General features: G+C 68.5%; 109 protein-coding genes and 1 pseudogene (2 of these 110 cut by a window edge). 58 read left to right on the top strand and 52 right to left on the bottom strand.

What is annotated here, in order from left to right:
- A protein-coding gene (locus tag PO78_RS20405; RefSeq protein WP_012585757.1) for a molybdopterin-dependent oxidoreductase crosses the window boundary here: on the bottom strand, positions 1–551 show its 5' portion. It extends 2,191 nt beyond the left edge of the window; 551 of the gene's 2,742 nt are visible here — the first part of the coding sequence; it begins with the start codon at positions 549–551; its stop codon lies off the left edge, out of view.
- A 345-nt stretch (positions 552–896) separates the two neighbouring features.
- Here PO78_RS20405 and PO78_RS20400 point away from each other — a divergent pair, with 345 nt between their 5' ends.
- Positions 897–1,550 carry a CBS and ACT domain-containing protein gene (locus PO78_RS20400; RefSeq protein WP_004303019.1) on the top strand — a complete coding sequence of 218 codons (654 nt, stop codon included), beginning with the start codon at positions 897–899 and terminating at the stop codon, positions 1,548–1,550.
- A gap of 253 nt (positions 1,551–1,803) precedes the next feature.
- Here the strand turns inward: PO78_RS20400 and PO78_RS20395 are convergent, their stop codons facing one another.
- Genes PO78_RS20395 through PO78_RS20385 form a run of 3 tightly spaced genes read right to left on the bottom strand, consistent with a single transcriptional unit; the run spans position 1,804 to position 4,900 of the window.
- Positions 1,804–2,343 carry a ferritin-like domain-containing protein gene (locus PO78_RS20395; RefSeq protein ID WP_043746498.1) on the bottom strand — a complete coding sequence of 180 codons (540 nt, stop codon included), beginning with the start codon at positions 2,341–2,343 and terminating at the stop codon, positions 1,804–1,806.
- A complete protein-coding gene (locus PO78_RS20390) occupies positions 2,340–3,179 on the bottom strand; it encodes a 2-oxoacid:ferredoxin oxidoreductase subunit beta (RefSeq protein ID WP_004303021.1) in 840 nt (279 codons plus the stop codon). Before PO78_RS20390 ends, PO78_RS20395 begins: the two co-directional genes overlap by 4 nt.
- A gap of 2 nt (positions 3,180–3,181) precedes the next feature.
- Complete coding sequence (locus tag PO78_RS20385) at positions 3,182–4,900, bottom strand: 2-oxoacid:acceptor oxidoreductase subunit alpha (protein ID WP_012585756.1); 1,719 nt, start codon at positions 4,898–4,900, stop codon at positions 3,182–3,184.
- 318 nt (positions 4,901–5,218) lie between these two features.
- On the opposite strand from PO78_RS20385, the gene had reads away from it, so the two are divergent.
- The 23 genes from had to motD all read left to right on the top strand — a co-directional run bounded on the left by had (position 5,219) and on the right by motD (position 29,386).
- Positions 5,219–6,286: a 6-hydroxycyclohex-1-ene-1-carbonyl-CoA dehydrogenase gene (had, locus tag PO78_RS20380; protein ID WP_004303023.1), complete on the top strand. Its 1,068-nt coding sequence runs from the start codon at positions 5,219–5,221 to the stop codon at positions 6,284–6,286.
- Positions 6,287–6,338: 52 nt separating this feature from the next.
- Positions 6,339–7,472, top strand: coding sequence for a 6-oxocyclohex-1-ene-1-carbonyl-CoA hydratase (gene oah / locus PO78_RS20375; protein WP_004303024.1), 1,134 nt, complete (start codon positions 6,339–6,341; stop codon positions 7,470–7,472).
- The gene (locus tag PO78_RS20370; protein WP_012585755.1) at positions 7,472–8,248 is read left to right on the top strand and encodes a cyclohexa-1,5-dienecarbonyl-CoA hydratase; all 777 of its coding nucleotides are present in this window, start codon (positions 7,472–7,474) and stop codon (positions 8,246–8,248) included. The genes oah and PO78_RS20370 overlap by 1 nt, the downstream gene beginning before the upstream one ends.
- Before the next feature lie 2 nt (positions 8,249–8,250).
- Positions 8,251–9,411 (top strand): benzoyl-CoA reductase subunit C, encoded by a 1,161-nt coding sequence (gene bcrC, locus PO78_RS20365; protein WP_004303026.1) that lies wholly within the window; start codon positions 8,251–8,253, stop codon positions 9,409–9,411.
- 2 nt (positions 9,412–9,413) lie between these two features.
- Positions 9,414–10,712, top strand: coding sequence for a benzoyl-CoA reductase subunit B (gene bcrB, locus PO78_RS20360; RefSeq protein WP_004303027.1), 1,299 nt, complete (start codon positions 9,414–9,416; stop codon positions 10,710–10,712).
- Positions 10,713–10,722: 10 nt separating this feature from the next.
- Entirely contained in the window at positions 10,723–12,039 is a 1,317-nt protein-coding gene (gene bcrA / locus PO78_RS20355) for a benzoyl-CoA reductase subunit A (protein ID WP_043746493.1), read from the top strand.
- Positions 12,040–12,041: 2 nt separating this feature from the next.
- Positions 12,042–12,890 carry a benzoyl-CoA reductase subunit D gene (gene bcrD, locus PO78_RS20350; protein ID WP_004303029.1) on the top strand — a complete coding sequence of 283 codons (849 nt, stop codon included), beginning with the start codon at positions 12,042–12,044 and terminating at the stop codon, positions 12,888–12,890.
- A 25-nt stretch (positions 12,891–12,915) separates the two neighbouring features.
- Entirely contained in the window at positions 12,916–13,158 is a 243-nt protein-coding gene (locus PO78_RS20345) for a YfhL family 4Fe-4S dicluster ferredoxin (protein ID WP_004303030.1), read from the top strand.
- Positions 13,159–13,216: 58 nt separating this feature from the next.
- Entirely contained in the window at positions 13,217–13,681 is a 465-nt protein-coding gene (locus PO78_RS20340; protein WP_004303031.1) for a GNAT family N-acetyltransferase, read from the top strand.
- Positions 13,682–13,716: 35 nt separating this feature from the next.
- On the top strand, positions 13,717–14,262 hold the full coding sequence (locus PO78_RS20335) for a GNAT family N-acetyltransferase (RefSeq protein ID WP_004303032.1): 546 nt from the start codon (positions 13,717–13,719) through the stop codon (positions 14,260–14,262).
- 75 nt (positions 14,263–14,337) lie between these two features.
- Positions 14,338–15,048 (top strand): 3-oxoacyl-ACP reductase FabG, encoded by a 711-nt coding sequence (gene fabG, locus PO78_RS20330; protein ID WP_012585753.1) that lies wholly within the window; start codon positions 14,338–14,340, stop codon positions 15,046–15,048.
- A 186-nt stretch (positions 15,049–15,234) separates the two neighbouring features.
- A complete protein-coding gene (locus PO78_RS20325) occupies positions 15,235–16,383 on the top strand; it encodes an ABC transporter substrate-binding protein (RefSeq protein WP_004303034.1) in 1,149 nt (382 codons plus the stop codon).
- Between the two features lie 114 nt (positions 16,384–16,497).
- On the top strand, positions 16,498–17,535 hold the full coding sequence (locus PO78_RS20320; RefSeq protein ID WP_043746490.1) for a branched-chain amino acid ABC transporter permease: 1,038 nt from the start codon (positions 16,498–16,500) through the stop codon (positions 17,533–17,535).
- Positions 17,532–19,346, top strand: a complete 1,815-nt coding sequence (locus PO78_RS20315; RefSeq protein ID WP_004303036.1) for a branched-chain amino acid ABC transporter ATP-binding protein/permease — start codon at positions 17,532–17,534, stop codon at positions 19,344–19,346. Before PO78_RS20320 ends, PO78_RS20315 begins: the two co-directional genes overlap by 4 nt.
- On the top strand, positions 19,346–20,113 hold the full coding sequence (locus PO78_RS20310) for an ABC transporter ATP-binding protein (protein WP_004303038.1): 768 nt from the start codon (positions 19,346–19,348) through the stop codon (positions 20,111–20,113). The genes PO78_RS20315 and PO78_RS20310 overlap by 1 nt, the downstream gene beginning before the upstream one ends.
- A 155-nt stretch (positions 20,114–20,268) precedes the next feature.
- Positions 20,269–20,736, top strand: a complete 468-nt coding sequence (locus PO78_RS20305) for a DUF192 domain-containing protein (RefSeq protein WP_043746486.1) — start codon at positions 20,269–20,271, stop codon at positions 20,734–20,736.
- A 207-nt stretch (positions 20,737–20,943) separates the two neighbouring features.
- Entirely contained in the window at positions 20,944–22,086 is a 1,143-nt protein-coding gene (gene flhB / locus PO78_RS20300; protein ID WP_004303041.1) for a flagellar biosynthesis protein FlhB, read from the top strand.
- A gap of 10 nt (positions 22,087–22,096) precedes the next feature.
- On the top strand, positions 22,097–24,199 hold the full coding sequence (flhA, locus tag PO78_RS20295; RefSeq protein WP_004303043.1) for a flagellar biosynthesis protein FlhA: 2,103 nt from the start codon (positions 22,097–22,099) through the stop codon (positions 24,197–24,199).
- Positions 24,200–24,604: 405 nt separating this feature from the next.
- Positions 24,605–26,074 (top strand): flagellar biosynthesis protein FlhF, encoded by a 1,470-nt coding sequence (flhF, locus tag PO78_RS20290; protein ID WP_043746483.1) that lies wholly within the window; start codon positions 24,605–24,607, stop codon positions 26,072–26,074.
- 2 nt (positions 26,075–26,076) lie between these two features.
- The gene (locus PO78_RS20285) at positions 26,077–26,862 is read left to right on the top strand and encodes a MinD/ParA family ATP-binding protein (RefSeq protein WP_043746480.1); all 786 of its coding nucleotides are present in this window, start codon (positions 26,077–26,079) and stop codon (positions 26,860–26,862) included.
- A 124-nt stretch (positions 26,863–26,986) separates the two neighbouring features.
- Positions 26,987–27,760 carry an RNA polymerase sigma factor FliA gene (locus PO78_RS20280; protein ID WP_004305488.1) on the top strand — a complete coding sequence of 258 codons (774 nt, stop codon included), beginning with the start codon at positions 26,987–26,989 and terminating at the stop codon, positions 27,758–27,760.
- A gap of 30 nt (positions 27,761–27,790) precedes the next feature.
- Positions 27,791–28,531 carry a flagellar motor protein gene (locus PO78_RS20275; protein ID WP_004305500.1) on the top strand — a complete coding sequence of 247 codons (741 nt, stop codon included), beginning with the start codon at positions 27,791–27,793 and terminating at the stop codon, positions 28,529–28,531.
- A 15-nt stretch (positions 28,532–28,546) separates the two neighbouring features.
- A complete protein-coding gene (gene motD / locus PO78_RS20270) occupies positions 28,547–29,386 on the top strand; it encodes a flagellar motor protein MotD (protein ID WP_004305503.1) in 840 nt (279 codons plus the stop codon).
- A 343-nt stretch (positions 29,387–29,729) separates the two neighbouring features.
- Here the strand turns inward: motD and parC are convergent, their stop codons facing one another.
- The 7 genes from parC to flgA form a co-directional block, all read right to left on the bottom strand.
- Positions 29,730–32,174, bottom strand: a complete 2,445-nt coding sequence (parC, locus tag PO78_RS20265) for a DNA topoisomerase IV subunit A (RefSeq protein ID WP_012585748.1) — start codon at positions 32,172–32,174, stop codon at positions 29,730–29,732.
- Entirely contained in the window at positions 32,171–32,623 is a 453-nt protein-coding gene (locus PO78_RS20260) for a PIN domain-containing protein (protein WP_043746477.1), read from the bottom strand. The genes parC and PO78_RS20260 overlap by 4 nt, the downstream gene beginning before the upstream one ends.
- Positions 32,620–32,871, bottom strand: coding sequence for a type II toxin-antitoxin system Phd/YefM family antitoxin (locus tag PO78_RS20255; protein WP_004305508.1), 252 nt, complete (start codon positions 32,869–32,871; stop codon positions 32,620–32,622). Before PO78_RS20255 ends, PO78_RS20260 begins: the two co-directional genes overlap by 4 nt.
- An 88-nt stretch (positions 32,872–32,959) precedes the next feature.
- Positions 32,960–34,948, bottom strand: a complete 1,989-nt coding sequence (locus PO78_RS20250) for a DNA topoisomerase IV subunit B (protein ID WP_004305510.1) — start codon at positions 34,946–34,948, stop codon at positions 32,960–32,962.
- Between the two features lie 64 nt (positions 34,949–35,012).
- Positions 35,013–35,504, bottom strand: a complete 492-nt coding sequence (locus PO78_RS20245; RefSeq protein WP_004305513.1) for a flagella synthesis protein FlgN — start codon at positions 35,502–35,504, stop codon at positions 35,013–35,015.
- 14 nt (positions 35,505–35,518) lie between these two features.
- Positions 35,519–35,818, bottom strand: coding sequence for a flagellar biosynthesis anti-sigma factor FlgM (gene flgM, locus PO78_RS20240; RefSeq protein WP_004305515.1), 300 nt, complete (start codon positions 35,816–35,818; stop codon positions 35,519–35,521).
- 132 nt (positions 35,819–35,950) lie between these two features.
- A complete protein-coding gene (gene flgA, locus PO78_RS20235; RefSeq protein WP_043746473.1) occupies positions 35,951–36,679 on the bottom strand; it encodes a flagellar basal body P-ring formation chaperone FlgA in 729 nt (242 codons plus the stop codon).
- A gap of 196 nt (positions 36,680–36,875) precedes the next feature.
- Here flgA and flgB point away from each other — a divergent pair, with 196 nt between their 5' ends.
- From flgB to PO78_RS20175, 12 genes are all read left to right on the top strand, one after another.
- The gene (gene flgB / locus PO78_RS20230) at positions 36,876–37,280 is read left to right on the top strand and encodes a flagellar basal body rod protein FlgB (protein WP_004305521.1); all 405 of its coding nucleotides are present in this window, start codon (positions 36,876–36,878) and stop codon (positions 37,278–37,280) included.
- Between the two features lie 11 nt (positions 37,281–37,291).
- Positions 37,292–37,696 (top strand): flagellar basal body rod protein FlgC, encoded by a 405-nt coding sequence (flgC, locus tag PO78_RS20225; RefSeq protein WP_004361025.1) that lies wholly within the window; start codon positions 37,292–37,294, stop codon positions 37,694–37,696.
- 50 nt (positions 37,697–37,746) lie between these two features.
- Entirely contained in the window at positions 37,747–38,421 is a 675-nt protein-coding gene (locus PO78_RS20220; protein ID WP_004305526.1) for a flagellar hook assembly protein FlgD, read from the top strand.
- A gap of 15 nt (positions 38,422–38,436) precedes the next feature.
- On the top strand, positions 38,437–39,789 hold the full coding sequence (gene flgE, locus PO78_RS20215; protein ID WP_004305529.1) for a flagellar hook protein FlgE: 1,353 nt from the start codon (positions 38,437–38,439) through the stop codon (positions 39,787–39,789).
- A 32-nt stretch (positions 39,790–39,821) separates the two neighbouring features.
- Positions 39,822–40,562: a flagellar basal-body rod protein FlgF gene (gene flgF, locus PO78_RS20210; RefSeq protein WP_043746470.1), complete on the top strand. Its 741-nt coding sequence runs from the start codon at positions 39,822–39,824 to the stop codon at positions 40,560–40,562.
- 248 nt (positions 40,563–40,810) lie between these two features.
- A complete protein-coding gene (gene flgG / locus PO78_RS20205; RefSeq protein ID WP_004305533.1) occupies positions 40,811–41,593 on the top strand; it encodes a flagellar basal-body rod protein FlgG in 783 nt (260 codons plus the stop codon).
- A gap of 8 nt (positions 41,594–41,601) precedes the next feature.
- Positions 41,602–42,279 carry a flagellar basal body L-ring protein FlgH gene (locus tag PO78_RS20200; protein WP_043746467.1) on the top strand — a complete coding sequence of 226 codons (678 nt, stop codon included), beginning with the start codon at positions 41,602–41,604 and terminating at the stop codon, positions 42,277–42,279.
- 10 nt (positions 42,280–42,289) lie between these two features.
- Positions 42,290–43,414: a flagellar basal body P-ring protein FlgI gene (locus tag PO78_RS20195; protein ID WP_004305536.1), complete on the top strand. Its 1,125-nt coding sequence runs from the start codon at positions 42,290–42,292 to the stop codon at positions 43,412–43,414.
- Positions 43,415–43,424: 10 nt separating this feature from the next.
- Positions 43,425–44,483 (top strand): flagellar assembly peptidoglycan hydrolase FlgJ, encoded by a 1,059-nt coding sequence (gene flgJ / locus PO78_RS20190; RefSeq protein ID WP_043746464.1) that lies wholly within the window; start codon positions 43,425–43,427, stop codon positions 44,481–44,483.
- Positions 44,484–44,564: 81 nt separating this feature from the next.
- On the top strand, positions 44,565–46,547 hold the full coding sequence (flgK, locus tag PO78_RS20185) for a flagellar hook-associated protein FlgK (RefSeq protein ID WP_043746460.1): 1,983 nt from the start codon (positions 44,565–44,567) through the stop codon (positions 46,545–46,547).
- Positions 46,548–46,561: 14 nt separating this feature from the next.
- A complete protein-coding gene (gene flgL, locus PO78_RS20180) occupies positions 46,562–47,470 on the top strand; it encodes a flagellar hook-associated protein FlgL (RefSeq protein WP_004305545.1) in 909 nt (302 codons plus the stop codon).
- 5 nt (positions 47,471–47,475) lie between these two features.
- Positions 47,476–47,952, top strand: coding sequence for a hypothetical protein (locus PO78_RS20175; RefSeq protein WP_012585742.1), 477 nt, complete (start codon positions 47,476–47,478; stop codon positions 47,950–47,952).
- A gap of 11 nt (positions 47,953–47,963) precedes the next feature.
- Here PO78_RS20175 and fliR read toward each other — a convergent pair whose 3' ends face one another.
- From fliR to fliF, 13 genes are all read right to left on the bottom strand, one after another.
- Positions 47,964–48,761 (bottom strand): flagellar biosynthetic protein FliR, encoded by a 798-nt coding sequence (gene fliR, locus PO78_RS20170; protein ID WP_004305547.1) that lies wholly within the window; start codon positions 48,759–48,761, stop codon positions 47,964–47,966.
- 34 nt (positions 48,762–48,795) lie between these two features.
- Positions 48,796–49,065, bottom strand: a complete 270-nt coding sequence (gene fliQ, locus PO78_RS20165) for a flagellar biosynthesis protein FliQ (protein WP_004305551.1) — start codon at positions 49,063–49,065, stop codon at positions 48,796–48,798.
- Positions 49,066–49,090: 25 nt separating this feature from the next.
- Positions 49,091–49,864 (bottom strand): flagellar type III secretion system pore protein FliP, encoded by a 774-nt coding sequence (gene fliP, locus PO78_RS20160; protein ID WP_004305553.1) that lies wholly within the window; start codon positions 49,862–49,864, stop codon positions 49,091–49,093.
- The gene (fliO, locus tag PO78_RS20155) at positions 49,854–50,216 is read right to left on the bottom strand and encodes a flagellar biosynthetic protein FliO (protein ID WP_004305555.1); all 363 of its coding nucleotides are present in this window, start codon (positions 50,214–50,216) and stop codon (positions 49,854–49,856) included. The genes fliP and fliO overlap by 11 nt, the downstream gene beginning before the upstream one ends.
- 8 nt (positions 50,217–50,224) lie before the next feature.
- Complete coding sequence (gene fliN, locus PO78_RS20150) at positions 50,225–50,692, bottom strand: flagellar motor switch protein FliN (RefSeq protein WP_004305558.1); 468 nt, start codon at positions 50,690–50,692, stop codon at positions 50,225–50,227.
- Entirely contained in the window at positions 50,685–51,695 is a 1,011-nt protein-coding gene (fliM, locus tag PO78_RS20145) for a flagellar motor switch protein FliM (RefSeq protein ID WP_004305559.1), read from the bottom strand. The genes fliN and fliM overlap by 8 nt, the downstream gene beginning before the upstream one ends.
- A gap of 12 nt (positions 51,696–51,707) precedes the next feature.
- Positions 51,708–52,280 (bottom strand): flagellar basal body-associated FliL family protein, encoded by a 573-nt coding sequence (locus tag PO78_RS20140; RefSeq protein ID WP_043746458.1) that lies wholly within the window; start codon positions 52,278–52,280, stop codon positions 51,708–51,710.
- A 93-nt stretch (positions 52,281–52,373) separates the two neighbouring features.
- A complete protein-coding gene (locus PO78_RS20135; protein WP_052484472.1) occupies positions 52,374–53,810 on the bottom strand; it encodes a flagellar hook-length control protein FliK in 1,437 nt (478 codons plus the stop codon).
- A gap of 119 nt (positions 53,811–53,929) precedes the next feature.
- Positions 53,930–54,370, bottom strand: a complete 441-nt coding sequence (fliJ, locus tag PO78_RS20130; protein ID WP_004328705.1) for a flagellar export protein FliJ — start codon at positions 54,368–54,370, stop codon at positions 53,930–53,932.
- Positions 54,371–54,614: 244 nt separating this feature from the next.
- On the bottom strand, positions 54,615–56,009 hold the full coding sequence (gene fliI, locus PO78_RS20125; protein ID WP_012585740.1) for a flagellar protein export ATPase FliI: 1,395 nt from the start codon (positions 56,007–56,009) through the stop codon (positions 54,615–54,617).
- Entirely contained in the window at positions 56,006–56,884 is an 879-nt protein-coding gene (locus tag PO78_RS20120) for a flagellar assembly protein FliH (protein ID WP_043746455.1), read from the bottom strand. Before PO78_RS20120 ends, fliI begins: the two co-directional genes overlap by 4 nt.
- Positions 56,885–56,998: 114 nt before the next feature.
- A complete protein-coding gene (fliG, locus tag PO78_RS20115; RefSeq protein WP_004321893.1) occupies positions 56,999–58,000 on the bottom strand; it encodes a flagellar motor switch protein FliG in 1,002 nt (333 codons plus the stop codon).
- The gene (fliF, locus tag PO78_RS20110) at positions 57,997–59,712 is read right to left on the bottom strand and encodes a flagellar basal-body MS-ring/collar protein FliF (protein WP_043746453.1); all 1,716 of its coding nucleotides are present in this window, start codon (positions 59,710–59,712) and stop codon (positions 57,997–57,999) included. The genes fliG and fliF overlap by 4 nt, the downstream gene beginning before the upstream one ends.
- A gap of 203 nt (positions 59,713–59,915) precedes the next feature.
- Here fliF and PO78_RS20105 point away from each other — a divergent pair, with 203 nt between their 5' ends.
- From PO78_RS20105 to fliE, 3 genes are all read left to right on the top strand, one after another.
- Positions 59,916–61,076, top strand: a complete 1,161-nt coding sequence (locus PO78_RS20105; protein ID WP_004321896.1) for a sensor histidine kinase — start codon at positions 59,916–59,918, stop codon at positions 61,074–61,076.
- Positions 61,073–62,494: a sigma-54-dependent transcriptional regulator gene (locus PO78_RS20100; protein ID WP_004321897.1), complete on the top strand. Its 1,422-nt coding sequence runs from the start codon at positions 61,073–61,075 to the stop codon at positions 62,492–62,494. Before PO78_RS20105 ends, PO78_RS20100 begins: the two co-directional genes overlap by 4 nt.
- Before the next feature lie 318 nt (positions 62,495–62,812).
- Entirely contained in the window at positions 62,813–63,136 is a 324-nt protein-coding gene (gene fliE, locus PO78_RS20095) for a flagellar hook-basal body complex protein FliE (protein ID WP_004321899.1), read from the top strand.
- A gap of 178 nt (positions 63,137–63,314) precedes the next feature.
- Here fliE and PO78_RS20090 read toward each other — a convergent pair whose 3' ends face one another.
- From PO78_RS20090 to PO78_RS20040, 11 genes are all read right to left on the bottom strand, one after another.
- The gene (locus PO78_RS20090) at positions 63,315–64,106 is read right to left on the bottom strand and encodes a flagellar brake protein (protein ID WP_043746450.1); all 792 of its coding nucleotides are present in this window, start codon (positions 64,104–64,106) and stop codon (positions 63,315–63,317) included.
- A gap of 53 nt (positions 64,107–64,159) precedes the next feature.
- Entirely contained in the window at positions 64,160–64,939 is a 780-nt protein-coding gene (locus PO78_RS20085; RefSeq protein WP_004321903.1) for a flagellar brake protein, read from the bottom strand.
- Positions 64,940–65,216: 277 nt separating this feature from the next.
- A complete protein-coding gene (locus PO78_RS20080; protein WP_004321904.1) occupies positions 65,217–65,561 on the bottom strand; it encodes an EscU/YscU/HrcU family type III secretion system export apparatus switch protein in 345 nt (114 codons plus the stop codon).
- A 62-nt stretch (positions 65,562–65,623) separates the two neighbouring features.
- Entirely contained in the window at positions 65,624–66,895 is a 1,272-nt protein-coding gene (fliK, locus tag PO78_RS20075; protein ID WP_043746447.1) for a flagellar hook-length control protein FliK, read from the bottom strand.
- A 43-nt stretch (positions 66,896–66,938) separates the two neighbouring features.
- Complete coding sequence (locus PO78_RS20070) at positions 66,939–67,322, bottom strand: flagellar protein FliT (RefSeq protein ID WP_231570777.1); 384 nt, start codon at positions 67,320–67,322, stop codon at positions 66,939–66,941.
- 225 nt (positions 67,323–67,547) lie between these two features.
- On the bottom strand, positions 67,548–67,961 hold the full coding sequence (fliS, locus tag PO78_RS20065; RefSeq protein ID WP_043746444.1) for a flagellar export chaperone FliS: 414 nt from the start codon (positions 67,959–67,961) through the stop codon (positions 67,548–67,550).
- A 30-nt stretch (positions 67,962–67,991) separates the two neighbouring features.
- Entirely contained in the window at positions 67,992–69,422 is a 1,431-nt protein-coding gene (gene fliD / locus PO78_RS20060) for a flagellar filament capping protein FliD (RefSeq protein ID WP_043746441.1), read from the bottom strand.
- 44 nt (positions 69,423–69,466) lie between these two features.
- Positions 69,467–69,880, bottom strand: a complete 414-nt coding sequence (locus tag PO78_RS20055) for a flagellar protein FlaG (RefSeq protein WP_043746438.1) — start codon at positions 69,878–69,880, stop codon at positions 69,467–69,469.
- Between the two features lie 80 nt (positions 69,881–69,960).
- Positions 69,961–71,433, bottom strand: a complete 1,473-nt coding sequence (locus PO78_RS20050) for a flagellin N-terminal helical domain-containing protein (protein ID WP_043746436.1) — start codon at positions 71,431–71,433, stop codon at positions 69,961–69,963.
- Positions 71,434–71,843: 410 nt separating this feature from the next.
- Positions 71,844–72,179 carry a HepT-like ribonuclease domain-containing protein gene (locus PO78_RS20045; protein ID WP_043746433.1) on the bottom strand — a complete coding sequence of 112 codons (336 nt, stop codon included), beginning with the start codon at positions 72,177–72,179 and terminating at the stop codon, positions 71,844–71,846.
- On the bottom strand, positions 72,169–72,540 hold the full coding sequence (locus PO78_RS20040; protein WP_197068815.1) for a nucleotidyltransferase family protein: 372 nt from the start codon (positions 72,538–72,540) through the stop codon (positions 72,169–72,171). Before PO78_RS20040 ends, PO78_RS20045 begins: the two co-directional genes overlap by 11 nt.
- A gap of 176 nt (positions 72,541–72,716) precedes the next feature.
- Here PO78_RS20040 and PO78_RS22605 point away from each other — a divergent pair, with 176 nt between their 5' ends.
- A complete protein-coding gene (locus PO78_RS22605) occupies positions 72,717–73,106 on the top strand; it encodes a type II toxin-antitoxin system CcdA family antitoxin (protein ID WP_197068814.1) in 390 nt (129 codons plus the stop codon).
- Positions 72,998–73,315, top strand: coding sequence for a CcdB family protein (locus PO78_RS20035; RefSeq protein ID WP_043746430.1), 318 nt, complete (start codon positions 72,998–73,000; stop codon positions 73,313–73,315). The genes PO78_RS22605 and PO78_RS20035 overlap by 109 nt, the downstream gene beginning before the upstream one ends.
- Positions 73,316–73,449: 134 nt before the next feature.
- Here the strand turns inward: PO78_RS20035 and PO78_RS20030 are convergent, their stop codons facing one another.
- From PO78_RS20030 to PO78_RS20020, 3 genes are all read right to left on the bottom strand, one after another.
- Complete coding sequence (locus PO78_RS20030; RefSeq protein WP_043746427.1) at positions 73,450–74,031, bottom strand: Uma2 family endonuclease; 582 nt, start codon at positions 74,029–74,031, stop codon at positions 73,450–73,452.
- 66 nt (positions 74,032–74,097) lie between these two features.
- Positions 74,098–74,658 carry a Uma2 family endonuclease gene (locus PO78_RS20025; RefSeq protein WP_043746424.1) on the bottom strand — a complete coding sequence of 187 codons (561 nt, stop codon included), beginning with the start codon at positions 74,656–74,658 and terminating at the stop codon, positions 74,098–74,100.
- Between the two features lie 70 nt (positions 74,659–74,728).
- Positions 74,729–75,736: a ketopantoate reductase family protein gene (locus PO78_RS20020; protein ID WP_043746422.1), complete on the bottom strand. Its 1,008-nt coding sequence runs from the start codon at positions 75,734–75,736 to the stop codon at positions 74,729–74,731.
- A 263-nt stretch (positions 75,737–75,999) separates the two neighbouring features.
- On the opposite strand from PO78_RS20020, the gene PO78_RS20015 reads away from it, so the two are divergent.
- The 4 genes from PO78_RS20015 (at position 76,000) to PO78_RS20000 (ending at position 81,688) form a co-directional block, all read left to right on the top strand.
- Positions 76,000–77,199 carry a porin gene (locus tag PO78_RS20015; protein WP_043746419.1) on the top strand — a complete coding sequence of 400 codons (1,200 nt, stop codon included), beginning with the start codon at positions 76,000–76,002 and terminating at the stop codon, positions 77,197–77,199.
- Between the two features lie 285 nt (positions 77,200–77,484).
- Complete coding sequence (gene adh / locus PO78_RS20010; RefSeq protein WP_020687653.1) at positions 77,485–79,005, top strand: aldehyde dehydrogenase; 1,521 nt, start codon at positions 77,485–77,487, stop codon at positions 79,003–79,005.
- A gap of 91 nt (positions 79,006–79,096) precedes the next feature.
- Positions 79,097–79,477, top strand: coding sequence for a DUF779 domain-containing protein (locus PO78_RS20005; RefSeq protein WP_043746412.1), 381 nt, complete (start codon positions 79,097–79,099; stop codon positions 79,475–79,477).
- 186 nt (positions 79,478–79,663) lie between these two features.
- Complete coding sequence (locus PO78_RS20000) at positions 79,664–81,688, top strand: sigma-54-dependent Fis family transcriptional regulator (protein WP_043746409.1); 2,025 nt, start codon at positions 79,664–79,666, stop codon at positions 81,686–81,688.
- 1,030 nt (positions 81,689–82,718) lie between these two features.
- On the opposite strand, the gene PO78_RS19995 is transcribed toward PO78_RS20000, so the two are convergent.
- The 3 genes from PO78_RS19995 to PO78_RS19985 form a co-directional block, all read right to left on the bottom strand.
- Positions 82,719–84,947: a TonB-dependent receptor family protein gene (locus PO78_RS19995; protein WP_043746406.1), complete on the bottom strand. Its 2,229-nt coding sequence runs from the start codon at positions 84,945–84,947 to the stop codon at positions 82,719–82,721.
- 147 nt (positions 84,948–85,094) lie between these two features.
- Positions 85,095–85,928 carry a metallophosphoesterase family protein gene (locus PO78_RS19990; RefSeq protein WP_043746404.1) on the bottom strand — a complete coding sequence of 278 codons (834 nt, stop codon included), beginning with the start codon at positions 85,926–85,928 and terminating at the stop codon, positions 85,095–85,097.
- 10 nt (positions 85,929–85,938) lie between these two features.
- Positions 85,939–86,970, bottom strand: coding sequence for a diacylglycerol/lipid kinase family protein (locus PO78_RS19985; protein ID WP_043746400.1), 1,032 nt, complete (start codon positions 86,968–86,970; stop codon positions 85,939–85,941).
- A 272-nt stretch (positions 86,971–87,242) separates the two neighbouring features.
- Between PO78_RS19985 and PO78_RS19980 the strand changes: the two genes are divergently transcribed.
- The 3 genes from PO78_RS19980 (at position 87,243) to PO78_RS19975 (ending at position 90,640) form a co-directional block, all read left to right on the top strand.
- The gene (locus PO78_RS19980) at positions 87,243–87,914 is read left to right on the top strand and encodes an exopolysaccharide biosynthesis protein (protein WP_231570776.1); all 672 of its coding nucleotides are present in this window, start codon (positions 87,243–87,245) and stop codon (positions 87,912–87,914) included.
- Positions 87,915–88,477: 563 nt separating this feature from the next.
- Positions 88,478–89,860, top strand: coding sequence for an L-histidine N(alpha)-methyltransferase (locus PO78_RS22600; RefSeq protein WP_082047923.1), 1,383 nt, complete (start codon positions 88,478–88,480; stop codon positions 89,858–89,860).
- A 450-nt stretch (positions 89,861–90,310) separates the two neighbouring features.
- Complete coding sequence (locus tag PO78_RS19975; protein ID WP_043746397.1) at positions 90,311–90,640, top strand: site-specific integrase; 330 nt, start codon at positions 90,311–90,313, stop codon at positions 90,638–90,640.
- Here PO78_RS19975 and PO78_RS23275 read toward each other — a convergent pair.
- From PO78_RS23275 to PO78_RS19955, 6 genes and pseudogenes are all read right to left on the bottom strand, one after another.
- On the bottom strand, positions 90,551–91,291 hold the full coding sequence (locus tag PO78_RS23275) for a hypothetical protein (protein WP_197068823.1): 741 nt from the start codon (positions 91,289–91,291) through the stop codon (positions 90,551–90,553). The two genes, PO78_RS19975 and PO78_RS23275, sit on opposite strands and share 90 nt — an antisense overlap.
- A gap of 107 nt (positions 91,292–91,398) precedes the next feature.
- Entirely contained in the window at positions 91,399–92,187 is a 789-nt protein-coding gene (gene istB, locus PO78_RS19970) for an IS21-like element helper ATPase IstB (protein WP_004299423.1), read from the bottom strand.
- On the bottom strand, positions 92,187–93,407 hold the full coding sequence (gene istA, locus PO78_RS19965) for an IS21 family transposase (RefSeq protein ID WP_043746394.1): 1,221 nt from the start codon (positions 93,405–93,407) through the stop codon (positions 92,187–92,189). Before istA ends, istB begins: the two co-directional genes overlap by 1 nt.
- Before the next feature lie 249 nt (positions 93,408–93,656).
- On the bottom strand, positions 93,657–94,631 hold the full coding sequence (locus PO78_RS22595; RefSeq protein ID WP_082047922.1) for a caspase family protein: 975 nt from the start codon (positions 94,629–94,631) through the stop codon (positions 93,657–93,659).
- Between the two features lie 9 nt (positions 94,632–94,640).
- Entirely contained in the window at positions 94,641–95,033 is a 393-nt protein-coding gene (locus PO78_RS19960; protein WP_043746392.1) for a TIR domain-containing protein, read from the bottom strand.
- A gap of 813 nt (positions 95,034–95,846) precedes the next feature.
- Positions 95,847–96,119: pseudogene (locus tag PO78_RS19955) on the bottom strand (transposase family protein); the annotation flags it as partial.
- 560 nt (positions 96,120–96,679) lie between these two features.
- Between PO78_RS19955 and PO78_RS23070 the strand changes: the two are divergent.
- Positions 96,680–97,480, top strand: coding sequence for a hypothetical protein (locus PO78_RS23070; protein WP_197068813.1), 801 nt, complete (start codon positions 96,680–96,682; stop codon positions 97,478–97,480).
- Between the two features lie 571 nt (positions 97,481–98,051).
- Here PO78_RS23070 and PO78_RS19950 read toward each other — a convergent pair.
- Positions 98,052–98,963: a DUF808 domain-containing protein gene (locus PO78_RS19950; protein WP_004306450.1), complete on the bottom strand. Its 912-nt coding sequence runs from the start codon at positions 98,961–98,963 to the stop codon at positions 98,052–98,054.
- 111 nt (positions 98,964–99,074) lie between these two features.
- Between PO78_RS19950 and PO78_RS19945 the strand changes: the two genes are divergently transcribed.
- Entirely contained in the window at positions 99,075–99,617 is a 543-nt protein-coding gene (locus PO78_RS19945; protein WP_004306448.1) for a class I SAM-dependent methyltransferase, read from the top strand.
- An 81-nt stretch (positions 99,618–99,698) separates the two neighbouring features.
- On the opposite strand, the gene PO78_RS19940 is transcribed toward PO78_RS19945, so the two are convergent.
- The 4 genes from PO78_RS19940 to PO78_RS19925 all read right to left on the bottom strand — a co-directional run bounded on the left by PO78_RS19940 (position 99,699) and on the right by PO78_RS19925 (position 103,299).
- Positions 99,699–100,379 (bottom strand): transglutaminase-like domain-containing protein, encoded by a 681-nt coding sequence (locus PO78_RS19940; RefSeq protein WP_012585711.1) that lies wholly within the window; start codon positions 100,377–100,379, stop codon positions 99,699–99,701.
- A gap of 129 nt (positions 100,380–100,508) precedes the next feature.
- Complete coding sequence (locus PO78_RS19935) at positions 100,509–101,162, bottom strand: response regulator (protein WP_443080481.1); 654 nt, start codon at positions 101,160–101,162, stop codon at positions 100,509–100,511.
- The gene (locus PO78_RS19930) at positions 101,159–102,565 is read right to left on the bottom strand and encodes an ATP-binding protein (RefSeq protein WP_043746382.1); all 1,407 of its coding nucleotides are present in this window, start codon (positions 102,563–102,565) and stop codon (positions 101,159–101,161) included. Before PO78_RS19930 ends, PO78_RS19935 begins: the two co-directional genes overlap by 4 nt.
- Entirely contained in the window at positions 102,562–103,299 is a 738-nt protein-coding gene (locus PO78_RS19925; RefSeq protein ID WP_043746379.1) for a hypothetical protein, read from the bottom strand. The genes PO78_RS19930 and PO78_RS19925 overlap by 4 nt, the downstream gene beginning before the upstream one ends.
- A 312-nt stretch (positions 103,300–103,611) precedes the next feature.
- On the opposite strand from PO78_RS19925, the gene PO78_RS19920 reads away from it, so the two are divergent.
- The 8 genes from PO78_RS19920 to PO78_RS19880 form a co-directional block, all read left to right on the top strand.
- Complete coding sequence (locus tag PO78_RS19920) at positions 103,612–104,601, top strand: ABC transporter substrate-binding protein (protein WP_043746376.1); 990 nt, start codon at positions 103,612–103,614, stop codon at positions 104,599–104,601.
- Positions 104,598–105,455 (top strand): ABC transporter permease, encoded by an 858-nt coding sequence (locus tag PO78_RS19915; RefSeq protein ID WP_043746374.1) that lies wholly within the window; start codon positions 104,598–104,600, stop codon positions 105,453–105,455. The genes PO78_RS19920 and PO78_RS19915 overlap by 4 nt, the downstream gene beginning before the upstream one ends.
- Positions 105,456–105,458: 3 nt before the next feature.
- Positions 105,459–106,226 (top strand): ABC transporter ATP-binding protein, encoded by a 768-nt coding sequence (locus PO78_RS19910; RefSeq protein ID WP_043746371.1) that lies wholly within the window; start codon positions 105,459–105,461, stop codon positions 106,224–106,226.
- Positions 106,219–106,974: an ATP-binding cassette domain-containing protein gene (locus PO78_RS19905; RefSeq protein ID WP_043746368.1), complete on the top strand. Its 756-nt coding sequence runs from the start codon at positions 106,219–106,221 to the stop codon at positions 106,972–106,974. Before PO78_RS19910 ends, PO78_RS19905 begins: the two co-directional genes overlap by 8 nt.
- Entirely contained in the window at positions 106,971–108,041 is a 1,071-nt protein-coding gene (locus tag PO78_RS19900; protein ID WP_443080480.1) for a PQQ-dependent catabolism-associated beta-propeller protein, read from the top strand. The genes PO78_RS19905 and PO78_RS19900 overlap by 4 nt, the downstream gene beginning before the upstream one ends.
- Positions 108,042–109,041: 1,000 nt before the next feature.
- Entirely contained in the window at positions 109,042–110,226 is a 1,185-nt protein-coding gene (locus PO78_RS19890; RefSeq protein ID WP_040829622.1) for an amino acid ABC transporter substrate-binding protein, read from the top strand.
- Positions 110,227–110,283: 57 nt separating this feature from the next.
- On the top strand, positions 110,284–111,093 hold the full coding sequence (locus tag PO78_RS19885) for an ABC transporter permease (RefSeq protein ID WP_043746361.1): 810 nt from the start codon (positions 110,284–110,286) through the stop codon (positions 111,091–111,093).
- 66 nt (positions 111,094–111,159) lie between these two features.
- Positions 111,160–112,185, top strand: partial view of a chorismate-binding protein gene (locus PO78_RS19880; protein WP_052484471.1) — the 5' portion only. The gene runs 1,002 nt beyond the window's last position; the window shows 1,026 of its 2,028 coding nt (coding positions 1–1,026); its start codon is at positions 111,160–111,162; its stop codon lies beyond the right edge, outside the window.

Below are 112,185 nucleotides of genomic sequence, written 5' to 3'. Positions count from 1 at the left end.
GGCGTGTCCGGACAGACGATGAAGGCGCGATGCCAGAGCTCGCCGTAGAGGTGCTCGGAGTGGTAGCACTTGACGCCCTGGCCGCTGCCGAAGCTCATGTCCACCGGGCCCCAGGCCGCCAGCAGGGCGGGGAAGGTGCCCATGTAGGCGGTGGGCGTGCCGCCGCCGCCGAAGCTCGCCGCCACGCGCGGGTAGCCCGAGGCGTCGAGCAGGCCGGTCTCGCGGATGCCGCGCAGCTTGGCGGCGATGGTGTCGAGCGCCTCATCCCAGGAGATGGGCACGAAACGCGGGTCCTCGTGGCGCCCCTTCTTCGGGTTGGTGCGCTTCATCGGCTGCAGGACGCGGTTCGGGTTGTAGGTCTTCTGCACGAGGCCGAAGGCCTTCACGCAGACCCGGCCCGCGGCCGGATGCACGTCCTCGGCGTCGAAGTTCGGCTCGACGGCGGTCGCCACGCCGTCCTCGACCTTCACCTTGAGCAGGTCCGGCCCCGCCACGCACTGGTAACAGTAGGTGGCGACCTTGGTTGTGCCCTGTGGGCTGCTGACGGTCATCAGGTGTCTCCTCCGGTGGTGTGCGGGCGAGGCTGAGGCCGCCCGCTCCCCCTTCTTGGCTTATGGGATGAATCCTAGAACTTATGACTGACCGGTCGGTTGATATTTGTCAAACAGTAACGTTGACGTGAACGTAATTTTTTTGTGTAGAGTTAACGTTAGCGTTAACTATAGGCGCTGCTTGGGGATGTGGGTTTCCGATAAACTGCGTTCCAGCCGCAGATCCGGCGACCGCATGCGCGCTGGTCCGTGTCCGGCCGGGGCCGCGTCGCGTGCCCGCTATTCCTCTTGTGCTGTCTCGAACCCGCTGTTTACCGCTGTTTCTTCTTCCAACTGGAGTGACCCATGTTCGTCGAAAACATCATGACCCGGGAGGTGCTGCACGTCGGTCCGGAGGCCTCTTTCTCGCAGGTCTCCGAGATCATGCGGCTCAAGAAGGTGCGCCACGTGCCGGTGATCGACCAGGATCGCAAGGTGCTGGGCATCATCTCGCATCGCGACGTGCAGCGCGCCCAGCCGTCCATGATCACGACGCTCGACGTCGGCGAGGTGAAGTACCTGCTGTCCAAGATCACCGCGGCGGACATCATGCACAAGTCGGTGGTGAGCTGCTCGCCACGCACGCAGATCGAGGAGGCCGCGCGCATGATGCGGCCCAAGAAGCTGGGCTGCCTCGTCGTGGTGGACGACGCCGGGCGCCTGGTGGGCATCGTCACCAGCGTGGACCTGCTCGATTTCTTCCTCGACATCACCGGCTGCTGGGTCGAGGGTGCGACGCGGATCACCGTGAAGTTGCAGGATCGCGCCGGCCAGCTCGCCGCGCTGCTCGCCTCGGTCAATGCGCAGGGCGGCTACATCGTCTCGGTGGTGTCGCCGCGCACGCCGCAGTCCGAGGGCTTGCGCACCGCGACCATCCGCTTCGAGGCCAAGGATGCCGGCGCGGTCGTGCAGGGCCTGCGCGAGGCGGGCTACGAGCTGAGCGTCGATCAGACGGCGTGAGATGTGAGATGTGAGATGTGAGGCGTCAGGCCTGGGGGGGTGAAGACCTCTCGGCCTGGCGCCTCGTCACATCCGGTCGCAGTGTCGTCGGTCGACGGCGGACGGGCGCAGCTCGAGATCCTTCGCTCGGGATTTCCCTTCATCCTCTCCGCAGGCATCTTTCGCCCGACCTCCAAAAGCCGATGCGCACGCTGGTCTCCCAGCGCGCGCATCGCTCCTGGCGCCTCATGTCTGGCGCCTTACCCCTTGCTCCTCAACCCTGCAGCAAGGGCGGATCGGGGTCCTCGTTCCAGCCCTTGGGCGGGGGCTGGAAGCGGGCGAGCCAGCCTTCGAGCAGGGTGACGTGCTCGCGCTCGGTCTCGCACAGTTCGGCGGCGAGCTTGCGGATGTCCTCGCGCTCGGCCTGGGCGACGAGGCGGTCGTAGAAGTCCACCCCGCGGCGCTCGGCCTCGAGCGCCATCGCGATCGCCTGGTAGGGATGCATCATGTAGTGCAGGCCTTCTGCCGACACCGACGGCGCCTCCGGGCTCTCGGGGGCTTCCCAGGAGTATTCCCACGGTGCGATGTGGGGCAGGGTGTGTCCCTCGCTGATGTCGTTGACGTTGTCGACGTGCAGCTTCTCGATCTCGGCCAGCTTGCGGAAGAGCACGGCGACGTCGCGGTTGTTGTGGGTCTCCATCTGGTCGGCGAGTGCCTCGTAGCGCTCGACCGCCTCGACTTCCATCGCCAGCGCATGGGCCAGCAGGTGCTCCACCGAGTGGATGCCGGTTTCCTGCGGATCGGGTTTGCTCATAACACGAACTCCTTCTCGAGATCTGCAACTGAATCGACGCTCGCCGGCTGCCCGGGCTGGAAGGGCTTGCGGCTGCCGCGGAAGAGCACGCCGACGTTGAAGCCATCGTCGGACATCAGGCGGCGCGCGGCGCGCGCGGGGTCGTCGGTCGGGTCGACCGCGGCGGGATGCACCATGTCCTTCCAGTCGCGCTGCTCGGGACGGAAGGTGACGCAGGGGCTGAGCAGCTGCACGAAGGAGAAGCCGGGATGGCGGATCGCCTCGGTGATGAGCTTCGCGGTGCCGTTCTGGTCGCCGGAGAAGCCGCGGGCGATGAAGTTCGCGCCCGCGGCGAGTGCGATCACCAGCGGGTGGAAGGGGTTGATGCCGGTGCCCTGCGGGGTGAGCTTGCTCTTCTCCCAGTCGGGCGCGGTGGTCGGCGAGGCCTGGCCCTTGGTCATGCCGTAGACCTCGTTGTCCATGACGATGTAGGTCATGTCGACGTTGCGCCGGCAGGCGTGCATGAAGTGGTTGCCGCCGATCGAGAAGCCGTCGCCGTCGCCGCCGGAGGCGATCACGGTGAGCTCGGGGCGGGATACCTTGATGCCGGTGGCGATCGGCAGGGCGCGGCCATGCACGCCGTGGAAGCCGAACACGTTGGTGTAGGCGGGCAGGCGCGAGGAGCAGCCGATGCCGGAAACGAGGGCGACGCGCTCGGGCGGGATCGACAGCTCGGCGAGCGCCTTGGTGATCGAGCCGAGCACCGAGTAATCGCCGCAGCCCGGACACCAGACGGGCTTGACCTCGGACTTGTAGTCGCGCGCGGAGTAGCTCGGGCAGGTGGATGTGGCTTCCATGTTCAGCTCCAGTCGGCCAGTTGGCGGAAGATTTCGTTCGGACGGATCGGCAGCGGGCCGGGCCGGTGGAAGGCGCGCACGCTCCCCGGGAGGTCGTAGTGGGCGCGCAGGTAGCGGTGGAACTGGGCGCCATGGCTCTGCTCGACCACGAGCACGCGCGCCACGCCCGCGAGCGCGGCGGCGAGCTGTTCCGGGCGCACCGGCGAGATCAGGCGGATCGACACCAGGCGGGCACGCCCGCCGCTGGCGCGGAAGCGCTCGAGCGCCTCGCGCACCGGCCCGGTGGTGGAACCCCAGGTCAGCACGGCGATGTCGCCGTCGCCCTCGATGTCGGCCCAGTGCGTGCCGTAGTCGTGCAGGGCGAGCTTGCGCAGACGCTTGTCGAGCTGGGCGCTGTGGTCGGCCGCGCCGCTGGACGGGGTGCCGAACTCGTTGTGCTCGAGGCCGTCGGCGGTGTACTGGTAGCCCTTCATGCCGGGTACGGCCATCGGCGAGACGCCCGACGCGGTGTTGGTGTAGCGGCGGTAGCGTTCGGCCGCCTCGCCCTCGGGCATCAGGCGGACCGCGCGCAAGCCGGGATCGGCGGGCGGCGAGATCGTCGCCCGGCTCTGGCCGAGGGACTGGTCGGAGAGCACGATCGCGGCGGTCTGCAGGGTATCGGCGAGATGGACCGCCCACTGGGTGGCGAAGGCGCAGTCGGCGAGCGAGTTGGGCGCCACCACCAGGTGCGGGGCGTCGCCGTGCAGGCCGTAGAGCGCGATGTTGAGGTCGCTCTGCTCGGACTTGACCGGGATGCCGGTGGAGGGGCCGCCGCGCATCACGTTGACCACGGTGATCGGGGTCTCCGAGGCGACGGCGAGACCGAGCGATTCGGTCATCAGCGCCAGGCCGGGGCCGGAGGTCGCGGTCAGCGAGGGCACGCCGGCGTAGGAAGCGCCGATGATCTGGTTGATCGAGGCGAGCTCGTCCTCGGCCTGCACCAGCACGCCGCCGAGCTTGGCGAGGTTGGGTGCGAGCCACTCCAGCACCTCGGTGCCCGGGGTGATCGGATAGGCGGCGACGAAGCGGATGCCGCCGCGCACCGCGCCGAGACCGGCGGCCTCGTTGCCGGTGATGCTCCACAGGCGCTCGCTCTGGCCCTGGGCGGTGGCCAGGCGGGGGCAGGGCGGCAGGTCGGCCGCGAAGGCCATGCCTGCACGCACCGATGCCTCGCTGGCGGTGCGCGCGGCCTCTCCCTTCTTGGCGAGCGAGTCGCGGACCACACCGAGCACGGCGTCCTCGGGAAGGCCGACGAGGCCGGCGACCGCGCCCAGGGCGATCATGTTGGGGCGCCCGCCCTCGATCGTCTTGGCCATCTTCTTGAACGGGATGTCTGCCGACCGCGTGCCCTTGGCGCGGATGGCCTCGGGGAATTCGCCGCCGTCGGGATCGCCGACGACCAGGCTATCGGCGGTCATCGGGATCTCGGCGGAGAAGCGCCCGACGTTCTCCCAGTCGATGGCGACCAGCAGATCATATTGATCGTCGTGCGACTGCACCGGCGACGTAGACAGACGCATCATCGCGGCGGCCTCGCCGCCGCGGATCTGCGCGCCCGACGAGCGGGTCATGTAGGCATACCAGCCGGCACGGCCGGCGGCGTCGAGCAGCATGTTGCCTGCGGTCATCACCCCCGCGCCGCCGCTGCCGGCGAATGTTATCGATACCGATCGGGCTGTCATCCTCGTTCTCCAATGTTCGACCTTCGACCGGCGGGTGCCGGCGCGGTCCTGTTCAGGGCCCATGCGCGCGTCCCCCTCGGGTGAAGCGGGCACGGCGCCGACCGGAGGCTGGTTGGGTTGCAGCGCCGCCTTCGCAGCGCTCACCTCCGATGTGTCGAAGTTTACGTTGACGCAAACGTCAATCTGTTGACTTTGGTCAACTGCCCTCCTGCCGGCCTGATTTAACTTTGCATCCAACGCGGCGGCAGGAAGCAGTCGATCCAGTCGCCAATCAGATCGATCAAAGTTGACGCGAACGTAAACGGAAGGAGTGGGTAGATGAGCACCAAACCGTATCGCTGGATGATGGTGGAGCCGGGTCGGCCGATGGTCCGCACCGAGTTCGAGATCGGCGAGCTGGCCGCCGACCAGGTGGTGGTCGAGGTCGCCGGCTGCGGCGTCTGCCACACCGATCTCGGCTACTACTACGACGGCGTGCGCACCAACCAGCCGCTGCCGCTCGCGCTCGGCCACGAGATCAGCGGCCGGGTGGTGGGCGCGGGCAGCGCGGCGGGGCAGTGGGTCGGCCGCGCGGTGGTCGTGCCGGCGGTGATGCCGTGCGGGACCTGCGAGCTCTGCACGTCGGGACACGGCACCATCTGCCGCGCCCAGGTGATGCCCGGGAACGACATCCAGGGCGGCTTCGCCTCCCATATCGTGGTGCCGGCGCGCGGCCTGTGCGCGGTCGATGAGAAGCGCCTCGCCGCCGCCGGACTGCAACTCGCCGACGTGTCGGTGGTGGCCGACGCGGTCACCACGCCCTACCAGGCGGTAACGCAGGCCGGAGTCGAGCCTGGCGACGTCGCGATCGTGATCGGGGTGGGCGGCGTCGGCGGCTACGCGGTGCAGATCGCCAACGCCTTCGGTGCGAGCGTGGTGGCGATCGACGTCGATCCGGCCAAGCTCGAATTGATGTCGAAGTACGGTGCGGCGCTGACGCTCAATGCGCGCGAGGTGACCGGACGCGACCTCAAGAAGGCGATCGAGGCGCACGCCAAGGCCAACGGCCTGCGCACCACGCGCTGGAAGATCTTCGAATGCTCGGGCAGCGGTGCCGGCCAGACCAACGCCTATAGCCTGATCAATCACGGCGCGACGCTCGCGGTGGTCGGCTTCACGATGGACAAGGTCGAGGTTCGCCTCTCCAACCTGATGGCCTTCCATGCCCGCGCGCTCGGCAACTGGGGCTGCCTGCCCGAGTACTACCCGGCCGCGCTCGACCTGGTGCTCGACGGCCGCATCAACCTCGCCAATTTCGTCGAGCGCCACCCGCTCGCGCAGATCAACGAGGTCTTCGAGGCGGCTCACGCGCACAAGCTCAGCCGCCGCGCGATCCTGACCCCCTGATCCCGCACCCCCTACCAATCCGACAAGAGAGCAGACAGAGGAGCCATACGAGATGAAAGAAACGACGCAACGCGTGATCGATCAGACTGCGCCCAAGCACTTGGTCGACCATAACCTGGTGCCCGAGACGGTGGTGCCGGGCGTGATCTACGAGAAGCGCCCCGCGCGCAATCTCCAGGGCGAGGTGGTGCCGGGCCTGTACAACGCCTGGATCTGGCTGGACAACCCCAAGCAGTACAACTCCTACACCACCGACATGGTGAAGGGCCTGATCCTTGCCTTCCGTGCCGCGTCCTGCGCCCGCGACGTCGCCACGGTGGTGTTCACCGCGGTCGGCGACAAGGCCTTCTGCACCGGCGGCAACACCAAGGAATACGCCGAGTACTACGCCGGCAACCCGCAGGAATACCGCCAGTACATGCGTCTTTTCAACGACATGGTGTCGGCGATCCTGGGCTGCGACAAGCCGGTGGTGTGCCGCGTCAATGGCATGCGCATCGGTGGCGGCCAGGAGATCGGCATGGCGGCGGACTTCACCGTCGCCCAGGACCTGGCCAACTTCGGCCAGGCCGGCCCCAAGCACGGCTCGGCCGCGATCGGCGGTGCGACCGACTTCCTGCCGGTGATGATCGGCTGCGAGCAGGCGATGGTGTCCGGCACCCTGTGCGAGCCGTTCTCGGCGCACAAGGCCTACCGCCTCGGCATTTCCTCGCAGATCGTCCCCGCGCTCAAGATCGATGGCAAGTTCGTCGCCAACCCGCTGGTCATCACCGACCGCTACCTCGACGAGTTCGGCCGCATCATCCACGGCGAGTTCAAGACCGGCGACGAACTGGCCGCCGGCAAGGAGCTGCTCAAGCGCGGCGAGATCGACCTTTCCCTGCTCGACGAGGCGGTCGAGAAGCTGTGTGCCAAGCTGATCTCCACCTTCCCCGAGTGCCTGACCAAGAGCTTCGAGGAGCTGCGCAAGCCCAAGCTCGATGCCTGGAACCGCAACAAGGAGAACAGCCGCGCCTGGCTCGCGCTCAACATGATGAACGAGGCCCGCACCGGCTTCCGCGCCTTCAACGAGGGTACCAAGGAGACCGGCCGCGAGATCGAGTTCACCGACCTCCGCCAGGCGCTCGCCGTCGGCACGCCCTGGACGCCCGAGCTGATCGAAAGCCTGATGCCGGGGGCGAAGTGATGGGCGAGGCGATCAACCCGCTCAAGGCCTGGCTGGAGCGCGACGGCGGCCTGCTCCGCCTGCGCCTGGCGCGGCCCAAGGCGAACATCGTCGATGCCGCGATGATCGGCGCGCTGCAGCAGGCGCTCGGCGCCCACCTCGGTTCGCCCGCGCTGCGCGCGGTGCTGCTCGATGCCGAGGGCCCGCACTTCAGCTTCGGCGCCAGTGTGGACGAGCACATGCCCGAGCAGTGCGCGCAGATGCTGAAGACCCTGCATGCGCTGGTGCGGCAGATGCTCGACAGCCCGGTGCCGATCCTGGTCGCGATCCGCGGCCAGTGCCTCGGCGGCGGGCTCGAGGTGGCGGCGGCGGGCAACCTGCTCTTCGTGGCGCCGGATGCGCGCCTGGGGCAGCCGGAGATCCGCCTCGGCGTGTTCGCGCCTGCGGCCTCCTGCCTGCTGCCGCCGCGCGTCGGGCAATCGCGTGCCGAGGAGCTGCTGTTCTCGGGGCGCAGCATCGACGGCGCCGAGGCGTTCCGCATCGGCCTGGCCGACGTGCTGGCCGACGACCCCGAGGCGGCCGCGCTGAAGTGGTACGACGAACATCTTGCTGCGCTGAGCGCCAGCTCGCTGCGTTTCGCGGTTCGGGCCGCACGCTGCGACCGGGTGCCGGCGATCAAGCAAAAACTGGAAACCGTGGAGGCCATGTATCTCGAGGAGCTGATGGCCAGCCACGATGCGGTGGAAGGTCTACGGGCCTTTCTTGAGAAGCGTTCTGCAAACTGGGAGAACCGTTGACCATGAGTACGGCAGACATCATCGCGCGCTGTGAAGCGCTCTACGAAGACCTCGATTTCACCGCCGCAAGGAAGTGGAAGGAGGCCGACCCCTCGCGCAAGGTAATCGCCTACATGCCGGTGTATGTGCCGCGCGAGATCATCCACGCCGCGGGCATGCTCCCGCTCGGCATCATGGGCGGAGGCGACGGCCTGGAGGTGATCCACGGCGACGCCTACTACCAGAGCTACATCTGTCGCATCCCACGCTCGACCATCGAGCTGGGGCTGTCCAAGCGCATGGATTTCGTCGACGGCATGCTGTTTCCCAGCATCTGCGACGTGATCCGCAACCTGTCCGGCATGTGGAAGCTGCTGTTCCCGGGCAAGTACGTGCGCTACTTCGACGTGCCGCAGAACTATCGCGACGACGTCGGTGGCAGCTACTACACCAACGAGCTGAACGAACTGCGTGAAGGCCTCGAGCACCTCTCCGGGCGCAAGATCACCGACGACGCGCTGCGTGCCTCGATCGCGGTCTACAACGAGAACCGCAGGCTGGTGCAGGCGGTGTACGGCATGCGTTCCCGCGAGCCGTGGAAGGTGCCCTCGTCCGAAGTCTATCTGCTGATGCGCGCCGGCCTCGTGCTGCCGGTGGAAGAGCACAACCAGATGCTGAGCGAATACCTCGCCGCAGCCGAGAATGTGAAGGCATCCAAGCGCGACAACTGCCGCGTGGTCATCAACGGCTCGTTCTGCGAGCAGCCGCCGCTCAACCTGATCAAGTCGATCGAGCTCGCCGGCTGCTACATCGTCGATGACGACTACATGATCGTGCATCGCTGGCTGCGCAATCCGGTCTCGACCGGCGGTGATCCGATGCAGAACCTGTCGCTCGCCTTCCTGCACGAGTCGATCGCCACCGCCGCGAAGTACGACGACAAGGAAGAGGACAAGGGCAAGTACCTGCTCGAGCAGGTTCGCAGCAACGCCGCGGAGGGTGTCATCTTCGCCGCGCCCAGCTTCTGCGACCCGGCCCTGCTCGAGCGGCCGATGCTGGCCGACCGCTGCTCCGAGCACAACGTCCCCTACATCTCGTTCAAGTACGCGGAAAACTCGGGCCAGATGCAGCCGATCCGCGAGCAGGCCGGCACCTTCGCCGACTCCATCAAACTCTGGAGCTAATCATGAGCGCAGCCACCTCCCCCGAAGTCATCAAAGAACCCTCGATGGTGAAGCAGAAGGAGATGATCGCCGGCAACTACGATCGTCTCACCGGCACCAAGGAGTCGGGCGAGAAGGTCGTGTCGACCTTCGTCCCGGGCAACCTGAACGAGCTGATCATGTGCTTCGACATGGTCAACAACCTGCCCGAGACCAACGCCATCCAGAACGGCATGCGCAAGGTTTCCGGCGGCATGATCATGGACGCCGAGAAGGCGGGCCACTCCGAGGACGTGTGCACCTACGTCAAGGCCGACATCGGCATGATGGGCCGCGGCAACATCGCGCCCAACGGCAAGCCGATGCCCGCGCCGGACATGCTGCTGCTGTCCTACACCGGCTGCTTCACCTTCATGAAGTGGTTCGAGCTGCTGCGCCACGAGTACAAGTGTCCGACGGTGATGCTGCAGATCCCGTATCAGGGCGACGGCAAGATCACCAAGAACATGCGTGACTTCGTGGTCAAGCAGCTCAAGGAAGAAGTCATCCCGATGTTCGAGAAGGTCTCGGGCGTCAAGTTCGACATCGACCGTCTGCGCGAATACCTGAAGAACTCGGCCAAGGCCGAGGACAACCTGGTCTGGGTGCTGGAGAGCGCGAAGAACCGTCCCTCGCCGATCGATGCCTACTTCGGCGGCGTGTATTACATCGGCCCGATGTTCACCGCCTTCCGCGGCACCACCGACGCGGTCGAGTACTACGACCTGGTGCGCAAGGAGATCGAGCAGCGCATCCGCGAGGGCAAGGGCCCGATCACGCCCGAAGGCGACATGAAGGAAGAGAAGTACCGCCTGGTCGTCGAGGGTCCGCCGAACTGGACCAGCTTCCGCGAGTTCTGGAAGCTCTTCTACGACGAGGGCGCGGTGGTGGTGGCGAGCTCCTACACCAAGGTGGGCGGCCTCTACGACCAGGGCTTCCGTCACGACCCGAACGATCCGCTGGGCACGCTGGCCGACTACTGCCTGGGTTGCTACACCAACAACAACCTGCCGCAGCGCGTCGAACTGCTCGAGAAGTACATGAACGACTACCAGGCCGATGGCCTGCTGATCAACTCGATCAAGAGCTGCAACAGCTTCTCGGCGGGTCAGCTGCTGATGATGCGCGAGATCGAGAAGCGGACCGGCAAGCCGGCGGCGTTCATCGAGACCGACCTCGTCGATCCGCGCTACTTCTCCCACGCAAACGTCAAGAACCGTCTGGAAAGCTACTTCCAGATGGTCGATCAGAAACGCAGCGGCGCGTCGCTGGCAGCCGCGTAAGGAGCGAACCATGGAATGTTTCGTCGGAATTGATCTGGGGTCCACCACGACCAAGGCGGTCGTCATGGACGACAAGGGGCAGGTGCTCGGTCGCGGCATCACCAACTCGCGCTCGAACTATGACACCGCCGCACGCGTCTCCAAGCTCGAGGCGTTCATCGATGCGCGCCTGAGCCTGATCCGTCGCGAGCTCGAGAAGGTGCCGGCCGTCGCCGGTCGGGTAGACGAGATCCTCGCCGGCCTGACGCGCAACTTCCGCCGCGAGCAGTTCGTCGAGCAGCTCGGCGACCTCGAGCAGACCTGCATCGCCAACGTCGAAGGCCCGCGCTTCGCCGGCAAGGAAAAAGTGATCGTCGGTGCGCTGACCGAAGTCTTCCGCCGCCTGCGCGAGGAAGAAGCCGACAAGCTGTTCGCACCCACGGCGCAGCGCAAATCGGACTTCTTCCGCGATCTGGCCGGTTCGCGCTTCATGCAGATCGGTGAGGAAGTGGCGCGCGATGCCGGGATCCCCTTCGACACCCTGCTGCACATGTACGACAAGTCGATCATCGAGGTCGAGAACCGTCCGCCTTCGGGCGACATGAACCGCAAGTTCCGCACCGCGATGGAGCGGGTTCGTGGGGAGATGTCCGGCGCCCTCGACACCGCCGCGCTCGGCGCGCCGATCGATGCGGCGCTCGATGTGGACATGGTCGAGCGCTATGTGGTCGGCACCGGCTACGGCCGCGTCCGCCTGCCCTTCCCGAAGGAGCACATCCGCTCCGAGATCCTCTGCCACGGCCTGGGCGCCCACCTGATGTATCCGAAGACCCGCACGGTGCTCGACATCGGCGGCCAGGACACCAAGGGCATCCAGATCGACGAGAAGGGCATCGTGGTGAACTTCCAGATGAACGACCGCTGTGCCGCCGGCACCGGCCGCTACCTGGGCTACGTCGCCGACGAGATGAACATGGGCCTGCACGAACTCGGCCCGCTCGCGATGAAGGCGACCAAGTCGATCCGCATCAACTCGACCTGCACCGTGTTCGCCGGCGCCGAGCTGCGCGACCGCCTGGCGCTGGGCGACAAGCGCGAGGACATCCTCGCCGGCCTGCACCGCGCCATCATGCTGCGCGCGATGTCGATCATCTCGCGCTCGGGCGGCATCACCGACGAGTTCACCTTCACCGGCGGCGTGGCCAAGAACGAGGCCGCGGTCAAGGAGTTGCGCCAGCTCGTCAAGGAAAACTACGGGGAGGTGAAGATCAACATCGACCCCGATTCGATCTATACCGGTGCGCTTGGGGCTTCCGAATTCGCCCGTCGCGCCGTCGTGGAGGCTTGAAAATGACCATCACCGCAGGCATCGACATCGGCACCGGCGCCGTCAAGACCGTCCTCTTCCGCGTCGAGGGCGACAAGACCGAGTGGCTGGGCAAGCGCAACGACCGCATCCGTCAGCGCGATCCCTTCAAGCTCGCCGAGGAGGCCTACCACGCGCTCCTCGAGGAGGCCGGCCTCAAGGCGTCCGACGTGGATTACGTCGCCACCACCGGCGAGGGCGAGAGCCTCCACTTCCACACCGGCCACTTCTACTCCATGACGACCCATGCGCGTGGCGCGGTCTACCTCAACCCGGAAGCGCGCGCGGTGCTCGACATCGGCGCGTTGCACGGGCGGGCGATCCGCAACGACGAGCGCGGCAAGGTCGAGACCTACAAGATGACCAGCCAGTGCGCCTCGGGCTCGGGGCAGTTCCTCGAGAACATCGCGCGCTACCTCGGCATCGCCCAGGACGAGATCGGCTCGCTGTCGAACCAGGCCGACAACCCCGAGGTGGTGTCGAGCATCTGCGCGGTGCTGGCCGAGACCGACGTCATCAACATGGTGTCGCGCGGCATCACGGCGCCCAACATCCTGAAGGGCATCCACATCTCGATGGCCGGTCGCCTGGCCAAGCTGCTCAAGTCGATCGGCGCGCGCGAGGGCGTGGTGCTCTGCACCGGCGGCCTGGCGCTCGACGAGGGCCTGCTCAACACCCTCAACGAGTCGGTCAAGGAGCAGAAGATGAACGTGACTGCGTTCAACCACCCGGACTCGCCCTTCGCCGGTGCGATCGGCGCGGCCCTGTGGGGTGCCTTCCGCCACGAGAAACTCGCGCGCCTGGGCGGGCAGCAGCTCGCCGCCGCGGCCTGAAACCAGCCTACAGGAGGAAGCCATCATGGCCCTGCTCATCAATGACGACTGCACCGCGTGCGATGCCTGTGTCGAGGAGTGCCCGAACGAGGCGATCACCGCCGGCAACCCGATCTACGTGATCGATCCGGGCAAGTGCTCCGAGTGCGTCGGTGCCTTCGACGAGCCGCAGTGCAAGCTCGTCTGCCCGGCCGACTGCATCAAGGATCACCCGGACTACCGCGAATCGCAGGACGAACTGCAGGCCAAGTACGACAGCCTGCACTGATCCACCGGCGGAGGGGGCCGATGGCGGCCCTCCGCCCCAGTCATCTCAGGGAGACGCAATGACTGCGAATACCGAAATCAAGCTGCGGCCGCTGGCCGCCGGCGACCTGGCGGCAGTCACCCGCCTCGACGCGACCAATGGCGGCGAGAGCCGCGCCGGCTTCTTCGAGCGCCGCCTCCAGGCCGAGCAGCAGAGCCCCACGGGATTCTTCTCCTGCGTGGCCGAGCGTGGCGGCGAGGTCGCCGGTTTCCTGCTGGGCCACCTGCTCGACGGCGAATTCGGCGGCCTGGAACGCGTCGCGGTGCTCGACGCCGTGGCGATCGACCCCGCGGCCCAGCGCCAGGGCCTCGCCCGCAAGCTGGTCGGCGAGTTCGACCGCAGCGCGCGCGAACGCGGCGCCAGCGAGATGCGCACCCAGGCGCAATGGGATCGTCCCGGTCTGGTCGAGTTCTTCTCCGCGGCCGGCTTCCGCCTGTCGCCGCGGCTGGTGCTCGAGCGCCCGACCGAATACGTGAACTTCTGAGTTCACGTCCGGAAACGACAACCTGGAGATCAGCGATGACCACGCGTCCGCATCCCACCACCAAGCAACTGCTGGACCAGTTCAACACCGAGCCCGACTACAGCGACGCCAGCCAGGATGACGCCGAAGCCTTGTCGCGCGACCGCATCCCGGTGCGCTCGCTGACCGCGGCCGACTTCGACGCCGTCGTGCGCATCGACCGCCGCACCACAGGCCACGACCGCAGCGCCTACTACCGGCGCAAGTTCGACGAGGCGCTCGGCGAGTCCGGCGTCCGCGTCTCGGTCGTCGCCGAGCAGGACGGCATGGTCGCCGGCTTCCTGATGGCGCGGGTCGACTTCGGCGAGTTCGGCCGCGCGGCCACTGCTGCCGTGATCGACACCATCGGCGTCGATGCGGCGGCCAGCGGCAAGCACGTCGGCCGTGCGCTGGTGTCGCAGCTGCTCGCCAACCTGACCTCGCTGCACGTCGAGTCGGTGCGCACCGAGGTCGAGTGGAACCGCTTCGACCTGCTGCGCTTCCTCGACCGCTGCGGCTTCCGTCCCGGCCAGCAGCTCTCGCTGTCGCGCCCGCTCGTCTGAGCGCTCGGCATCAACCGGCCCGGGGGCCGCGCAAGCGGGCTCCGGGCATATGCACATCCAGAGGGGAAGCGGCTCATGGGTTTTAGCGGAGAACTGGCTGGGAAGGTGGCGATCGTCACCGGCGGCGCGCGCGGGATCGGACGCACGATCACCGACGCGTTGGTCGCCTCCGGCGCGCGCGTGCATGTCTTCGACATGACCGACAGCAACGAGTCGGCGGGCGTGCTGCATCGGGTGAATGTGGCCGACGCGCAGTCGGTGGCCGACGCGGTGGCGCAGCTGCCCGAGCCGGCGACGTTGCTGGTCAACAACGCCGGCATCACGCGCGACCGCAGCCTGCTCAAGATGAGCGACGAGGAATGGCGCTCGGTGCTCGACGTCAACCTGAGCGGCGCATTCCACATGCTGCGCGCCTGCGCGCCGGGCATGATCGCGGCCGGCCGCGGCCGGGTCGTCAACATCACCTCGATCAACGGCCTGCGCGGCAAGTTCGGCCAGGCCAACTACACCGCGGCGAAGGCGGGCATGATCGGCCTCACCAAGACCGCGGCGCGCGAACTCGGCCCCAAGGGCATCACCGTCAACGCGGTTGCGCCCGGCATGGTGATGACCGAGATGGCGCGCGCGCTGCCGGCCGAGGTGCTCGAGCGCGCGCTGCAGGAGTCGGTGATGCGCGAGCTCGCCACCCCGGACGATATCGCCGCAGCCGTCGTCTTCCTGCTCTCGGACATGGCGCGCATGATCACCGGCGAGGTCATCCGGGTGGACGCCGGGCAGTACGTCTGAAACATCGCAAAGCGGCCTGGGAAGCCGCTTTGCGCGTAGCATGCATCACGCCCGCAGGGCCCGGAATCGTCTACCATTGAGGCGCTTTTCGTGGAACTGCAGGTATCGGGTTTCATCGGGTGGCAAGAAGGGCGGCCCGTCATGGTCAGGCTGGTCGCCTAATCCATAACGACCGGAGGAGATACCATGAAACTGAAGAAGACGCTGTTCGTCGCGCTCGGTCTTGCCTTTGCGGCGGGCGCCGCTCATGCCCAGCTCAAGGTGGGCATCACCGTCTCGGCCACCGGGCCGGCCGCCTCGCTCGGCATCCCCGAGCGCAACACCGTCGAGCTGATGCCCAAGGAGATCGCCGGGCAGAAAGTCACCTACGTCGTCCTCGACGACGCCTCGGACACCACCAGCGCGGTCAAGAACATCCGCAAGCTGGTCTCCGAGGACAAGGTCGACGTGGTGCTCGGTTCGACCACCTCGCCCAACTCGCTCGGCATGATCGACGTCGCCGCCGAATCGCAGACCCCGATGATCGCGTGGGCGGCCTCCAGCCGCATCGTCGAGCCGGTGGACGAGAAGCGGCGCTGGGTGTTCAAGACGCCGCAGAACGACTCCCACATGTCGACCGCGATCGTCTCCCACATGACGAGCAACAACGTCAAGAACGTGGCCTTCATCGGCTTCGCCGACGCCTATGGCGAGGGCTGGTACGAGCAGTTCAAGTCGGTCGCCGAGGCGCGCGGGATCAAGATCGTCGCCAACGAGCGCTTCACCCGCACCGACACCTCGGTTACCGGGCAGGTGCTCAAGATGATGGCGGCCAAGCCCGACGCCATGTTCATCGCGGGCTCGGGCACGCCGGCGGCGCTGCCGCAGAAGACGCTCAAGGAGCGCGGCTGGTCGGGCAAGGTCTACCAGACCCACGGTGTGGCGAACAACGACTTCCTGCGCGTCTGCGGCGCCGACTGCGAGGGCACGCTGCTGCCCGCCGGTCCGGTGCTGGTCGCCGAGCAGTTGCCCGACAACAACCCGGTCAAGGCGAGCGCGATGACCTACATCAAGGCCTACGAGGCGGCGCACGGCAAGGGCAGCGTGTCGACCTTCGGCGCCCACGCCTGGGATTCCGGCGTGATGCTGCAGGCGGCCGTTCCCGCGGCGCTCAAGAAGGCCCAGCCCGGCACCGCCGAGTTTCGTGCGGCGCTGCGCGACGCGCTCGAGAACATGAAGGAGGTCCCCGGGGCCCACGGCGTGTTCACGATGGGTCCGAACGACCACCTCGGCCTCGACCAGCGCGCGCGCGTGATGGTGCAGATCCAGAAGGGCGCCTGGAAGCTCGTCCAGTAAGCGGTGCTCCCGCGCGGTCGCCGGGCTTGCGGCCCGGCGACCGCCCCGTTCCCATCAGTCGGTCCACTCGATCGCGCTTCGGCTCCCGGCCGGGGCGCGCGGAGGCTCGCGTCCATGGATTTTCAGATTGCACTGATCCTCGGTCAGGACGGCATCACCAACGGCGCCATCTATGCGCTGCTAGCGCTCGCGCTGGTACTGGTGTTCGCTGTCACCCGGGTGATCTTCATCCCGCAGGGAGAGTTCGTCGCCTACGGCGCGCTCACGCTTGCGATGATCGGTAACGGTGTCTTCCCCGCCACGGCCTGGCTGCTGCTCGGTGCCGGGGTCGCCGTCGCCGCCCTCGACGGACTCGGGGCGCTGCGTGCCGGGCAGGCGCGCAAGCTGCCGAGCGTCCTCGCGGTCAATATCGGCTACCCGCTTGCGGTCCTTGCCCTGCTGCGCCTGTTGCCGCTAACCGAACTCGGCCTCGCGGTGCAGATCCTGCTCACCATGCTGGTGGTGGTGCCGCTCGGACCGATGATGTACCGCATCGTCTTTCAGCCGATCGCCGAGGCCACGGTCCTGGTGCTGCTGATCGTCTCGGTCGCGTCCCACGTCGCGATGGTGGGCCTGGGCCTGCTGTTCTTCGGCGCCGAGGGTTACCGCACGCCGCCGCTCTCGGATGCGAGCTTCGAGGTCGGCCCGCTGACGGTGAGCGGGCAGACGATCTGGGTGATTGCGGCTTCGGTCGTGCTGATCGTCGCGCTCGCGCTGTTCTTCGGCCGCACGATCTACGGCAAGGCCTTGCGCGCCACCGCGATCAACCGCAACGGCGCCCGCCTGATGGGGATCCCGCCCGCGCTCGCCGGCAAGCTCACCTTCCTGCTCGCCGCGCTGATCGGCGTGCTGTCGGGCGTGCTGATCTCGCCGATCACGACGATCTACTACGACAGCGGCTTCCTGATCGGCCTCAAGGGTTTCGTCGCCGCGATCATCGGCGGGCTGGCGAGCTATCCGCTCGCAGCCTTCGGCGCGGTGCTGGTCGGCCTGCTCGAATCCTTCAGTTCGTTCTGGGCGAGCGCCTACAAGGAGGTCCTGGTGTTCACGCTGATCATCCCGGTTTTGGTCTGGCGCTCCCTGACCAGCCACCACGTGGAGGAAGAGGAATGAAACCCGCGCTCTCTCCGCGCCTGGTGATGGCCGCGTTCGTCGCTCTGCTGGCGGTGGCGCCGCTGGTGCTGTCGGCCTTCTACGTCACGCTGCTCAACTACATCGGCCTGTATGCCATGGTCGCGCTCGGGCTGGTGCTGCTCACCGGTGTGGGCGGCCTGACCAGCTTCGGCCAGGCCGCCTTCGTCGGCCTCGGCGCCTACACCACCGCGCTGCTCACCACCTCGGCGGAACTGCCCGGCTGGCTGGCCTGGGCGGGCGGCTCGCCCTGGCTCGCCCTGCTCGTCGGGCTGGTGCTCACCGTCGTGGTGGCCTTCCTGATCGGCAAGCTCACCCTGCGCCTGTCCGGGCATTACCTGCCGCTGGCGACCATCGCCTGGGGCCTGAGCCTGTACTTCCTGTTCGGCACCATGGGCTTTCTGGGCGGCCACACCGGCCTCACCGGCATCCCGCCGATCTCGCTGTTCGGCTACGAGCTGCGCCAGGGCGAGGAGGTGTATTACCTGGTCTGGCTCTTCGTGCTCGCCGGCGTGCTGACCACCAGCAACCTGCTCGACTCGCGCGAGGGCAGGGCGATTCGCGCACTCAAGGGCGGCATGGTGATGGCCGAGGCGATGGGCGTCGACACCGCGCGCTCGCGCATGGTGATCTTCATCCTCGCCGCCTTGCTCGCTTGCGCCTCGGGCTGGCTGTACGCGCACATGCAGCGCTTCGTGAATCCGACGCCATTCGGCCTGCACATCGGCATCGAGTATCTGTTCATGGCGGTCGTCGGCGGTGCGGCCCACGTCTGGGGCGCGCTCGTCGGCGCGGGCGTGATCACCGTGCTCAAGCAGTGGCTGCAGGACCTGCTGCCCAAGCTCTTCGGCACCAGCGGCAACTTCGAGGTGATCTTCTTCGGTGTGCTGATGGTGCTGGTGCTGCACAAGGCACGCGGCGGGCTGTGGCCGATCCTGGTGTCGGGGTTCAAGCGCTTCATCCCGGTCGCGGCACAGCGTCGGGCGGTCGATCGCGATGCGTTGGCGCTACCGCGGCGCGAGCTGCCGGCCGCCGGCAGCCTGCTGCTCGAGGCCAAGGCGGTCACGCGGCGCTTCGGCGGCCTGCTCGCCAACAACAACATGAGCCTGGAGGTGCGGGCGGGCGAGATCCTCGCCCTGATCGGTCCCAACGGCGCGGGCAAGAGCACGATGTTCAACCAGGTTTCGGGCGTGGATACGCCGACCTCGGGCGAGGTCCGTTTCCTCGGCGAGTCGGTGGTCGGCAAGGGCTCACGCGCGATCGCGCGCATGGGCATGAGCCGCACCTTCCAGCACGTGCGCCTGCTGCCCACCATGAGCGTACTCGAGAACGTCGCCATCGGCGCCCACATGCGCGGCACGAGCGGCGTGCTGTCGGCGGCGTGGCGGATGGACCGCGCCGAGGAGGCGCGCCTGCTCGCCGAGGCTGCGCGCCAGATCGAGCGCGTGGGCCTGGGCGAGCACATGTTCGACGAGGCCGGCAGCCTCGCGCTCGGCCAGCAGCGCATCCTCGAGATCGCGCGTGCGCTCGCCTCCGACCCCTGCCTGCTGCTGCTCGACGAGCCTGCCGCCGGTTTGCGCTACAAGGAGAAGGAAGCGCTCGGCGACCTGCTGCGCAAGCTGCGCGGCGAAGGCATGGGCGTGCTGCTGGTCGAGCACGACATGGACTTCGTGATGGGCCTGGTCGATCGCGTGGTGGTGATGGAGTTCGGCGAGAAGATCGCCGAGGGCCTGCCGGAGGACGTGCAGCGCGACCCGGCCGTGCTCGCGGCCTATCTCGGAGGAGAAGACTGATGGCGACGAAGAACCTTAGCGATCGCCCGGTATTGCGGGTCGAAGGCCTGTGCGTTTCCTACGGCAAGGTCGAGGCGCTCACCGACGCCAGCATCACGGTCGGGGAGGGCCAGATCGTCACCGTGATCGGCCCCAACGGTGCCGGCAAGACCACCATGCTGTCGGCGATCATGGGGCTGCTGCCCTCGCGTGGTCGCATCGAGTTCGACAGCGTGGCGATGGTGGCGCCGGAGGTCGAGACCATGGTCGCGAGCGGGATGAACCTGGTCCCGGAGAAGCGCGAGCTTTTCGGCGAGATGAGCGTCGAGGACAATCTCGTGCTGGGTGCCTTCCAGCGCTACCGCATGGGCTTGCGCGACCACGCGCAGACCATGGAAGAGATCTTCGCGCTCTTCCCGCGCCTGCGCGAACGTCGCACGCAGATGGCCGGCACCCTCTCGGGCGGCGAACGCCAGATGCTGGCGGTCGGTCGCGCGCTGATGGCCAAGCCCAAGCTGCTGATGCTCGACGAGCCCAGCCTGGGGCTGGCGCCGCTGATCACGCGCGAGATCTTCCGCATCGTCACGCAACTGCGCAGCCGCGGGGTGTCCATCCTCCTGGTCGAGCAGAACGCCCGGGCTGCGCTGCAGGTGGCCGACTACGCCTACGTGCTCGAGACCGGCGGGATCGCCATGGAGGGCCCCGCCTCCGAGCTCGCCGGCGACCGGCGCGTGATCGATGCCTACCTCGGCGTGGGCGGCAAGCATCAGGAGATGCTGGCGACGTAAGGAGTGAGGCGTGAGGTGCGAGGCGCGGTGGGTCCGGGGGCGCTCGCGGACTTCCCGGCTGTGGCGGTTCCGCTCCTTGCGCCTCACGTCTCGCGCCTTACTCCTCGGCGCGCGCTAAACTCGCGGCCTCCATGCTTTTTCGGGCCTGTTCCGCGATGAAGAAACGCTCCTCCGTTCTCCGTTCCTCGATCGCCTCGGTCCTGTGCGCGGCCGCCTTCTCCGCCGCGGCGCAGGGGGGGGGCGCCAGCCTGCCGGTGGCCGAACTCGGGGCCGGCATGTACCGCATCGAGGCCGAGGTCGCCCATACCGCAGATGCACGCCAGACCGGGCTGATGCACCGCGTGGCGATGCCGCTGCATCGCGGCATGGTGTTCGTGTTTCCGGAGGAGGGTGTGCACTGCATGTGGATGCGCAACACGCATCTGCCGCTCTCGGTCGCCTTCATCGATGCCAGGGGGAAGATCCTCAACATCGAGCGCATGGCGCCGCGCACCGAGGTCAACCACTGCGCGGCCGCGCCGGCGCGCTTCGCGCTCGAGATGAACGCCGGCTGGTTTGAAGAGCGCGGGATCGCTGCGGGTGCGCTGCTGCGCGGTATCGACCGCCTGCCCGCGCCGCGCTGAAGGGCACCCGGGCGGATCGAAAGCCCGCGCCGGGACACGGCCGGGATGATCGGCGCGGTCTCGGCGGCGCTCGCACAAAGCGCCGAATTGCGCCGCTTTCCACCACGTTTTCTGCGTCCGGCCCTTGCCGGCATCGGCCGATAATCCGCACACGTCGCCGCGCGCCCGTATTCCTGCGGTGCGGCGCGACGGCGGACGGAGCCGGCCGTGGCCGAAGACAGCGACCTCGAGAAGACAGAAGACCCCTCGTCACGCAGGCTGGAACAGGCGCGTGAGGAAGGCCAGGTCCCGCAATCGCGGGAGCTGTCGACCTTCCTCGTCACCATGACCGGTGCGGCGACCTTGCTGTTGCTCGGGGGCTGGATGGCGGGGCGGGTGATGGGGCTGTTCCGCGACGGTTTCGCCTTCGACCGCCGCGCCGCCTTCGACGAGAACGTCATGCTCGACATGCTCGAGCGCATGCTCGGCGGCGCGCTGCTCACCCTGATGCCGCTCTTCGTCGCGCTGATGGTCGCCGCAGTGGCTGCGCCGATGGTGCTCGGCGGTCTGGTCTTCGCACCCAAGGTGCTCGGGCTCAAGTTTGACCGCCTCGACCCGCTGCAGGGGCTGGGGCGCATGTTCTCGCTGCACGGGCTGGTCGAGATGTTCAAGGCCATCCTGAAGTCCGTACTGGTCGGCGGCGTGGCCGCCCTGGTGCTGTGGTACGAGTTCGAGCACCTGTTCAGCCTGATGGTCGAGCCCCTCGAGACCGGCATGGCGGATTTTTCCGCCACCATCGTCTTCGCCACCCTGCTGATCGTGCTCAGCCTCGGCCTGCTCGCCGCGATCGACGTGCCCTTCCAGCTCTGGCAGTACCACAAGAAGCTGCGCATGACGAAGGAAGAGGTCAAGCGCGAGAGCAAGGAGCAGGAAGGCGACCCGATGATCAAGGGCCGCATCCGCGCGATGCAGCGCGAGATGGCGCGCCGTCGCATGATGGCCGAGGTGCCCAAGGCCGACGTGGTGGTCACCAACCCGACCCATTTCTCCGTCGCCCTCAAGTACGACGCCGCGAAGATGGGCGCGCCGGTGGTGGTCGCCAAGGGGCGGGGAGAGCTCGCCCTCAAGATCCGCGAGATCGCGAAGGAGAGCGAAGTCCCGCTGCTCGAGGCGCCGCCGCTTGCGCGCGCGCTATACAAGCATTGCGAGCTCGAGCAGGCGATCCCGGCCGCGCTGTACACCGCGGTCGCCGAGGTGATGGCCTATGTCTATCAGCTCGACGCCTGGATGAAGCAGGGCGGCCTGCCGCCTGCCGCCCCCACTGCCTTGCCGGTGCCCGTCGGGATGGATCCCGGCGTGCCCGCGGAATGAAGCCTGAACCATGGCCCTGAACGACACCCTCAAGCTGCGCCAGCTGCTCGCGCCTGCCAACCTGCGCCCGCTCGCCGCGCCGCTGCTGATCCTCGTCATCCTGTCGATGATGGTGCTGCCGCTGCCGGTCTTCCTCCTCGACGTCTTCTTCACCTTCAACATCGCGATCTCGGTGATGGTGATGCTGGTGGCGATGTACTCGACGCGGCCGCTGGACTTCTCCGTTTTTCCCACCGTGCTGCTGGTCACCACGCTGCTGCGCCTGTCGCTCAACGTCGCCTCCACCCGCATCGTGCTGCTAGAGGGTCACGCCGGTCCGGATGCCGCCGGCAAGGTGATCGAGGCCTTCGGCAACTTCCTCGTTGGCGGCAACACCGCGGTCGGGCTGGTGGTGTTCATCATCCTCACCGTGATCAACTTCGTGGTGATCACCAAGGGCGCGGGCCGCATCGCCGAGGTGTCGGCGCGCTTCACCCTGGACGCGATGCCGGGCAAGCAGATGGCGATCGACGCCGACCTCAACGCCGGCCTGGTCGACGAGAAGGAGGCCAAGCGCAGGCGCAAGGAGATCGCGCAGGAATCGGACTTCTACGGCGCCATGGACGGTGCGTCCAAGTTCGTGCGCGGCGACGCGGTCGCCGGCATCATCATCCTGGCGATCAACATCATCGGCGGCCTCTTCGTCGGCATCATGCAGCACGACATGGCGGTGGGCGACGCCGCCCACACCTATACCCTGCTCACCATCGGCGATGGCCTGGTGGCGCAGATCCCCTCGCTGATCGTCTCGGTCGCGGCCGGTCTGGTGGTGTCGCGGGTGGGCGACGAGGGCGATGTCGGCGGGCTGGTGATCGGCCAGCTGTTCTCCAATCCGCAGGTCATGGTGCTGACCGCGGCGATCATCGGCGTGCTCGGCCTGATTCCGGGCATGCCCAACCTGGTCTTCCTGCTGCTCGCGGCCACGCTCGGCGGCATGGCCTGGATGCGGCGCAAGCGCATCGCCGAGGAAGCCGCGGCCGCCGCCGCGCCCGAGGCCGCGGCGCAGGTGCCGATGCCCGCCGCCGACAATCTGGAGGCGAGCTGGAACGACGTCTCGCAGGTGGACGTGCTCGGGCTGGAGGTCGGCTACCGGCTGATCCCGATGGTCGACAAGGGCCAGGACGGCGAGCTGCTCAAGCGCATCCGCGGCCTGCGCAAGAAGTTTGCCCAGGAGGTCGGTTTCCTGTCCGCGCCCGTGCACATCCGCGACAACCTCGAGCTCAAGCCCAACGGTTACCGGCTCGCCCTCAAGGGCGTCGAGGTCGGCAGTGGCGATGCCTATCCTGGCCAGTTCCTCGCCATCAACCCGGGGCGCGTGTCCGGCCCGCTTGCCGGACGCGAGACCACCGACCCCGCCTTCGGGCTGCCCGCGGTGTGGATCGACGCCTCGATGCGCGAGCAGGCGCACGCGCTCGGCTACACCGTGGTGGACGCGAGCACCGTGGTGGCGACCCACCTCAACCACGTCATCCTCAACCACGCCGCCGAGCTGCTCGGCCGCCAGGAGACCCAGGCCCTGCTCGACCACCTCGGCAAGGAATCGCCCAAGCTGGTCGAGGACCTCGTGCCCAAGCTGCTGCCGCTCGGCACCGTGCAGCGCGTGCTGCAGAACCTGCTCGAGGAAGGCGTCAACATCCGCGACATGCGCAGCATCATCGAGGTGCTCGCCGAGAACGCGCCGCGCGTGCAGGATCCGGCCCAGCTCACCACCCGGGTGCGCGAGGCGCTCGGCCGCGCCATCCTGCAGGGCCTGTTCCCGGGCAATGCCGAGGTCCAGGTGATGGCGCTCGAGCCCGGGCTGGAGCGCATCCTGATGCAGGCCATGGCTGCGGGCGGCGAGGGCGGGGCGATCGAACCGGGCCTGGCCGATACCTTGCTGCGCCAGACCGCGCAGATCGCCCAGCGCCAGGAGGATGTCGGCTTGCCGCCGGTGCTGCTGGTGCCCGCGCAACTGCGCCTGCTGCTGTCGCGCTTCCTGCGCCGCGCCGTGCCGTCGCTGAAGGTCGTCTCCAACAGCGAGGTGCCGGAGAACCGCACCATCCGTGTCACCGCGATGGTGGGCGCGCAGGGCTGAGCACCCACGCGCCTGCGGAGTCGCCGTGGGAGCGACGCAAGTCGCGATCAGGCGGTTCGTCCGTGTTGGAGCGGATTCCGTGCGCCGCGATCGCGACTCGCGTCGCTCCTACGAAGAACCACTGCGTGCGGAGTCTCCTCCGCAGGCGCGACGCAAGTCGCGATCAGGCGGTTCGTCCGTGTCGAGGCGGATTCCGTGCGCCGCGATCGCGACTCGGGGCGCGCCTGCGGACAATGCTCGCGCTTCCCGACACGGCTGCGGGGCCACGATCGCTGCCGCCGGTGCGCGCTCCCCGTCTCCCGAATTGACCCCGGAAACCCGCTTTATTCCACCCCAGGCGCTTGACCCGGCCTCGCGATAATCCTCATCAAGCAGTGGTCGACGACGGCCACCGGGAGATTCGCCATGAACGTCAAACGCTACTTTGCCCCCACCGCCCGCGAGGCGCTCCGCGCGCTCAAGGAAGCCCTCGGTCCGGATGCGATCGTGCTGTCCAACCGCGCCGTCGAAGGCGGGGTGGAGATCCTCGCGCTGCCGGGCGAGGCGGTCGGCGCGCTGCAGGCGGCCAATCGGGCGGCGGTGGTGGCGCGTGCGGGCGGGGAGGTCCGGCCGGCAGCGGTCGAGATGCCGGCCGCGGCGGCGCGCAGCGCCGACGACGCCGACTTCCGCGTGAGCCTTTCCGCGCTGGCGGCCAGCGCCGCGCGCAACGCTTCCCGCCCCGTCGCGCAGCCGGCCGCCGAGCCGGGGACGGTGGTGCGCGCCTTCAATCCGCCACGCATCGAGACCGCCGACTACGCGCTGCGCAGCCGCGACGGCGTGCTGCGCGCGGCGGCCGCGGCCCAGACCGCCGCCCGCCCGGCGCCGAGCGGTCCGGCGGTGTTCTCCGGTCGTGCCGCGCGCTCCGACGCCGACGAATTCGGCAGCGCGCGCGTGCGCGAACTGCAGGAGACCAACACCCGCCTGATGGCCGAGCTCACCGGCATCCGCGGCATGATCGAACGTCAGCTCGCCGGCTTCGCCTGGGGCGAGACGCGCCGCCAGGCGCCGGCGCGCGCGGCCATGCTCGGAGAGCTGCTCGAGGCCGGGTTCTCCGCGGCGATCGCGCGCAAGCTCGTCGAGGCCGTGCACGAGGACGCCGACCGCATCGAGGCGCGCGAGGCCGTGGGTGCCGCCCTCGATCGCCTGATGCGGGCCTGCGCCTCGGACGAGGATCTGCTCGACCGTGGCGGCGTGTATGCCCTGGTCGGCCCCACCGGCGTCGGCAAGACCACCACCACCGCCAAGCTCGCCGCCCGCTGCGTGGTGCGCCACGGCGCCGGCCGGCTCGCGCTGATCACCACCGACGGCTACCGCATCGGCGCCCAGGAGCAGCTGCGCATCTACGGCCGTATCCTCGGCGTGCCGGTGTTCTCGGTGCGCGACGCGGCCGACCTGCGCCAGACCCTGGCCGGCCTGCGCAACAAGCACATGGTGCTCATCGACACCATGGGCATGAGCCAGCGCGACCGCATGGTGGCCGAGCAGGCGGCCATGCTCTCCGGCGCCGGCGACGTGCGCCGGCTGCTGCTGCTCAACGCCACCGCGCGCGGCGACACCCTGGACGACGTGGTGCGCGCCTATGCCGGCGGCGACCTCGCCGGCTGCATCTTCACCAAGGTGGACGAGGCCGCCTCGCTCGCGCCGGCGCTCGATGTCGCGGTGCGCCACGAGCTCGACATCCGCTACCTCACCAACGGCCAGCGCGTACCCGAGGACCTGCACCTGCCCAACCGTGCCTACCTCTTGCATCGCGCGCTGCGCGAGCACGGCAGCGCCTCGCCCTGGCACCTGCAGGGCGACGAGGCCGGCATGCTGCTCGCGGCGGGAGGGGCCTGAGCATGCTCGACGGACGCGAAGACCAGGCCGCCGGCCTGCGCAGGCTGTTCCGCCGCGCGCCGCCCCAGGTGGTGGCGCTGTATGCGGGCGGTCGCCGCGCCGCCGACAACGCCGCGCTCGCCGCCCACCGCATCGCCGGGCGCAGCGAGCGTGTGCTGGTGCTGGACGAGGCCGAGGGCGGCGCCAGGCTGTGCGGCGCGCTCGGCGTGGGCGAGGGCGTGGACCTGCTGCAGCTGCTCGACGGCCGCAGCACGCTCGCCGACATCGTGCAGCCGGTGCCGGGCCTGGTGGGCCGCGTGCCGGCCGCGGCCGCGGCGCTCGCGCTGCCCCTGCTCGACGATCCGCGCCGTGCCTGCCTGATCGAGGCGCTGCGCATCCTGCACCGCCACGCCGGCTTCGTTCTGGTGCACGCGAGCGGCGAACAGGCTGCGGAGCCGTCTCCGTTCGTGCTCGCCGCGCCGCGCCGACTGGTGGTCGCCGAGGCGAGCGCGAGCGGCGCCACCGACGCCTACCACACCATCAAGGGCCTTGCCGCCGCGGGAGCCGGCTCGGTGCACGTGGCCGTGTGCCGCGCGCGCGGGCGGGCGGACGCCACCGCCTTCTTCCGCAGTCTCGATGCGCTCGTGCGCCGCCACGTGGGCGTCCCGCTCGCGTGGGTGGGCGAACTCGAACGCGACGAGATCGCCGGCGCTCTGCAGCCGCCGCTGCAGACCTCGAGCCGCGATGCGGGCGCGGCCTTCCTGCGGCGCGTCGCCTCACCGGCGCGTGCCCCTGTCATGCGCGCCTGATGCGCCGCCTGCGTGACACATCCCGCTGGTAAAGCTGGCGATGCTACGGGAAAATGCGCAATTCCTATCCAGGCGGGCGAGAGCCGACGGCCCCGTCCGCTGCCCGAACCCACAGGCCCGATGCATGTACGACGCTCACGGTAAGCTCGACAAGGGTGGTCTCGTCGAAAACTACGCCCCGCTGGTCAAGCGCATCGCCTACCAGCTGATGTCGCGCCTGCCCGCCAGCGTGGATGTGGACGACCTGATCCAGAACGGCATGATGGGCCTGCTCGATGCCCTCGGCCGCTACGAGCAGGGCCTCGGCGCCCAGTTCGAGACCTATGCGGTGCAGCGCATCCGTGGCGCCATGCTCGACGGCCTGCGCGAGAACGACTGGCTGCCGCGCAGCCTGCGCCGCGACATGCGCCGCATCGAGGCGGCGATCCACAGCCTGGAGCAGCAGAACGGCCGCCCGCCCTCCGAGAGCGAGCTCGCCGCCGCGCTCGACCTGCCGCTGGAGGATTACCAGCGCATGCTGCAGGACGCGCGCGGCCACCAGCTCGTCTATCTCGAGGATTTCAACCGCGAGGAAGACGACGACTATCTCGACCGCCATCTCGCCCAGGAGGGCAACGATCCGCTCACCCTGCTCGAGGACACCGACCTGCGCCGCCGCCTGGTCGGGGCGATCGAGCACCTGCCCGAGCGCGAGCAGCTGGTGATGGCGCTGTATTACGACGAGGAGCTCAACCTGCGCGAGATCGGCGAGGTGCTCGGCGTCACCGAGTCGCGCGTGTGCCAGCTGCACAGCCAGGCGGTGGCTCGCCTGCGCGCCTGCGTCTTCGAGGGCGGCACGGCGATGCCGGTCGCGCGCCGGCGCGGGCGCCCACCCAAGAACGCGGCCGCGGGCCGCTGATCGGGGCCGCCAGCGCTGCCCCCGGATACCATGGACAAGATCAGCCTCGTCGGCCTCACCCTCGGAATCGCCGCCATCCTCGTCGGCCAGGTGATCGAGGGCGGTCACCTGTCCTCGCTGTTCCAGCCCACCGCGTTCATGATCGTGATCGGCGGCACGCTCGGCGCGGTCATGCTGCAGAGCCCGCTGCGCGTCTTCATGCAGGGCATGCGCATGGCGCGCTGGGTCTTCGTGCCGCCGGCGCCCGCCTTCGATACGATCATCGAGCAGGTCGCGAACTGGGGCCAGACCGCGCGCAAGGAGGGCCTGCTGAGCCTGGAGAACCAGATCGAGGCGCTGTCCGACCCCTTCATGCGCAAGGGCCTGCAGCTGCTGGTCGACGGCATCGAGCCCAACCGCCTGCGCGAGGTGCTCGAGGTCGAGATCGGCGTGTGGGAGAACCAGATGAAGATGTCGGCGCGCATCTGGGAGGCGGCCGGCGGCTATGCGCCGACGATCGGCATCCTGGGCGCGGTGATGGGCCTGATCCACGTGATGGAGAACCTCTCCGACCCTTCGCGGCTGGGCGCCGGCATCGCGGTCGCGTTCGTCGCCACGATCTACGGCGTGGGCTTCGCCAACCTGGTGTTCCTGCCGATCGCCAAGAAGCTGGGCGCGCACATCGTCACCCTGACCACCCAGCGCGAGATGTTCGTCGATGGTCTGGTGGGGATCGCCAACGGCGACAACCCGCGCATCATCGCCAGCCGCATGCAGGGCTACGTGGCCTGAGCGCCGGGAGACATCATGCGGCGCAGGCGCAAGCTCGACGAGGAACACGACAACCACGAACGCTGGCTGGTGTCCTACGCCGACTTCATCACGCTGCTGTTCGCCTTCTTCGTGGTCATGTATTCGCTGTCGTCGGTCAACGAGGGCAAGTACCGCGTGCTCTCCGACTCGCTCGTGCAGGCCTTCCGCAACGTCAATGTGAACGAGAGCGGCGAACAGATCGTGCTGCCCAAGGTCAGCGTCGTGCCTTCGCAGGCGATCACCCGGCCGGCGCCCCCGGCGGTGGATCCTGTCGTGGAGCAGCGTCGCCAGCAGGCCGCGCAGCGCATGCGCAACGTGGCCGACGAGATCCGCCGCGTGCTCTCGCCGCTGACGGGGTCCGGCCAGGTGAAGGTCACCGAGGGCGCCTTCGGCGTCAGCGTCGAGATCAACGCCAGCCTGCTCTTCGCGCCCGGCGAGGCCGCGCTCGGCAGCAATGCCGTGTCGGCGCTGCAGGCGGTGGCGCGGGTGCTGGCGCCGGCGGAGTTCCCGATCACGGTCGAGGGCCACACCGACAACGTGCCGATCAGCACCTTCCGCTTTCCGTCGAACTGGGAGCTCTCGGCGGTGCGTGCCTCGACGGTGGCGCGGCTCTTCATCGACAACGGCGTCACCCCGGCGCGCCTGACCGCCGCCGGCTATGCCGACCAGCGCCCGGTCGCGGACAACGCGGACGAGGAGGGCCGCGGCCGCAACCGTCGCGTCACCATCCTGATCGAGTCGCGCATGGCCGACCCCGAAGGCAATGCCGGCCCGACCACCATCCCGCCCGACGACCCCATCCGCTCCATCCTGCCGGAGGCCCCGCAGGGTTGATGGCAGCCGGTCGGGGTGAGACCCCACGGCGTGTCCGGTTCCTTGCGGATCTTGTAGCAGCGACGCAAGTCGCGATCGGCGCAACGATTCCCGCCGTGCCTTTTTCGCCGCTGCGATCGCGACTTGCGTCGCTCCCACGAGAGACGCCGAGGTGCATCGGTATGTCGCTCCCACGAGAGATGCCGAGGTGCATTGGTGCGTCGCTCCCACGAGAGATGCCGAGGTGCATTGGTACGTCGCTCCCACGAGAGACGTCGAGGCGCATCGGTGCGTCGCTTCCACGCGAGATACGAGGCGCGTCGGTGCGCCGTAGGAGCGACGCGAGTCGCGATCGGCGCAACGGTCAGCGCATGCGCTCGGGCTTGAGCTTCGGAGTCAGCGGCACGCCCTTGCGTGCGCGGCGGTGGCGCAGCGGTTCGCGCTGGGCGGGCTTGAGCTCGATCGTCAACGCCTTGCCGCCGCGACCACTGCCCTCGACGGCGAGCACCGCATCGTCGGCCGGCACCGCCACCGCCGCCAGCGCCTCGCCTTCGTCGAGCGCCATCACGATGACGCCGCGGCCGCCGCTCTGGGTCTTCATCTCGGGGCGGGGGAAGACCAGGATGCGGCCGTTCTCGGACGCCGCCGCGATCCAGTCGCCGAACACCTTCGCCGGCGCCAGCACCTTCTCGCCCTTTTCCAGGCTCATGAAGGCCTTGCCCGCGCGCTGACGGCTGCTGGCGTCGGCGACGCTGCACAGGAAACCATAGCCGCCGCTGTTGGCGAAGAAGTACACCGAATCCGGCGTGTCGGTGACGACCTGTGCGAGCTTGCCGCCGTCCTGGAACTCCACCAGCGTGGTGATCGGCGCGCCGTCGCCGCGCCCGCCGGGCAGCTCGGACACCTTTACCGTGTAGGCGCGGCCGTTGCCGTCGATGACGATCAGCGGCCAGGTGGTGCGCGTCTCGAGCACCGCGAAGCCGAAATCGCCGGCCTTGTAGGCGATGCCGGCAGGGTCGATGCCGTGGCCCTGGCGCGAGCGCACCCAGCCGTTCTTCGACACGATCACGGTGACCGGCTCGTCCGGTACCGAGATCTCCGCGGGCGCGACCGCGGCCACGGCCTCGACCAGGGTGCGGCGGTCGTCGCCGTACTTCTTCGCGTCGTCCTGAATCTCCTTGAGGATCAGCTTGGTCATCGCCGCGCGGCTGTCGAGGAGGTGCTGCAGTCCGGCGCGCTCGTCCTTGAGCTCGGCGAGCTCCTTCTCGATCTTGAAGCCTTCCAGGCGCGCAAGCTGGCGCAGGCGGATCTCGAGGATGTCCTCGGCCTGGACGTCGGACAGCCCGAAGGCCGCGATCAGCGCCGGCTTGGGCTCGTCCGACTCGCGGATCACGCGGATCACTTCCTCGATGTGCAGGAAGGCGATCATGCGGCCTTCGAGGATGTGGATGCGCCGATCGACCTCGTCCAGCCGGTGGCGGGTGCGGCGCTCGACGGTCACGTAGCGGAAGTCGATCCATTCGCGCAGGATCTGCACCAGGTTCTTCTGCTGCGGCCGACCGTCGCGGCCGATCATGGTCATGTTGACCGAGGCCGAGGTCTCCAGGCTGGTGTGGGCGAGCAGCACCGCCATGAACTCGTCGCGGTTCTGCCGGCTCGACTTGGGCTCCAGCACGATGCGCACCGGCGCCTTGTCGCTGGACTCGTCACGTACCGTGTCGAGCGCGCCGAGCACGAGCTGCCTGAGGTTCTTCTGCTCTTGCGAGACCTCCTTCTTGCCGGCGCGCGGCTGCGGGTTGGTCAGGGTCTCGATCTCGGACAGCACCTGTGCGGCGGACACGCCGTGCGGCAGCTCCTCGACGATGGCGCGCCACTGGCCGCGGGCGAGCTCCTCGATCTTCCAGCGCGCGCGCAGGCGCAGGCTGCCGCGGCCGGTCGCGTAGGCCTCGCGGATGGTCTGGGGCGTGGAGATGAGCTGGCCACCACCGGGGAAGTCGGGGCCGGGCAGCATGGCCAGCACGTCGTCGAGCGTGGCCTCGGGGTGGCGGATCAGGTGGCAGGTGGCCTCGGCCACCTCGCGCAGGTTGTGCGGCGGGATCTCGGTCGCCATGCCCACCGCGATGCCCGAGGCGCCGTTCAACAGCACGAAGGGCAGGCGCGCGGGCAGCAGCTGCGGCTCCTCGAAGGCGCCGTCGTAGTTGGGGATGAAGTCCACCGTGCCGCGGTCGATCTCGGACAGCAGCAGCTCGGCGATCGGGGTCAGGCGGCATTCGGTGTAGCGCATCGCCGCCGCCGAGTCGCCGTCGCGCGAGCCGAAGTTGCCCTGGCCGTCGACCAGCGGATAGCGCAGCGAGAAGTCCTGCGCCACGCGGACCATGGCGTCGTAGACGCTGGAGTCGCCGTGCGGGTGGTACTTGCCGATCACGTCGCCGACCACGCGCGCCGACTTCACGTGCTTGGAGGTGGACGACAGCCGCATCTCGTTCATCGCGAACAGGATTCGGCGCTGCACCGGCTTCAGGCCGTCCTCGACCTGCGGCAGCGCGCGCGACTTCACCACGCTCATCGCGTAGGCGAGGTAGGCGCGCTCGGCGTAGCGGTCGAGCGCCAGCGTGCCGTCGTCCTCGGGCTCGGGTTCCGGGTCGGCGGGCGGGGCTGGGGGCGGGGGGATGTCTGCGTCGGAGGCGGTCGCAGGCGCTGCGCCCCGAGTTGTCGAGGCAGCACTCGGGGCTGCGCCGGCCGGGGTCGAGGGGGCGACGGATTCGGGCACGCCAGGCGCGTCGAAGAGGTCGGGAGTGTCTGTGCTCATGAGCTCGAATTGCATGCTGCGAGCAGTAGCGGGTGCGCGACATGCTCGAAAGGATTGATAACGGTGACGCCGCGCCAGGTGAAGCCGTGCTGCAGGTCTTCGCTCAGCAGCAGGCGGCAACGGTTTTCCGCAGCCACCGAAAGGACCAGGCCATCCCAGATCTGCATGCGGTGATCGCAGGCCAGGTCGATGGCGGCCTGGAAGCTCGGCCAGGTCGAATCGGCCACCTCGTAGGCATCGGACCAGTCGAGCAGGGCGCCGCGCACTGTCTCGGCGTCGCGCCTGAGCTTGCCGGTGAGGACCCGGTGCAACTCACCCAAGGCCTGCGCCGGGATCAGCACCTCGCTCGCCGCGAGATCCTCGATCAGCGCACGAGCCGCTGCACAACGCGCGTCGTCTCCGGCGCCCTCTGCGTAGGCGAGGATGTTGGTGTCCAGCGCGATCTTCATTGGTCGCGGTCGTAGAGTTCGTCGCGGTTCCAGCTTCGTTCGCCTGCGGCAGGTTCCCGATTGAGGCGGGCGAGCAGACGGGCGCGTGCGTTGGCACGGTCGTGACCGGATTCGCCCGCTTCTGTGGCGGGGCTGATCGTGGCGACGGGACGGCCGTGGGACAGGACCGTGATGGTCTCGCCCTGGCTGACCTGGCGGAGCAGGCTGGAGAACTGTCGATTCGCTTCGGCGGCGGAAATGGTGTGCATGGCAGGTCCGTAGCTTGCATCGGTGTAGTGAATATCACTACCTTATTCCGGGTGATGGCGTCGGGCAATTCGATTTGCCTTGGGGGGCTCAGACATCCGCCTCGACGCTGTCCCCCTTTTCTTCCATCCACGCACGCCGCCCCGAGGCTTCGCCCTTGCCCATCAGCAGGGTGAACATCTTCAGCGTGTCCTGCAGCGCGCCGCTGCGCACCTTCACCGGCAGCACCCGACGGGTGGCCGGGTCCATGGTGGTCTCGCGCAGCTGGTCGGGGTTCATCTCGCCCAGGCCCTTGAAGCGGCCGATCTCGATCGCGTCGGGCTTGAAGCCTTCCTTCTCCAGGCGCTCGCGCATCGCGGCGAGCTCGCCCTCGTCGAGCGCGTAGAGGCGGCGCGGCGGGCGCTTCTTGCCTTGTGCCGGGACATCGATGCGGTACAGGGGCGGCTGCGCCACATACACGTGGCCGCGCTCGATGAGCTTGGGGAAGTGGCGGAAGAACAGCGTCAGCAGCAGGGTCTGGATGTGGGCGCCGTCGACGTCGGCGTCGGACATGATGACGACCTTGCCGTAGCGCAGCCCGGAGAGGTCGATCGGGCTGTCGGCGGTATGCGCGTCCACGCCGAGGGCCACCGCGATGTCGTGGATCTCGGCGTTGGCGAAGAGGCGATCCGGGTCGATCTCCCAGGCGTTCTGCACCTTGCCGCGCAAGGGCAGGATGGCCTGGGTCTCCTTGTTGCGCGCCATCTTGGCCGAGCCGCCGGCGGAGTCGCCCTCGACCAGGAAGAGCTCGTTGTCGGCGAGGTCCTCGGACTCGCAGTCCGACAGCTTGCCGGGCAGCACCGCCACGCCCGAGGTCTTCTTCTTCTCGACCTTCTGCGCGCTCTTCTGGCGCGCAAGCGCCTGCTTGATGGAAAGCTCGGCGATCGCGCGGCCGGCCTCGACGTGGTTGTTGAGCCAGATCTCGAAGGGGTCGCGCAGCTGGCTGGAGACGAGCTTGACCGCCTCGCGCGAGTTGAGCTTTTCCTTCACCTGGCCCTGGAACTGCGGGTCGAGCAGGCGCGCCGAGAGCACGAAGCTCATGCGCCCGCACACGTCCTCCTGCTGCAGCTTCACGCCGCGCGGCAGCAGGGTGTGGTGGTCGATGAAGGACTTCATCGCCTCGAACACGCCGGCGCGCAGGCCGGATTCGTGGGTGCCGCCGTTCACGGTCGGGATCAGGTTGACGTAGGACTCGCTCGGCACCGGGGATTCGAACCATGCCAGCGCCCACGCCGCGCCTTCACCGGCGGCGAAGGTCGGATCGTCCTTGGCGGCGTATTTCTCGGCGGTGAAGATCGGCGCCACCGGCTCGACATCGCCCGCGAGCTCTTTCAGATAACCGGCGAGGCCGTCGGGGTAGGACCACGTCTTGGTCAGCGCCGGGCCGTTCGCCTGCTCGATGTCGAGCCGCACCGCGACCCCCGACAGCAGCACCGCTTTCGAGCGCAGCAGGCGCTCGAGCTCGTTCATCGGCACGCGCGGAGATTCGAAGTACTTGCCGTCCGGCCACACCCGCACCCGGGTGCCGGTCTGGCGTCCGCAGTCGCCCTCGACGCGCACCGGGCCGATCGTCTCGCCGCCGTCGGAGAAGTCGATGCGGTGGATCTTGCCCTCGCGCCTGACCTCGACCTCGATCCGGGTCGACAGCGCGTTGGTCACCGACACGCCGACGCCGTGCAGGCCGCCCGAGAAGGCATAGGCCGAGTTGCCCTCGCGCTTGTCGAACTTGCCGCCGGCGTGCAGCCGGGTGTAGGCCAGCACCACCACCGGGACGCCTTCCTCGGGGTGCAGTCCGACCGGGATGCCGCGGCCATCGTCGGCCACGGTGACCGAGCCGTCGACATGGAGCGTGACGTGGATCTTTTTCGCGAAGCCGCCGAGCGCCTCGTCGGCGGCGTTGTCGATCACCTCCTGGATGATGTGCGCCGGGCTGTCGGTGCGGGTGTACATGCCGGGGCGTTCGCGCACCGGCTCGAGCCCTTTCAGGACGCGGAAGGAGGATTCGTCGTACTGCTTTGGAGTGCCTTGCGTGCCGGCCATGCTGACTGCCCGTTCGAACTTGCGAAGGGCGCAAGGATAGCAGAGCGAAGGGCTGTATGTATGTTCAGGCGCTGCCGAGCATGCGCCCGCCGCCAATGGCGCGGGTATGGCCTTCGGCGTCGTAGAGCGGCGGCTGGTCGGCGGCCGAGAGCAGCAGGCTGAGCGCGGCCTGATTGTGCGCCATGCGCTCGGTGATGAGCTTGCCGTTGAGGGCGTTGCGCTCGCGCGTCGTGCGGGCCAAGCCGAGGACCTCGTCCCAGCGCGCCAGCACGCGCGGCAAGCCGGCGAGCCAGTCGCGAATCACGGTGTCGGAGACCGCCTGGCCGAAGCGGCCGAGCAGCAGGCTACGGTCGTCGGAGAGCCGTTGCAGGCGGCGGTAGCGTTCGTTCTTGTCCTGGCAGAGCACCACCAGTGCATCGACCTCCCCGGCGATCAGCAGCGCCTCCTCGCGCGCGAGCAGCTCGACGAACTCTCCGAGCTGGATCGCTTCCGCTTCGATCAGCAGCGCGAGGCGCTGGCGGTCGGCGGAGGAGGGCGGGACGGCAGGACGGTTCATGCGCGGTGAAGCGTTCAGCGCTGGCCTGCGAGCATCTCGCGCACGCTGTCGATCAGCCCGTCGGCGATGCGTCCGGCGTCGATCCTGAATTCGCCGTTGGCGATCGCCTGCTTGATCTCCTCGACGCGCTGCGCGTCGACGACCGGGGTCTGGGCGATGCTCGCCTCGGCCTTGGCGAGGCTGGACGACAGCGAGGAGAGCTGGACCTTTTCGCTGCCGGCGGAGACCGTGGCGCCGGGGCTCGCGGGGCTGCGTGGGCGGGCCTCCGCTGCGGTGGAGGGGGCAATCGCCTTGCCCGAGCTTTCGATTTTCATGGCGCAGTTCCCATACAGAGTGACTCTGACGTTCTCTTCGGCGCGATGGCGTGGAACTTGAGCGATTAAAGCATGAAATCTTTCACGCTCGGCCATCCGCTCGCGGCCGTCTCCGTTCGGCACGCAGCCGCCTCAGAACTCCAGCGCCACTGCGCCGCCCGCCTGTGCGGTCCCGGTGACGACCTGGCCGTCGGCCAGGCGCACCCTCACCTTCTCACCCGGGGCGGCGTTGTTCATCGCACGGCCTTCGCTCGCCACCCGGAAGCCCGCGCCCACGCCGAGCACGCTCACGGTCTGGCCCTGGCGCACCGCGTGGGGTACGCGCAGCATGTCGCCGCGCAAGGGGCTGCCGGCGGCGACCGCGATGCGGGTGTGGTGGCCGCTGGCCTGGGTGGGGTCGGTGAGGAGATTGTCGGGGAGCGCGGTGAGGTCGCCCCTGCGCTGCCCGAGGTCGGCGGGGCCGAGCACCTGGCCGGCGCGCAGCGGGCGGGCGGCGATCAGGTAGTCGGCGACCACGGCGACGCGCGCCTGCAGGTAGGCGGTCCACGTCACCGGTGAGTCGCAGCGCACACCGACGCTGAAGCGTCCCCACGCGCGCGTGCCCGCGGGCAGGAAGGGTTCGAGCGCGGCGCAGGCGGGCAACTGGCTGTTGGGATCGAGCGGCGCGAGCTCGATCGACACCTCGCCGGGCAGGCCGGCGACCTGGCGCTGCAGGAACTGGCGCACGCGGGCCTCGACCGCCCCCTCGGCGTGCTGGGCGATCGCGGCGGGGGAGGGAAGCAGCACGAGGGCCGCGCACAGCGCAGCGGCCGGGCCGCGCAGTCGCCTTGCGGCGAGCCTGCGGTGGAGGGGAGTCGTCATGGCGGGATTGCACCATGACCCCCGCCGGCCTGGCAACCGGCAGCGCCCGCCGGCAATCCTTGCCGGCGGATGGCGGCGAAATTGGCCGGGCTTTGCCCCCCTTATCGGCGCCAGGGTCTTGCCGGCCCGCGCCTACCATCGCTGGCATGGAAACTGCGTCCGGAACGTCCGGGCGCACCGTCCCGGGAGCACAGCGATGAAGACCCTTTTCGACCGGCAGATCCAGTTCCACCAGACCGCGCTGAACCTGCAGGCGCACCGCCAGCAGCTGATCGCCTCGAACATCGCCAACGCCGACACGCCGCACTACAAGGCGCGCGACGTGGATTTCCGCGCCGCGCTGCAGGGCGCGCTCAATGCCTCGCGGGAGGGTGTGCAGATGGCGACCACGCAGGCGGGCCACATCGGCAGCGCACCCGCGCCTGCGCTCGAAAGCCTGACCGGCTACCGCAGCGAGCTGCAGTCCGCGGTGGACGGCAACACGGTGAACATGGACGTCGAGCGCGCCGCCTTCGCCGAGAACGCCTTGCACTACGAGGCCAGCGTGACCTTCATCAACGGCATGCTGCGCTCGATGAACACCGCGATCACCGGCCAGTAAGGAGAGCCGCCATGAGCATGCTGAACGTCTTCCAGATCGCCGGCTCGGCGCTCAATGCGCAGTCGCTTCGCCTCAATGCCACCGCCTCCAACCTTGCCAACGCCGACAGCGTCACCTCCGAGGACGGCCAGCCCTACCGCGCCAAGCAGGTGGTGTTCGCCGCGCGCCCGGTCGCCGGCCCGGCGGCGGTCGGCGTGCAGGTGACCCAGGTGGTCGAGAGCGCCGCGCCCCTGCGGCTGGTCTACGAGCCCAACAACCCTGCCGCCAACCCCGACGGCTACGTCGAAATGCCCAACGTCAACGTGGTCGAGGAAATGGTGAACATGATCTCCGCCTCGCGTTCCTACCAGAACAACGCCGAGGTGATGAGCACGGCACGAACCTTGCTTCAGCGTACCTTGCAGATCGGCCAGTAAGCACCCCGCAGGCGCCGTGACGCGGAAAACGCCGACAGCAGGAGAGAGGAATGAGCAGCGTAACGAACAACCAGGACATCGCGGCGAGCGTGCTCGCCAAGATCAACACGCGCGAGGAGTCGAAGGCTTCGGCCTCCGGCGACATGAACTCGCGCTTCCTCACCCTGCTCACCACCCAGCTGAAGAATCAGGATCCGCTCAACCCGATGGAGAATGCGGAGGTCACCTCGCAGCTCGCACAGATGAGCACGGTCGACGGCATCGAGCGCCTGAACAAGATGTTCCAGAGCTTCGTCGATGGCCAGAGCGCCTACGACTCGATGCAGGCTGCCGCGCTCGTCGGGCGCGGCGTGCTGGTGGAGGGGAAGAAGCTGACCCTCACCGAGGCCGGCGCGGTAGGCGGTTTCGAGCTCGATGCCGCGGCCGACAGCGTGGTGCTGTCGATCAAGGACGCCGCCGGCCTCGAGATCAAGAAGATCGAGCTCGCTGACGTCAAGGCGGGCAGCCAGAACTTCATCTGGGACGGTACCGCCAGCGACGGTTCGCGTGCCGTCGACGGCGCCTACACGGTCGAGCTGAGCGCGCTCGCCGAGGGCAAGAAGGTCACGGGTCGGACGCTCGAGTTCGGCCCGGTCACCAGCGTGATCCGCGGCGCCTCGGGTACCGACTTCCAGGTCGGCTCGCTCGGCATCTTCAAGTACGACGACATCAAGCAGATTCTCTGATCCGGAGCCTCGATCATGTCTTTCCAGCAAGGTTTGAGCGGCCTGAGCGTTTCCTCCAAGGCCCTGGACATCATCTCCAACAACGTCGCCAACACCAACACGATCGGCTTCAAGACCGGCTCCGCGATCTTCTCGGACGTCTTTGCGGCCTCGCTGACCGGCTCGATCTCGGGCAAGCAGGTGGGTGTGGGCGCCACGCTCGGTGCGGTGCGGCAGACCTTCACCCAGGGCAACCTCACCACCACCAACAACCCGCTCGACCTGGCGATCAACGGCGACGGCTTCTTCGTGGTCAGCCGCGAAAACGGCCCGGACGTGTATACCCGCAACGGCCAGTTCGAGCTCGACAAGGAGGGTTTCATCCGCACCCCCACCGGCGAAAGGCTCAAGGGCTTCCAGAGTCCGGTCACCCCGGGCGCCCTGCCCACGCCGATCGGCGGCCTCAAGGACGTCCAGGTGCCGATCGTCGGTTCCCAGCCCATGCCGACCAGCCGGGTGGAGATCGGCGGAAACCTCGATGCGAACGACCTGAGCGCAGCCCAGCGCTACCCACAGCTGTTCGGCTCGACCTTCACGTTTCCGCTCCCTGCGGGCGAGAACTGGCAGGACGCGCGCACCTACAATTTCTCGACCTCGATCAAGGCGTACGACAGCCTCGGGAAGTCGCACGAGCTCACCTACTACTTCGCCAAGGTGACCCCGACCCCGAACGATCCGGTCAACACGAACGAGAACACCTGGAAGGTCTTCACCAGCGTGGACGGCGGCTATCCCTTGGGGGTCGGGACCGATGGCTCGATCGAGGACCCGAGCGTGATCTGGAGCCTGACCTTCAACGAGAAGGGTACGGTGAACACGCCCATCGTCGGGCCGACGGCTGCGAATCCGCTGGCGATCCCGGCTTCCTACACGCCGGGTGCGGACCGCATCCGTTTCCACGTCGATTTCAGCGACATGCGCCAGATCGGTGGCTCCTACCTGATCACCGAGCTCACCCAGGACGGCTACACCGGCGGCGAGCTCGCCGGAGTCAGCGTGGGGCGGGACGGCATCGTGACCGGTCGCTACACCAATGGCGAGACGCGCGAACTCGCCCAGCTCGCGCTGCAGACCTTCCGCAATCCGAACGCGCTGCTGTCGATCGGCAACAACTTCTGGGAAGCGACCACCGAATCCGGCCTCACTGCGCCGTCCAAGGCCGGCGAAGGGGTCGCGGGCGTGGTCTCGGCGGGCATGATCGAGGACGCCAACGTGGAGCTCACCAACGAGCTGGTGCAGATGATCGTGCAGCAGCGCAACTACCAGGCCAACGCGCAATCCATCAAGGCGCAGGACCAGGTCCTGCAGACCCTGGTGAACCTGCGCTGATCCTGAAACCTGCCTGACACGAGAGGCCAGCGATGGACCGCCTGATCTACACCGCGATGACCGGCGCCAAGGGCACCATGGACCAGCAGGCGGCGGTCGCGCACAACCTCGCCAACGTCGACGCCACGGGTTTCCGCGCAGAGTTGCACAAGCTGCGCGCGGTCGAGGTGCAGACCGAGGCGCTGCGCACGCGCGCCTTCACGGTCGACGCCAGCGTCGCCAACGACTTCACCGAGGGGCCGCTGCAGTTCACCGGCCGGCCCTTCGACGTCGCGCTCGCCGGCAAAGGCTGGCTGGCGGTGCAGATGCCGGACGGCAGCGAGGCCTACACCCGCAACGGCAGCCTCGCGGTGAGCGCCAACGGCGTCCTGCAGACGCGCGACGGCAGGCCGGTGCTGGGCGACGGCGGGCCGGTCACGATCCCGCCCGACAACGAGATCACCATCGGTGTCGACGGTTCAGTCTCGGCCTTGCAGCCCGATCAGCCGGGTGTGGTCAACGTGGTCGCGCAGCTCAAGCTGGTGAATCCGCCCGAGGCGCAGCTGGTGCGTGGCGACGACGGCCTCTTCCGCCTGCAGGGCGGGGCGCCCGCGCCGGTCGATCCCAATGTGCGCGTCGCCGGGGGCTATCTCGAGGGCAGCAACGTCAACGTGGTCGACCAGATGGTGCAGATGATTTCGCTTGCCCGTCAGTTCGAGATGCAGACCCGCATGCTGTCGACCGCCGAGCAGAACGACCGCTCGGCCGCGCGGGTCATCGGCGGCCAGGGCTGATCGAGGCGCGCTCCCCGCCGAGCCGGGCTGCGCGGGCCGGGTAGCGTGGGGCGCCCGGCCTTTTTTGCGCACCCGGCCGCTTCGATTAGCACGGTTTTTGCGTTGCTTATCGCAGGATGGTCGGTGACGGCACCGGCCTAGACTGATCCCATCGAAAAAGCGGCAGCACGGCGGCAATTTCAGCTGGGTATTCCAACCCCGCACGGCAAATCCTGCCGCCCCGGCAACGCAAGGCAAAGGAACCCATCATGATCCGCTCCCTGTGGACCGCCCGTACCGGGCTGGATGCCCAGCAAACCTCGCTGGACGTGATCTCCAACAACCTGGCCAACGTCTCCACGAACGGCTTCAAGCGTCAGCGTGCGATCTTCGAGGACCTGCTCTACCAGACCATCCGCCAGCCTGGCGCACAGTCGACCCAGCAGACGCAGATCTCCAGCGGCCTGCAGATCGGTACCGGCGTCAAGCCGGTGGCGACCGAGCGCATCTTCACCCAGGGCACATTGCAGCAGACCGGTGGCTCGCTCGACGTCGCGGTGCAGGGCAACGGCTTTTTCCAGGTCGCCATGCCCGATGGCACCACCGCCTACACCCGTGACGGCGCTTTCCAGCTCGACAGTCAGGGCAACGTCGTCACCGCCAGCGGTTACACCCTGGCCGACAACATCAACATCCCCGCCGACGCGCTCTCGATCACCATCGGCAAGGACGGCACGGTCAGCGTGCTGCAGGCCGGGCAGACCGCGCCGGTGGAAATCGGCGCCATCCAGCTCGCCACCTTCATCAACTCGGGCGGCCTGCAGGCCGCGGGCGAGAACCTGTTCTACGAGACCGCCTCGAGCGGCGTGGCCACGCCCACCCAGCCGGGCACCAACGGCGCGGGCGTGCTCAACCAGGGCTATGTCGAGGTCTCCAACGTCAACGTCGCCGAGGAGCTCGTGAGCATGATCGTGACCCAGCGCGCCTACGAGCTCAACTCGCGCGCGATCTCGACCTCCGACCAGATGCTCGGCCGGCTGACCCAGCTGTGAGGCGCACGATGAAGCTCGCCAGGCATTCGATCGCCGTCGGCCTGCTCGCGCTGCTGTCGGGCTGCGCCGCGATCCAGACCACCCCGCCGTCTGCGGTGCATCAGCCGATGAGCGTGCGCCCCGAGGCGATGGCGACCGCGCTGCCCGCCAATGGCGCGATCTACCAGACCGTGCAGGCACGCCCCTTGTTCGAGGACCGGCGCGCGCGCCGCATCGGCGACACGATCACGATCAACCTGGTCGAGCGCAACACCGCGGAGAAGAGCGCCAACGCCAACGCCACCCGCAACGGCAACATGAGCGCCGGCATCGGCCCCATCAACCGCCTGCCCTTGAGCGGCCTGAACGGCCTGGAGCTCGAGGCCGATGCCGAGTCCGACTTCAACGGCAAGGGCGCGGCCGCGGCCAACAACGTCTTCAACGGCACGATCACGGTCACCGTGATCGACGTCTACCCCAACGGCAACCTGCTGGTGTCGGGCGAGAAGATGGTGGCGATCAACCAGGGCAACGAGTTCATCCGCTTCTCGGGCGTGATCAACCCGAACACCGTCACCACCGCCAACACCGTGCAGTCGACCCAGGTGGCGGATGCGCGCATCGAGTACCGCGGCAGCGGCTTCATCGACGAGTCCAACACCATGGGCTGGCTGCAGCGCTTCTTCGTGGCGATCATGCCGTTCTGAGGGCCGCGCCATGTCCTGTCTCGCCTCCCTTCTGCTGCGCGCCGCGGTCGTCTCCCTCGCCGTGCTGATCTTGCATCCGGCGCAGGCGTACGCCGCGGCCGAGCGCATCAAGGACCTCGCCTCGGTGGCCGGCGTGCGCGACAACCAGCTCGTCGGCTACGGGCTGGTCGTCGGCCTGGACGGTTCGGGCGACCAGACCACGCAGACCCCCTTCACCGTGCAGAGCATCGTCAACATGCTCGGCAACCTCGGCGTGAGCCTGCCGCCCGGCACCAACCTGCAGTTGAAGAACGTCGCCGCGGTGATGGTCACCGCCAACCTGCCGGCCTTCGCCCGTCCCGGGCAGGCGATCGACGTCACCGTGTCCTCGATCGGCAACGCCAAGAGCCTGCGCGGCGGCACTCTGGTGATGACGCCGCTCAAGGGTGCCGACGGTCAGGTCTATGCCATTGCCCAGGGCAACATGGCGGTCGGCGGCGCGGGCGCGCAAGGCGGGGGCGCCTCGCTGGTCATCAATCACCTGTCGGCCGGACGCATCCCGGGCGGCGCGACCGTCGAGCGCGCGGTCCCGACCGCACTCGGCCAGGGCGACGCGGTGCTGTTCGAACTCAACGACGCCGACTTCGGCACCGCGCGCCGGGTCGTCGATGCGATCAACCTGGTCTATCCGGGCGCGGCGAGCGCGCTCGACGGGCGCAGCATCCAGGTGCGCGCACCGACCGACTCCAGCGCGCGCGTCGCCTTCCTCGGCCACATCGAGAACCTCGAGGTCACGCCGGTGCAGCAGGCCGCCAAGGTCATCGTCAACTCGCGCACCGGCTCGGTGGTCATGAACCAGCGCGTGACGCTGCAGAACTGTGCGGTCGCCCACGGCAACCTCACGGTCACGGTCAATATCGAGACCCAGGTCAGCCAGCCGCCGCCGCTCTCGGGCGGACAGACGGTGGTCACCCAGCGCGGCCAGGTCGACGTCGCCCAGGAGGGCGGTGCGCTCTTCAACGTGCGCGGCGGCGCCAACCTCGCCGACGTGGTGAAGGCGCTCAACACCCTGGGCGCCAAGCCGATGGACCTGGTCAGCATCCTGCAGGCCATGAAGGCGGCCGGCGCGCTGCGCGCCGAACTCGAGGTCATCTGAGGAAGTTGCCATGAACAAGGGCGTCCAGCTCAACGCGCTCGATCCCAATTCGCTCGGCGACCTGAAGCGCCTGGCGCGCAGCGAGGGCGGCTCGGACGCGGCCTTGCGCGCCGCGGCCAGGCAGTTCGAGGGGCTCTTCCTGCAGATGGTCATGAAGTCCATGCGTGCGACCACCGGCCAGAACGGCATGATGGACAGCGAGCAGACGCGCTCCTGGCAGGGCATGCTCGACCAGCAGATGGCACTGGAGATGTCGCAGTCGGGCGGCACCGGCCTGTCCGAGATGCTCTACCGCCAGCTTGGCGGCAATGCTGCGGTGCGGCCCGACGCGGCAGGCGAGGCCGGCAAGACCGGCTTCGACCTTGCCGACGTGCGTCGCCGCCCGGCAATTCCTGCCGTGCTCGCGCGCGATGCGGAAAGTGCTGCCGCCCCGCGCCTTGCCGCCTTGCCGGCCGAGGCGCGCGTGCCCGCGCTGGGCGCCGCCGCGACCGCAGGGGAGTTCTCCGCGCTGTCGGTGTACGAGCGCGCTGCGCTGCAGACCCGCCTCGACGCCGCGGTGCGCAGCGCGCGCGATGCCGGCGGGGAGGTGTCGAAGTCCGCGCAGGACTTCGTCACCGAGGTGTGGCCGCACGCGCAGGAAGCCAGCCGCCGCACCGGCATCCCGGCCGAATTCATGGTCGCCCAGGCGGCGCTCGAGACCGGCTGGGGACAGAAGCAGTTGCGTCACGAGGACGGCAGCCCGAGCCACAACCTCTTCAACATCAAGGCCGGCAGTGCGTGGTCGGGGCGTACCGTCGCGCGCGAGGTCACCGAATACGCCGACGGCCAGGCCTACACCGAGGCTGCGCACTTCCGTTCCTACGGCTCGTATGCCGAGTCCTTCCGCGACTATGCCCAGCTGATGACGCGCAGCCCGCGCTACGCCGGCGTGCTCGGCCAGACCGACGCGGCGGCCTTCGCGCGCGGCCTGCAGGACGCCGGCTACGCCACCGACCCGATGTATGCCGACAAGCTCACCCGCATCATCGGCGGCAATACCTTGCGCAGTGCGCTGGCAATGGCGGGCTGAGGACCGGCGGTCGAGGTGCGTATCGAGCGCTGGCAAGGATCTTGCATGTAGAGGCTCGAACCAGCGCATCAGGGAAACATCATGGCGTCCTTGCTCAATATCGGACTGACCGGGCTCAGCGCCTCCCAGGCCTACCTCAACACCACCAGCCACAACATCGCCAACGCGGCGACGCCGGGCTTCCATCGCCAGACCGTCACCCAGGAAGCGCGCGACCCGCAATACAGCGGCGGCGCCTTCTTCGGCACCGGTACCGGCGTCACCGGCGTGGCGCGCAGTTACAGCCAGCTGCTCGAGGGCCAGGTGCTGAGCGCCGACAGCCGGCGTGCGGAATACGCCGCCTACAGCCAGTTCATCAGCCAGCTCGACAACGTGCTCGCCGACGCCGACACCGGCCTCACGCCCGCGCTCAACGAATTTTTCGGTGCGCTGCAGAACGTCACCTCCAACCCGACCAACGTGGCCGCGCGCCAGGCGCTGCTCTCCAGCGGCGATACCCTGTCGGCGCGCTTCCGCACCCTGGACGGGCGTATCTCGGAGATCGCGGAAGGCGTCGAGACCGAGATGCGCAGCACGCTGGAGAGCATCAACGGCTACGCCGCCGCGATCGCCGAGCTCAACGAGCGCATGGTGATCTCGCGCACCGGCGGCGCCGGTTCGGCCGCCAACGACCTGCTCGACCAGCGCGACCAAGCGATCGCCGAGCTCAACCGCCTGGTCAAGGTGAGCACGGTGGAGCAGCGCGACGGTTCGACGTCGGTCTTCATCGGTTCGGGGCAGAGCCTGGTCATGGGCAATCGCGCCAAGCAGCTCGAACTGGGCGACCAGCTCGACGAGAACGGGCGCTCGATGATCACGGTGCGCGCCAACTCGGGGGCGGTGGAGCCGCTCGCCGAGAGCCTCGTCGGTGGTGGCACGCTCGGCGGCCTGCTGGCGGCGCGCCGCGAGGGCACGGCCTCGGCGCAGCGCAGCCTCGGCTTGCTGGCGACCACGCTGGCGACCGAGTTCAATAGCCAGCACGCGCTCGGCCTCGACCTGGAAGGCCGGCTGGGGGGAGATTTCTTCAAGATCGGCGGGGTGCGCGTCGATCCGTCGGACAGCGGCCTGAGCGTCCGGATCGACCCCGGGCAGGTCTCCTCGCTCACCGGCAGCGACTACTCGCTGCGCTACGACGGCGCGGCCTTCCAGCTCACCGACCTCGCCACGGGCAACGCCGTGCCCGCCGCGCAGATGCAGCTCGTGACCGAGGCGGACGGTTCGACCACCATCCGGGCGCAGGGGCTCGTCTTTACCGGCGCGCGGAGCACCCTGACCGAGCCGGCCTTCGTCTATCCCACCCGTTACACCGCGGGGGCGATCGAGGTGGCGAACCGGGACCCGCGCGCCGTCGCGGCGGCGGCGCCGGTGCTGGCCAGTCCGACCAGGGGCGACGGCAGCTCGCTGCGGATCGAGCAATCCGGGCTGCTCAGCCGCGGCAGTGCGGCGGCCGGCACCGAGCTCGGCCTGCCCGCCCTGAAGTACACCTTCAACGCGGTGGACAAGCGCTTCGAACTCGACGCGGCTGCGCCGGGGGCGGCCGGCTGGCCTGCGACCCTGGCCTACGACCCGGCGACCAGCGCCGCGGGCGAGTCCTTCACGCTGGAGGGGCCCGGAGGCGTCCGGCTCGAGCTCAAGATCTCCGGCACCCCTGCCGCTAACGATGTCATCGCGCTCGCCGACAACAAGGGCGGCGTCGCCGACAACCGCAACGCTGCGCTGCTCGGCGCGCTGCAGACCGACAAGCTCTTGTTCGGCAGCGGCGGCCAGGCCACCGCCACGCTCAACAACGCCTATGCGCAGCTGGTGGCCAAGGTCGGCAGCAAGACGCGCGAGGTGCAGGCCGGCGAACGCACCCAGACCTCGCTGCTCGACCAGGCCAAGGCTTCGCGCGACGCGGTCTCGGGCGTGAACCTGGACGAGGAGGCGGCCAACCTGGTGCGCTTCCAGCAGAGCTACCAGGCTGCGGCCAAGGTGATGGGCGTGGCGCAGCGCCTGTTCGACGAAATACTGGCGATCGCCCGCTGAGGAGAGAGCACACCATGCGCGTATCGACCAACATGATCTACGACCAGGGCGTCATCGCCCTGCAAAAGCAGTCCGCCGCGCTGTTGCACACCGGCCAGCAGATCGCCACCGGCCGCAAGATCCTCACCCCTTCGGACGATCCGGTGGCCTCCGCGCGCGCGCTCGATGTCAGCCAGTCGAAGAGCGTCAACCAGCAGTTCATCACCAACCAGGGCTATGCCGACGATGCGCTCAAGCTGGTCGACGGCCAGCTCGACGGAGCCGGCGAGATCATCCAGTACGCGCGCGAGCGCGTGCTCGCGGCTGGCAATCCCGCACTGTCGCCGTCCGACCGCCAGTCGATCGCCTCCGACCTGCGCAGCCAGTTCGATGCCATGCTGGCGATCGCCAACACGCGCGACGCCAACGGCGACTACCTGTTCGCCGGCTACCGGTCGAACACGCCGCCGTTCGAGAAGACGGTCACTGCCGGCACGCTCGGCAGCGACTACAAGGGCGATCAGGGTTCGCGCACCATGCAGGTCTCGTCCTCCCGCTTCATGCCGATCAGCTTTGGGGGCGAGTCGGTGTTCGGGAGCGAGGGCGACGGGGTGTTCAAGGTGCTGGGCGAGTTCATCTCCGCCCTCGAAGGCGGAGGCGATGTGAGCGGCGCGGTGAGCACGGCGCTGGGCGGTCTCGACGACAGCCTGGACCGCACGCTCACCGTGCGCGCGCAGATCGGCTCGCAGCAGGTCGAGGTCGAGCAGCTCGGCTTCATCGGCAGCGATCTCGACCTGCAGTACCAGACCACGCTGTCCAACCTGCAGGACCTCGACTACAACGAGGCGATCTCGCGCCTGACCCAGCAGCGCACCTTCCTCGAAGCCGCCCAGCAGTCCTTCCTCAAGACGACCGGGCTGTCGCTGTTCAACTACCTCAGCTGACCGCCATGCGCCGCGCGCTCCTCGTCCTTGCCGCCTGTTCCGTCCTCGGCTGCGCCAGCGAGCGCGAGGGCACCGGCCTGCTCGACCGCGCCGCCGCGGCCCCAGGGCCGATCGCCGGTGCGGTGGGTGCGGTGTGGATGGCGAGCGAGCTTTCCTACCTCGAGCCGGAGTACCTCGCCGGCATGCTGGTGGCCTACGGCATCTACGATCCGCTCGCGCCGACGTGGTCGATCGAGGTCAGCCGCAGCGGCGAAGACCGTGTGCGCATGGACCTGCACATGAAGCGGATGACCACCGGCGGCGACGGCGAGGCACGCCGGGTCTTCCTGCGCAACGCGCGCGAGATCGTGCGTGCGGGCGGTTTCGCCGGCTTCGACGAGTTGAGCTGGGAGGAGGGCATCGAGTCCACCCGGCCTTTCGCCCGCCGCGTCGCCAGCGGCGAGATCCGCCTGGTGCGTTCGCGCACCTTCCCGGAGTTCTGAGCGCGGCCCTCTCAGGGTGTGGGGCGTGGCGCGAGCGCGTCGAGCAGCAGGCCGATGGTGTCGTAGCTGCGCTCGAAGAGGCTTTGCAGCACCGGCGCGAAGTTGCTCATGATCAGCAGCACGCCGATGAAGCCCGCGGTCAGCGTGATCGGAAAGCCCACCGCGAAGAGGTTGAGCTGCGGCGCCGCGCGGGTCAGCACGCCGAGCGCGATGTTGGCCACCAGCAAGACCGCGATCACCGGCAGCGACAGCAGCAGCCCCGCCGAGAACACCGTGATGCCGCTGCGCGCGAGGAAGGCCCAGCCGCCGGCATCCACCGCATCGGTCGCCACCGGCAGCCACTCGAAGCTGCGCACCAGGAGGTCGATCATCAGCAGGTGGCCGTCGATGGCGAGGAAGATCAGGGTCGCGAGCAGGTTGAGGAAGTCGGACAGCACCGCGGTCTGCCCGCCCGCGTCGGGGTCGAAGAAGACCGCGAACGAGAGGCCCATCTGCATCCCGATCAGGGCGCCGGCCATGTCCACCGCAGCGAATACGATGCGCATCACGAAGCCGATGGCGATGCCGATCAGGATCTGCTGCGCGAAGATCGCCAGGCCCAGTCCGCCGCCGGGTGGCACCTGCGGCATCGGCGGCAGGACCGGCAGCACCGCCATCGCCACGCCCAGCCCGATCGCCAGGCGGATGCGCACCGACACGCCACGGTTGGAGAACACCGGCGCCGACGCGAACAGCCCGAGCAGGCGCCCGAGCGGGAACATCAGCGCCGCCAGCCAGGCGTCGAGCTGGGCTGCGGTGACGGAGAGCATGGTGGCGGGGAAGGGCGAGGGGCGGGGAGGAGGCTCAGCCGATCATCGCCGGGATCGACTCGAACAGCCGGCGGATGAAGTCGGTGAGCAGGGTGATCATCCACGGCCCGGCCAGCACCAGGGTCACGAAGATCGCCACCAGCTTGGGCACGAAGGAGAGCGTCATCTCGTTGATCTGGGTGGCGGCCTGAAAGATGCTGATGATCAGGCCGGTGACGAGCGCGGCGAGGAAGAGCGGCGCCGACACCATCAGGGTGACCTCGATGGCCTGGCGGCCGAGCTCGATGACGGTGGTGGGGGTCATGGCGTTTGTCCTCGGGCAGGCGCGGTCACACCGCGAAGCTCTGCACCAGCGAGCCGATCAGCAGCGTCCAGCCGTCGACCAGCACGAACAGCATGATCTTGAAAGGCAGCGACACGATCACCGGCGACATCATCATCATGCCCATGGACATCAGCACCGAGGCCACGACCATGTCGATGATGATGAAGGGGATGAAGACGATGAAGCCGATCTGGAAGGCGGTCTTGAGCTCGGAGGTGACGAAGGCGGGGATCACCACCCGCATCGGCAGGTCCTCGGCCTTGTCCACCGGCGGCAGCTTGGCCAGCCCGGCGAAGAGCGCGAGGTCGGGCTCGCGCACCTGCTTGAGCATGAAGCCCTTGACCGGCACCGAGGCGCGCTCGAGCGCCTCGTCGAACTGGATGCGGCCTTCGGACATGGGCAGATAGGCCTCCGTGTATACGCGCTCGCCGACCGGCGCCATCACGAAGAAGGTGAGGAAGAGGGCGAGGCCCAGCAGCACCTGGTTGGGCGGCGCGGTCTGCGTGCCCATGGCCTGGCGCAGCAGCGAGAACACGATGACGATGCGGGTGAAGCAGGTTGTCATCAGCACCAACGCCGGGATGAAGCTCAGGAGCGTCATCAGCATTAGCGTCTGGATGGTCAGGCTGTAGGTCGTGCCGCCGCCCGCCGCCGGGCTGGTGGTGAGCGCGGGCAGGGCCTGCGCCGTCGCCAGCAGGGGCAGGCCGGCGAGCGCGCAGGCGAGCGCGAGGCGCAGCAGTGCCACGGGGTGGCTCGGGGCGCGGCGCTCAGGCTTCATCGCGGCGTTCCCTGCGTTGCGCAGCCTGGCGCAGCCAGGTGGCGAAGGTCTTGCCGCCCGGCAGGGGCTGGGCCGGCAGGTCGGCGGGCAGCGGCAGGTCGGCGCGCTTGAGTTCGTGCAGGCGCGCGACGCTGCCGGGCGCCACGCCCAGCACCAGCACGTCTTCACCGATCTCGACCAGCACCACGCGCTCGCGCGGGCCGACCGCGGCCGCGCCGAGCACCTTGATCGCCGCGCCGCCGCCGCGCGGGGCGGACAGGCGGCGTAGCAGCCACAGGCAGGCGAACAGCAGGCCGACCACCACCGCCAGGCCGAAGCTCATCTGCACGAGACTGGCGCCGAGTTCGGGCATCGCGCTGCTCAGTTGCGGATCTTCCGCATGCGCTCGGCGGGGGTGATGATGTCGGTGAGGCGGATGCCGAACTTGTCGTTGACCACCACGACCTCGCCCTGGGCGATCAGGGTGCCGTTCACCAGCACATCCATGGGCTCGCCGGCCAGGCCGTCGAGCTCGACCACCGAGCCGTGCGCGAGCTGCAGCAGGTTACGGATCGACAGCTTGGTGCGCCCGAGCTCCACGGTGATCTGCACCGGGATGTCGAGGATCATGTCGAAGTCGTTGAGCGCGCCCGGCTTGCCCGCCGGGGCGCCGAAGTCCTCGAAGAGCTGGCTGGCGGGGCGGGCCTGGTAGGGCGAGTCGCCCATCGCCGCGGCCGCAAGCTCGGCGGCGACCCGATCGGCTTCGCTGTCGCCGCCTTCCTCGGCGGCGGCCTGTTCCTGCATCGCGGCTGCCCAGTCGTCGTCGGTAATCAGGTTCTCGTCAGCCATTCTGGGCTCCCGGAATCATGGGGGGTTCGTTGTCCTCGGCGGTGATGAAGCGCTCCACGCGCAGCGCATAGCGCCCGTTGCGCGTGCCCTGGCGGCATTCGAACACCGGCACGCCGTCGACCTCGGCCTGCAGCACCGGCTGCACCGCGAGCGGGATCACATCGCCGACGCGCATGTCGACGATGTCGCGCAGGCTCACCCGCGCCGTGCCGAACGAGCATGCGAGTTCCACCTCGGCGGTCTGCAACTGACGTGTCAGCAGCTTGATCCAGCGCCGGTCCGAGGTGAGGTGGTCGCTCTGCATCGAGGAATAGAGCAGGTCGCGGATCGGCTCCAGCATCGAGTACGGGAAGCAGATGTGCATCTCCGCCTGCGAGCCGCCGAACTCGACCGAGAGGCTGGTCGACACCACCACCTCGGAGGGCGTCGCGATGTTGGCGAACTGCGAGTTCATCTCCGAGCGGATGAACTCGGGCTGCAGATTGAACACCGGTGCCCAGGCGCGCACGTATTCGGCAAACACGACGTCGAGCATGCCGCGGATGATGCGCTGCTCGGTCGGGGTGAAATCGCGGCCCTCCACGCGGGTGTGGAAGCGCCCGTCGCCGCCGAACATGTTGTCCACCACCAGGAAGACCAGGTTGGGGTCGAACACGACCAGCCCGGTGCCGCGCAGCGGCTTGGCGGTGATCAGGTTGAGATTGGTCGGCACCACCAGGTTGCGCACGAACTCGGCGTACTTCTGCACCTTGATCGGCCCCGCCGACACCTCGGCGTTGCGGTGCATGTAGTTGAACAGGCCGATGCGCAGGTAGCGCGCGAAGCGCTCGTTGATGAGCTCGAGCGTGGGCATGCGCCCGCGCACGATGCGTTCCTGGGTGGCGAGGTTGTAGGGGCGTACGCCCTCGACGCCGGCTTCGTCCGCGACCGGCTCGTCCGACTCGCCGGTGACGCCCCGCAGCAGGGCGTCGACCTCTTCCTGGGAGAGAAAGTCCGCGGACATGGCGGCGATCCCTTACTGGATGATGAAGGAGGTGAACAGCACGGCCTGCACCGGGCCGTTGGGCACCGGCTTGCCGGCGGCGTCGCGCACCGGCTTGAAGCCGAGCGCCTCGTTCACGCTCTCGGTGATCGCCAGCGACAAGGCCTCGCGGCCCTCGACGGTGGCCACCTCGGACGGCAGCTTGCTCGACAGCAGCAGGTTGATGCGGTGGCGGATCTCCGGCATGAAGGCCTTCAGCGTCGGGTCCATGGTCGCGTCGGCCACGCGCATCACGGCGACCACCTGCAGGTAGTGGTCGCCCTCGTCGCGGCGCAGGTTGACCGTGAAGGCGTCGAGCGGGATGAAGGTGGGCGGCTTGGTGAGGTCCACCGTGCCGGTGGTGTGCAGCTGCTGCGCAGCCGGCGCGGCGTGGGCCGCCGGCTCCTCGTGCTCCTTGTCCTTGCCGCCCTTGAGCAGCAGCAGCGCGACGAGCGCGCCGAGCACGAGCACGATCACCACGAGCACGATGATGAGGATCAGGCCGAGCTTGCCCTTCTTCTTGGGGGTCTCGTCGCCTTCCTCGGTCTTTGCCGGCGCCTTGGCCATGCGAATCTCCTGTAGTACAGATTGAATTATCCGGGAGGTCCGCACCCGCCAAAGCGCCGATTAGTGGGGCAAGCCCGCCCCAATTCGCGCGCTTCAGGCGAAGGTGTCGACCATCCCCTGTTGCTGTTTCAGCCACACCCCGGCACCGCCGGTGCCGGCGTGGCCACTCGCGCCCGCCTCGCCGCGCTCGCCACGACCGCCGCTGCCTTCCCGTCCATCGCCCTCGCGGCCCTGGCCGGAGGTGCTCACGTTGGCGTCGCCCAGCAGGATGCCGGCCTGCTGCAGCGCCTCGCGCAGCTGCGGCAGCGCGCGCTCGAGCGCGTCGCGCGCGGCCTGGCTCGAGGCGATGAACTGCGCCGTCGTCTGGTCGCCGGCGAGGTTGATCGACACCTCGAGCTTGCCCATGTTCGGCGGCGTCAGCACGAGTTCGGCCTTGCTCTCGGCACGGCCGAGCATCCAGCGCACCTGATTGCCGACGTCTTCCGCCCAGCCCTGCTCGCCGGCCGGGGTCGCCACCGGCAGCTGCGGCGATGCGGCGTGCGCGGAGGACGCCTGGCGCAGCAGATGTGTCGCGCCAGGCGTGTGCGCCAGGCCGGCCGGCAGGTTGCCGTTCGCGTTGCTCGTGCCCGGCACCTCGAAGCCATCCGCCGCGGTGCCGCCTGCACCGGCGCCGCTCGCGCCGCGAGCCGCCATGGTTGCGGCGGCGAACTCGCGGCCCTGGAGCAGGAAGGCCGGCGTGGCGTTGCCATCGGGACCGGTGTTGCCGCCAGCCGTGGCCGACAGATCGGTTTTCGGCAGCAGTGCGGAATTCTGAAGCGACTTGCGCCCGCCGTCCGCAACCAGCTGCAGCGTGCCCGCTTCGGAGCCGGTCGCATCCGCGCCGGAGGGGGCTTCGGCGCGACCGGCGAGCAGTGCGGCAATCGCTGCCGGCAGGCCGGCAAGGGCTGCCGGGTCGGTGGGCGAGCTTGCCGTCGCGGTGACCGTATCGGCAGATGTTGCGTCGGCGTCGACCGCGGCGCCCGCGGCCAGGGCGGCGAGGCGCGCGGCGTGGCCCGCCTGGCTCGCGACGGCCTGCGGCGAAGCGGCGGCAGCGGCTGCTTCGCCGGCGGCGTCCGCCTGCGCGGTGGCGGCGTCCTCGCCGGCGGCGGCGCCCGCCCCGCCGGTGCGAGCGTCCGCAGCGCCCTTGTCAGGTGCGGACGTACCGGAAGCGGCGGCCTTGCCTGCGTCCGCCTGTGTGGCGGGCCCGGCGCTGCGGTCACCCGCGGCGGGGCCGCTGCCGGCAGGGCGCTCGGGCTCGCGTGCGGGTTCGGCGGAGGCCGTGCGCTCGGGCGGTCGCGGGGCAGGGGGGGGCGACTCGGGCTTGCGCGGCGCCGGCTCGGGCGTGTTCATGCGGTTCTCGAGCGTGCGCGAGAAGCTGTCGGGCTGCGCGCCCAGGCCGTCCAGGGCGGAGATGCCGATGCGGGCCTGCTGCGCGCCGAGGCGAAGCTGCGCGACGTTGCCGAGACTGGAGGGGGAGAACGGTGCGGACATGGTTGCGGGCCTCTCGTGGGCTGGATGCGATGGATCGCGGACGATCCGACAGCCCATCAAAAGCAAGCCTCATGCCATGGGTGTGTCACCGGGTCGGGCGGCTGCCGCGGTTTCCCGCGTCAGGCGTCCTCGCCACCGCGTCGGGCGGCGTGCTCGTCCGACTGCTTCTGCTCCTGGCGCGCCTCGCTGCGCGCGACCGCGTGCTGGTGGCGCTGGGCGAGGGTGTCGAAGGCCTTGAGCTTGGTGCGCTGGGCGAGCCAGGCCTGCTGGCCCTCGACGGTGCGCGCGCGCGATTGCTCGACCACCTTGCGCTGCGCGGCGATCGCGTCGTCGAGCTTGGCGATGAAGGCGCCATAGTTGCGCCATGCGTCCGCGCTCAGGCCGTCGCGCGCGGCCTGCACGAAGCGCTCGTGATATTCCGTGCGATAGTCCTCGAGCATCTTCAGCTTCTGTTCCACGTCGCGTTCGGCGGCGACGAGTTCGCCCAGGCGACGCGCAGCCTCGTCGGTGCGGGTGCTGGCGAGGTCGAGCAGGGGCTGGAGGTGGAAGGAGGCGGGCATCGGCGTCGTGTCACGGGGGCGTTGCAAACAGCATTCTAGCCGTTCGCCGGATGCCCGAGGTGGGCATATTTCGGTCGGCTCGTCCTCGACCGTGACGAAATGCTCGCGATCGATGTCGCGGGTGCAGGAGCGACGCCAGTCGCGATCGCGGCGCTTCGGCCCCGCGGCGGCGCAGCTTCGCCGCCCGATCGCGGCTGGCTTCGCTCCTACGGGCGAGCGGGAGCGCTTGCGCCTCGTGCCTTTCTCACCCGAACACCTGCGCAAGCTTCTGCAGGGCACCCTCGTAGGTCTCGTGTTCCTGGATGCCTTGTTGCAGGAAGGCTTCGAGCCTGGGGTAGAGCTTGACGGCCATGTCGAGCAGGGGATCGCCGCCGGGCTGGTAGGCGCCGACGGCGATCAGGTCGCGAGAACGCTGGTAGCGCGAGAAGAACTGCTTGAACTGGCGCACCACGTTGAAGTGGTCGTCGCCGACGAGGTTGTGCATCGCGCGCGAGATCGACTGCTCGATGTCGATCGCCGGGTAGTGGCCCTGGTCGGCGAGATTGCGCGAGAGCACGAAGTGGCCGTCGAGGATGGCGCGCGCCGCGTCGGCGATCGGGTCCTGCTGGTCGTCGCCCTCGGCGAGCACGGTGTAGAAGGCGGTGATCGAGCCACCGCCCTCGGGGCCGTTGCCGGCGCGCTCGACCAGCGCGGGCAGGCGGGCGAACACGCTCGGCGGGTAGCCGCGGGTGACCGGCGGTTCGCCGATCGCGAGCGCGATCTCGCGCTGCGCCATCGCATAGCGCGTCAGCGAGTCCATGATCAGCAGCACCTGCTTGCCCTGGTCGCGGAAGTACTCCGCCACCGTGGTGGCATAGGCCGCGCCCTGCATGCGCATCAGCGGGCTGGTGTCGGCGGGCGCCGCCACCACCACCGAGCGCGCCAGGCCCTCGGGGCCCAGGCTGTGGTCGATGAACTCCTTGACCTCGCGGCCGCGCTCGCCGATCAGCCCGACGACGATGACCTCGGCCTCGGTGTAGCGCGCCATCATGCCGATCAGCACCGACTTGCCCACGCCGGAACCGGCGAACAGGCCGAGGCGCTGGCCGCGGCCGACGGTGAGCAGCGCGTTGATCGCGCGCACGCCGACGTCGAGCGGCTGTGCGATCGGCGCGCGTGCGAGCGGGTTGATGGCACGCCCCTGCAGCGAGCGCGTCTCCTGGGTGTGCAGCGGGCCCTGGCCGTCGAGCGGGCGGCCAGCGCCGTCGACCACGCGGCCGAGCAGGGCGTCGCCCACCGGCAGGTGCTTGGCGCGGTCGGCGGCGCGCCGGCGCGGGCCGATGCGCTTGCCCGGGACCAGGCGCGGCACACCGACTTCCATCGGCAGCACGCGCGCGCCGGGCGCCAGGCCGAAGACGTCGTCGGTGGGCATCATGTAGAGCTTGTCGCCGTTGAAGCCGACCACCTCGGCCTCGACCGCGCCGCCGCCGGGCACCAGGATGCGGCAGCCCGACCCGAGCGGCAGCTTGATGCCGGCCGCTTCCATGACCAGGCCGTTGATGCGGGTGAGGCGGCCGGAGACCTCGAGCGGGTTGCAGCCCTCGACCAGGCGGCGGCCGTCGCCGAGGAAGTCGCGCCACAGCGCCTGGTGACGGTTCATGCCGGCGGCTCCGGCGCGGGCGGGGCGGTGTCGGCAACCGGGCCGGTCGCGTCGCCCGCCTCCGCTTCCTCCGCAACGTGCCAGCGCGCGCGCTCGTGGCCGATGGATTCGAGCACCCGCCGCCAGCGCGTCTCCAGCGTCGCATCCACCTGCGCGCCCTGGCCGTCGATGCGGCACTCGCCGCGTTCGAGGCGGGCGTCCTCCTGCAGGCGGTGGCCGGCGTGGGCGAGCTGTTCGCCAAGGTGCTCGCGCACCAGGGCGAGGTCGTCGGGGTGGAGCTGGATGTGGGCGTGGCCCTGAGGCAGCTGGAGCAGCGCGCTGCGCACCGTCCCGAGGATGGCCTCGGGGTGCTCGGCAAGGGTGAGCTTCACCATCCGCCGCGCCATCTCGATCGCCAGCGCCATCAGCTGCTCGGCGATCTCGCCGTCGAGCTCGCGCAAGGCCTCGTCCAGGCTGTCGGCGAGCCCGGCCAGGCGCGCAGCCTCGGCCTCGGCCCGTGCACGACCCTCGGTGTAGCCTTCGGCACGCCCGGCTTCCAGCCCCTCGGCGTGGCCGGCCGCGCGGCCTTCCTCGAAGCCGGCGCGGCGCATGTCGTCGTGCATGCGCTCGATCTCCTCCGCGGTGGGCAGGTGGAAATCGGGCGGCAGCGCGGCGACGGAGTCGGCTGCGGGCGGGGACGGGGCGGGCTCCGGCGCGGGGGGGGCAATGGGCGGCGAGGCTGTGGAGGGCGCGGGCGCCGCTTGCACGAGGCCTGCGAGATCCGCGGGCGCGAAGGCTTCCGGCGGCGGTGCCGAGCCCTTGCCGGCGGGGGCATCGAAGTCCTCCGGTTCCCAGCGCCGGTAGGCGCCGACCGCCTGGTGGCGCGAGATGCTCACGGCACGATCCTCCTGTCTCCACGCGGGTTCCACCCTGGGCCGCGCCACGCGCTTCCTCCCGCGCGGCCGCACGGGTGCGCCGCGGGCGAACTCCGCATGCGGGCGGCGCGGGGATCACACGAAGCCATCGTCCCCGCCCTTGCCGCCGAGCATGACCTGGCCTTCCTCGGCCAGGCGGCGCACCGTCTTGAGGATCTCCTTCTGCTCGGCCTCGACCTCGGACAGTCGCACCGGGCCGCGCGCCTCGAGGTCCTCGCGCAGCATCTCGGCGGCGCGCGAGGACATGTTCTTGAAGATCTTCTCGCGCAGCTCGGGCGGGGCGCCCTTGAGCGCGATGATCAGCGAGTCGGACTGCACCTCGCGCAGGATGGACTGGATGCCGCGGTCGTCGATGTCGAGCAGGTTCTCGAACACGAACATCTCGTCGAGGATCTTCTGCGCCAGCTCCGGGTCGTATTCGCGCACGTTGTCGATGACCGCGGTCTCGGCGCCCGAGCCGACGAAGTTGAGGATCTCGGCGGCGTGGCGTACCCCGCCCATGGCCGCCTTCTTCACCGTGGTCGCGCCCGAGAGCATGCGCGTGAGGGCGTCGTTGAGCTCCTTGAGCGCGGTCGGCTGCACGCCGTCGAGCGTGGCGATGCGCAGCACCACGTCGTTGCGCAGGCGGTCGTCGAAATGCTTGAGGATCTCGCCGGCCTGGTCGTACTCGAGGTGCACCAGGATGGTGGCGATGATCTGCGGGTGCTCGCCCTTGATCAGGTCGGCGGCGGTGGCCGCGTCCATCCACTTCAGGCTCTCGATGCCGGCGGTCTCCGAGCCGCTCATCATGCGCGACAGCAGCTGGTTGGCGCGGTCGTCGCCGAGCGCCTTGGTGAGCATCTCGCGCAGCTGGTCGTCGTCGGACTGGATCATCGAGCCCTTGCCGAAGTGCTCGTTCACCTCGATCAGCACCGGCTCCACGGTCTCGCGCGACTGCGGCGTCATCGAGGCCATCTTCATGGTCAGCTTCTGCACCTCGCGCGGGCCGAGCTGGCGCAGCACCCCGGCGGCGGCGTCGGGGCCGAGGGTCATCAGCAGCAGCGCCGCCTTCTCCAGGCCTTCCTCGGGTGTCGTCACTTGCGCGCCTCCTCGTTCATGCCCATCCAGTCCTTGATCAGGTTGGCGACCATCTTGGGATCGTTGCGCGCCGCGGCGCGGGCACGCTCGAGGCGCTGCTCGAAGGTCTCCGTCTCTTCACCCTCGCCGGTCTCGCCGGACAGGGTGACGCGCACGCCTTCCTCGCCCTCTTCGCCTTCCGCGCCTTCCTCGCCCGCGGCGGCGCCCTTCTTCTCTTCCTTCGGCTTGGGCGGCACCACGGTGCGCAGCAGCGGGCGGATCACGCCAAAGTAGGCGAACAGGATCGCGATCAGAACCAGCAGCCAGTTCAGGCCTTCCTTGCCGAGCGCGACGATCTCCGGATCCTTCCACGGCGGCGGTGCGGCTCCGCTGCCGTCATCGGCGAAGGCGCCGCTGGCGACGTTGATGGTGTCGCCGCGGTCGGCGTTGTAGCCCACCGCCTCGCGCACCAGGTTGGTGATGCGCGCGATCTCCTCGTCGGGCAGCGGCACGTTGGTGGGCGTGCCGTCGGGCCCGGGGAGGGTGCGATTATTCACCACCACCGCGACCGACAGGCGCTTGATCTGCCCGACCGCCTGCTTGACGTGCTGGATGTTGCGGTCGAGCTCGTAGTTGAGCACCGCGCTGCGGTTGCCGCTCGCCAGGCCCTGCGCGCCGCCGCCGCCGGCCACCTGCGGGTTGGTGATCGGCGCGGTGGCCGGCACCGGGGGCTGGTTGGTGAGCGCGCCGGGCACGCCCTGCGCGCCCGGCTGCGGGTTGAAGGCCTCGCTGGTCTGCTGGCTGCGGATCGCCTGGTCGGGTGTGGGGTTGGGCTTGTAGGTCTCGGCGGTCTGCTCGACCTGGTTGAAGTCCACGTCGGCCGCCACCTGGGCGCCGTAGTTGCCCTTGCCCACCAGGGGCGCGAGGATCTTGTCGATGCGCTCGATGAAGCCCTGCTCGAGCAGGCGGACGTATTCGAGCTGGGTGGCGTCGAGCCCGGCGCGCAGCAGCGGGTCGGCCTGCTCGGTGAGCAGCTTGCCGTTCTGGTCCACGATCTTCACGCCCTCGGCGTGCATGCGTGGCACGCTCGACGACACCAGGTGCACGATGCCGGCGACCTGGTCGGGCGAGAGGATGCGGCCGCCGCGCAGGTTCACCATCACCGAGGCGGTGGGGCGCTGGTCGTCGCGCAGGAAGGCGGTCTGCTTGGGCATCGCCAGGTGCACCCGGGCGCTGGCCACCGCGTCGATCGCCTGCACGGTGCGGGTCAGCTCGCCTTCGAGCGCGCGCTGGTAGTTCACCTGCTCGTTGAACTGCGAGATGCCGAGCTTCTGGCCGTCCATCAGCTCGAAGCCGGCGAGGCTGCCCTTGGGCAGGCCGTCGGCCGCCAGACGCAGCCGCGTCTCATGCACCTGCGCCTGCGGCACCAGGATGGCGTGGCCGGTGGGCGACATCCTGTAGGGGATGTTGCGCTGCTGCAGCTCGGCGATGATCTGTCCGCCGTCGCGCTCGTCGAGGTTGGAGAACAGCACCGCGTACTCCGGGGCGCGGTTCCACAGCAGGGAACCGGCCACGAGCGCGATCGCCAGCGCGATGGCGACCGCGCCGGCGATCTTCTGGCGCGTGCTGAGCGCGGCGAGGTTCTGCAGCGCCTGCTGCATCCGCGTCGTCGCCTGCGCATCGGCGGGGGCGGCGCCCGGAGGCAGGTCGGCGGTGTTTTCTGCTGCGGCCATGATGGCGGTCCTGTTGCATACGCTTTGGCGGATGGCGGCATTGTGCGTCCGCGCGTGCAAGCCTCGTGGCGTGAAAAGCGGCATTTTTTGCCGCCTGTTTGCCGGCTACCATGGCGGCCTGTGTATTTAGAGTGCATCCCGTGAAAACGGATTCGGACCTTCCCATGCGGGCCGCAGTCGTCGCCTCCGATCAAGCAGGGAGCATGCCCGCCGCGGCGCCGGTGCTCGACGCCGCCCAGCTCGCCGAGGCCTTCGCGCTCTTCAGCCGCGCCTCCGAGGAGCTCTCCACCGCCTACGCCGCGCTGCAGGCCCAGGTCGGCCAGCTCAGCGAACGCCTGTCGGTGCTGATGGGGGCACTGCCCGCCGGGGTGCTGGTGGTCGATCGTGCCGGCACCGTGGTGCAGGCCAACCGCGCTGCCGAGAGCTTGTTCGGAGGCGGGCTTGCCGGGGTGGCGTGGGCGGAGCTCGCCGCCCGCCTCGAAGATAGCGGCACCCCGGGCGAATTCGTGCTGCGCCGCGACCCCGCCGCGGTCGATGGCGACCCGCGCCGCTTGGCCCTGTCCGAGTCCGAGCTCGACTCCGGTGCCGAGCGCATCCTGCTCGTTCACGACGTCACCGACACCCATCGCATGCGCCTGACCGCCGAGCGCAACGAGCGCCTTGCGGCGATGGGCGAGATGGTCGCCGGGCTCGCCCACCAGTTGCGCACGCCGCTCGCCGCCGCGCTGCTATACACCGGCAACCTGCGCCAGCCCGAGCTCGACCCGGCGCAGCGCGCCATGGTGGCCGACCGCGCGCTCGAACGCCTGCGCTACCTCGAGCGCCTCATCCGCGACATGCTGCTGTTCGCGCGCGGCGACAGCGCCGGACGTCAGCGCTTCGCGGTGTGCGAGCTGCTCGCCGAGCTCGCGCACACGCTGGAACCGGTGGCGCGCGCGCGCCAGGTGGCGTTCGCGGCCGACTGCGCCTGCGGCGCGGCCGAACTGGTCGGCGACCGCAAGGCGCTCGGCGGCGCGCTCACCAACCTGCTGGAGAATGGCATCCAGGCCTGCGAGGCGGGCGGCACGCTGCGCTGCGAGGCCGTGCTGGTCGGCGCCGCCGACGCCGGCGTGGGCGCGCCCGCGGTGCGCTTCACGGTGCGCGACAGCGGCCGCGGCATCGCCCCCGAGCTGCAGGAGCGCCTCTTCGAGCCCTTCTTCACCACCCGCGCCGAAGGCACCGGGCTGGGCCTGGCGATCGCCCGCGGCGTCGCGCGCGCCCATGGCGGCGACATCACCCTGCGCTCCGCGCCCGGGCAGGGCGCGGAATTCACCCTCGTCGTGCCGCTGGCGGCGGCGCCCATTGGCGCACAAGAGAACCCATGATCGAGACCCTCAACATCCTCGTCGTCGAGGACGACGCCGCGCTGCGCGACGCGGTCTGTTTCACGCTGGAGATGGCGCACCACCGCGTCGTCGGCGTCGATGGCGGCGCGGCGGCGCTCGCGGCGATCGAGCGCGAGCACTTCAACCTGGTCGTCACCGACCTGCGCATGCAGCCCATGGACGGCCTGCAGGTGCTGCACGAGGTGCGCGCGCGCCGGCCGCAGACGCCGGTGCTGCTGATGACCGCCTATGGCGACGTCGACAAGGCGGTGGCGGCGATGCGCGGCGGCGCCTGCGACTTCCTGATGAAGCCCTTCGAGCCCGAGGTGCTGCTCGAGAGCGTGCGCCGCTACGCCGCGGTGCAGCCCGCGGGCGAGGACACCATCGCCGAGGACCCCCACACCCGCGGCCTGCTCGCGCTCGCTGCGCGCGTGGCCGAGTCGGATGCGACGGTGATGCTCTCGGGCGAGTCCGGCACCGGCAAGGAGGTCTTCGCGCGTTACATCCACCAGCATTCGCCGCGCGCCAAGGGCCCCTTCATCGCGATCAACTGTGCGGCCATCCCCGAGAACCTGCTCGAGGCCACGCTCTTCGGCTACGAGAAGGGCGCCTTCACCGGTGCGCAGGCGGCGCAGCCGGGCAAGTTCGAGCAGGCCCAGGGCGGCACCATCCTGCTCGACGAGATCTCCGAGATGCCGCTCGGCCTGCAGGCCAAGCTGCTGCGCGTGCTGCAGGAGCGCGAGGTCGAGCGCGTCGGCGGCAAGAAGCCGGTGGCCCTCGACATCCGCGTGCTCGCCACCAGCAACCGCGACATGCTCGGCGAGGTCGCCGCCGGGCACTTCCGCGAGGATCTGTATTACCGCCTCAACGTGTTCCCGATCGCCATCCCCGCGCTGCGCGAGCGCCCGGGCGACATCGTGCCGCTGGCGCGCCACTTCCTCGCCCGCCACGCCGCCCGCCAGCAGCGCCAGGTGCGCTTCTCGCCCGCCGCCGAGGCGCTGCTGCCGCAGTACGCCTGGCCGGGCAACGTGCGCGAGCTGGAAAACATCATGCACCGCGTGCTGATCCTGACCCAGGGCGACGAGGTGAGCGCCGAGACGATCCGCCTGTGCTTGCCACAATGGAAGCCGGAGCCGGCAAATTCTGCCGGCGGGGCGGCAGGGCTTGCCGCTTCTCCCGGGATGCAGGGGGGTGTCGCGGCCGTGCAGTCGGGTAGCGGGCAGGCCGCCGGGGCCGGCACGGCCGGTCCGGCTCCCGAGCGCCCGACCAACATGAAAGACCTCGAGCGCGAGCACATCCTCGCCACGCTGCGCGAGTTCGGCGGCTCGCGCAAGAAGACCGTGGAAAAGCTCGGCATCTCCGAGCGCACCCTGCGCTACAAGCTGCAGCAATACCGCGAGGAGGGCCACGACGTGTGAGACCGGGCGCCCTGTGGGAGCGACGCGAGTCGCGATCCCGGCCCCGCAGCCCTTTCCGGCCGCCCATCGGCCACCGGATTGCACGATCGCCCGCTCGCGACTTGCGTCGCTCCTACGGCAAGTCAACCCTCTTCCGAAGGCGCCTGTGGGAGCGACGCAAGTCGCGATCGGGCGCATGGAATCAGTGCCGACGCCGTCGTCGCGACTTGCGTCGCTCCTACGAAAACCGCAACGACCGCGCGTCCCCGGCGGCTCTGGCACGCGATTTGCTCTGCTACACTGACGTCACCGACCACCCTGAAGCCGGGGGATTACGCTATGGACACCCGTGGAATCGACCAGATGCTGAGCGAACTGCGCTCGGTGTCGCAGGCCGCGCAAGGCAAGGCCGCACCCGCCGCGGACGCGCCCGCGGGAGGCGTCAACTTCGCCGACGTGCTCAACACCGCCTTGAAAGACGTCAGCGCCGCCCAGGGCGAGGCGCGCGCGATGGCGCAAAACTTCTCCGCCGGCGACCCCAACGTCAATCTGCAGGACGTCATGGTCAACCTGCAAAAGGCCAGCATGTCCTTCCAGCAGATGGTCCAGGTCCGCAACCGCTTGGTCACGGCGTATCAGGACATTATGAACATGCCGGTCTGACCGGCTTCGCCGCGGTTCTCCCGTAGGAGCGACGCAAGTCGCGACCGGGGCGTTGTCGCGCATTTCGAGCGCCGGAATCGCGACTTGCGTCGCTCCTACGAAGACCCCCGGCGTCTCGGGTGGGATGCAGGTGACGCAAGTCGCGACCGGGGCGCTGCGGAAAGGCTTGGCATCAAGCCTACAGGCCTCCGCGTGCCTTGGCGTTGAGCGCGCGTTCCGTCTTGAAGATGTAGCGCTGGATGCGGGTGTCCGCAGCGCGCGGCAGGGCGGCGAAGCGCAGGCCCACCCGCAGTTGTTCGGTGCCGTTGCGCTGCGTCTGGCGGTTGAGGTTTCTCACCTCGAGGTCGAGTTCGATCGGCTCGCCGTCCGGCAGCGCGAGGCGGCAGGCCGGCAGTGTGCCGCCGATGACGAATTCCGCCGCCCCCGCGGGCACCACCACCGCCACCCCTCCGGCACCGATGTCGATCACGCGTGCGCTCACCTCCACCGGCTTGCGGGCGAGGTCCTCCGCTTTCAACAGGCAGCTCAGCTCGTGCGCGAGCGGTACCTGCAGGCGGTAGAACTCGCGCCGCTGCAGGCGCAGCATCTCGGCGGGCAGGGGTGCGAAGAGGGCGGGGCGGCCCTTGTCCTGGCCTTCGCCGAGGCCGACGAGCGGGAACTGGATGCGGATGCCGTCGAGCTGGGTCACGCAGGTCAGGCGCGGCGCGGCGAGCGCACGGCGGTTGGCCTGGGGGTCGGGGCTGGGGTCGAGCACCACGCGCCCGCGCTCTTCGTCCACCTTCAGCACCGCGGTCATGAAGGAGTGGCCGCCGCCGGTGTGGGCGGTGATCAAGCCGCGGTGGGTGATGAGATCCTGCAGCAGCTGCAGGATCTGGCGCGCGCCGCGCAGGGTGAATTTCTCGAGCTCGTCGCCGCGTCCGCCGTCGAGCGGTGCCGGGCTGGCGGGGCTTGGGGTGCTGAGTTCGGCCATGCGGGGCTATCGTGTCTTGGGCAGCGTCGGGAGGCGGGTGGGGTGCCGCGGGTTCACAAGCGGCCGCGCTCGCGCGCGTTGCGGGTGCGCTCGGCGCGCAGGATGTAGCGCTGGATCGCGTCCTCGGCGCCGCGCGGCAGGTCGGCGAACTCGCAGCCGGCACGCAGCACCTCGGCGCCGCCGCGCCGGGTGATGCGGAAGAGGTTGCGCACCACCAGGCGCGCGGAAATCGGTGCGGTGTCGGGCAGGCGCAGCAGGCTGTCGGGGAACTCGGTTCCGGGCTCGAAGTGCACGCCCACCGGCGGCACCGCGATCGCCACGCCGCCGCCGCTGATGTCGAGGATGCGCAGCTCGGCCTCGCGCCGGCTGCCGTCGACACGGGGGAGGGCCAGCGTGCAGCTCACCCCCTCCGAGATCGGCGTCTGCAGGCGGTAGAACTCGCGTCGCTGCAGGCGCAGCAGGGCTTCCGGCAGCGGCGCGCGGAAGCCCGGGCTGCCGCCGTCCTCGACGAGGCGCTGGCCGCGCAGCAGGAACTGGATACGCACCTTGTCGAGCTGGGTCACGCAGTCGAGCGCGTCGGCGCGCTCCATGCGCTGGTTCTGCAGCGGGTCGGCGCTGCCGTCGAGCAGCAGGCTGGTGCCGTCTTCCGCGACCGCGACCAGGGTGGACAGCACGGATTCGTTGCCCGGCGCCAGCCGTGCGCTCACGAGCGCCCGCGCACCGAGCAGGTTGCGCACGATGGCGAGGATCTCGCGCGCGTCGCGCAGCACGTACTTCGCCTCGTCGTCGGCGTGGATGAGTTCGATGCGGGTGTCTTCTTGGTCGATCGTCATGCCTTGGGGCTCGTCGCTTGAGGTAGCGCACGGCTGCTGCACAAACTCGTTTTCTTATATCACGAGACACGCCCCGGGGGCGTGGTAGCGCGCCCCGCGAGGCCGCGGCGTCCGGGAGGCCCCGCAGGTGCGATGCAAGTCGCGATCATCGGGGTGTGGAAATCGAACGGCGCCTGTCCTTGCCGGCAGAATCGCGACTGGCGTCGCTCCTACGGCAGGCCCGCGGTGCCCGGGGTGGGATGTAGGAGCGACCCAAGTCGCGATCGGCGCGGCAGTCTCATGGTTCGGCAGAAGACGGGCGCGGGCGCAGCGACTCCGGCAGATCGCGGGCGACCGGCGCGGCACCGGCTTCGGCGCCTTGTTCGAGGCGGTAGAGCCAGGCGAGCAGCTCGGCGACCGCGACGTAGAGCTGGGGCGGGATGCGGGCGTCGAGGTCGACCTGCATCAGCAGCGCGACCAGCTCCGGCGACTCATGCACGAACACCCCGGCCTCGCGCGCGCGCTCGAGGATCTCGCGCGCCACCACGCCCTTGCCCTTTGCGACCACGCGCGGCGCGGCCTCGCCGGCGGTGTAGGCGAGGGCGACGGCCTCGTTGCGCAGCGGTGGGCGGGTGTCAGGCATGGGCGGCGGCTCGGTGCCCGCTGGTACAGGCGGCGGCCTGGTTGCGTCGCAGGATGTACTTGTCAGGCATCGCTCGCCACCTCCCTATTCGGCGCCACTGCGCGCGGCTCGATCACCAGCCCGGTGAGCTTGAGGTTGGCGGCTTCGAGGGCCGAGGCGAGCGCGGCGGCGCCGCCGTCCAGGGTCTGCAGGGTGGCGCGGTCGTCGGCGACCAGGCGCAGGGCGACACCGGCGGGGGTGAGGTGGAGCCGGGCTTCGACGCCGCCGAGCCGTGGCAGGGTGAGGCGCAGCGTCGTGTTCCAGGTGTTCTCGGGCTCGTCGCCGGCGTGCTCGCCCTCATGCTGCGGATCCTCGATCCACCACTCGAAGTTCTGCCCCGGCCAGGCCTGGCCCTGCCAGACATATTGCTGGGTGGCGAGCGCGTCGAGCTGCTGGTGCACCACCGGCATCAGGCGCTCGGGAATGGCGCCGGGGCGGGGGGCTGCGGTCTCGTCGAGGGCGGCACGTGCGGTGGTGGAGGCGCTGCGGTTGGCCTCGGTGTCGGCGGCGCTGCGGCTTGAGGCGGCTTCCGTCGTGCGCGAGGCCGTTTCGGCCGTGGTGCTGGCGGCCTGGCCTGCGGTCGCGGTGGCCGGGCCCGCAGCGGCGGCAGCTGTCGCGCCGGGTCCGCTCGCAGCAGCCCCGCCTGCTGCAGCCGCCGCCGCGCCTCCCGCGCTCGCACCCGCTCCGCCTCCCGCCGTGTTCGCCCCGCCCGCCTGCCCCTGCGGCTCGCGCAGCAGCGCGGCGGTTTCGAGCTTGCCGAGCACCCACTGCACCTGGTGCGATTCGTAGAACAGCCCGCTCTGCCCGAGCGCCTGGCGCAGCACCGGCACGAGCTGGCTGCCGGCGGTGGGAGGAGCGTCGAGCAGCGGGCGGTTGCCGGCAAGGCTTGCCGGCGAGGGCACCGGCTGGCCGGTGAGCAGAAAGCTGATCAGGCGCCCGGTCTGGCTCAGCGCCGGTTGCGCCGAGGCGCCGGCGGTCGTGGCCGCCTCGCCGCCCACCACGCGCGCGAACACCGTGCGCGGGGTGAGCTGGGTGACCTCGAGCTCGAGCGTGTCGCCGGCCTTGGCCGAGCCGTCGAGCGCCAGCGTCATCTGCTGTCCGGCCACCACGGCGCGGAAGCTGCCGTCGGGCAGGGTGCGCTGCAAGGTGGCGAGGAAGCGCTGGCCGGGCACGAGCTCGGGCAGGCGGGCCTGGATCTCGCGTGCGCGCTGCAGGCCGGGGACTGGCGGCTCGGTCTCGAAGAAGCTCGCTTCGGTGAGCGTGCGCAGGCGGGCGGCGAGGTCGGAGGGGATCATCGCATGCGCTCCATCGGGCCCGGCCGGTCAGGGCGCGTCGGCCTCAGCGCGAGGACGCGCCGTAGGCGTCGCGCAGCGCGCGCTCGTGGCGCCCGGCGGAGAGCAGCTTGCGCACGCTGGAGAGGAAGGGATCGGTGTGGCTGCGGATCTCGGCGTCGAGCGCCAGCAGGCGCGCGATGCCCTCGCGCAGCTCGGCGGCGTCAGCCGGCGGCAGCCTGGCCAGCGCGGCGGCATCGTCCGCGGCGTTTGCCGAGTCCGCCCGCGCCGCCTCGCGCAATGCGGCCGCCTCGCGCTCGAGCGCAGAGAGGCGCTCCCAGTCGTTCGCACGCGCCGCCTCGGCCATCGCTTCGTAGCGCTCGAGCAGGGCGGCGAGGGTGGGCAGGGTCAGCATGGCGGAAGAGGACTCATCGGGAAGCGGTTCGATCATCGACAACAGCGCAGCACGCACCTGTAGGAGCGACACAAGTCGCGATCACCCCCGTCACGAAATGCACTCCTCGCCCACCACCACCACCGGCGGCGATCCTTCGCCCGGCTCGTCTATCGCACGGGCAGCGGCGATTGGGATTGCGGTTGCTTCGCGACTTGCGTCGCTCCTACGAAAAGCAAGAAGCAACAAATGCCGATGCAAGAAATGCGCCTGTCCGCAGCCTCACGCCGCGCTCGGCTGCACCTGGCTGCGGATCTCCGCCCAGGCCTCGCGCAGCGTCGCCAGCAAACCCGCCACTTCGTCGAGCGCGGGCTGGCTGTTGTGCAGGTTGGCGTAGAGCAGGCGCTCGCTCATGTAGTCGTAGAGTGCGGCCAGGCGCTCGGCGAGCTCGCCGCCGGCGTTCATGTCGAGGCTCACCTTGAGGCCGTTGATGATGATCTCGATCGCCTTGGAGATCGCCGTGCCCTTGCCGGGAATGTCCTTGTTCTGCATCGCGAAGCCGGCGGTGCGCACCTGCAGCAGGGCGCCGTCGAACAGCATCAGGATGAGCTTATGGGGATCGGCGGTGTTGACGCCGGTCTCGACGCTCACCTTGGCGTAGGCGGCGGCGCGGTTTTGCTGGAATCCACCGAACATGCTGGGGGTTCTCCGTCGTGGTTCTGTGGGTTAGCTGTAGGTGGGCAGGTTGGCGAGCTGCTGGGTGAGGTAGTTGCCGGTCTGGGTCATGCTGGCGATCGTGGTGTCGAGTGCGGTGAACTGCGCCATGTAGCGCTTCTGCACGCTCTCCAGCCGCGCCTCGAAGGCTTCGCGCTGCTTGCCGATCAGCTTGATCGAGCTGTTGAGACCCTCGGTGCGCCCGGCGAGCAGACCGCCCGTGTCGATGAAGTTCTTCAGTCCGTCCGACACGGTTGCGGCAAGGCCCTTGGTGTCACCGCTGCCGGTAAAGAAGGCGGCGACGTCGCGCGCCGGGTCCTTGAGCGCGGCGTCGAGCTTGCTGCCGTCCACCGTCAGCTTGCCGTCCTTGTCGAAGGTGACGCCGATGTCGGCCAGCCGGCTGGTGTCGCCCAACCCGGCCAATGCGCCGCCCACCAGGTTGCGCACCTGCGCCTGGATGCTGCGCGCGGTGGAATCGCCGGTGAGCGTGGCGGCGACCTTGGTCTCGGCGTTGTAGGCGGTGAGGTTCTTCAGCGTGGTCTGGGTGTCGTTGTAGGCCTTGACGAAGGCGTCGATCGCGCTGCGCGCGCTGGCGTAGTCCTCGGTCACGGTGAGGCTGGTCGGCGCGGTGGTCTCCTTGGACAGGCTCAGGGTGATGCCCTCGATCGCCCCGCTGACCGTATTGGTGCCGCGGGTCACCACGATGCCGTCGATGTTCACCCGCGCATCCTGCGAGGCCTGCAGGCGGTAGACCGGGTCGGTCGAGACGCCGGCGTCCGCGCCCGGCGTGTAGTTCAGGCCCACCGTGCCGCCGATGCTGAAGGCCTGGTCGGCGCCGGTGGTCTTGCCGGTGAGCACGAGCTGCCTGGCGGTGCCGTTGTCGACGACGCTGGCGCTGACGCCCAGGTCGCCCTTGTTGATCGCGTCGCGCAGCTCCTCGATCGTGCTGCCGCTGAAGGCCAGCGTCTTCGCCGCGCCCGCGCCGGGGGTGAAGCTGCCGTCCACCGTCTGCCCTGCGGTGAACACGCCGTCGACCATCTTGCCGAAGCGGATCTCCAGCGTCTGCGGGGCTTCCGCCGTGCCGTCCACCGGGTTGAAGCCGACGCCGGCGCTGGTGGCGACGCGCTGCGTCTTGGCGAGCTGCTCCACCTGCACCGAATAGCTGCCCGCCGCCGCGCCGCTCGCGGTGCTGGCGGTGAAGCCGGCATCGCTGCCCACCGCGGCCTTGGTGGCGGAAAACTTTGCCGCGTCCTTCAGGGCGTTGGCCGCGGTCTGCAGCGCGGAGAGGCTGCCCTTGACCTGGCCGAAGGCGGAGAGCTTGGCCTGGAAGCTGGCTTCCTTTTTCGCCATCGCGGTGAGCGGCTGGCGCTCCACCGCCATCAGTTGCGAGACCAGGCTGTTGATGTCGAGCCCGGAGCCCAGTCCCGATGCGCTCAATGCCATGATCTGCTCCTCTATGAAATCACTTGCGAATGTCCGGGGCGCGCTCAGGCCTTCTGCTGGATCAGCACGCCCTTGAGCTTGTCGATCGCCTTCGAGATCGCCAGGACTTCTTCCGACGGCATCTGGCGGATGACCTCGTCGGTCTGCGCGTCGACCACCTTGACGATGGTGCGGCCGGTGTCGTCGTCGATCGAGAAAAGCAGGTTCTGTGCCACCGGCTCGATCGCCTTGCGCACCTCCTCCACCGCCTGCAGCAGGGTTTCACGGTCGGGCTCGGCGTTGGCTGCGCTGCCGGCCTGCTCCGGGCGCTGGGTGGAGCGCAGCTCATTGACCGCCGCGGCCTCCGGCGGGGTGTCGCCGGCGCCGGCGCGCTGCGGCCTCGTCGCCTGCTGGCTGGCCATGCGCGCGAATTGCGTATCCGTCGCGGTGCCGGACGAGGGGATGTTCTGGATGCTCATGATTGTTCGCCTCCTTCATGGGGCAACGGCGCGAAGCTCCGTGGGAGCTCCGCGCCGGACGCTGGTCAGATCAACCTAGTTTAACCGCGGAGCAGCGACAGCACGCCCTGGGGCAGCGAGTTGGCCTGCGCCAGCATCGCGGTACCGGCCTGCTGCAGGATCTGGCCGCGGGTGAGGTTGGCGGTTTCGGTGGCGAAGTCGGCATCGACGATGCGGCCGCGGGATGCCGAGATGTTTTCAGCGCTGGTCTGAAGATTTGCGATCGTGGAGCTGAACCGGTTCTGCAATGCACCGAGATCGCCTCGAGAGCTATTGATCGTCTGAATGGCGGCGTCGATGACGGAAATCGCACTTTGAGCGCCACTTGCCGTTTTGATGTTAATCGCCGAAACAGAGGAGAGGGTGCTCGTGTTGACTCCCGCGCCTGCAAAAACATCGGCGCCTGCGGCAGCGGTGGAGATGGCTCCTTTACTGCTCGAAAGCTCGACCGTACCAGTCTTGATGGCGGAGTCGTTGCTTGCCGCTCCTTCGGTCAGTGTCGTACCGGAGAAAGAGACCGTGGATGCTGCGCCTGCACCACTGTTCGCGTAGGTGTCGATTTCGATGTCACGTCCGTCGGCTGCAGTCAGCGTAATCGAATTGGTCAGCCCCGAGGTGGTAAATGAGGCAACGACGCCAGTCGAACCGCTTGCCGAGTTGATCGCCGTGACCAGGCTCGAATAATCGGATGTGGTAACCCCGCTTGCGCTGATGTTCGAACCGTTGAGTGCGAACGTAATAGTGCCATCTTCGGAAATCCCAGAGATCGTCGCACTGTTGCTTGCGGTTGCGGTGACGCCAAAATCATTGGCTTTCGAGTTGATCGCAGCGGCGATGTCTTTTGCGTCTGCCCCTGCGCTCCAACTGATCGCCGCAGTTGTTCCCCCCATCGCAGTCGTGATCGTCAGATCAGATTCTGATTGAACTCCGTTTGCTGCGGGCAGGGTCGTGCCTGCGGTGACCGTTCCAAGCGCGGTTCCATCGAGCGTCATCTTGTGAGCGCCTAAAGCGGTGGCTTTAGCGTTTCCAATCGACTGGATGGTGATCGTTTGATTCGCATTCGCTCCGACTTGGAAATCTTGGTTGGCAAAACTACCATCCAGCAAATTCAAGCCGTTAAATTGAGTCGTGCTAGCGACACGGGTGATCTCGGCGGTCAACTGGTCAACTTCGGCCTGCAAGGCTGCACGATCAGATGCACTGTTGGTCGCATTCGCTGACTGGACGGAGAGTTCGCGCAAACGTTGGAGGTTGTTGCCAATTTCACCAAGTGCACCTTCCGCGGTTTGTGCGAGGGAAATGCCGTCATTCGCATTTCGAGTAGCTTGGTTGAGGCCGCGAACTTGCGAGGACATCCGCTCCGAGATCGCGAGCCCGGCAGCGTCATCCTTCGCGCTATTGATGCGCAGGCCGGAGGAAAGGCGCTGCAGCGAGGTCGCCAGTGAAGTTTGCGAGGAGTTCAGGTTCCGCTGCGCATTCAGCGAGGCAACGTTGGTGTTGATCGTCTGGGCCATGATGTTTCTCCTGGAAGGTCAGGTGGGTCATACACCCGTATCTGCATCGCTTGCCTTGGCGGGTGCGGAGCGTTTGTTTGTGCTCTTGGAAGCTTTTACGACCCCGGGGTAGGACTCTTTAGCAATTTCCCGCCGGTGCCGTGCGCGTTTCCTGCGCGTGGAGCCATCTACGGCGCGGGGCGGGGGAACTTGAGGGGCGGTTGGGGGGCGAGGGTCAGGTCTTTCATTTGCTCATCGACAGCCCCAGTGCTGTCAGCCTCGTCCTCCTGAAGCGCCACGACCGCCGGCGGTGTTGCGCGGCGGTCGTAGGGGCGCGGTGGGGTGAGACCCGCAGGATCAGCGATCTGCCGGCGGCAGGCCGAAGAATCCGGGAAGGCTGGCTGCGTCGAGCGGGTCGGCGCAGCGCCCCTTCAAGCTTGAAGGGCGCCCTCGATTGCAGAGGCCAGTTCTGGCAGCTCGTTCTTTACGGTGCGCCAGACGACCTCCGTGTCGATGTCGAAGTAGCCGTGGATGAGTCGATTGCGCATGCCGACCATCGCGCGCCAAGGAATCTGCGGCGCTGCCGAACGAGTGCTGTCCGATACCTTTCCTGCCGCTTCGCCGATGACCTCGAGGGCCCGCACGGTCGCGAAGAGAAGCATCGTGTCGGTATCGAGATCGTGGCGGGCACGGGCGCGCAGGAAGCCGATCGCGGTCTGCGTTGCGTCCAGCATGTGCTTCAGACGGATCCGGTCATCAGGCAACATATCGAGTCTGGGCGGTGCGGATGATGTCGTCGCGGAAATACCGGCTGAGGTCCGCCGGGGTGCGGAGGTCGATCGTCCTGCCACCCATGAGCGCCGAAAGCTCTTCTTCGAGCTTGGCCATGCCCAGAAGGCCCGGGACGCGGTCGGGCTCGAACTCGACGAGGAGGTCCAGGTCGCTGTCGGGCCGCGCGGTGCCCTTGATTGTCGAGCCGAAGACGGACAACTGCCGGATGCCGTGCGCACGGCAGAAGTCTGCGAGGGCTTTGTCGTCACGTGCGAGTGCGGTGGGTGGCATGGTGCGTGACTCCTGCAGGTCATCCAGCTCGGGGAGGAGGATGGGGTATTTGCGGTTTCTGATCAAGGCGGCGCGGATCCAGATGGCGACGATGGGGAGGGCCGAGGGTCAGGTCTTTCATTTGCTCATCGCGTGCTTCGGCGGCTTCGCACACCTTCGGGAACGAGGGGGCAGATCACGATTTCGTGCTTTGAGTCATGGACTAGGGGCGGTATTTAGGCATAACCTGTGCGCACAAACGGATGCGCATGGAGATCGCGATGCCAGCCACACGAAGCACCCAACGCATGCGTACCGGTTCATCTGGTAAACGCGCGATAAACCTGAGTCTGAGCAGCGACGTTCTGGATGCCGCCAAGCAACTCGACATCAACATTTCCCAGGTCTGCGATACCTACTTGCGTGAGGTTGTGCGCCGCGAGCAGGAGCGCAAGTGGCGCGAGGATCATGCCGATTTCATCGCTGCCTACAATGCGACCGTTGAGGCAGAAGGCTTGCCGCTCGAAGCGTGGAGAAGTTTCGGATGGCGCGTTTCGACGTCTATGCCAATACGGGGAGCCACGCTGACACGACACCCTACCTGCTGGATGTGCAGAGCGATCTGCTCGATGGCCTGGACAGCCGTATGGTGATTCCATTGCGCAGTCTCAATCACTTCCCGAAGATCAGGCTACCTGCCCGTCTGACGCCGGTCTTTACCATCGAGGGCACGGACTGCCTTCTGGAAACACCAAAGATGGGCGCTGTACCGCTGCGAGTGCTGAAGTCGCCCGTGACTTCGCTTGCTCAAGCGCAGGAGCAGATCACCGCTGCGTTGGATTTTCTGTTCCGGGGCTACTGACCCCGAGGGGGCGTGGAGACAGGTCCTTTCATTTGCTCATCGTGTGCTTCGGCGGGTTCGCCTGAGACGACACACCACGGTCAGCATCGCGTGGCGGTCGTATCTCGGCCGGCGCGATGCGTCATTGGCCATCGCTACCCCGCGCACGTCACCCCGGCCTCGAAATAGACGTCGGCGATCGGCATCTGCAGCTCGACGCTGGCGAATTCGACCGGGTCACCGGGCTCGAAGGTGATGATGTCCCAGCCGATGTCGCCGCGGCGGCGGTGGAGCTCGACCTTGCATTCGTCCTGGCTGACCAGGGCGTACTCCTTGAGGCTGGGGAGCGTGCGGTAGGCGCGCAGCTTCTCGCGGCGGTCGATGCCCTCGGTGAAGGGGGAGAGGACCTCGACGACGAGCACCGGGCTGTCGACGAGTTGTGTCTCGGCGTCGAGTTCGAGCAGGCGCGGCTCGCAGGTGACCATCACGTCGGGGTAGAAGTAGCTGCGCTCCTTCTTCAGGTAGAGCTTGAACCCTTCCATGAGCGCGCGGCAGGGCGTGCCGCGCAGGTGGGTGCGAAGGGCGGTGTACAGGTTGCCTGCGATGATGTTGTGGCGGATGCTGGCGCCCGTCATCGCGAAGACTTCGCCGGCGATGTACTCGTGGCGGACCGGCGAGCGCGCCTCGAGCGCGAGGTATTCGGCTTCGTCGAGGGGCTGGTAGGTTTGCACGTGCATCGTGGATTCCTCTTCGTCGGCGCGCCTCGGGGGTATCCGGGGCGTGGGGGGTGAGCGCGCTCCGCCTCAATCGGCGTTGCGGAACACCTTCTGCCACGGGATCGAGACCTCGAGGCTCTCCAGCACCAGGGCCTGCTCGGGCGCGATGTCCTGCAGCTCCCAGCGCGCGTCCTGGCTGCGGCGGTAGTGTTCGATGCGGCGCAGGTCGGGGTCGATGAGGACGAAGTGCTGCAGCGAGGCGATGCGGCGATAGGCGGCGAACTTCTCGCCGCGGTCGTAGGCGGCGGTGGCGGGGGATAGGACCTCGACGATCAGCGTTGGTGCGCGCATGAACTGGTCGGCGCGATGGTCGGCGGGGTCGCAGGTGACGAGGACGTCGGGGTAGAAGTAGGCCTCGTCCGCGGCGGCCTGGACCTTCATGTCGGCCATGTAGGCGCGGCAGGGGCTGCCTTCGAGCGCATCGTCGAGGGCGCTGAAGACGTTGCCCGAGATCGTCACGTGCCGGCGGCTGGCACCGCCCATGGCGAAGGTCTCGCCGTGGTAGTACTCGTGCTTGTCGGGCTGCCCGGCTTCCCACTGCAGGTAGTCTTCGGCGGTGAAGGGGGCGGTGGGTTGGGGCAGGGCCATGATGTCCTCGTCGGGGCAGTGAGCGCTCGCCGAATTATAGTCCGGCGCATCGACCCGACGTCCGGGCCCGTCAGCACGCGGCCGGGGCCCCTCCGTCATCCGCGGATTCGAGCGCACGCACGAGCACATGCAGCGCCCGATGGGTGGGCAGCTCTGCGTGTGTCCGCGCGGCCATGCGCAGCAGTGCGCCGGTGATCGCGTCGATCTCGGTGCGCCGGCCGGCGAGCAGGTCCTGCAGCATGCTCGCCCGGTTGGCCGCGGTGGCGCGGGCGACCGCGTGCACGCGGGCGAGGGCGGCGTCCTCGTCGAGTTCGAGGCCGTGCGCGTGCAACACCGGCAGGGCTTCGCGCACCAGGGTGTCGAGCAGCACGCGGTGCGGCGGATCGAGCAGGGCGCCGTTGGGTACGCGGAAGAGCGCCGCGAGCGGGTTGATGGCGACATTGACCAGCAGCTTGGCGAGGCGGGCATGCGCGATGTCGGGTTCGACGCGCGCACGCAGGCCCGCGCGCGCGAGCAGTTCGGCGACCGCCTCGAAGCCGGGGGGCACGAGGGTTTCGCCCGCACCCGCGGGGTGCACCCGCTCGCCGTGGTCGCCCTGCTCGCGGTAGGCGCCCTCGGTGGTGATGCCCTGGTCGACGTGGCGCGCCGCGCAGTGCGCGCGCAGCAGCTCGCCGGTGAGGCCGTTCTGCAGCGAGAGCACACCCAGCGGACGCATGCGCGCGGCGGTGGACGCGGCGGCGGCGGTGTCGCCCGCCTTCACCAGCACGATCACCCAGTCCGCCTCCGGGGCCCGCTCGGCGGCGAAGGCGTTTGGATGGAAGAGGTGTCCGCCCACCTCGACGCCGGCGTTCAGGCGCGCGGCTCCGGCGGCGTCGCGCGCGATCAGCGCGACCGGCGCAATGCCGTCGAGGCGCGCAGCGAAGTGCAGGCCGAGCGCGCCGGGGCCGATGATCGCGAGCGGAAAGCGGCCGCTTGCCGGGCGCGCGACCGCGCCGGATCGCGCTTCGGCGTGCGCCTGGGAGGGAGAGGGGGCGACCGGCGGAGAGGGGGCGACCGGCAGGGAGGGGGGCTCTTTCATCGCAGCGGAGATCCTGGCAGGGAGTCTTGCAGGCCGCAGGGGCGTCGCTCGCCTGCGGCCGGCGCCTGCTCCGGAGGTGCCATTCCGAAGCAGGGCGGGCAGGGATTGTGGAGCATCCGGAGCGGACTGTGCGCCTGCGTTGCGCACAAATGCCCGGAACAGGCCGCGTTTTCGGGGGGTGGCACAGCGTTTGCGCAGCCCGCCTTCGATCCGGCCGCCGGGCGGGCGGATCGAAGGCATCCACACCATCCGAGGGGACATCCATGCAAAACAAGCTTTCCAGCCACCGCCGCACCCGACCCGCCACCACCGCCCTGCTGCCGTCGGCGCTCGGCGCCGCGCTGCTCGCGCTCGCCGCCACGCCGGCCCAGGCGATCGGGTTTTCGCAGGGCGACGCCACGCTCGACATCAACGGCACGGTCAACGGCTTCTATTCTCATCGGACCGAGGAGCGCGCGGGCGTCAAGACCACCGACTCCGCGCTCACCAACGGCTTGCTGCCGGGCTGGATCAACTTCGTGTTCACCACCAAGGTGGAGGGCCTGGACATCAAGGCTCACGTCGGCTTCGCGCCCGGCATCAACGACAAGTCGGACGTGGTGGGCCTGCCCAGCGACCCCAGCTGTGGCGGTTCCACCGGCTGCGACAGCCCCTTCACCCAGATCGACACCCGCAACCTGTATTTCCAGTTCGGCAACACCGAGTGGGGCACGGTCAAGTTCGGCCGCGACATCGGCCTCTTCGGGCAGAAGATCATCCTGTCCGACATGACGCTCCTCGGCCTCGGCGGCAACAGCTACGCGTCGACGCCCTTCAACACCACCTTCGGCATGATCGGCCACGGCTACATGTACACCGGCTTCCAGCCCCAGATCACCTACACCACGCCGGCCTTCGGCGGCTTCTCGGCGTCGGCGGGGATCTTCGATCCCAACAAGTTCGCCGGTGACGAGACCAAGGACCCCGGCTTCCAGGCCATGGCGAACTACGACTGGAAGGCGGGTACCGCCAAGGGCTCGGTGTGGGCGGGGGCGGTCCACCAGCGCACCAGCGGGGCGGGCAGCTTCGACGCCAACGGTTTCGAGCTCGGCGCCAAGGTCGGCATCGGCGCCTTCGAGGCGGTCGCCTACGGCTTCGACGCCAGCGGGCTGGGACTGTCGACCGTCGGCGCGCTGTACCTGTCGCCCTTCGGCAAGACCGACGGCAAGGGCTACTTCGTGCAGGGCACCTACACCGTGGGCAAGACCAAGTTCGGCATCAACTTCGGCGAGAACCGCGACCGCGGCGGCGCGCTGGCCGACACCAACACCTTCCGTTCGGCCACGGTGGGGGTCTATCACAGCCTCAACAAGTACATCACCCTCGTGGGCGAATACAACCAGGAGAAGGGCGAAGGCGGCGACCTCTTCGCTGGCGACCTGGAGACGCGCACGATCTCGGTGGGCGGCATCCTGATGTTCTGACAACTGCGCGACGCGCGCACGCGGCGGGGCAGTGCGACGGCGGTCGTGCTGCCCCGCGTCGTTTCGGGATGCTGCCCTGCGGGCACGGCGCTTGGAGCAACTGGAGCAAATGGAGCAGATGGAGCGAACCGGCGCTGCTCCAGAAGTCGCCGCGGAGCGCCCGGATCGTCGAGAACAGGGGCCAAGTCGTTGTTTCATAGGCATTCGATCCTGCTGGCACGAAGGATGCGTAATCGCCGTGTGGCGAAACCGCCCGCAACCGAAACCACACGAGGAGACGACACCATGCTGTATGCACTGCCCGGACAGGCCGACGCCAAGATCCAGTACAAGGCCCGCTACGACAACTTCATCGGTGGCCAGTGGGTGGCTCCGGTCAAGGGCCAGTATTTCGACGTGGTCACGCCGATCACCGGCCAGAAGTACACCCAGGCCGCGCGCTCCACCGCCGAGGACATCGAGCTCGCGCTCGACGCCGCGCACGCCGCCTTCCCGAAGTGGGGCAAGGCCGACGCCACCACGCGCTCCAACATCCTGCTCAAGATCGCCGATCGCCTCGAGGCCAACCTCGAGCTGCTCGCCTACGCCGAGACCGTCGATAACGGCAAGCCGATCCGCGAGACGCTCAACGCCGACATCCCGCTCGCCGTCGACCACTTCCGCTACTTCGCCGGCTGCCTGCGCTCGCAGGAAGGCGGCATCTCGGAGATCGACGAGAACACCATGGCCTACCACATCCACGAGCCGCTGGGCGTGGTCGGCCAGATCATCCCGTGGAACTTCCCCATCCTGATGGCCGCCTGGAAGCTGGCGCCGGCGCTGGGTGCGGGCAACTGCGTGGTGCTCAAGCCCGCCGAGTCGACCCCGATCTCGATCCTGGTGCTGATGGAGCTGATCGCCGACCTGCTGCCCCCGGGCGTGCTCAACATCGTCAACGGCTACGGCCGCGAGGCCGGCATGCCGCTCGCCACCAGCAAGCGCATCGCCAAGATCGCCTTCACCGGCTCCACCTCCACCGGCCGCGTGATCGCCCAGGCCGCCGCCAACAACCTGATCCCGGCCACGCTCGAGCTGGGCGGCAAGTCGCCCAACATCTTCTTCGCCGACGTCATGGACAAGGACGACGCCTTCCTCGACAAGGCGATCGAGGGCCTGGTGCTGTTCGCCTTCAACCAGGGCGAGGTGTGCACCTGCCCGAGCCGCGCGCTGATCCAGGAGTCGATCTACGACCGCTTCATCGAGCGCGCGGTGAAGCGCGTCGCCGCGATCAAGCAGGGCAGCCCGCTCGACACCGACACCATGATGGGTGCGCAGGCCTCCTCCGAGCAGATGAGCAAGATCCAGTCCTACCTGCAGCTCGGCAAGGAAGAGGGCGCCCAGGTGCTGATCGGCGGTGCGCGCGCCCAGCTCGACGGCGACCTGGCCGACGGCTATTACATCCAGCCGACGCTGTTCAAGGGCCACAACAAGATGCGCATCTTCCAGGAGGAGATCTTCGGGCCGGTGCTCGCGGTGACCACCTTCAAGGACGAGGCCGAGGCCCTGGCGATCGCCAACGACACCCTGTACGGCCTGGGCGCCGGCGTGTGGAGCCGCAACGGCAACGTCGCCTACCGCATGGGCCGCGCCATCCAGGCCGGGCGCGTGTGGACCAACTGCTACCACGCCTACCCGGCGCACGCGGCCTTCGGCGGCTACAAGGAGTCGGGCATCGGCCGCGAGACGCACAAGGTCATGCTCGACCACTACCAGCAGACGAAGAACCTGCTCGTGAGCTACAGCGAGAACAAGCTCGGCTTCTTCTGATCACGGCGTTCTCCCTCCCTCGCCCGCACCGCGGGCGACCTTCGCGGGGGCGGGCGACCGCCCCCGCTTTTTCGTTCCGGAGGCACGCGACATGGTCGAACGCGTCATCGCCACCCCTGCGACACTCGCACTCATCGAGCAGCTCAAGGCCGAGCACGGTCCCGACCTGATGTTCCATCAGTCCGGCGGCTGTTGCGACAACAGCGCCGCCAACTGCTACCTGCCCACCGACCTGACCATCGGCCCCCACGACGTGCACCTGGGCGAGATCGGCGGCGTGCCCTTCTACATCAGCGCGTCGCAATACGAATACTGGAAGCACACCCAGCTCATCATCGACGTCGTCGATGGCAACGGCGGCACCTTCTCGCTCGAGGGGGGCACCGGCAAGGCCTTCCACACCCGCTCGCGCCTGTACGACGACGCCGAGATGGCGGCGGTGGAGGCGGAGGATCGCGCCCTCGGGCGATAGGATTCCGCGATCCTCGTACTTTTCTCCATGGCCGGCCGCCTCGGGTGCCGTGCTTGCGGCATGATGCTTGCTTCAGTCGTTTGACGGCCGCTGTCCGACCCCCGGAGCGGCCTCGACGACGATGGAAGAGCCCGGGCGAGGCGTGCCGAACGCCGCCGCACCGCGGCCGCAGGTGGAGAGGAGACGATGGTCGATAACACGATGCGTGCCGCGCAGGCGGCGGTGGTCGAGTCGCTGCGCAGGCAGTTTTCCGCCTCCGGCCAGGTGCCCGACGCGGGCCTGCCGGTGCCGGTGCTGCGCTCCTGGGCGCGCTGCCAGCGCCTGGGATTGGACATGGGCGAGCGCGTGCGCCCGCCCAGCACCACGCGGGGCGACCTGATGGTGGCGCGCGAGCGCAGCGCGGCCTTGCTCGCGCACGCCAGCGGCGTCATGGAGCACCTGCACGAACAGATCCGTTCCTCGGGCAGCATGGTGCTGCTCGCCGACGCCAGCGGGATGATCCTGCACGGCATCGGCGACCCCGCCTTCGTCGACCGCGCCAACCGCGTCGCGCTGCAGGCGGGCGCGAACTGGAGCGAATGCGAGCGCGGCACCAACGCGATCGGCGCCACCCTGATCGAGCGTGCGCCGGTCGAGGTGCTCGGCGCCGAGCACTACCTCGACTGCAACGGCGTGCTCACCTGCAGCGCGGCGCCGATCTTCGACTGGCGCGGCGAACTGCTCGGCGCGCTGGATATCTCGGGCGACCACCGCAGCCACCAGCCCCATACGCTCGGGCTCGCGCGCATGGGGGTGCGCCTGGTCGAACGCCGCTTGTTCGAGAGCGAGCATGCGCGCCATGCGCTGCTCTCCTTCCATCCGCGTCCCGAGGGCGTCGGCGGCCTGCAGGAGGGTCTGCTGGCGATCGATGCGGATGGCGAGATCATCGCCGCCGACCGCCAGGCGCGCGCGCTGCTCGGCGTCGACGAGCGCCGGGTGGCGGGCCTGGGAAATTTCTCCAGCCTGTTCCGGGGCGGCTTCGGCACGCTGATCGGGCGCGCGGCGCGCGATCCGGCCGCGCTGGTCGAACTCGAGCTGCGTTCGGGCGCACGCATCCACGCGCGCCTGCGGCTGAGCCCGGCCTGGCAGGCCGGCGCGCAGTCGGCCCCGGCCGGCACGGCCCGCGTTGCCGCCGCCCCCGATCCCTCGCGCTCGGCGCGCCACAGGACCACCCTCGAGACCCTGTCCACCGGCGACCCCGCGCTGCAGTTCGTGCTCGACCGCTGTGCGCGCATCGTCGGGCGCAGCATCCCGATCCTGATCCAGGGCGAGTCCGGCTCCGGCAAGGAACTCCTCGCGCGCGCCTGCCACAACAGCGGTCCGCGCGCGGACGGCCCCTTCGTCGCGGTCAACTGCGCGGCCATCCCCGAGAACCTGATCGAGTCCGAGCTCTTCGGCTACGTCGGCGGCGCCTTCACCGGCGCGCGCAAGGAGGGGGCGATCGGCCGCATCCAGCAGGCCCATGGCGGCACGCTCTTCCTCGACGAGATCGGCGACATGCCGCTGGCGATGCAGGCGCGGCTGCTGCGCGTGCTGCAGGAGCGCTGCGTGCAGCCGGTGGGCGCGGGCTCCGCGGTACCGGTCGATATCGCGCTGCTGTGCGCGACCCACCGCCAGCTCGGCGAGCAGGTCAAGGCCGGGCGCTTCCGCGAGGATCTCTACTACCGGGTCAACGGCCTCGGCGTGCAGTTGCCGCCACTGCGCGCGCGCAGCGACCTGCAGCGCATCGTGCGCCGCCTGCTCGACGGCAGCAGCCACCACCCCGAGCCCGCGCGCGTCGACGTCGCGCCGGAGACGATGGCGATCCTCGCGGCCTACCCCTGGCCGGGGAACATCCGCCAGCTGCAGAACGTGCTCGAGGTCGCGCTCGCGTTGCTCGACGAGGGCGAGACGCGCATCCTGCCGGTGCATCTGCCCGAGGAAGTGCTGCAGGCGGTCGGCGATGCGCCGGCGCTCGCCCCGTCGCCATGGACCGAACGCGGCGAGCCGCGTTCCGCGCGGCCCGCCGACGATCCCGACCCGCTGCCGCTACCGCTGCGGCGCGCGCGCGCGCTCGACGACGACGCCATCCGCGCCGCGATCGAGCGCTTCGACGGCAACCTCTCCGCCGCCGCCCGTCACCTTGGCGTCACGCGCAACACGCTCTATCGGCGGATGGGACGGCCGTTCTGAGCGGCGTATTGCGCGCGGTGCAGGGCGCGAAGCCGATCGCGACTCGCGTCGCTCCTACGGCGCCGCAAGCGCGCGGGTTCTTCTCGTATCACGGAGGATCGCGACTCGCGTCGCTCCTACAGTGCCGCAGCCGCGCGGGTTTTCGTGGGAGCGACGCAAGTCGCGATCGGCGGCGTTCCGGTCCGCGTCGTGCTTCCGCCGCTGCCCTGCCTGTATCGCGGCTGCAATCGCGACTCGCGTCGCTCCCACGGCACCGCAAGCGCGCGGGTTCTCGTATCACGGTCGATCGCGACTTGCGTCGCTCCTACAGCGCCGTAGCCGTGCGGGTTTTCGTGGGAGCGACGCAAGTCGCGATCGGCGGCGTTCCGGTCCGCGTCGTGCTTCCGCCGCTGCCCTGCCTGTATCGCGGCCGCAATCGCGACTCGCGTCGCTCCCACGGCACCGCAAGCGCGCGGGTTCTCGTATCACGGCGGATCGCGACTTGCGTCGCTCCTACAGCGCCGCAGCCGCTCGGGTTTTCGTGGGAGCGACGCAAGTCGCGATCGGCGGCGTTCCGGTCCGCGTCGTGCTTCCGCCGCTGCCCTGCCTGTATCGCGGCTGCAATCGCGACTCGCGTCGCTCCCACGGCACCGCAAGCGCGCGGGTTCTCGTATCACGGCCGATCGCGACTTGCGTCGCTCCTACAGCGCCGCAGCCGCGCGGGTTTTCGTGGGAGCGACGCAAGTCGCGATCGGCGGCGTTCCGGTCCGCGTCGTGCTTCCGCCGCTGCCCTGCCTGTATCGCGGCTGCAATCGCGACTCGCGTCGCTCCCACGGCACCGCAAGCGCGGGTTTTTGTATCGCGGTCGATCGCGACTTGCGTCGCTCCTACGGCACCGCAAGCGCGCGGATTTTTGTATCGCGGCCGATCGCGACTTGCGTCGCTCCTACAGTGCCGTAGCCGCGCGGGTTTTCGTGGGAGCGACGCAAGTCGCGATCCGCCGCCGATCCGCGATGGCGGCGGATCGTCAGGAGTCCGCGCCGGCCGTCGCTCAGAACCGGTAGCTCGCGCTCACCCCGGCATACACGCTGCGCTCGGGACCGGGCTCGTAATAGCGCTTGTTGCTGTCGCCGACGATCACCGAGCCGACGTATTCGCGATCGAGCACGTTGTCCACCCGCAGCAACTGGCCGAAGGTCCACGGCCCCTGGCGTTGCTCGGCGGACAGGCGCAGATTGACGAGCGTGTAGGCCGGTGCGACGTGGTCGTTGTTGAGGTCGCTGACCTCGACCTCGCCGCGATGCAGCACCTCGCCCGCGAGCGTCACGCCCGGCGTGGCTTCCCAGGCGAGCTCGGCGAAGGCCGCGATGCGCGGAACACCCGGAATGCGGTTTCCGGCCGCCACGGTGGTCCCGCGGCTGCTGAACGCCTCGTCGTACTCGGCCTGCATCCAGGTCAGCGAGGCCCGCGCCGTCAGCGTGCGGGTCAGCTCGGCCTGAGCGGCCAGCTCGAGCCCCTGGCGCAGCGTGCGCCCGGCGTTCTGGTAGCTGGTCCGGCCGTCCTCCGAGGCCAGGACGACGATCTCGTCGTCGGTCTCGATGCGGAACAGCGCGGCGTTGATCCGCGCGTTGTCGCTCACGAAGGTCTTGATGCCGATCTCGGCCTGGCGGCTGGTGCTCGGACGCAGCCCGAAATTGAAGCCGGTGGTCGGGGTCGCGTACGACAGCTCGTTGAGCGTGGGCGTCTCGTAGCCTGCACCCACGCTGGCGTAGAGGTTGGTCGCGGGGCTCAGCGCATAGCTCACCCCGAGCGCCGGGGTGGTCTTGCTGAAGCGCACGCTGCCGCTGTCGTCGGGGTTGTCGGTCTTGATGTAGCGGTCTTCCACCTTGAACGAAACGCGCGAATGGCGGGCTCCGAGCGACCACTGCCACGGTCCGCTCTTCCACAGCGCCTGGACATAGGGGTCGATGCTGGTGATGGTGTCGAGCTCGTCGCGGCGCAGCGCTCCCTTCACCCCGAGCGTGCTGCCGACGAAGTTCTCGTAGCCGCGCCGATCGTCCTCGGAGCGATCGTAGTCGACGCCGGCGGTCAGGGTGAGCTCGCCGCTCCCCAGCGCGCGTTGCGAAATCCAGCGCAGGCCCATGCCGTGGAAGTCGCGGTCGAAGTCGACCACGCCACCCGCATGGCGCGGGCTGGACTGGAAGACCCTGGAGAAGGACTGGTACTGGGTGACCGCGCGGCTGCCCGCGTAGGCCGACACCTGCAGGCGATCCTCGCCGAGGCGGCGCTCGTAGGTGGCCCCGCCCTGCACGTGGTGGATGCTCTTGCGCGTGTTGTAGCGGTCCGCGTAGGAGCGCTTCGGCGTGGCGGGGTCGAGCGGATCGATCGTGAGCGACTGCGGATCGCGCTCGTAGGTCTCCCAGGTCACTCCCAGCGGATCCTGCGTCTCCGGCTGGCGCAGCCCGTTGGCCACCAGGGTCAGCGTGCTGTCCTCGTCCGGGTTCAGGGTCAGCTTGGCGAAGCCCTGGTCGCGGCGGGTCTTGCTGTGGTCACGGTAGCCGTCGGTGTCGAAGCGCGAAGCGTCGAGCACGAAGCCGATGCCGTCCTTCTCGCCTTCGGCGCCGAGGCCGAACTTGGTCGTGCCCCAGCTGCCGCCGAGCGCGCTCGCGCGCACGCGCGGCGCGCCTTCACCGGTGCGCGAGAAGAGCTGGATGACCCCGCCGGCGTGGTTGCCATAGACGGTGGAGAAGGGCCCGCGCATGACCTCGATGCGTTCGGCGGTGTCGAGGTTGAAGGTGGCGGCCTGGCCCTGGCCGTCCGGGTTGGTGGCGGGGATGCCGTCGGCGATGAGCTTGACGCCGCGCACGCCGAAGGCCGCGCGTGCGCCGAAGCCGCGCACCGAGATCTGCAGGTCCTGGGCGTAGTTCTGGCGATTCTGGATCACCAGGCCGGGCACGCCGGCGAGCGCCTCGGAGGCATTCACGCCGAGGTTCCCGGCCTGGTTGGCGCGCATGTCCACCGAATCGACCGAGTAGGGCAGGTCGAAGCTCTCGGTGGCGGTGGGTGCGCCGGTGACCACCACCGGATTGAGCGTCACCGCCTCCGCGGCCGCCGGCGCGGCCTGCTGCGCGCCGGCGAGGCAGGCGAAGCCGGCCAGCGCACCCGGAACGCCGAGGTGGAGCAGGGAGGCGAGCTTCTTCGCGCGCGGCGGCACGTGGCCGGCGATGGGGGCGATGGGGGCGATGGGGGCGGCAGGGACTGCGCGGTGCTCGGGTTTCACGGTGAGACTCCTCGGCGGGCGTGACTTTCCGGAGGATTGTCACCGATGGTCGACGCTGCCCGCCTCGACGCAAGCTCCAGCGCCTCCTACAGAAAATCATGAGTCCTGCGCCCGTGGCCCCACGCGGCGCCCGCAGGGGCCTCGCGATCAGGGGCGTTCCGGGCGCACGCGCGTGACCGCCTTGCGGACGAAGCGTCGATCCTTGCGCACGAAGTCCCACTGTTCGACGAGGCAGCTTGCACCCTCCGCCGCGCCGCACCGCGCCGGGTGCTCGTGCGCCGCGGCGGCCTCGCCCCAGCGCAGGATGTTCACCGAATTGGGCACCTCCGCACGCGTGCGCCACGAGACCGCGGTGCCGGCCTGGAGCACCCATAGCCGCCGTGCAAGACCGGGCGGTGCCAGCGTGTAGGGCAGATGGATGTGTCCGCCGAGGACGAGATCGGCCCCGGCGACCGACCACGCCCGCAGGGCGGCCTGGTGGCCGCGCACCAGGTCGGCCCGGTCCCCCGGACAGGACACCGCCGCGGGCTGATGCACCACCACCACGCGCAACTGCTGCGGACTCGCCGAGGCCAGCAGACCTGCCACACGGTCGACCTGCGCGGCCGACACCTCCCCGTTCTTGTGCCGCCAGGCGCGCGTGGTGTTGACCCCGACGACCAGCAGGTCCGCCGACGCGTGAACCGGCTCGAGGTCGGCGCCGAACACCTCGGCGAAGCGCGCGTACGGGCGGGTCAGGCGCGCCCAGAGATCGAACAAGGCGATGTCGTGGTTGCCGGGCACCGCCAGGACCGGCGCCCCCAGTCGGTCGACGAAGGCCCTCGCCGCGCGGAACTGGGCGGGTCGCGCGCGCTGCGTGATGTCGCCCGCGAGCACCACCAGGTCCGGCCGCTGCTGCGCTGCGAGGGCGACCAGGGCCTCGACCACCGGCGGCTGCTCGGTGCCGAAGTGGGTGTCGGCGATGTGCAGCAGGACGCTCATGCCGCAGCCCTCATGGCCCGGCCTCGGGCGTGCCTGCCGGGTCAGGGGCCTGGAGCAGGTACAAGGGCTTGTCCAGCACGCGGATCTCGATGGGCGCGCGCATCCGCGCCACCTCGCCGTCGAAGGCCACCACGACCTCCCTGCGACCGGGCGCCAGCCTGGGCTTCACCACCATGTGGGTGAACTCGAAGCTCTCCACCCCGGCGGCTTCACCCAGCCGGCCCATCGCCCCATGAAGCATCAGCCCGAGCATCGACAGGGTGCCGATGGGCCGCAGCATCAGCGCGGCCAGGCAGCCATCGCCGGGCGTGCCGGCGAGGGTGTCCGCGGGCTCCGCGCCGAACTGCTGCAGCTGCAGCCGGTTGTTGCCGACGAAGAGGGTCAGCGTCTGCACGTCGCGAACGGTGGAGCCGGTCTCGATGTGCAGGCGCAGCCGGCGCTGCGCACGCAGCAGCGTCGCGCAGCCCGCGACGAACGCCACCCAGCGGCTACGGCCGAAGCGGGCCTTGTAGGCCTCGCGATCCTGCAGGAGTTCGGGATAGACGCCCAGGCTGGCATTGACCAGGAAGACGCGGTCGTTGATGGCCCCCACCTGCACTGGCCGCGGGCGCGCATCCAGCAACTGCCGCGCCGCGGCCGCGGGCTCGGTGGGGATGCCGTGCGTCCTCGCGAAGTAGTTGAAGGTCCCGTACGGGATGACGCCCATCGGGCAGCCCGCCGCGTGCGCGGCCTGGGCGACCGTGCCGAGGCTGCCGTCGCCGCCCACGGCGACCACCGCCGTGCCGCGCGCCAGCGCCGCCGCTGCGGCCTGGGTGGCCACGCGTGCCAGCTCGTCCGGGCCGCAGATCAGCAGTTCGCCCCTGCGGCCGTGGGCGGCGAGGGTCGATTCGATCACGGCACGCTTGGCGTCGACGTCGTGCGCGCCCGCGGAAGCGTTGATCACGAACACCAGGGCGGACTCCGGGTCGAGACGCGGGATCGGCATCGCGGAGCGCCGTGCGCCGTCGGCGTCGATCGACGCGGGCTGGAAACCATCGCTCATGCTGCACCAGGTCGGCGAACGTGGAGGAGAGCCCCGCAGCGGGCGGGCTGCGGGCGAGGGGACCCCAACCGTACCACCAAAACGTTCTCGTGATCGCGGCCCGCAAGCGGCTCGCACGGGGAGTGCAGGCCGGCTCCGCGGCGGGTCGCGACGCGGGGGAACCGGCGGACGCCGGGACTGGTCCGACCCCACAGGAAAAACGTGAAGCACGCGTTCCCGCACAAGCGAAGACACCGTCGTGTCCCGTTCCGATCGATCATCTCCGGACCGTCATGGAAGACCAGGACCCCCGCGCACCACGTCGTCGAGCCGAATACCCCAGCGAGAAGCGCCGCGCGACCGTGCAACGGATTGCCGGGGCGCATCTTGCGTCCATGGACGGCACGATGGCGGATGCCCTCGGCCGCAGCAACCGGCAGCGGCTGGTGTGGCTGTCCTTGCTGGCGATGCCGCTCCTTTTCCCGGTCGCGCTCCCCGGCATGGCCTCGGTGGTCGGCGCCTTCTGCCTGCTGATCGCGTTCGGCCTGTGCATCGGCCAGCCCGTGCCCTTGCCGCGCTGGCTCGCCAGGCGAGAGATCGACGGTCGTGCCCGGGCGCTGCTGCAGCGGATGTTCGGCCGCGTCGTCGGCATCGTCGCGTCCCTCGGCCGCCCCCGCCTGCTGCGCCTGAGCGACCGCCGCGTGCGCGTGCTCAACGCGTCGATGCTCTCCATCGCCGGACTGTCGATGATGACGCCCGTGCCCATCATCAGCTTCGACAATGTGCTGCCCGCGCTGGCCATCGTGCTCATCTCCTGGGGGTTGCGCCTCCGCGACGGCCTGATGCTCCTGGCCGGCTACCTGGTCACGCTCGCGGCGGCGGCCTCGGTGCTGCTGCTGTGGTGGGGAGGCGCCGCCGCCGTCGCCGAATTGCTGTCGTGGGCGGGGCTCGCTTCCGGGGGCTGATCCCGGGAGGCGGAGCGGTGGACCGGGAAGCGCTCGGCAGCACTTCATCCTCCGCCCGTCCGGCATCGCGGAAGGCATGCCGCGCGGTCGAGCGGCTCGCGTTTCATTTGTGCATCTGTTCGCGACCGGGGACGCGCGGGCGCTGCCCGAGGAGGTTTGCAAGCGCTAAGGCGGCTATCTGGTCTTCCGAGGCTCAGCCGGTTCTTAAGGGCGGCAGGCTCGTGCTCGGCCTCAGCTGCCGGTGGCTTGACGGGCCCCTCAGACAGCGTTGTGTTGATCACCTGCCGCTCGAGTGTCAGGCGACGGCGAACGGCGGTTTCTCCATCCTGCCAACTGGAACTACCGACCAGTTACTGTCCCCCGGCTTGCTCCGAAGCGGTCGCTTCCGAAACCCCTCGTTCTGCAGGCTGTGACGATCCGAAGCGGCCGATGGTGACCTATCCCTGCCGACAAGAGCTGCTGACGGCCGTTACATTTCACTTGCAGACGGCTGACATTCGTCTATGTTGGTTTAAAGGCATGCCAATTGCTTCGTCGGTCAGCGGCTACCCCCTGGAGTATCAGTGCCAAGATTCAACATTTTCCTCGCAAGCTCCACCGAACAGCTTGGGTTCGCATCTAAAGTTGCAGACGCCCTTAGCAGGGCTGGACATGTGCCTATCCGATGGTGGACGTCATTTGATCCGTCCACATACAATCTCGAAGCCTTAGAGGAAGCGCTTCAGAAAGCTGACGCGGGCGTTTTTCTGTGCTTCGGCGACGATCAAGCCACGATAAGGAAAAATCAGCAGCTAATTCCGCGCGATAATGTCATTTTTGAGCTCGGCTTTTTTCTTTCCGCATTGGGGCGCAGGCGATGTTTCGTTGTCGCCCCCTCCGATAACCAACTTCGGTTGCCTACGGACCTAGCTGGATTGACCCGGGTGTGCGCCACTACTGACCCCGACTCGATTGCGTCGTTAGTTCTCAATGGCATCAATATATCGTTAGATGGCGAGAAAAAGCATACAAAGAATAATTGCATCAACATTCGCGCTGATGCTGAAGTCGCCGCCAAGATTAACTCCATCAAAATGCCTGTCGAGTGGCACCAGCGCGCCCTCTATTGTGGCACTGAAGGTGCGAAGGCATGGTTGGCATATGCCGATGACGAATTCAATAACGTGCAAACCAGCAACGACCGCGACCTCGACCGGGAGAAAACCCTGGCTGCACTTGACGGTGTTGGCTGGCGGAGCTTCATTTCACTTGGGCCAGGGGATGCCCGACGTGATCGCGACATCTATGAAAAGCTTCAGACCCCTAGTTCAATAGTGCAATACGTTCCTGTAGACATTAGCGAGGGTCTAATTCACCACGCAGCCAGAACTCTTGGTTTGAGCGGGGCTCTGGTGCCTTTCGGGATTCTAGGGGATTTCGAAGATGGCCAAGACTTCGTGTTCGAACATCTTAACCACAGCGTGCCGCGACCGTGGTTGATTGGCCTCTTGGGCAATACTATAGGCAATCTAGACGTAGGCGCTGAAACCTTCTTGCGAAGGATTGCAGTGCGCATGCAAGCTGGGGATGAACTCCTTCTTGATATTGCCACTACTCAAGCTCAATGGAACTTTGACCCCTACCATCGGTATTTTCAATCTCCAATACGTCGGCAATTCATCGCGCAAGGTCTCGCACGGCAGCTTGGCCAAAAAACAGAAGAGATCTTGAGTCAATTCGAGTCCAGAGTCGCCGCGAAGCGGATACAAGGCCCTGAACATGCTGAGCAACAGATTATCTACGACAAGACCACCAACAAGCTTGGACTAACCTTGCGCGCATACTACTTCGATAAGTTCTGCGGTTGGATTGCCAAGGAATTGCCATTTCACGTGAAATGGAGTGATAGTTACGAGTTCGAAGGAACGTCCTTTGGCGCTGGACTGATACGACTCGCGCGCCGATAGTTGCCGCATGGAGTTGCCATTATGTCGACGATACACATTCGTCCAATCGACGGCCCCACTAAAATCCCTCCGCCTCCGACAGAACCGGACTTGTAAGATTTGAGTAAAGCATGGGAGCGAGAACTGGGAAGCATGGTGAAATTCGGGCGTTAGGTACCCCAGAACTGAATCTGTGTCCAAAAATTGCCAGGTCATTCGCAACGCGCCCCCGTTCGATCACAGGCTCCAGCGGATCGGCAGCACTGTAGCCGTCCCCACTATCGAAATGTAAGCGCGACTGTAGTGGCATTTTTGAAAGTGCGCTCTAGCAAAAACAAGCACTTGCGAGCGTAACTGTCGAACTCGGGTGAACCGCTCGTGACGCAGGTCGTCGTTTGTGGTTTCCATGGGCAGCGGGCTTGCCGTGTTGGGAGATGAGGCAATGGGCCTCGTCTTCGACAGGAGCAAGCCATGGACACCCCGACTCGTCCCGTCAGCCCCTTGCGCCAGCGAATGCTTGACGACATGCGGATGCGCAGGCTCAACCCCAAGACACAGAGTGCTTACATCCGGGCGGTGTGCCGGTTCACGCGCCACCTTGGGCGCGCCCCCGATACCGCCACCGTGGAGGATCTGCGCATCAACCAGTTGCACCTGGTCGACACGGGCACGTCGCCGATGTCGCTCAATGCGGCGATCAGCGGGCTGAAGTCATCTCTTGTCGTTATTTGCGTTCGGTTTAGGTGTGTTCACGCCGCTTCTGAAGGATGTATTCGGAGGGCCGGCCGGTTTGGGGTTTGAAACAGGGACAGCGGGAGCAGTTGCTGGTTGATTTGTTCCACCTGAAGGTTGGCTATTTTTCATAAATTCTTCCTCGGTTGAGATTAAAGTAGTGTTTACAACTCTGACAGCATGAACTTTATCATCTGCCGTTGCCTTGTTGTATGTATAAATGGCGCCGGCTGGGATGAGGAATAAGACGGCAGTTGCTACTGCTGCTGTTGCTCGATGTAAATAATTTCCGCGAAGAATGTTGTTTTGGCTATTTCTATCACTTGCTTGTGCCAGATTTCCATCCAGGTAGTCAAAAAAATCAACCTCGGCGCTTCTTATTGCATCATCCGCCGAGCAACCATTACCAAGATGCCAATTCCGAAGATCCTCGAAGTACTGCTTGAGCAAAGACGAATTCGGAAGTTTCTGGTATTCATAGTTCCAGAATGAGCGGAAAAGACAGAGTACAGAGTAGCCAAAAGACAGAATGGTGAGTGCCGAGCAGGTAACGAAAGCGTAGCAACCCAGCGAATGATCGTATTGAAAGTCGAGTAGGATAGCGCAAGTGGCACTCGCCACCACAGTAATGGCGACGATTGGTATATTCGTGGCCGAAGCAATCGAATTTCGCTGTTCTAGCTCGAAGTCATACTGCTTACGGAATAGCTCTCTGTACATTTTCGTAGCGGCCAATTACTAATAGACGAGGACCATGGGCCACCCCATGTCAAGCGACACGAAGATTTAACCCCCTGACGACATCTGGAATTGACCCCCTGGGTTAATCAACTCTCCGACGTGATCGGGGTGGGGGCAGCGGCCTTCTGCAGAAGGCCGCTGCGGCGCTTGTCGCGCAGCCGGTAGCTGTCGCCCCGGATCGTGATGACCTGGCTGTGATGGAGCAGCCGATCGAGGATGGCGGTGGCGGCCACCGCGTCGCCGAACACCTGCCCCCACTCGCCAACGGGCCGGTTGCTGGTGATCAGCATGCTGGCCCGCTCGTAGCGTCGCGACACCAGCTGGAAGAACAGGTGCGCAGCGGCCGGCTCGAGCGGCAGGTAGCCCAGCTCATCGATGATCAGCAGCTTGGGCTTGGAGAGCTGCAGCAGCTTCTCCTCGAGCCGTCCGTCGGCGTGCGCCTTCGTGAGCCCGGCCATCAGCGCCGCTGCCGAGGTGAAGAGCACCGTGTAGCCGCGATCCACCGCTTCGCGCCCGAGGGCGACCGCCAGGTGCGTCTTGCCTACGCCCGGCGGGCCGAGCAGCAACAAGGCCTGACCGTGCCCGATCCAGCGACCGGAGGACAGATCCCGGATCTGCCCTGGATCGATCGAGGGCTGCGCGTCGAAGTCGAAGCCTTCGAGCGTGCGCACGCACGGGAAACGGGCGAGCTTCATGCCCATCTGGATGCGTCGGGTGTCGCGCCGGGCGACCTCGCGCTCGGCCAGGAAGAGCAGCGCTTCGCGCAGTGTCATCTGCGCCCGGCTGGCTTCGTCGAGCAGGCTGTCGAGCTGGTCGCGGATCGCCGTGAGCCGCAGCCGGGTGAGCAGTTCGTCGAGTCGGTCGGCATCGATCATCACCAGCCTCCTCCGACGAGCGCTTCGTACTCGGCCAGCGGACGCAGCAGCGCATCGGTGGGCGGCGGCGCCTCGATCTGGGCCGGCGGCAGCGACCCACCCAGCAGGTGGCTGCGCTCGATGCTGCGACCGCGACTGCCGGCGAGCTCCGCATGGCGGGCGACTTCCTCGCCGGCGTACTCGACCACCACGGTGTCGGCGCTGACCACGACCGTCACCGTCTCGCCAATCAGCCGCCACGGCACGCTGTAGGCGTTGGTGTCGAGCTCGATGCAGCCCTCCGCATTGACTCGGCGCACGAGCTCGCGCACCTGCAGGAAGGGGGCGATCCCGGCAACCGGACGCAGGTGTTCACGCTCCAAGTCGAAGCGCTCAGCGGGCGTGACACCGGTCGTACCGTGGATGCGCACATCGGCCACCTCGCGCTGCCAGCGCGCCAGGTGCGCCTCCATCGCCGTCCAGCTCTCGAAAGCATGGCCGGCGATGGCGTTCTTCTTCACGTAGCCCACGCCGTTCTCGGTCTTGCCCTTGGTGCGCGCGCGAAACGGCGCGCACGCCTTGGCACGGATATCCCAGTGCCGGCAGAACGCCTCGAAGCGGCTGTTGAGTCGGACCTGGCGCGTCTGCGTGTCGTGTTTGTCGACCAGCGCCTTGGCGTTGTCGATGAGCAGCGTCTGCGGCCGTCCGCCGAAGTGGACAAACGCCGCCTCGATCCCAGCGAACCACGCACTCTGGCGCTCGTGCCGGAACGCACAGGCAAACCCCCGGCGCGAATAGCCCAGCGTCGCCACGAACAGGAACACTCGCACCGACTCGCCGCCGATCAGCACACGTGTCTGGCCGAAGTCGATCTGCATCTGTTCGCCCGGTCCGGTCTCGAAGCGGATCGTCGCACGGCGACTCGCCTCCAGTTCCTGGCGGAACCCTCGACACGCGCGCTCGACCGTGCGCAGGCTCGTCTCGATCCCCAATTCCTTGCTCAACTGCTGACGCACCACGTCGCAGTTGCCCCGGTGCTGCAGGAAACGCTCCCGCAGCCATGCGTCGTGACCGCCCAGCACGCTGGCACGCTGCGGCTGCCGGTACGCCACCGGCCCGCCCGCGTTCAGATACCGCCGCACCGTGTTGCGCGCGATGCCCAGCACCTTCGCAATCCGCTTCGCACCCCAGCCCGATTGCCCCAACCGAACGATCGTCGTGACCGCCTCCGGCTCCAACATCTCCTGCACTCCGCAAACCAGACGGCGTACAGGATTCACCTCGATGTGCTTCGTTTCCAATGATGGCCTCCTCGCGAACGAGGGGGTCAGTTCCTCGTGTCGCTAGGGGGTCAATTTACGGTGTCGCCTGACACCCCAGAGCATCCTTCGCCATTATACGGCATTCAGCTCCGATGAAAATTCTGATTATGGTGCGGACCATAGATAGAGTTGCGCGTCTTGCGACGGTCCGATTTACGCGGGCCCGAACTATATGCGGCCACGTTCTACAAGCCGGCGATAGTGTTCGCCGAGTACCGTCAATCGGCAGGACTTGCTACCCATTGCTGCATGCCACATATGCGGAGCATCAGTTGGGACGACCAAGCCAACACGGTTGTATTTTTGCAGAACAGCGAACTTAGCTGTATTGATCGGATTCGGTGGCGGAATTGTCGAGTCTGTTCCCTGACGTTCGGGTTCATAGGAAGGGTCCAGCGCGAATTCCTGACCGGGCTTTGGGAAGAATTCCGTTATTCTCTGAAGCTCTGCCAGCGCTATAGGTGGCTGTACGCGGCGTAAGGACACAAAACTCTTGACGTTGGTCTTAAACACTGGGCGCTGATCCCATGGACCAAGTGACTGATCGATATGGGCGTATATGCTGCCTGGTGTGACCTCCCCAACGAGATTGCCCGCGGCGCCGCCCAAAGCATCAACAAGCAGCGTCGTGAAAACCCCAGCACCATCCTCTTCCGTAGCGTACTGCTCGGCCGTCGATGCAGTGAGGATTGTCGTGCCTTCCTTGATATCGGCGAATCCGCTTGCTGTTACCGACGCAGCTACAATGCCTGAGTGGCAGCTGTCTAGGATGATAATTCGATTTCGCGCCGCAGATTGATTTGCAAAGTGAAGCACCTCGTTGAGCGGAAGGCCCTCGTCACCCGACGAGGCTTCGCTCGGGATAATGTAGCCGCCGGTGCTCTCTACGTGGCCGTGGCCCGCGAAGTAGAAAAGAGCCGTCTCAGACTCCCCCATGAACAGTTCTTTTATGTTCTCGCGGAGAAAAGCGCGCGTTACTAGATCGGTTGGTCCAGTACCTGTGAGCAACTTCGTGCCAAAGTTGATGGTACCGTCGCTATTGCGATCCAGCACCGCTTTCACCGCGTATGCGTCGTCCACGCATCCGTAGAGACAGCCGATATTCTGGTAGTAGTTGATCCCGACGATAAGTGCCTTGCGCATGATTCGCTGTTACCTCCGCCCACCAATAAGAGTCTTAAGGTTATCCCAGGTCCACTTGTAGAGCTTGTCCGAGGAAGCAGCACTTTTTGGTTTCGTGCAGGTTTTGTTCGAATAGGCGGCAAGCAAGAAGTACTCTTTGCCTTTCTCTTTGGCAATCTCAAGTTCCGCGGCTACACCGGCCGCGGTATGCGTCTTCTCGCCGCATAGCACAACGACTACATCAATATTGTCCAGTCGCCGCTTTACCTTTTCTTTCCAGTCGCCGGTGAGGTGCTCCTTGATCGAAGCGTCCTTGAAATCGAATGGGCTGTCCGGCAGCTTCGCCTGGCCGGCCAGCATTATCTTTGCTCCCTCATCGTTATCGTAGTCAAAACTGATAAAGACTCGCTTCTTGGCTACCATTGCTTTTCTCCTGAATTGTTGCGGCAGGTGGGAGTGGAGCATTCAAAAGCCCAAAGGGTGGTGTCCTTCCGTCGCCGGATTGTGCTTGAATCGCACCGACAGTCATGATGCGAATCAACTGAATTTACGGATTAGAGGATGCGAATAACCCCGTCGATATGATATACGCGAATCTATGCTTTGGAAATATACTGGCGTGCAGACTGCGACCGCCATGACAGGAAGTAATCGTGCCCAAGGCTCGCTGGTTTCCGAGGGTGCTTGTGGCGGCTTTGGGAATATGGAAGGGGATGAACGTTCCTGATCGGGGGTTGCCCGATGGAAGCCCTCCCCGTTAGCAGACCGTTGCAGGATTCGCGGCCCCCAGTCCAAGGTCAGCACCGGCCGAGGACGAGGCGGTCAGCTTGAGGAAAGGACCGGCAGTTTGAAGATCAGAAAGCCGACTTCGACCTTGCAAACATCATCACGCAGGTCAGGGTCGGTAGTTCCAGTTCGCAGGATGGAGAAGCCGCTGTTCGCCGTCGCCTGACGCTCGAACGGCAGGTGACCAACACATCGCTGCCTGACTTCACCGATCAGGCCAGCGACAGCTGAGGCCGAAGTGCTGTCGGACAGAAGCTGGTCTCTCAGTCCGCTCGACTCAGTTATCCGCCATTGGGTCGCCGACCGGCACATTGGAGCCAGTCGCGGATCGGCACATTGAGGCCAGCGCCGGATCGGCGCAATGGAGTCACTTTCACTCTGACGGACGTCTCGACCTTGACCGGTCCCTCGCTACCCGGCTGCCTTCTTGTTCTGCACCGGCAGCTAGGCTGTCTTGCCGCAGTCGTCGCACTGCACGCGCGCGATCTCGGCATGCAGCCACGCTTCGAACTGAAAGAAATCCAGGTGACGCCAACTGCGCCGCACGCGGTCATGGATCAGCTGGTGCTCGACCCCACACGCCGGACACGCAGCACGACGGCCGGTGTACTCGAACTCGAAATCGATCCGCCGCTCGCCCGTGTTGAGTTCGACCTTGGCGACATGCCAAGGCGACTGCAGGCCAAACGCGGTGGTGAAGAGGGTTTCGATCTGGTTGTTCATCGCTGTTCATCGCGCGCGAGGTCGGCGTCAGTATCAAGTGCTTGTACCACCGATGGTCATGTTTGTTGAGAATTCAATTTCCACTGGAAACGGCATAGAGCCCAAAAGTGCCACCCATCACCGAGACTGGGTGATCGCACCGGCACCTCATGCAATGTGTCGTTCGTTCTGCCGGGGAAAATCTCGACCGCGCAAGCGATAAATCTAAACTGCGGAGTTCAGCTTGTCATCTGTACATTTCGGATACTGGATGCTATACAAGAATCAACAACGCTAATGGGGCCATATTTCGGGGGCAGGCAATCATGCAACTACGTTACTGCATGCTTTCAGCTCTGGCTGTCGTAAGCCTTGGACTAGTTGGCTGTTCCGGCCTACCGAAACCTGTTCGTGGCGAGTGTGTTAATGAGGGAAGAGCATCTCCTGCGTGTTTTTCAACGCGAAGTTCAGACTACGAAGCTGGACCCGTATTCTGTTCCGAGCGATACCAGCATGGGCACACTGCGAAAACACTCAGCCCTCGGGCACGTCAATTGGCAGGAAAAGGATATTTATACGCATTGGCGGCCGCAAAGATCCTTCACCAGGAGAACGAGGAAGGACGTGACCACCGATTTGGAGATACGGACCTGCTCAAGCATAACGCCGAGTACGACAAGAATTCATGGAATGGCTTCCAAGGTGCCGTTTATGAGCGGCGGAGCCCGGACGGAAGAGAAATAGAAAAGGTCGTTGTTACATTCGCTGGCAGCAACCAGTGGCGGGACTGGTTCATACAGAACATCGGGATTCCTGTTCAATACGCGTCCGCGCGTGAGCTTGTCTTGGAGGTATCCGAAGACCCCAAGTACAAAGGAGTTCCTATCGTCGCTGCAGGCTATTCGTTGGGAGGAGGTTTGGCGGTTCACGTGAAGAAACACCCCGCAACAGCCTCCCAGGTACAGGAAGCATGGCTCTTCAACCCGTCCCCTTTCGATGGAATATTGGGAGGAGACCCCGTTGAGAACGTTTATGTCCTTTTCCAAGACAACGAAATACTACTCAACGTAAGAAACACCCTGGGTGCGAACTACGCCCTCGAGCAGAACAAGGCGGATTACGGTACCATCGACAGCTCAAAGATATATGGACATTACAGATACTCACTTATGCTCCAATTACTGCATGCTGCCGATGTAAATTACTGGTGCGAAACGCGCGGAGATCCACAGCCGTCCGATGCTCTTCAAGTTCTCAGAAAAAGCAACATGCGTGCTTGCGAGAGCGAGCTTGACAAAACTAATGCCCGAAGGGCAGCGGCAGAAGCGGCGAAGAAAATCGCTGAATGGACAGATCCTTTCGTTCACTGCACGCAAGACTGACCAATGATTACCCGGACCAGCGCCGACATGAAGCCAGATACCCGCCCCTGACATTCGGCCTTATGTGGATCTCACATAAGGCCGAGCGGCTCTCAGTCAGCGGCGACTCTGTGCGTCGGCTCCCCTCAGAAAACCGCCGCAGTGCCACCGACACAGCCAATGTCTCTTGTGGGTCGATAGTTCTATTTCGCAGTCCGGGGAAGTTGTCGTTCACCGTCGCCTGACGCGCGAACGGCAGGTGAGCAACAGATTGCTGCCTGACTTCACCGATCAGGTCAGCGACAGGTCAGGCCGACGACCTGACCGACGCCCAACACCGCCGAGCGACAAGTTCCCGAGCGCTTATCCGCCCCTCACACTCATCCATCTTTCGCGACCACCGTGCCTCGCCGTGGTCGCAATCCGCTATCGGAAACCGCCTGCGCATAGCAACCATTGATTGCGGACGCAATAGCTCCCCGAGCGACCGCGCAGGCCGACGACCGCCGGGCCACCGGAGCCCTCTCATGGTGCTCGTCGATCCCCAGGAGATCGCGCCCCACGGAGCCCGGCACCTTGCCGCGGCAGCCGCTCAGTGCGCGCCGCGCAGCTTCTGCACCACCATCACCGCCGCGAGCACGATCGCACCGGCGACGATGCCGACCCCGGCGCCCGCGCCGGTGTTGATCAATGCGCCGCCCACGCCGCCGAATCCCGCGGCGAAATGCTCCACCGCGTGCGCCGCTGTCGGCCAGCCGTGCAGCAGGATGCCGCCGCCGACCATGAACATGGCCGCGGTGCCGACCACCGACAGCGTCTTCATCAGCCACGGTGCGAAGCCCAGGATGGCGCCGCCGATGCGGCGGGTGAAGGCCGAGGCGCTGCGCTGCAGGTGCAGGCCGAGGTCGTCGAGCTTGACGATGCCGGCCACCAGGCCATACACGCCCACCGTCATCACCAGCGAGATGCCGACCAGCACCGTCACGCGCTGGCCGAGCGAGGCGGCGGCCACGGTGCCGAGGGTGATCACCACGATCTCGGCCGACAGGATGAAGTCGGTGCGCACCGCGCCCTTGATCTTCTCCTTCTCGTAGGCGACCAGGTCCACGTTGGGGTCGGCCACCGCCTCCAGGGTCTCGCGGTGCTCGGCCTCGGCCTCCGCCTTCGAGTGCAGGAACTTGTGCGCGAGCTTCTCGAAGCCCTCGAAGCACAGGAAGGCGCCGCCGAGCATCAGCAGCGGGGTGATCAGCCACGGCGCCAGCCAGCTGATCAGCAGCGCCGCCGGCACCAGGATGGCCTTGTTCACCAGCGAGCCCTTGGCCACCGCCCACACCACCGGCAGCTCGCGGCTGGCCTGCACGCCGGTGACCTGCTGGGCGTTGAGGGCGAGGTCGTCGCCGAGCACGCCGGCGGTCTTCTTGGCGGCGACTTTGGTCATGGTGGCGACGTCGTCCAGGAGGGTGGCGATGTCGTCGATGAGTGCGAGCAGGGTGGTTCCGGCCATGATCTACCGTTGTTGGGAGGAAAGGCGTGATGGTGACAGAAATCCGCCGGGTGCCGGGCAGGTCCGCATGGCGCTACCATGGGCGCCTTGCGAGTTCGAGAAGGGGGGCCGATGCCGGTCGATCTGCTGTTCGCCATGCTGCGCAACCCCGCATCGACCGGCGCGGTGCTGCCTTCCTCGCGCACGCTGGCCAATGCGATGGCGGGCGCGGCGGTTGGCGCCGACACCGTAATCGAGCTCGGCGCCGGCACCGGCCCGGTGACCGAGGCCTTGCTGCGCCGCCTGCCCGGCGTGCCGCTGATCGCGGTCGAGCTCCAGCCCGCGCTGGCGCGGCGGCTGCAGGCGCGCTTTCCGACGGTCGATGTGCGCCAGGCGGCGGCGAAGGAGGTCGTCGATGGCCTGATCGAGCGCCCCGGCCGCCTGGTGCTGGTTTCCAGCCTGCCTTTCCGCTCCCTGCCCAAGGAGGTCGCGGCGGCGACGGTCGACAGCCTCTGTCGTTTCCTCGCCCACGACGGCGAGCGCAAGCTCGTGCAGTTCACCTACCAGCCGCGCGCGCCGTTCGCCGTGCCGCGGCAGCTGCGCTGGCAGCGCCGCGCGGTGGTGTGGCGCAACACGCCGCCGGCGGGGGTGTGGGAGCTGCAGGCGGTGCGCTGAGGCCTTCGCGGCGGCAAGTCACCCGTGAAGCCGTGCCGTGTCCGCCACGCCGCCGCCCGGCGGTGCTCGCGCGGTGGCCGCTCAGCGGTCGACCATGGCCTCGTGCTCGAAGTCGCCCTTCAGGTCGGCCTCGGCCGCTTCGACCAGACCCGGGTGGTGCTCCCACATGTCGGCGACGAGCGCCTCGAAGGGGAAGTCGTCGAAGGTCCCGCGCTCCTTCACGTACTCCATGTGGCGTTCGTCGCGCGCGTTGTAGGGGTGCATCAGCGAGTCGTTACGGCCGTCGAATTCGAGCGGATGGACGTCGAAGCGCTCGCACATCTGCAGGTTGAACGCCGGCGTCGCCTTCACCCAGCGGCCTTCCAGGTGCATGGCGACGTAGCCGTGCCAGCGATACACGTCGCCACCGACGAGCTGGCGCAGGCGCTCGGTGCTGAGGTGGTTGCGCACGTCGGCGAAGCCCACCCGCGCCGGGATGCCCGCGCCGCGTGCGACGGCGGTGAGCAGGTTGGCCTTGGGCACGCAGTAGGCGGCGCCCTCGATCAGCGTGCGGCTGGCGGTGAAGTACTCCTTGCGCATGTAGAAGCGGTAGGGGTCGTAGCGGATGCCGTCGCGCACCGCGTAGTACAGCTTCACCGCGCGCTCGACCGCATCGACCGCGTCGCCCACGCTCTCCTCGATGAAGGCGCGCACGCGCGGATGCTCGTGGTCGAAGTAATAACTCGGCGCCAGAAAGTCCTGCGGATCCTTCTCCTTGCTCATTCCCGGTTCTCCTCGGTGTGCCTGCGTTGTCTCGGGAATGTATAAGGGGAAGTTAACGTTCGCGTCAATATTATTTGCGCCGCACGGGTCGCCGCGATGTCTGCTCCGCGGGCGCCGACGCGCCTGTCGCTAGACTTCGATGAGGCCGCAGCGCACCGCGACGAGCGCGAGCTCGGCGGCGTTCGACACTTCGAGCTTCTGCTTGATGTGATACAGGTGGGTGCCCACCGTGCTCGGGCTCAGGCTGTGGGTCTCGGCGATCTCGGCCACGCTGCGCCCGCGCGCGAGCTGCAGGAAGACGGCGAATTCCTTCTCGGTGAGTGCCGCGACCGGGTCGCCGCCGCCGGCGAACTGCGCGAGCGCGAGGGCGGGCGCGATCGCCGGGTCGATGTAGCGCTGGCCGCGCGCGACCGTGGCCACCGCGTGCAGCAGCTCGTCCGGATGGGCGCGCTTGGACAGGTAGCCGCCCGCGCCGGCACGCAGCGCGCGCGTGGGGATCTGCGCGTCGTCGTGCGCCGACAGCATCAGCACGCGCGCCGCGGGGTGGTGGGCGAGCACGCGCTCGAGCGCGCCGAGTCCGCCGATGCCCGGCATCGACACGTCCATCAGCAGCACATCGGGGTGCACCTGGCCGAAGGCCTGCACGGCCGCCTCGCCGCAATCGGCCTCGCCGACGACCTCGGCACCGGCGCCTTCGAGCAGCAGGCGGAAGCCCATTCGCACCACCGCATGATCGTCGGCGAGCAGGATGCGCAGGGCGTGGAGGGAAGGGGGCTTCATCATTGCGTGACCGGTAGGGGTTGCCGCAGAGCCTGCGGGAGACGGGCGCGCACGCACAGGCCGCCGGTGGGCGGGCTGTGCAGTTCGAGCCGGCCGTGGAGTTCGGCGAGGCGCTCGCGCATGCCGGCGAGGCCGTGGCGGCCGGGGGTGGGCTGCGGGCCCAGGCCGCGGCCGTCGTCGCGGACCTCGACCTCGATCTCCGCCTGTCCGTCGCGACCGCCGCCCTCGCGGCGCAGGCCGACGCGCACCTCGACCGAGCGCGCGCGAGCGTGGCGGGCGACGTTGGTGAGGCTCTCCTGCAGCACGCGCAGCAGGGCGAGGCCGACGCCGTCGTCGAGCGGCTCGTCGCGAGCCTCGCCGAGGGGCTCGATCTGACAACGCAGCGCGATGCCTTCGTGATGGCTGGCCCACAGCGCGCAGTAGGCCTGCAGCGTGTCCTCGATGCGCTCGCGTGCGGCCGGTGCGTCGCGGCGCAGGCGCTGCAGGATCGCGTGCACGCCGTCCTGCATGTGGCCGGTCATGGCGAGGATGGCCTGCGCGCTGCCGTGGATGCCGGGCTGCTCGGCGCTGCGCTGCAGGATGGCGCCGGCGATCGAGCGCACCGCGGTGATGCTCTGGCCGAGCTCGTCGTGGAGCTCGCGCGCGATCGCGCGGCGCTCCTGCTCCAGGCGGGCCTGGATGGTGCGCGCGAGGCTCTGGTCGGCCTCGAGGCGGGCGTTGGTGGCGCGCGACTCGTCCAGGCGGTCGGCGAGGCGGTTGTAGCTGCGCGCCAGCAGCGCGAGCTCGCGGGTGGCGTATTCCGGCAGGCGCTGGTCGAAGCGGCCGCGGGCGCCGTGCTCGAGCGCGACGTGGATCTGCTGCAGCGGCGCGAGCGCGCGCCGGATCGCCACGCGGGTGGCGAGCCAGAGCGCGAGCAGCAGCGCGCACGCCCAGCCGAGCGCGGCGACGAGATGGTCCCAGGCGTCGAGCACCGCGCGCGAGGTGTCGGGCGTCAGCACCACCTCCAGCGCGCCGGCGTCGAGCCGGCGCGCGCCGAGCTCGGGCGCGACGTGCTGCGCGAACCAGGCCGGCGCGTCGCGACCGGCCTTGTAGGGCGACTCGGGCGACACGTACAGCCGTTCTCCGCCGGCGCCGAAGACTTCGAGCCGGTTGGCGCGGATGCGCCCGACCGCGGCGAGCCGGCTCAGCAGCCGCGCGCGTGCCTCGGCGTCGCCGTCGCGCTGCTCCGCCAGCACCACGACCAGCCACTGCTGCGCGACCCGGGTGGCGGCCTCGACCTCTTCGTGGATGGCCTGGCGCGTCTCGCGCATCCACACGGCCGCGCCCGCGCTCATCAGCACCGCGATCAGCACGGTGAGCACCAGGCTGAGGCGGGCCTGCAGGCTGGGCGTGCGCGCGCCGCTCATGTCGCCTGCCGGCGCAGGCTGGCCTGCGCGGAGAAGCCGCCGCCGCGCCGGTCGCGCAGCACGAAGGGCTCGCACAGGCCGAGCGCGGCGTAGCCGACGATGCCGCACCACTGGGTGGCGAAGCAGGCCGCGGCGCCGCCCGCGCCGAAGGCGCAGGGCGCGAGCAGGGCGCGCGCGGTGTGGTTGGCGAGCAGGACCGCGCCTTCGGCGTCGAACAGCACGAGCGCTTCGAGCGGGGTGCCGAGCACGCTCGCGTAGCGGTGGAAGCGCAGCAGCAGGAAGCCCCGCGGCTCGGTCTCGATGAGGCGGTGCTCGATGAGGCAGGCGGCGGTGTGGAGCAGCGCGTTGGCGTGGCCCAGCCATTCCACCGGGGCGGCGTCGGCGTCGAGGAAGCCGAGCAGGGCGCCGGCCGGGGGCAGGATCGGCACCGCGATGCCGAGCTGGCCGGGCGGCACGGCGGAGGCGGCCGGGAGCGCGCGCGAGCCGATCGCGCGCAGCACGCCGCCCGCGCTGTCGGCGAGCAGCACGGTGATCGTGGGGCTGTCGAGCTGGCGGTGGAGATCCTCCATCGCCGGCGCCGACAGCGCGAGCAGGCGCTCGTGGTCGAGGGCCACGTCGGCGCCGCGGCGATCGCGCGCCGCGTCGTCGATGGGGTGCCCGACCGTGCGCGTCGTCGGCGTGCCCCGGGGGGGAGGCGGGGCGGGGGAAGCTGCGGGAGTCGGTAGGCTGGACATCGCTGTGGTGGTCCTGGAGTCGCTGCGGCCGAGGCCGCCCGTGGCCACCCACGCAGGATTCGTGCCGAGGATGACGAGGGGGTGCGGACCGCGGCGGGACCTGCTTGCATGCAGATGCCGGCGCATAGTTGTTGCGTCCCTGAGCAAGCTTGCTCCCAAACGGAACAGTCGCCGCTGCGCCAGCGCTGCTGCGCCGCGGGCAGTCGCGTGCAGGGGGGCGCGATGTCGATCGCTGGCACGGAACCTGCTGGGGAATCGGCACAAAAGGCCTGCGCCCGTTCCCGGGCCATGCAAGACAACGGAGGAGACCCCATGCTGCAGCTGTTCGCCCGCCTGATCGGCATCGTCCTGCTGGCGCTCGCCGCGGGCAGCGCCGCGCTCGCCGCCGACCGCCCGGTCGTCCGCGTCGGCGTGCTGCAGTTCGGCACGGTGAGCTGGGAGCTCGAGACCATGCAGCGCCACGGCCTGCTCGAGCGCGAGGGGGTGGACATCCGCATCGTCCCGCTCGCGCTCAAGGACGCCGCCAACGTCGCCCTCCAGGGCGGCGAGGTCGATGTCATCGTCAATGACTGGCTGTGGGTGGCGCGCATGCGCTCGGAGGGGGCGGACTTCGTCTTCGTGCCCTTCTCGCAGGCGGTCGGCGGCATCCATGCGCGCCCGGACGCGGGCATCGCCGGTTTCGCCGACCTGCGTGGCCAGCGCCTCGGCGTCGCGGGCGGCGCGCTCGACAAGAGCTGGCTGCTGCTGCGCGCGTATGCCCGCCGGACCGTGGGCGAGGACGCCGCGAGCTTCCTGCGCCCGCAGTTCGCCGCGCCGCCGCTGCTCAACGAGCTGGTGACGCGCGGCGAGCTGCCGGCGGCGATGAACTTCTGGCACTACGGGGCGCGCCTCGCCGCCGCCGGTATGCCCGAGGTGCTGGGCATGAAGGAGATCCTCGCCACGCTCGGCATCGGCGACGAGATGCCGCTGGTGGGCTGGGTGTTCGGCGAGCGCTGGGCGGGGGCGAATCCGGCCGCGATCCGGGGCTTCCTGCGCGCCTCCGCGGCGGCCAAGGCGCTGCTGCGCGAGTCCGACGCGGCCTGGGAGGCGTTGCGCCCGTCGATGCGCGTCGAGGATGAGGCGACCTTCGTCGCGCTGCGCGATGGATTCCGCGCCGGCATTCCGCAGGCTGCCGACGAGGAGGGCGAGCGCGCCGCCGCGCGCGCCTTCGCGATCCTCGCCGCCGAGGGCGGCGAGGCGCTGGTCGGGCGCGCCCGCGAGCTCGCGCCGGGCACCTTCTGGCATGGGGGCGGGGGGCGGTGAGCGCGCAGCGCCTCGCTCCGCCTGCGCCCGCCGTGCCTGCGCGTACCCCGGTGCCTTCGACGACCTCCCCGCACGCGCCGGCCGGCGCTGCGCCGCAGGGGACGCTCGCGCGACGCGACGAGCGCCGCCTGCGCATCGCCTCGCTGTTCGTCTTCGTGATGCTCTGGCAGCTTGGCGCCAGCCTCGCCGACAGCCGCACGCTGCCCGATCCGCTCGCCGTGCTGGCGCGCATCGGCGCCGAGACGGCCTCGCTCGCGCTGCCCGGGCACCTGGCGGTGACGCTCGGCCGGGTCGCGGTCGCCTTCGCGGTGGCGATGCTGGTGGGCGCGCTGATCGGCATGGCCATGGGGCGCTGGCGCAAGGTGGATGCCTTCCTCGATGCCTGGCTGGTGCTCGGCCTCAACATCCCGGCGCTGGTCACCATCATCCTGTGCTACGTGTGGTTCGGCCTCAACGACTGGGCGGCGATCGTGGCGGTGGCGATCAACAAGATCCCCACCGTCATCGTCACCGTGCGCGAGGGCGCGCGCGCGGTCGACCCCAGGCTGCTCGAGGTCGCGCGCGCCTACCGGCTCGGCCGGCGCACCACCTTCCTGCGCGTCTATCTGCCGCAGCTCGCGCCCTGGCTGATCGCCGCGGCGCGCTCCGGGCTGTCGCTGATCTGGAAGATCGTGCTGGTGGTCGAGCTGCTCGGGCGCAGCGAGGGCGTCGGCTTCCAGCTCAACGTCTTCTTCCAGTTCTTCGACATCACCGGCATCCTCGCCTACACCCTGGTCTTCGCCGGCGTGGTGCTGGCCGCCGAGGGCTGGCTGTTGCGTCCGCTCGAGCGCCGGCTCGGCGCCTGGAGGGCCTGAGCGATGCTCGACATCCGCATCGACACCAAGCGTTTCCCCGACCGTGGCGGGCGTCCGCACCTGGCCTTGTCGGGGCTGCACATGCAGGTCGCGCGCGGCGAGTTCGTCTGCGTGGTGGGGCCCTCGGGCTGCGGCAAGAGCACGCTGCTCGGCATCGTCGGCGGGCTCGATCGCGCCTGCGCGGGTGAGGTGAGCATGGACGGCCGCGCGCCGGCCGACCTCGGCTTCATGTTCCAGGAGCCGCGCCTGATGCCCTGGATGAGCGTGCTCGACAACGTGCTGCTGGTGGTGCCCGACGGCGTGCGCGCGCAGGCGCGGCCGCGGGCGCTGGAGCTGCTGCGCGCGATGGAGCTCGGCGACGTGCTCGACGCCTACCCCGGGCGCCTCTCGGGCGGCATGATGCGCCGCGTCGCGCTCGCCCGCGCCTTCGTCAACGAGCCCGCGCTGCTGCTGATGGACGAGCCCTTCGTGTCGCTCGACAGCCCGACCGCGAACCGCCTGCGCGCGATGCTGCTCGCGCAGTGGCGGCGCTGCGGCGCGAGCGTGCTCTTCGTCACCCACGACCTGCGCGAGGCGCTCGCGCTTGCGGACCGCATCTGCTTCCTGTCGCCGTCGCCGGGGCGGGTGGTGTTCGAGTTGGCGGTCGATCTGCCGCGCCCGCGCGATCCGTCCGGCGCGCAGCTCGACGGGCTGCACGCGCAGCTGCTCGCCCGCCATCCCGAGCTGCTCGCCGGCCTGCCGGCGGCGCGCGAGGAGGCGGCCCATGACTGAGGCACGCGAGGTCTTGCTCCAGGTGCGCGGGGTGCGCAAGGCCTACGGTGCGCGGCCGGCGCTGAAGGGGGTGGACCTGGAGGTGCGCGCGGGCGAGTTCGTCGCCCTGCTCGGGCCCAACGGCGCCGGCAAGAGCACGCTGTTCCAGTTGCTGACCGGCTTGTTCGACGCCGACGCCGGCGAGCTGCGGGTGTGCGGCGAGGACATGCGGCGCACGCCGGTGCGCGCGCTCGGGCGCATCGGCGTGGTGTTCCAGCAGATGACGCTGGACCTCGACCTCAGCGTCGAGGCCAACCTCGTCTTCCATGCGCGCCTGCACGGCATCGGCGGTGCCGAGTCGCGCGTGCGCATCGTCGACGTGCTCGCGCGCGTGGGCCTCGCCGACCGCCGCGCCGACCGCGTGCGCGAGCTCTCCGGCGGCAACCGGCGCAAGGTCGAGCTCGCGCGCGCCCTGCTGCACCGGCCGGCGGTGCTGCTGATGGACGAGGCTACGGTCGGCCTCGACCCGGCCTCGCGCCGCCATCTGCTCGACGAGGTGCTGGCGCTGCGCGCCGCGGGCGTCGGCGTGCTGTGGGCCACCCACCTGGTCGATGAGGCCGAGGCCGCCGACCGCGTGCTGGTGCTGCATCGAGGCGAGCTGCTCGCAGCCTACGCGCCTGCCGCCCTGACCGCCGCCGCGCACTGCGCCAGCCTGTCGGAGGCCTTCCTGAAGCTCACCGGCACGCCGCAGGCGGCTGATCGCGAATGATTTCGACAACCGGCATCCCGCCGCACCAGACCGCAGCGAACTCCCCGCGCGGCCACGACAACAAGGAGATGACCCGCATGACCCCACCGAAGACCCCGATCCGCGCACTCGCCGCAGCCCTGTGTCTCGGCCTGTGTGCCGGCGCCGCGCTCGCCAGGGACACCGGCTACCTGTTCGTCAGCAGCGAGAACGACAACGCGGTGACCGTGCTCGACGGCAAGAGCTTCCAGGTCGTCAAGACCATCGCCACCGGCGAGCGCCCGCGCGACATGAAGCTGTCGGCCGACCGCAGCCAGGTCTTCGTGATCGCCAGCAACAGCGAACGCGTGGACGTGATCGACATCGCCAGGCTGGAGGTCGTGCGCAGCATCGACGTCGGCGAGGACCCGGAGATGTTCGCCTTCGGCAAGGACGGCAGCCGCCTCTACGTCTCCAACGAGGAAGACGCCCAGGTCTCGGTGATCGACGTGGCCGCCAACAAGGTGCTGGCGAGGATCGAGGTGGGCGAGGAGCCCGAGGGCGTGCTCGTCGGCAAGGACGGCAGCCGGCTCTACGTCACCTCGGAGGTGGCCAACATGGTCCATGTGATCGACACCGCCAGCAACGCGATCCTCGCCAACGTGGTGGTCGGCAACCGTCCGCGCCGCTTCGCCGACACGCCGGACGGCGGCGAGGTGTGGGTCACCAACGAACTCGGCGCCTCGGTGACCGTGCTCGACGCAAAGACCAACGTGGTGAAGGAGACGGTCACGTTTGCGCCGAAGGGCTTTCGCAGCGACGACGTGACCCCGGTCGGCATCGCCATGACGCGCGACGGCAAGACCGCCTATGTGACCCTGGGGCGCGCCAACCACGTCGCGGTGGTCGACGTCGCCACCCGCAAGGTGCGCGACTACGTGCTGGTGGGCAATCGCGCCTGGGGCGCGACGCTGAACCGCGACGAATCGATGCTGGTGGTGGTCAATGGCCTGTCGGACGACATCTCGCTGGTCGACACCAGGACCAACAAGGTGCTGCGCTCGGTCCCGGTCGGCCGCGTGCCGCACACCGCGGTGATCGACGATTGAGCCCCGGGACCCCCGCAATCGCGACTCGCGTCGCTCCTACGAGAACCCCGGGCGCCCGGGGCGGCACCGTGCAGGAGCGACGCAAGTCGCGATCAAGGCGGTGCAGGAAGCGCAGCGCGGGCTGGGACGCTGCAATCGCGACTCGCGTCGCTCCTACGAGAACCCCGGGCGCCCGGGATGGCACCGCGTAGGAGCGACGCAAGTCGCGATCAAGGCGGTGCAGGAAGCACGGCGCGGGCTGGAGGGCTGCAATCGCGACTCGCGTCGCTCCTACGAGAACCCCGGGCGCCCGGGGTGGCACCGCGTAGGAGCGACGCAAGTCGCGATCAAGGCGGTGCAGGAAGCGCGGCGCGGGCTGGAGGGCTGCAATCGCGACTCGCGTCGCTCCTACAAGAACGCCGGGCGCCCGGGATGGCACCGTGTAGGAGCGACGCAAGTCGCGATCAAGGCGGTGCAGGAAGCGCGGCGCGGGCTGGAGGGCAGCAATCGCGACTCGCGTCGCTCCTACGAGAACCCCGGGCACCCGGGATGCCACCGTGTAGGAGCGACGCAAGTCGCGATCAAGGCGGTGCAGGAAGCGCGGCGCGGGCTGGAGGGCTGCAATCGCGACTCGCGTCGCTCCTGCGAGAACCCCGGGCGCCCGGGATGGCACCGTGTAGGAGCGACGCAAGTCGCGATCAAGGCGGTGCAGGAAGCACGGCGCGGGCTGGAGGGCTGCAATCGCGACTCGCGTCGCTCCTGCGAGAGCCCCGGGCACCCGGGATGGCACCGTGTAGGAGCGACGCAAGTCGCGATCAAGGCGGTGCAGGAAGCACGGCGCGGGCTGGGACGCTGCAATCGCGACTCGCGTCGCTCCTACGAGAACGCCGGGCGCCCGGGTTGGCACCGTGTAGGAGCGACGCAAGTCGCGATCAAGGCGGTGGACGAAGCGCAGCGCGGACTGTGACGAACGGTGCGGATCCGGGGTTGTGATGCTCGAACGATCGATGGGGTGTTCCAGATGATGATTTTCCGTGCGCTGACGCAATTCGCCCTGGCGGCCTCGCTGCTGTTCTTCGCGCTCGCCGCCGGGGCGGCGGAGGTGATCCGCTTCGGCTATCTCGAGCTCGCCGACGATCCGCGCTACGACGAGCGCAAGGCCTTCTTCCGTACCTTGTCGCGCCCGCTCGGTGCGCCCTTCGCCGGTGCCGAGGTGGCCTTGCGCGAGTCGCGCTTCGTCGGCCAGGCGATCGGCGTGAGCTTCGAGCTCGTGCGCGCGCGCGGTGCCGACGCGCGCGCGCTGGTGGCCGAGCTCGACAAGCTGCACGCCGAGGGCGTGCGTCACTTCCTGATCGACGCCCCGGGCAAGGTGGTGGCCGAAGTCGCCGCCGCCACGCGCGGCCGCGAGCTGCTGCTCTTCAACGTCTCGGCGCCGGACGACGCGCTGCGCCAGGCGCAGTGCCAGGCCCACCTCTACCACACGATCCCCAACCACGGCATGCAGACCGACGCGCTCGCGCAGTTCCTGGTGGCGAAGAAGTGGCGCAAGGTGCTGCTGCTGCAGGGGCCGCGCGACGACGACAGGCTGATCGGCGCCGCCTTCGAGAACTCCGCGCGCCGGCTCGGCTTGAAGATCGTCGACAAGAAGGACTTCGTGCTCGGCAACGACCCGCGCCAGCGCGAGCTCGGCAACGTCGGCCTGCTGACCGCGGGCGACGACCACGACGTCGTCTTCGTCGCCGACAGCGACGGCGAATTCGCGCGCAGCGTGCCCTACGACACCGTGCGCCCGCGCCCGGTGGTGGGCGCCGAGGGGCTGGTCGCCGAGGCCTGGCACTGGGCCTGGTCGCGCCACGGCGCGCCGCAGCTCGTCAGCCGCTTCGACAAGCAGGCGGGGCGCCACATGGGCAGTGCCGACTGGGCCGCCTGGGTGGCGGTGAAGGCGGTGGTCGAGGCCGTGGTGCGCACCGGCAACGCGCCCTTCGACAAGCGGGTCGCCTACCTCGGCGGCGAGGAGATCACCATCGACGGCTTCAAGGGCAACCGCCTGTACTTCCGCGACTGGGACCGCCAGCTGCGCCAGCCGCTGCTGCTCGCCACGCACAACGCGGTGATCGAGCGCGCCCCCATCCAGGGCTTCCTCCACCAGACCAACAACCTGGACACGCTCGGCTTCGACCGCCGCGACAGTCGCTGCAAGCCCTGAGCCCGACCGGATCATGAACCTGCCTTCGCCCACCCCGTCCGCTTCGCGAGGATTCCGATGAGACCTGCCCACGCCCTGCTCGCGCTGCAGGCGGTCGCCAGCCGCGAGCTCGCCAAGTTCGTCCGCCAGGGCGGGCGCCTGGCCTCGGCGCTGGTGCGGCCGCTGCTGTGGCTGGTGGTGTTCGCCGCCGGCTTCCAGAACGTGTTCGGGGTGTCGATCATCCCGCCCTACGACACCTACATCCCCTACCAGACCTACATCGTGCCCGGCCTGCTCGGCATGGTGCTGCTGTTCAACGGCATGCAGTCCTCGCTGGCGATGGTCTATGACCGCGAGATGGGCATGATGCGCCTGCTGCTCACCGCGCCGCTGCCGCGCGGCTACCTGCTGCTGTGCAAGCTGCTCGCCGGCACGCTGCTGTCGGTGCTGCAGGCCTACGTCTTCCTCGCCGTCGCGGCGCTGTTCGACGTCGGCGTGCCGTGGTCGGGCTGGCTGTACGCGCTGCCGGTGCTGGTGCTGGCCGGCATGATGCTGGGTGCGCTCGGCCTGCTGCTGTCGGTCAATATCCGCCAGCTGGAGAACTTCGCCGGCACGATGAACTTCGTGATCTTCCCGATGTTCTTCCTGTCGCCGGCGCTCTATCCGCTGTGGAAACTGGAGGAGTCGGGCGCCACCGTCATCCACTTCCTCGCCACCTGGAACCCCTTCACCCACGCGGTCGAGGCCATCCGCTTCGCGCTCCACGGCCAGCTCGCCGTGCACTCGCTGGCGATCGTCGCCGGCTGCCTCGCAGGCTTCTTCCTGCTCGCCGCCTGGGGCTACGACCCGCAGCGCGGCCTCTTGCGGCGCACCGGCAAGCCGGGCTGAGCGCTCGCCGGGGCAAGGAGCGGGCCGCGGGATACAATCCGCGGCCCGTTTCGTCCTGTCTCGCCCATGTCCGCTCCGCCCGCCGTCCCGCCGCTCGACCCCGCCTGCTTCGCGCTGCTCGACGACTGCCATGCCACCGGCGCTTCGCCGTCCAGCCGCCTTTATCGTGGCCTGGTGCGCGCGCATCGCTGCGCGGACCCGTCCGCGCTGGAGGCGACGTGGGCCGCGGTGGACGCCGACCTGCGCGCCGGCCTGCACGCGGTGGTGCTGGCTGATTACGAGTGGGGCGTGCGGCTGAATGGCGTCGGGCAGGAGGACGTCGGGCGGGAGAGTAGGGCGCCGAAGGCTTGCGGCCGCTTGGCCGTGCTGATGTTCGCCACGCTGCAGCACCTTTCGGCCGTCGCGGTCGAGGCCTGGCTGGCGGCGGCCGAGGCCGGCGGGACTGAGACGGGCAAGCTCGAGGTGCGTGAGGCGCAACGCCAGCGCCGGCCTGCGATCGGCACATCGGCGACAGCGCCCGATCCCGATCCCGACACCGGTCCGGCTCCCGCCGGCGTGCTCGGCCTGCGCGCCTCGGTCGATCGCGCAGCCTTCGAGGACGCGATCGCGCGCATCCACGCCGCCATCGCCGAGGGCGAGACCTACCAGGTCAACTACAGCTACCGCCTGGATTTCGACACCTTCGGCTCGCCGCTCGCGCTCTACCGCCGCCTGCGTGCGCGCCAGCCGGTGGCCTTCGGCGCGCTGATCCGCCTGCCCGCCGACGCCGACGAGGGCGGCCCGGACTGGGTGCTGTCGTGCTCGCCGGAGCTCTTCCTGCGCCACCACGACGGCGTGCTGCAGGCGCGCCCGATGAAGGGCACTGCGGCGCGCAGCGGCGACGACGCGGCCGATGCGCTCGCCGCGCGCAGGCTCGCGGCCGACGCCAAGAACCGCGCCGAAAACCTCATGATCGTCGACCTGCTGCGCAACGACCTCGGCCGCGTCGCGACCACCGGCAGCGTGCGCGTGCCGGCGCTGTTCGAGGTCGAGCGCTACCCGACCGTGCTGCAGATGACCTCCACGGTCGCGGCGGAGCTGCCCGCGGACGTC

The sequence above is a fragment of the Thauera sp. SWB20 genome (genome assembly GCF_000831325.1).
Taxonomy (GTDB): Bacteria; Pseudomonadota; Gammaproteobacteria; order Burkholderiales; family Rhodocyclaceae; genus Thauera; species Thauera aminoaromatica.
The sequence above is the reverse complement of the archived record's forward strand: the minus strand, read 5'-3'. Positions and strand labels throughout refer to the sequence as shown.

Coding starts and splice junctions, on each gene's coding strand:
- flgE (WP_004305529.1), top strand. CDS start 38,437: ATGTCTTTCCAGCAAGGTTTGAGCGGCCTGAGCGTTTCCTCCAAGGCC.
- PO78_RS20030 (WP_043746427.1), bottom strand. CDS start 74,031: ATGCACGTGCAAACCTACCAGCCCCTCGACGAAGCCGAATACCTCGCG.
- PO78_RS20275 (WP_004305500.1), top strand. CDS start 27,791: ATGGACAAGATCAGCCTCGTCGGCCTCACCCTCGGAATCGCCGCCATC.
- PO78_RS20005 (WP_043746412.1), top strand. CDS start 79,097: ATGGTCGAACGCGTCATCGCCACCCCTGCGACACTCGCACTCATCGAG.
- PO78_RS20280 (WP_004305488.1), top strand. CDS start 26,987: ATGTACGACGCTCACGGTAAGCTCGACAAGGGTGGTCTCGTCGAAAAC.
- bcrC (WP_004303026.1), top strand. CDS start 8,251: ATGAGTACGGCAGACATCATCGCGCGCTGTGAAGCGCTCTACGAAGAC.
- PO78_RS20045 (WP_043746433.1), bottom strand. CDS start 72,179: ATGTTGCCTGATGACCGGATCCGTCTGAAGCACATGCTGGACGCAACG.
- PO78_RS19905 (WP_043746368.1), top strand. CDS start 106,219: ATGACTGAGGCACGCGAGGTCTTGCTCCAGGTGCGCGGGGTGCGCAAG.
- PO78_RS20255 (WP_004305508.1), bottom strand. CDS start 32,871: ATGCACACCATTTCCGCCGCCGAAGCGAATCGACAGTTCTCCAGCCTG.
- fliD (WP_043746441.1), bottom strand. CDS start 69,422: ATGGCATTGAGCGCATCGGGACTGGGCTCCGGGCTCGACATCAACAGC.
- PO78_RS20315 (WP_004303036.1), top strand. CDS start 17,532: ATGAAACCCGCGCTCTCTCCGCGCCTGGTGATGGCCGCGTTCGTCGCT.
- PO78_RS20015 (WP_043746419.1), top strand. CDS start 76,000: ATGCAAAACAAGCTTTCCAGCCACCGCCGCACCCGACCCGCCACCACC.
- fabG (WP_012585753.1), top strand. CDS start 14,338: ATGGGTTTTAGCGGAGAACTGGCTGGGAAGGTGGCGATCGTCACCGGC.
- PO78_RS20070 (WP_231570777.1), bottom strand. CDS start 67,322: ATGATCGAACCGCTTCCCGATGAGTCCTCTTCCGCCATGCTGACCCTG.
- fliF (WP_043746453.1), bottom strand. CDS start 59,712: ATGGCCGCAGCAGAAAACACCGCCGACCTGCCTCCGGGCGCCGCCCCC.
- fliO (WP_004305555.1), bottom strand. CDS start 50,216: ATGCCCGAACTCGGCGCCAGTCTCGTGCAGATGAGCTTCGGCCTGGCG.
- fliM (WP_004305559.1), bottom strand. CDS start 51,695: ATGTCCGCGGACTTTCTCTCCCAGGAAGAGGTCGACGCCCTGCTGCGG.
- flgK (WP_043746460.1), top strand. CDS start 44,565: ATGGCGTCCTTGCTCAATATCGGACTGACCGGGCTCAGCGCCTCCCAG.
- PO78_RS19960 (WP_043746392.1), bottom strand. CDS start 95,033: ATGGTAGCCAAGAAGCGAGTCTTTATCAGTTTTGACTACGATAACGAT.
- PO78_RS20325 (WP_004303034.1), top strand. CDS start 15,235: ATGAAACTGAAGAAGACGCTGTTCGTCGCGCTCGGTCTTGCCTTTGCG.
- PO78_RS20080 (WP_004321904.1), bottom strand. CDS start 65,561: ATGCCTGACACCCGCCCACCGCTGCGCAACGAGGCCGTCGCCCTCGCC.
- PO78_RS20135 (WP_052484472.1), bottom strand. CDS start 53,810: ATGTCCGCACCGTTCTCCCCCTCCAGTCTCGGCAACGTCGCGCAGCTT.
- PO78_RS19885 (WP_043746361.1), top strand. CDS start 110,284: ATGAGACCTGCCCACGCCCTGCTCGCGCTGCAGGCGGTCGCCAGCCGC.
- PO78_RS20250 (WP_004305510.1), bottom strand. CDS start 34,948: ATGGCCGGCACGCAAGGCACTCCAAAGCAGTACGACGAATCCTCCTTC.
- flgA (WP_043746473.1), bottom strand. CDS start 36,679: ATGACGACTCCCCTCCACCGCAGGCTCGCCGCAAGGCGACTGCGCGGC.
- PO78_RS19990 (WP_043746404.1), bottom strand. CDS start 85,928: ATGAGCGTCCTGCTGCACATCGCCGACACCCACTTCGGCACCGAGCAG.
- fliE (WP_004321899.1), top strand. CDS start 62,813: ATGGACACCCGTGGAATCGACCAGATGCTGAGCGAACTGCGCTCGGTG.
- PO78_RS19985 (WP_043746400.1), bottom strand. CDS start 86,970: ATGAGCGATGGTTTCCAGCCCGCGTCGATCGACGCCGACGGCGCACGG.
- flgC (WP_004361025.1), top strand. CDS start 37,292: ATGAGCATGCTGAACGTCTTCCAGATCGCCGGCTCGGCGCTCAATGCG.
- istA (WP_043746394.1), bottom strand. CDS start 93,407: ATGTTGGAGCCGGAGGCGGTCACGACGATCGTTCGGTTGGGGCAATCG.
- PO78_RS20050 (WP_043746436.1), bottom strand. CDS start 71,433: ATGGCCCAGACGATCAACACCAACGTTGCCTCGCTGAATGCGCAGCGG.
- PO78_RS20340 (WP_004303031.1), top strand. CDS start 13,217: ATGACTGCGAATACCGAAATCAAGCTGCGGCCGCTGGCCGCCGGCGAC.
- PO78_RS23275 (WP_197068823.1), bottom strand. CDS start 91,291: ATGTACAGAGAGCTATTCCGTAAGCAGTATGACTTCGAGCTAGAACAG.
- PO78_RS19935 (WP_443080481.1), bottom strand. CDS start 101,162: ATGATGAAGCCCCCTTCCCTCCACGCCCTGCGCATCCTGCTCGCCGAC.
- bcrA (WP_043746493.1), top strand. CDS start 10,723: ATGGAATGTTTCGTCGGAATTGATCTGGGGTCCACCACGACCAAGGCG.
- PO78_RS19900 (WP_443080480.1), top strand. CDS start 106,971: ATGATTTCGACAACCGGCATCCCGCCGCACCAGACCGCAGCGAACTCC.
- PO78_RS20000 (WP_043746409.1), top strand. CDS start 79,664: ATGGTCGATAACACGATGCGTGCCGCGCAGGCGGCGGTGGTCGAGTCG.
- PO78_RS19930 (WP_043746382.1), bottom strand. CDS start 102,565: ATGAGCGGCGCGCGCACGCCCAGCCTGCAGGCCCGCCTCAGCCTGGTG.
- PO78_RS20020 (WP_043746422.1), bottom strand. CDS start 75,736: ATGAAAGAGCCCCCCTCCCTGCCGGTCGCCCCCTCTCCGCCGGTCGCC.
- flhA (WP_004303043.1), top strand. CDS start 22,097: ATGGCCCTGAACGACACCCTCAAGCTGCGCCAGCTGCTCGCGCCTGCC.
- fliI (WP_012585740.1), bottom strand. CDS start 56,009: ATGAACCGTCACCAGGCGCTGTGGCGCGACTTCCTCGGCGACGGCCGC.
- PO78_RS20085 (WP_004321903.1), bottom strand. CDS start 64,939: ATGACGATCGACCAAGAAGACACCCGCATCGAACTCATCCACGCCGAC.
- flgB (WP_004305521.1), top strand. CDS start 36,876: ATGAAGACCCTTTTCGACCGGCAGATCCAGTTCCACCAGACCGCGCTG.
- oah (WP_004303024.1), top strand. CDS start 6,339: ATGAAAGAAACGACGCAACGCGTGATCGATCAGACTGCGCCCAAGCAC.
- adh (WP_020687653.1), top strand. CDS start 77,485: ATGCTGTATGCACTGCCCGGACAGGCCGACGCCAAGATCCAGTACAAG.
- fliJ (WP_004328705.1), bottom strand. CDS start 54,370: ATGCCCGCCTCCTTCCACCTCCAGCCCCTGCTCGACCTCGCCAGCACC.
- PO78_RS20200 (WP_043746467.1), top strand. CDS start 41,602: ATGAAGCTCGCCAGGCATTCGATCGCCGTCGGCCTGCTCGCGCTGCTG.
- PO78_RS19925 (WP_043746379.1), bottom strand. CDS start 103,299: ATGTCCAGCCTACCGACTCCCGCAGCTTCCCCCGCCCCGCCTCCCCCC.
- flgL (WP_004305545.1), top strand. CDS start 46,562: ATGCGCGTATCGACCAACATGATCTACGACCAGGGCGTCATCGCCCTG.
- had (WP_004303023.1), top strand. CDS start 5,219: ATGAGCACCAAACCGTATCGCTGGATGATGGTGGAGCCGGGTCGGCCG.
- bcrB (WP_004303027.1), top strand. CDS start 9,414: ATGAGCGCAGCCACCTCCCCCGAAGTCATCAAAGAACCCTCGATGGTG.
- fliP (WP_004305553.1), bottom strand. CDS start 49,864: ATGAAGCCTGAGCGCCGCGCCCCGAGCCACCCCGTGGCACTGCTGCGC.
- PO78_RS20260 (WP_043746477.1), bottom strand. CDS start 32,623: ATGAAGATCGCGCTGGACACCAACATCCTCGCCTACGCAGAGGGCGCC.
- PO78_RS19945 (WP_004306448.1), top strand. CDS start 99,075: ATGCCGGTCGATCTGCTGTTCGCCATGCTGCGCAACCCCGCATCGACC.
- PO78_RS19890 (WP_040829622.1), top strand. CDS start 109,042: ATGATGATTTTCCGTGCGCTGACGCAATTCGCCCTGGCGGCCTCGCTG.
- fliR (WP_004305547.1), bottom strand. CDS start 48,761: ATGCTCTCCGTCACCGCAGCCCAGCTCGACGCCTGGCTGGCGGCGCTG.
- PO78_RS20305 (WP_043746486.1), top strand. CDS start 20,269: ATGAAGAAACGCTCCTCCGTTCTCCGTTCCTCGATCGCCTCGGTCCTG.
- PO78_RS19940 (WP_012585711.1), bottom strand. CDS start 100,379: ATGAGCAAGGAGAAGGATCCGCAGGACTTTCTGGCGCCGAGTTATTAC.
- flgJ (WP_043746464.1), top strand. CDS start 43,425: ATGAACAAGGGCGTCCAGCTCAACGCGCTCGATCCCAATTCGCTCGGC.
- PO78_RS19975 (WP_043746397.1), top strand. CDS start 90,311: ATGGACACCCCGACTCGTCCCGTCAGCCCCTTGCGCCAGCGAATGCTT.
- PO78_RS20195 (WP_004305536.1), top strand. CDS start 42,290: ATGTCCTGTCTCGCCTCCCTTCTGCTGCGCGCCGCGGTCGTCTCCCTC.
- PO78_RS20395 (WP_043746498.1), bottom strand. CDS start 2,343: ATGAGCAAACCCGATCCGCAGGAAACCGGCATCCACTCGGTGGAGCAC.
- PO78_RS20055 (WP_043746438.1), bottom strand. CDS start 69,880: ATGAGCATCCAGAACATCCCCTCGTCCGGCACCGCGACGGATACGCAA.
- PO78_RS20285 (WP_043746480.1), top strand. CDS start 26,077: ATGCTCGACGGACGCGAAGACCAGGCCGCCGGCCTGCGCAGGCTGTTC.
- istB (WP_004299423.1), bottom strand. CDS start 92,187: ATGATCGATGCCGACCGACTCGACGAACTGCTCACCCGGCTGCGGCTC.
- motD (WP_004305503.1), top strand. CDS start 28,547: ATGCGGCGCAGGCGCAAGCTCGACGAGGAACACGACAACCACGAACGC.
- PO78_RS19920 (WP_043746376.1), top strand. CDS start 103,612: ATGCTGCAGCTGTTCGCCCGCCTGATCGGCATCGTCCTGCTGGCGCTC.
- PO78_RS20335 (WP_004303032.1), top strand. CDS start 13,717: ATGACCACGCGTCCGCATCCCACCACCAAGCAACTGCTGGACCAGTTC.
- PO78_RS20090 (WP_043746450.1), bottom strand. CDS start 64,106: ATGGCCGAACTCAGCACCCCAAGCCCCGCCAGCCCGGCACCGCTCGAC.
- PO78_RS20245 (WP_004305513.1), bottom strand. CDS start 35,504: ATGAACCGTCCTGCCGTCCCGCCCTCCTCCGCCGACCGCCAGCGCCTC.
- fliS (WP_043746444.1), bottom strand. CDS start 67,961: ATGTTCGGTGGATTCCAGCAAAACCGCGCCGCCGCCTACGCCAAGGTG.
- PO78_RS20320 (WP_043746490.1), top strand. CDS start 16,498: ATGGATTTTCAGATTGCACTGATCCTCGGTCAGGACGGCATCACCAAC.
- parC (WP_012585748.1), bottom strand. CDS start 32,174: ATGAGCACAGACACTCCCGACCTCTTCGACGCGCCTGGCGTGCCCGAA.
- fliN (WP_004305558.1), bottom strand. CDS start 50,692: ATGGCTGACGAGAACCTGATTACCGACGACGACTGGGCAGCCGCGATG.
- bcrD (WP_004303029.1), top strand. CDS start 12,042: ATGACCATCACCGCAGGCATCGACATCGGCACCGGCGCCGTCAAGACC.
- PO78_RS20310 (WP_004303038.1), top strand. CDS start 19,346: ATGGCGACGAAGAACCTTAGCGATCGCCCGGTATTGCGGGTCGAAGGC.
- PO78_RS20100 (WP_004321897.1), top strand. CDS start 61,073: ATGATCGAGACCCTCAACATCCTCGTCGTCGAGGACGACGCCGCGCTG.
- PO78_RS20390 (WP_004303021.1), bottom strand. CDS start 3,179: ATGGAAGCCACATCCACCTGCCCGAGCTACTCCGCGCGCGACTACAAG.
- PO78_RS20370 (WP_012585755.1), top strand. CDS start 7,472: ATGGGCGAGGCGATCAACCCGCTCAAGGCCTGGCTGGAGCGCGACGGC.
- PO78_RS19950 (WP_004306450.1), bottom strand. CDS start 98,963: ATGGCCGGAACCACCCTGCTCGCACTCATCGACGACATCGCCACCCTC.
- PO78_RS20140 (WP_043746458.1), bottom strand. CDS start 52,280: ATGGCCAAGGCGCCGGCAAAGACCGAGGAAGGCGACGAGACCCCCAAG.
- PO78_RS20175 (WP_012585742.1), top strand. CDS start 47,476: ATGCGCCGCGCGCTCCTCGTCCTTGCCGCCTGTTCCGTCCTCGGCTGC.
- flhF (WP_043746483.1), top strand. CDS start 24,605: ATGAACGTCAAACGCTACTTTGCCCCCACCGCCCGCGAGGCGCTCCGC.
- PO78_RS20385 (WP_012585756.1), bottom strand. CDS start 4,900: ATGACAGCCCGATCGGTATCGATAACATTCGCCGGCAGCGGCGGCGCG.
- PO78_RS19980 (WP_231570776.1), top strand. CDS start 87,243: ATGGAAGACCAGGACCCCCGCGCACCACGTCGTCGAGCCGAATACCCC.
- PO78_RS20035 (WP_043746430.1), top strand. CDS start 72,998: ATGGCGCGTTTCGACGTCTATGCCAATACGGGGAGCCACGCTGACACG.
- PO78_RS20220 (WP_004305526.1), top strand. CDS start 37,747: ATGAGCAGCGTAACGAACAACCAGGACATCGCGGCGAGCGTGCTCGCC.
- PO78_RS19910 (WP_043746371.1), top strand. CDS start 105,459: ATGCTCGACATCCGCATCGACACCAAGCGTTTCCCCGACCGTGGCGGG.
- PO78_RS22595 (WP_082047922.1), bottom strand. CDS start 94,631: ATGCGCAAGGCACTTATCGTCGGGATCAACTACTACCAGAATATCGGC.
- PO78_RS22605 (WP_197068814.1), top strand. CDS start 72,717: ATGCGCATGGAGATCGCGATGCCAGCCACACGAAGCACCCAACGCATG.
- fliK (WP_043746447.1), bottom strand. CDS start 66,895: ATGATCCCCTCCGACCTCGCCGCCCGCCTGCGCACGCTCACCGAAGCG.
- flgM (WP_004305515.1), bottom strand. CDS start 35,818: ATGAAAATCGAAAGCTCGGGCAAGGCGATTGCCCCCTCCACCGCAGCG.
- PO78_RS20025 (WP_043746424.1), bottom strand. CDS start 74,658: ATGGCCCTGCCCCAACCCACCGCCCCCTTCACCGCCGAAGACTACCTG.
- fliQ (WP_004305551.1), bottom strand. CDS start 49,065: ATGACCCCCACCACCGTCATCGAGCTCGGCCGCCAGGCCATCGAGGTC.
- PO78_RS20345 (WP_004303030.1), top strand. CDS start 12,916: ATGGCCCTGCTCATCAATGACGACTGCACCGCGTGCGATGCCTGTGTC.
- flgG (WP_004305533.1), top strand. CDS start 40,811: ATGATCCGCTCCCTGTGGACCGCCCGTACCGGGCTGGATGCCCAGCAA.
- PO78_RS20400 (WP_004303019.1), top strand. CDS start 897: ATGTTCGTCGAAAACATCATGACCCGGGAGGTGCTGCACGTCGGTCCG.
- flgF (WP_043746470.1), top strand. CDS start 39,822: ATGGACCGCCTGATCTACACCGCGATGACCGGCGCCAAGGGCACCATG.
- PO78_RS20105 (WP_004321896.1), top strand. CDS start 59,916: ATGCCCGCCGCGGCGCCGGTGCTCGACGCCGCCCAGCTCGCCGAGGCC.